Annotated in this window: 69 protein-coding genes (1 of these 69 running past the window's edge); 49 read left to right on the top strand and 20 right to left on the bottom strand. The window is 72.4% G+C overall.

The window, feature by feature from the left end; translation table 11 throughout:
* The first annotated feature begins 42 nt into the window (after positions 1-42).
* The 10 genes from ACZ4D5_RS39985 (at position 43) to ACZ4D5_RS40030 (ending at position 30,450) form a co-directional block, all read left to right on the top strand.
* Positions 43-11,187, top strand: coding sequence for an amino acid adenylation domain-containing protein (locus ACZ4D5_RS39985; protein ID WP_467777414.1), 11,145 nt, complete (start codon positions 43-45; stop codon positions 11,185-11,187).
* A 51-nt stretch (positions 11,188-11,238) separates the two neighbouring features.
* Positions 11,239-22,452 (top strand): amino acid adenylation domain-containing protein, encoded by an 11,214-nt coding sequence (locus ACZ4D5_RS39990; protein ID WP_467777415.1) that lies wholly within the window; start codon positions 11,239-11,241, stop codon positions 22,450-22,452.
* 103 nt (positions 22,453-22,555) lie between these two features.
* Positions 22,556-23,707, top strand: a complete 1,152-nt coding sequence (locus ACZ4D5_RS39995; protein ID WP_467777416.1) for a cytochrome P450 — start codon at positions 22,556-22,558, stop codon at positions 23,705-23,707.
* Positions 23,708-23,749: 42 nt separating this feature from the next.
* Complete coding sequence (locus ACZ4D5_RS40000) at positions 23,750-24,862, top strand: cytochrome P450 (protein ID WP_467777417.1); 1,113 nt, start codon at positions 23,750-23,752, stop codon at positions 24,860-24,862.
* Between the two features lie 12 nt (positions 24,863-24,874).
* Positions 24,875-26,080: a cytochrome P450 gene (locus ACZ4D5_RS40005; RefSeq protein WP_467777418.1), complete on the top strand. Its 1,206-nt coding sequence runs from the start codon at positions 24,875-24,877 to the stop codon at positions 26,078-26,080.
* Between the two features lie 18 nt (positions 26,081-26,098).
* Complete coding sequence (locus tag ACZ4D5_RS40010; protein ID WP_467777419.1) at positions 26,099-26,329, top strand: ferredoxin; 231 nt, start codon at positions 26,099-26,101, stop codon at positions 26,327-26,329.
* 155 nt (positions 26,330-26,484) lie between these two features.
* Entirely contained in the window at positions 26,485-27,084 is a 600-nt protein-coding gene (locus ACZ4D5_RS40015) for a hypothetical protein (protein ID WP_467777420.1), read from the top strand.
* The gene (locus tag ACZ4D5_RS40020) at positions 27,081-28,454 is read left to right on the top strand and encodes a peptidoglycan-binding protein (RefSeq protein WP_467777421.1); all 1,374 of its coding nucleotides are present in this window, start codon (positions 27,081-27,083) and stop codon (positions 28,452-28,454) included. Before ACZ4D5_RS40015 ends, ACZ4D5_RS40020 begins: the two co-directional genes overlap by 4 nt.
* A gap of 11 nt (positions 28,455-28,465) precedes the next feature.
* Positions 28,466-29,203: an ABC transporter ATP-binding protein gene (locus ACZ4D5_RS40025; protein WP_467777507.1), complete on the top strand. Its 738-nt coding sequence runs from the start codon at positions 28,466-28,468 to the stop codon at positions 29,201-29,203.
* Positions 29,200-30,450 (top strand): ABC transporter permease, encoded by a 1,251-nt coding sequence (locus tag ACZ4D5_RS40030; RefSeq protein ID WP_467777422.1) that lies wholly within the window; start codon positions 29,200-29,202, stop codon positions 30,448-30,450. The genes ACZ4D5_RS40025 and ACZ4D5_RS40030 overlap by 4 nt, the downstream gene beginning before the upstream one ends.
* A 345-nt stretch (positions 30,451-30,795) precedes the next feature.
* Here the strand turns inward: ACZ4D5_RS40030 and ACZ4D5_RS40035 are convergent, their stop codons facing one another.
* The gene (locus ACZ4D5_RS40035) at positions 30,796-31,803 is read right to left on the bottom strand and encodes an LLM class flavin-dependent oxidoreductase (RefSeq protein WP_467777423.1); all 1,008 of its coding nucleotides are present in this window, start codon (positions 31,801-31,803) and stop codon (positions 30,796-30,798) included.
* Positions 31,804-31,882: 79 nt separating this feature from the next.
* On the opposite strand from ACZ4D5_RS40035, the gene ACZ4D5_RS40040 reads away from it, so the two are divergent.
* On the top strand, positions 31,883-32,371 hold the full coding sequence (locus tag ACZ4D5_RS40040) for a phosphatase domain-containing protein (RefSeq protein ID WP_467777424.1): 489 nt from the start codon (positions 31,883-31,885) through the stop codon (positions 32,369-32,371).
* An 18-nt stretch (positions 32,372-32,389) separates the two neighbouring features.
* On the opposite strand, the gene ACZ4D5_RS40045 is transcribed toward ACZ4D5_RS40040, so the two are convergent.
* Complete coding sequence (locus ACZ4D5_RS40045) at positions 32,390-32,611, bottom strand: dodecin (protein ID WP_467777425.1); 222 nt, start codon at positions 32,609-32,611, stop codon at positions 32,390-32,392.
* 200 nt (positions 32,612-32,811) lie between these two features.
* Here ACZ4D5_RS40045 and ACZ4D5_RS40050 point away from each other — a divergent pair, with 200 nt between their 5' ends.
* Positions 32,812-34,092 carry an extracellular solute-binding protein gene (locus ACZ4D5_RS40050; RefSeq protein ID WP_467777426.1) on the top strand — a complete coding sequence of 427 codons (1,281 nt, stop codon included), beginning with the start codon at positions 32,812-32,814 and terminating at the stop codon, positions 34,090-34,092.
* A gap of 95 nt (positions 34,093-34,187) precedes the next feature.
* Here the strand turns inward: ACZ4D5_RS40050 and egtD are convergent, their stop codons facing one another.
* From egtD to egtA, 4 genes are read right to left on the bottom strand one after another with little or no spacing between them, the layout of a single operon-like run.
* Positions 34,188-35,150, bottom strand: a complete 963-nt coding sequence (gene egtD, locus ACZ4D5_RS40055) for an L-histidine N(alpha)-methyltransferase (protein ID WP_467777427.1) — start codon at positions 35,148-35,150, stop codon at positions 34,188-34,190.
* Entirely contained in the window at positions 35,147-35,902 is a 756-nt protein-coding gene (gene egtC / locus ACZ4D5_RS40060; protein ID WP_467777428.1) for an ergothioneine biosynthesis protein EgtC, read from the bottom strand. The genes egtD and egtC overlap by 4 nt, the downstream gene beginning before the upstream one ends.
* Positions 35,902-37,239, bottom strand: a complete 1,338-nt coding sequence (gene egtB / locus ACZ4D5_RS40065) for an ergothioneine biosynthesis protein EgtB (RefSeq protein ID WP_467777429.1) — start codon at positions 37,237-37,239, stop codon at positions 35,902-35,904. Before egtB ends, egtC begins: the two co-directional genes overlap by 1 nt.
* Positions 37,236-38,594, bottom strand: coding sequence for an ergothioneine biosynthesis glutamate--cysteine ligase EgtA (egtA, locus tag ACZ4D5_RS40070; RefSeq protein WP_467777430.1), 1,359 nt, complete (start codon positions 38,592-38,594; stop codon positions 37,236-37,238). Before egtA ends, egtB begins: the two co-directional genes overlap by 4 nt.
* Positions 38,595-38,778: 184 nt before the next feature.
* Between egtA and ACZ4D5_RS40075 the strand changes: the two genes are divergently transcribed.
* The gene (locus ACZ4D5_RS40075; RefSeq protein WP_467777431.1) at positions 38,779-39,654 is read left to right on the top strand and encodes a TIGR02452 family protein; all 876 of its coding nucleotides are present in this window, start codon (positions 38,779-38,781) and stop codon (positions 39,652-39,654) included.
* On the opposite strand, the gene ACZ4D5_RS40080 is transcribed toward ACZ4D5_RS40075, so the two are convergent.
* Positions 39,629-40,060, bottom strand: coding sequence for a type II toxin-antitoxin system PemK/MazF family toxin (locus ACZ4D5_RS40080; protein WP_467777508.1), 432 nt, complete (start codon positions 40,058-40,060; stop codon positions 39,629-39,631). The genes ACZ4D5_RS40075 and ACZ4D5_RS40080 overlap by 26 nt on opposite strands.
* Before the next feature lie 98 nt (positions 40,061-40,158).
* On the opposite strand from ACZ4D5_RS40080, the gene ACZ4D5_RS40085 reads away from it, so the two are divergent.
* From ACZ4D5_RS40085 to ACZ4D5_RS40115, 7 genes are all read left to right on the top strand, one after another.
* Positions 40,159-41,253 (top strand): glycosyl hydrolase family 18 protein, encoded by a 1,095-nt coding sequence (locus ACZ4D5_RS40085; protein ID WP_467777432.1) that lies wholly within the window; start codon positions 40,159-40,161, stop codon positions 41,251-41,253.
* A gap of 290 nt (positions 41,254-41,543) precedes the next feature.
* Positions 41,544-42,758, top strand: a complete 1,215-nt coding sequence (locus ACZ4D5_RS40090; protein ID WP_467777433.1) for an ROK family transcriptional regulator — start codon at positions 41,544-41,546, stop codon at positions 42,756-42,758.
* A 313-nt stretch (positions 42,759-43,071) separates the two neighbouring features.
* Positions 43,072-44,157: an enolase C-terminal domain-like protein gene (locus ACZ4D5_RS40095; protein ID WP_467777434.1), complete on the top strand. Its 1,086-nt coding sequence runs from the start codon at positions 43,072-43,074 to the stop codon at positions 44,155-44,157.
* Positions 44,158-44,304: 147 nt separating this feature from the next.
* Complete coding sequence (locus ACZ4D5_RS40100; protein ID WP_467777435.1) at positions 44,305-45,891, top strand: ABC transporter substrate-binding protein; 1,587 nt, start codon at positions 44,305-44,307, stop codon at positions 45,889-45,891.
* 6 nt (positions 45,892-45,897) lie between these two features.
* The gene (locus tag ACZ4D5_RS40105; protein WP_467777436.1) at positions 45,898-46,851 is read left to right on the top strand and encodes an ABC transporter permease; all 954 of its coding nucleotides are present in this window, start codon (positions 45,898-45,900) and stop codon (positions 46,849-46,851) included.
* On the top strand, positions 46,848-47,786 hold the full coding sequence (locus tag ACZ4D5_RS40110; protein WP_467777437.1) for an ABC transporter permease: 939 nt from the start codon (positions 46,848-46,850) through the stop codon (positions 47,784-47,786). Before ACZ4D5_RS40105 ends, ACZ4D5_RS40110 begins: the two co-directional genes overlap by 4 nt.
* Positions 47,783-48,583, top strand: coding sequence for an SDR family NAD(P)-dependent oxidoreductase (locus ACZ4D5_RS40115; protein WP_467777438.1), 801 nt, complete (start codon positions 47,783-47,785; stop codon positions 48,581-48,583). The genes ACZ4D5_RS40110 and ACZ4D5_RS40115 overlap by 4 nt, the downstream gene beginning before the upstream one ends.
* Before the next feature lie 123 nt (positions 48,584-48,706).
* Here the strand turns inward: ACZ4D5_RS40115 and ACZ4D5_RS40120 are convergent, their stop codons facing one another.
* Positions 48,707-50,137, bottom strand: a complete 1,431-nt coding sequence (locus ACZ4D5_RS40120; RefSeq protein WP_467777439.1) for an amidase — start codon at positions 50,135-50,137, stop codon at positions 48,707-48,709.
* 162 nt (positions 50,138-50,299) lie between these two features.
* Here ACZ4D5_RS40120 and ACZ4D5_RS40125 point away from each other — a divergent pair, with 162 nt between their 5' ends.
* The gene (locus tag ACZ4D5_RS40125) at positions 50,300-51,334 is read left to right on the top strand and encodes a LacI family DNA-binding transcriptional regulator (RefSeq protein ID WP_467777440.1); all 1,035 of its coding nucleotides are present in this window, start codon (positions 50,300-50,302) and stop codon (positions 51,332-51,334) included.
* 31 nt (positions 51,335-51,365) lie between these two features.
* Here ACZ4D5_RS40125 and trxA read toward each other — a convergent pair whose 3' ends face one another.
* Positions 51,366-51,755: a thioredoxin gene (gene trxA / locus ACZ4D5_RS40130; protein WP_467777441.1), complete on the bottom strand. Its 390-nt coding sequence runs from the start codon at positions 51,753-51,755 to the stop codon at positions 51,366-51,368.
* Between the two features lie 166 nt (positions 51,756-51,921).
* Here trxA and ACZ4D5_RS40135 point away from each other — a divergent pair, with 166 nt between their 5' ends.
* From ACZ4D5_RS40135 to ACZ4D5_RS40165, 7 genes are all read left to right on the top strand, one after another.
* Positions 51,922-53,346 (top strand): dihydrolipoyl dehydrogenase family protein, encoded by a 1,425-nt coding sequence (locus ACZ4D5_RS40135; RefSeq protein ID WP_467777442.1) that lies wholly within the window; start codon positions 51,922-51,924, stop codon positions 53,344-53,346.
* Positions 53,347-53,511: 165 nt separating this feature from the next.
* Entirely contained in the window at positions 53,512-54,495 is a 984-nt protein-coding gene (locus ACZ4D5_RS40140) for a quinone oxidoreductase family protein (RefSeq protein WP_467777443.1), read from the top strand.
* Positions 54,496-54,737: 242 nt separating this feature from the next.
* Complete coding sequence (locus tag ACZ4D5_RS40145; protein ID WP_467777509.1) at positions 54,738-55,544, top strand: helix-turn-helix domain-containing protein; 807 nt, start codon at positions 54,738-54,740, stop codon at positions 55,542-55,544.
* 115 nt (positions 55,545-55,659) lie between these two features.
* Positions 55,660-55,917 (top strand): response regulator transcription factor, encoded by a 258-nt coding sequence (locus ACZ4D5_RS40150; protein ID WP_467777444.1) that lies wholly within the window; start codon positions 55,660-55,662, stop codon positions 55,915-55,917.
* A gap of 90 nt (positions 55,918-56,007) precedes the next feature.
* Positions 56,008-56,724 carry a TetR/AcrR family transcriptional regulator gene (locus ACZ4D5_RS40155; RefSeq protein WP_467777445.1) on the top strand — a complete coding sequence of 239 codons (717 nt, stop codon included), beginning with the start codon at positions 56,008-56,010 and terminating at the stop codon, positions 56,722-56,724.
* A 160-nt stretch (positions 56,725-56,884) separates the two neighbouring features.
* The gene (locus ACZ4D5_RS40160; protein WP_467777446.1) at positions 56,885-58,717 is read left to right on the top strand and encodes an ABC transporter ATP-binding protein; all 1,833 of its coding nucleotides are present in this window, start codon (positions 56,885-56,887) and stop codon (positions 58,715-58,717) included.
* A 44-nt stretch (positions 58,718-58,761) separates the two neighbouring features.
* Positions 58,762-60,477 (top strand): ABC transporter ATP-binding protein, encoded by a 1,716-nt coding sequence (locus tag ACZ4D5_RS40165; RefSeq protein WP_467777447.1) that lies wholly within the window; start codon positions 58,762-58,764, stop codon positions 60,475-60,477.
* A gap of 83 nt (positions 60,478-60,560) precedes the next feature.
* Here ACZ4D5_RS40165 and ACZ4D5_RS40170 read toward each other — a convergent pair whose 3' ends face one another.
* Genes ACZ4D5_RS40170 through ACZ4D5_RS40195 form a run of 6 tightly spaced genes read right to left on the bottom strand, consistent with a single transcriptional unit; the run spans position 60,561 to position 67,179 of the window.
* Positions 60,561-61,322, bottom strand: a complete 762-nt coding sequence (locus ACZ4D5_RS40170) for an alpha/beta fold hydrolase (protein WP_467777448.1) — start codon at positions 61,320-61,322, stop codon at positions 60,561-60,563.
* Positions 61,323-61,343: 21 nt separating this feature from the next.
* Complete coding sequence (locus ACZ4D5_RS40175) at positions 61,344-62,531, bottom strand: acyl-CoA dehydrogenase family protein (RefSeq protein ID WP_467777449.1); 1,188 nt, start codon at positions 62,529-62,531, stop codon at positions 61,344-61,346.
* 26 nt (positions 62,532-62,557) lie between these two features.
* Positions 62,558-63,715, bottom strand: a complete 1,158-nt coding sequence (locus ACZ4D5_RS40180) for an acyl-CoA dehydrogenase family protein (protein ID WP_467777450.1) — start codon at positions 63,713-63,715, stop codon at positions 62,558-62,560.
* Positions 63,712-63,990: an acyl carrier protein gene (locus ACZ4D5_RS40185; protein WP_467777451.1), complete on the bottom strand. Its 279-nt coding sequence runs from the start codon at positions 63,988-63,990 to the stop codon at positions 63,712-63,714. The genes ACZ4D5_RS40180 and ACZ4D5_RS40185 overlap by 4 nt, the downstream gene beginning before the upstream one ends.
* A gap of 4 nt (positions 63,991-63,994) precedes the next feature.
* A complete protein-coding gene (locus ACZ4D5_RS40190) occupies positions 63,995-65,533 on the bottom strand; it encodes an amino acid adenylation domain-containing protein (RefSeq protein ID WP_467777452.1) in 1,539 nt (512 codons plus the stop codon).
* Positions 65,530-67,179, bottom strand: a complete 1,650-nt coding sequence (locus ACZ4D5_RS40195; protein WP_467777453.1) for a (2,3-dihydroxybenzoyl)adenylate synthase — start codon at positions 67,177-67,179, stop codon at positions 65,530-65,532. The genes ACZ4D5_RS40190 and ACZ4D5_RS40195 overlap by 4 nt, the downstream gene beginning before the upstream one ends.
* A 579-nt stretch (positions 67,180-67,758) precedes the next feature.
* Between ACZ4D5_RS40195 and ACZ4D5_RS40200 the strand changes: the two genes are divergently transcribed.
* The 9 genes from ACZ4D5_RS40200 (at position 67,759) to ACZ4D5_RS40240 (ending at position 86,194) form a co-directional block, all read left to right on the top strand.
* Positions 67,759-71,253 (top strand): non-ribosomal peptide synthetase, encoded by a 3,495-nt coding sequence (locus ACZ4D5_RS40200; RefSeq protein WP_467777454.1) that lies wholly within the window; start codon positions 67,759-67,761, stop codon positions 71,251-71,253.
* A gap of 73 nt (positions 71,254-71,326) precedes the next feature.
* Entirely contained in the window at positions 71,327-72,739 is a 1,413-nt protein-coding gene (locus ACZ4D5_RS40205) for a cupin domain-containing protein (RefSeq protein WP_467777455.1), read from the top strand.
* A gap of 39 nt (positions 72,740-72,778) precedes the next feature.
* Entirely contained in the window at positions 72,779-73,522 is a 744-nt protein-coding gene (locus ACZ4D5_RS40210; RefSeq protein WP_467777456.1) for a YqcI/YcgG family protein, read from the top strand.
* Positions 73,523-73,587: 65 nt separating this feature from the next.
* Entirely contained in the window at positions 73,588-77,016 is a 3,429-nt protein-coding gene (locus ACZ4D5_RS40215; protein WP_467777457.1) for a non-ribosomal peptide synthetase, read from the top strand.
* Positions 77,013-81,305, top strand: coding sequence for a type I polyketide synthase (locus ACZ4D5_RS40220; RefSeq protein WP_467777458.1), 4,293 nt, complete (start codon positions 77,013-77,015; stop codon positions 81,303-81,305). Before ACZ4D5_RS40215 ends, ACZ4D5_RS40220 begins: the two co-directional genes overlap by 4 nt.
* Positions 81,302-82,321, top strand: a complete 1,020-nt coding sequence (locus ACZ4D5_RS40225) for a methyltransferase (RefSeq protein ID WP_467777459.1) — start codon at positions 81,302-81,304, stop codon at positions 82,319-82,321. The genes ACZ4D5_RS40220 and ACZ4D5_RS40225 overlap by 4 nt, the downstream gene beginning before the upstream one ends.
* A 102-nt stretch (positions 82,322-82,423) precedes the next feature.
* Positions 82,424-83,563 carry a glycosyltransferase gene (locus tag ACZ4D5_RS40230; protein WP_467777460.1) on the top strand — a complete coding sequence of 380 codons (1,140 nt, stop codon included), beginning with the start codon at positions 82,424-82,426 and terminating at the stop codon, positions 83,561-83,563.
* Positions 83,564-83,588: 25 nt separating this feature from the next.
* On the top strand, positions 83,589-84,836 hold the full coding sequence (locus tag ACZ4D5_RS40235; protein WP_467777461.1) for an NtaA/DmoA family FMN-dependent monooxygenase: 1,248 nt from the start codon (positions 83,589-83,591) through the stop codon (positions 84,834-84,836).
* Positions 84,836-86,194 (top strand): NtaA/DmoA family FMN-dependent monooxygenase, encoded by a 1,359-nt coding sequence (locus tag ACZ4D5_RS40240; protein ID WP_467777462.1) that lies wholly within the window; start codon positions 84,836-84,838, stop codon positions 86,192-86,194. The genes ACZ4D5_RS40235 and ACZ4D5_RS40240 overlap by 1 nt, the downstream gene beginning before the upstream one ends.
* Here the strand turns inward: ACZ4D5_RS40240 and ACZ4D5_RS40245 are convergent.
* Together ACZ4D5_RS40245 and ACZ4D5_RS40250 are read right to left on the bottom strand one after the other, a co-directional pair.
* On the bottom strand, positions 86,188-87,645 hold the full coding sequence (locus ACZ4D5_RS40245; RefSeq protein WP_467777463.1) for a DHA2 family efflux MFS transporter permease subunit: 1,458 nt from the start codon (positions 87,643-87,645) through the stop codon (positions 86,188-86,190). The genes ACZ4D5_RS40240 and ACZ4D5_RS40245 overlap by 7 nt on opposite strands.
* Before the next feature lie 158 nt (positions 87,646-87,803).
* Complete coding sequence (locus ACZ4D5_RS40250) at positions 87,804-88,340, bottom strand: TetR/AcrR family transcriptional regulator C-terminal domain-containing protein (protein ID WP_467777464.1); 537 nt, start codon at positions 88,338-88,340, stop codon at positions 87,804-87,806.
* Positions 88,341-88,654: 314 nt separating this feature from the next.
* Here ACZ4D5_RS40250 and ACZ4D5_RS40255 point away from each other — a divergent pair, with 314 nt between their 5' ends.
* The 3 genes from ACZ4D5_RS40255 to ACZ4D5_RS40265 all read left to right on the top strand — a co-directional run bounded on the left by ACZ4D5_RS40255 (position 88,655) and on the right by ACZ4D5_RS40265 (position 95,390).
* Positions 88,655-89,392, top strand: coding sequence for a helix-turn-helix transcriptional regulator (locus ACZ4D5_RS40255; RefSeq protein WP_467777465.1), 738 nt, complete (start codon positions 88,655-88,657; stop codon positions 89,390-89,392).
* A gap of 632 nt (positions 89,393-90,024) precedes the next feature.
* The gene (locus ACZ4D5_RS40260) at positions 90,025-94,560 is read left to right on the top strand and encodes an AMP-binding protein (RefSeq protein WP_467777466.1); all 4,536 of its coding nucleotides are present in this window, start codon (positions 90,025-90,027) and stop codon (positions 94,558-94,560) included.
* On the top strand, positions 94,557-95,390 hold the full coding sequence (locus ACZ4D5_RS40265; protein ID WP_467777467.1) for a thioesterase II family protein: 834 nt from the start codon (positions 94,557-94,559) through the stop codon (positions 95,388-95,390). Before ACZ4D5_RS40260 ends, ACZ4D5_RS40265 begins: the two co-directional genes overlap by 4 nt.
* Here ACZ4D5_RS40265 and ACZ4D5_RS40270 read toward each other — a convergent pair.
* Positions 95,360-96,052 (bottom strand): TetR/AcrR family transcriptional regulator, encoded by a 693-nt coding sequence (locus ACZ4D5_RS40270; protein WP_467777468.1) that lies wholly within the window; start codon positions 96,050-96,052, stop codon positions 95,360-95,362. The two genes, ACZ4D5_RS40265 and ACZ4D5_RS40270, sit on opposite strands and share 31 nt — an antisense overlap.
* A gap of 254 nt (positions 96,053-96,306) precedes the next feature.
* Between ACZ4D5_RS40270 and ACZ4D5_RS40275 the strand changes: the two genes are divergently transcribed.
* The 3 genes from ACZ4D5_RS40275 to ACZ4D5_RS40285 all read left to right on the top strand — a co-directional run bounded on the left by ACZ4D5_RS40275 (position 96,307) and on the right by ACZ4D5_RS40285 (position 101,604).
* On the top strand, positions 96,307-97,791 hold the full coding sequence (locus ACZ4D5_RS40275) for a DHA2 family efflux MFS transporter permease subunit (RefSeq protein WP_467777469.1): 1,485 nt from the start codon (positions 96,307-96,309) through the stop codon (positions 97,789-97,791).
* Between the two features lie 1,121 nt (positions 97,792-98,912).
* Entirely contained in the window at positions 98,913-100,934 is a 2,022-nt protein-coding gene (locus ACZ4D5_RS40280; RefSeq protein WP_467777470.1) for an AfsR/SARP family transcriptional regulator, read from the top strand.
* Entirely contained in the window at positions 100,900-101,604 is a 705-nt protein-coding gene (locus tag ACZ4D5_RS40285) for a helix-turn-helix domain-containing protein (protein ID WP_467777471.1), read from the top strand. The genes ACZ4D5_RS40280 and ACZ4D5_RS40285 overlap by 35 nt, the downstream gene beginning before the upstream one ends.
* A 9-nt stretch (positions 101,605-101,613) precedes the next feature.
* On the opposite strand, the gene ACZ4D5_RS40290 is transcribed toward ACZ4D5_RS40285, so the two are convergent.
* Positions 101,614-102,099 (bottom strand): VOC family protein, encoded by a 486-nt coding sequence (locus ACZ4D5_RS40290; protein ID WP_467777472.1) that lies wholly within the window; start codon positions 102,097-102,099, stop codon positions 101,614-101,616.
* A 232-nt stretch (positions 102,100-102,331) separates the two neighbouring features.
* On the opposite strand from ACZ4D5_RS40290, the gene ACZ4D5_RS40295 reads away from it, so the two are divergent.
* Complete coding sequence (locus ACZ4D5_RS40295; protein ID WP_467777473.1) at positions 102,332-103,672, top strand: FAD-dependent oxidoreductase; 1,341 nt, start codon at positions 102,332-102,334, stop codon at positions 103,670-103,672.
* Positions 103,673-103,752: 80 nt separating this feature from the next.
* Here ACZ4D5_RS40295 and ACZ4D5_RS40300 read toward each other — a convergent pair whose 3' ends face one another.
* Positions 103,753-105,459 carry an FAD-dependent oxidoreductase gene (locus ACZ4D5_RS40300; RefSeq protein ID WP_467777474.1) on the bottom strand — a complete coding sequence of 569 codons (1,707 nt, stop codon included), beginning with the start codon at positions 105,457-105,459 and terminating at the stop codon, positions 103,753-103,755.
* Positions 105,460-105,764: 305 nt separating this feature from the next.
* Between ACZ4D5_RS40300 and ACZ4D5_RS40305 the strand changes: the two genes are divergently transcribed.
* The 5 genes from ACZ4D5_RS40305 to ACZ4D5_RS40325 all read left to right on the top strand — a co-directional run.
* Positions 105,765-107,036 carry an NAD(P)/FAD-dependent oxidoreductase gene (locus ACZ4D5_RS40305; protein WP_467777475.1) on the top strand — a complete coding sequence of 424 codons (1,272 nt, stop codon included), beginning with the start codon at positions 105,765-105,767 and terminating at the stop codon, positions 107,034-107,036.
* 39 nt (positions 107,037-107,075) lie between these two features.
* A complete protein-coding gene (locus tag ACZ4D5_RS40310) occupies positions 107,076-108,404 on the top strand; it encodes a cation:proton antiporter (protein ID WP_467777476.1) in 1,329 nt (442 codons plus the stop codon).
* Positions 108,385-111,150: an ATP-binding protein gene (locus ACZ4D5_RS40315; protein ID WP_467777477.1), complete on the top strand. Its 2,766-nt coding sequence runs from the start codon at positions 108,385-108,387 to the stop codon at positions 111,148-111,150. The genes ACZ4D5_RS40310 and ACZ4D5_RS40315 overlap by 20 nt, the downstream gene beginning before the upstream one ends.
* 41 nt (positions 111,151-111,191) lie before the next feature.
* Positions 111,192-112,850, top strand: coding sequence for an NAD(P)/FAD-dependent oxidoreductase (locus ACZ4D5_RS40320; protein WP_467777478.1), 1,659 nt, complete (start codon positions 111,192-111,194; stop codon positions 112,848-112,850).
* Positions 112,851-113,005: 155 nt separating this feature from the next.
* Positions 113,006-115,343 carry the start of a type I polyketide synthase gene (locus tag ACZ4D5_RS40325; protein WP_467777479.1) on the top strand. It continues 3,941 nt past the right edge of the window, so the window shows 2,338 of its 6,279 coding nt (coding positions 1-2,338); the start codon lies at positions 113,006-113,008; its stop codon lies off the right edge, out of view.

A 115,343-nucleotide genomic window follows, 5' to 3' on the forward strand; every position in this document is an offset into this window, starting at 1 on the left:
TATGTGGTGGGCGCGGACGGGGCGGAGATCGCTCCCGAGGAGATGCGTGCGTATGTGGCCGAGCGGCTGCCGGAGTACATGGTCCCGGCGGCGGTCCTGGTCCTCGACGTGCTGCCGCTGACCGTCAACGGCAAGGTGGACCGGGCCGCGCTGCCCGCGCCCGACTTCGCGGAGCGGGTCTCGGGCCGGGCGCCCCGCACCGAGACCGAGCGGATCCTGTGCGAGGTGTTCGCGGAGGTCCTCGGTCTGGAGCGGGTCGGGGTCGAGGACGGCTTCTTCGAGCTCGGCGGCGACTCGATCAGCTCGATGCAGTTGGCTTCCCGGGCGCGCAGGGCGGGCCTGGTGGTGACACCTCGGCAGGTCTTCGAGGAGAAGACTCCCGAACGCCTCGCGGCCGTGGCGGAAGCCGCGGGGAAGACGGCGGCCGCGGCCGCCGCCGACGTCGGTGTGGGCGAGGTGCCCTGGACGCCGGTCATGCGGGCGCTCGGGGAGGGGGCCGCGCGGCCCGGCTTCGCCCAGTGGATGACCGTCGGTGCCCCGGCGGGGCTGGGCCTCGATGTGCTGGCGGCCGGTCTGGGGGCCGTGCTCGACGCGCATGACATGCTGCGGGCGCGGACGGTTCCCGGTGAGCCGAAGCTGGTCGTGGGCGAGCGGGGGTCGGTGGACGCCGGACGGTTGGTCGTCCGCGTGGACGCGGTGGGCGACGACGACGCGGTGCTGGACGAGATCGCGGGGCGGGCGGCGCGCGAGGCCGTGGAGCGGCTCGACCCGGCGGCCGGTGTGATGGTGCAGGCGGTCTGGGTGGACGCGGGGCCCGCACGCACGGGGCGCGTCGTCCTCGTCGTCCATCACCTGGTGGTCGACGGGGTGTCCTGGCGGATCCTGCTCCCCGACCTCCAAGCGGCCTGCGAGGCGGCCGCCGCGGGCCAGGTGCCGCAGCCGGACCCGGTGGGCACCTCGTTCCGCCGCTGGGCCGAACTGCTCGCGGCCGAAGCGAACGGTGAGCGGCGGGCGGCCGAGCTGGACGACTGGCTCACCTTGCTCGGAGATCCCCGGACCCCGCTGGGCAAGCGGCAGTTGGACCCGGAAAGGGACACCGTACGCACCCTCCGTCAGCAGACCTGGGTGGTGCCGACCGAGGAGGCGGCCACCCTCGTCGGCCGGGCGCCGAACGCCTTCCACTGCGGCGTGGACGACGTACTCCTCGCGGCCCTGGCGGGCGCGGTCGCGCACTGGCGGCCGGACACCGCGGCCGGGCTCCTGGTCGAGGTCGAGGGCCACGGCCGCGAGCCCCTGGACGGGGCGGACCTGTCCCGCACCGTCGGATGGTTCACCGGCGCCCGCCCCACGCGACTCGACACGGCCGCGATCGATCCGGCCCAGGTCATGGCGGGCGGGCCTGCGGCGGGGCGGCTGCTGAAGGCGGTCAAGGAGCAGGCACGCGCCGTGCCGGGCGACGGGCTCGGGTACGCGCTCCTGCGTCACCTCAACCCCGGGACCGCGCCCGCCCTCGCCGCCGCGCCGACCCCGCAGATCGGCTTCAACTACCTCGGCCGTTTCGCCTCGGGCGCCACTTCCACCGGCGAGGTCGTCCCGTGGCAGACGGCGGGAGACATCGCGCTCGGCGGCTCGGTCGACCCCGACATGCCTGTGCCGCACGCCCTGGAAGCCAACGTCACCGTCCGGGACACCGCGCAAGGACCCGAGCTGGAGATCCGGCTGAGCTGGCCCGCCGCGCTCCTGGAGGACGCCGAGGCCGAGCGGCTCGGCCGGACCTGGGTGGAGATGCTCGGCGGTCTCGCCGCGCACGCCGCCGACCCGGCCTCCGGCGGGCACACCCCCTGCGACTTCCCCCTCCTGGACGCGGTGACGCGCAAGGCCCTCACCCAGGACGGAGTCGAGCAGCTGGAGTCGGCCGTCCCGCAACTGATCGACGTATGGCCGCTGTCGCCGTTGCAGGAAGGCATGCTCTTCCACGCCACCTTCGACGACGAAGGCCCCGACGCCTACCAGAGCCAGCGCGTGCTCGCCGTGGACGGACCGCTGGACCCCGCCCGGCTGCGGGCGGCCTGGCAGGCGCTGCCTACGCGGCACGAGGCCCTGCGCGTGAGCTTCCACCGCCTCGCCTCGGGCGACGCCGTGCAGGTCGTGGCCCGGGACGTGGAACTGCCGTGGCGCGAGGTCGACTTGACGGGCCTCACCGAGACCGCCGCGCTCGCCGAGGCGGAGCGCCTGGCAGCGGCCGACGCCGCGGAGCGCCTCGACCTGACGGCGGCACCGCTGCTGCGGCTGCTCCTGATCCGCCTCGGCGAGCGCCGGCACCGCCTGGTCGTCACCAGCCACCACATCGTGGCGGACGGCTGGTCGACGCCGATCCTGCTGGGCGAGGTCGCCGCGGCGTACGCGGCGCACGGTGAGCCCGCCCTGCCGGGACGCACCGCCTCCTACGCGGACTATCTGGCGTGGCTGGACCGGCAGGACAAGGAGGCGGCGCGGGCCGCCTGGCGGGCGGAGCTGGCAGGGGCGGACGAGCCGACCCTCGTGGCACCGGCCGACCTGGGCGGAGCGCCGTCACCGGCCGAGGAACGCTCGGTACGCCTGTCCCGCAAGGCGACGCGGGCCGTGACCGAGCTGGCCCGCGCGCAGGGCCTGACGGTGAACACCGTGCTGCAGGGCGCGTGGGCGCTGGTCCTCGCACGGCTCGCGCGGCGCACGGATGTGGTGTTCGGCACCACCGTCGCGGGACGCCCCGCGGAGGTCACCGGCGTCGAGTCGATGATCGGCCTGTTCATCAACACGCTGCCGGTGCGGGTACGGCTCGACGCCCGGCAGCCGGTCCTGGAGATGCTCGCTCAACTCCAGGAACGCCAGACCGGACTGATGGCCCATCAGCACACGGGACTGGCGGAGATCCAGGCGGTCGGCGGCGCCGGAGCCGTCTTCGACACGATGCTGATGTTCGAGAACTACCCGCGTGGCGCGGCACCGGACCCGGACCGCGCCGAAGCGGGGGCGAGTCTCGAACTCGCCCAGGTGGACAGCCGGATCGGTACCCACTACCCCCTGGCCGTCGGCGTCGTCCCGGACGAGCGGCTGGGCGTGCGCGTCACCTACCGCCCCGACGTCTTCGACGGGCGGCAGGCCCTGCACGTGGGCAGGCAGCTGGTGCGGGTCCTGGAGCAGCTCGCCGCCGACCCGGCGCTGCGGGTCGGCGACGTCGACGTACTGGAGGCGGCCGAGCGCGCCACCGTGGTCGGGCGCTGGAACGCCACCGACCGGCCGGTCCCCGCCGGGACGTTGGGGGAGCTGTTCGCGGCGCAGGCCCGGCGCACCCCGGACGCGGTGGCCGTGCTCGCGGCGGACCGGCGGTGGACGTACACGGAACTCGACCGGGCCGCCGACAGCGTGGCCCGCGAACTGCTGGCGCGCGGGGTGCGCCGCGGCGACCTGGTCGGCGTCGTGATGGAACGGTCGGCCGACGTCGTCGCGGTCCTCCTGGGCGTGGCCAAAGCGGGCGCCGCCTTCGTGCCGGTCGACCCCGCGTACCCCGAGGAGCGCATCGCGCACGTGCTGGCCGACGCCGGCCCGGCGCTCGTGGTGTGCACGCCGACGACCGAAGCGGTGGTTCCCGGGGCGGCGGCCCGATGGGTGCGCGGGGCGCACGACGCAGACGACCCGCGCGACGCGCACGGCGCCGTGACGCCCCTCGCCGGGCGGGGCCGGGGAGCCGAGAGCGGCGCGGTCCGCGCGACGGATCCGGCGTACGTCATCTACACGTCCGGGTCGACGGGCACGCCGAAGGGCGTCGTGGTCACCCACGGCGGCATCGGGAACCTGGCGACCGGCCAGATCGAGCGGTTCGCCGTACGAGCCGAATCCCGCGTCCTGCAGCTGGCGTCGTGGAGCTTCGACGCCGCGGTCTCCGAGATGTGCATGGCGCTCCTTTCGGGTGCCGCGCTCGTGGTGGTCGGCGGGGACCTGCTGCCCCCGCACGGCTCGCTCGCGGACGTCGCCGCCGGGTTCGGGGTGACGCACATGACGGTGCCGCCGTCCGTCCTCGCGACGGTCGACGCGCTGCCGGAGACCGTGGAGACCCTGGTGGTGGCGGGCGAGGAGTGCCCGCCCTGGCTGGCCGAGCGCTGGTCGGACCGGCGCCTCGTCAACGCGTACGGGCCGACCGAGGTGACCGTCTGCGCCGCGATGAGCCGGCCGCTGCGCGCCACGGACGACGGGCCGGTGCCGGTGGGCCGCCCCCTCGTCAACACCCGGGTCTACGTCCTGGACGACTTCCTCAAGCCGGTCGCTCCCGGGATCGTCGGCGAGCTGTACGTGGCGGGTCCGGGCCTGGCGCGCGGATATCTCCACAGGCCGGGTCTGACGGCGGAGCGGTTCGTGGCCAGCCCGTTCGGGGCGCCGGGCGGCGCGGGCCGGATGTACCGCACCGGGGACCTTGCACGGTGGTCCGCCGAGGGTGAGTTGTTGTTCGTCGGGCGTGCGGACGAGCAGGTCAAGGTGCGTGGTTTCCGGGTGGAGTCGGGCGAGGTGGAGTCGGTCCTCGCCGGACACCGTGCGGTGGGTCAGGCCGTGGTGCTGGCCCGGCAGGACGGTCCCGGCGACAAGCGGTTGATCGGGTACGTGGTGGGCGTGGACGGCGCGGAGGTCGTCCCGGAGGAGATACGTGCGTACGTGTCTGATCGCCTGCCCGAGTACATGGTTCCGGCGGCGGTCCTGGTCCTCGACGCGTTGCCGCTGACCGTGAACGGCAAGGTGGACCGGGCCGCGCTGCCCGCGCCCGACTTCGCCGCCCGTGTGTCGGGCCGGGAGCCGCGCACGGAGACCGAGCGGATCCTGTGCGAGCTGTTCGCGGAGGTCCTCGGTCTGGAGCGGGTCGGGGTCGAGGACGGCTTCTTCGAGCTCGGCGGCGACTCGATCAGCTCCATGCAACTGGCGTCCCGGGCGCGCAGGGCCGGGCTGGTGGTGACGCCCCGGCAGATCTTCGAGGAGAAGACCCCCGAACGCCTCGCTCCGGTCGTGGAGGCCGCCGGTCACGAGACAGCCGCTGTCGACGACGTCGGCGTGGGCGAGGTGCCCTGGACGCCGGTCATGCGGACGTTCGGCGACCGCGCCACGGGGGCCGGGTTCGCGCAGTGGGTGGTGCTCGGCGCCCCGGCGGGCCTTGGCCTCGACGTGCTGGCGGCCGGTCTCGGTGCCGTGCTCGACGCGCACGACATGCTGCGCGCGCGGACCGTGCCGGGCGAGCCGAAGCTGGTCGTCGGCGAAGCCGGGTCCGTGGACGCCTCGGCTCTGGTGTCGCGCGTCGAGGCGGTGCCCGGCGAGGTCGGCGCGGTCGCGGAACGGGCGGCGCGCGAGGCCGCGGGGCACCTGGATCCGGCGTCCGGTGCGATGGTGCGGGTGGTGTGGGTCGACGCGGGCCCCGGCTGTGACGGTCAACTGGTCTTCGTCGCCCATCACTTGGTGGTGGACGGGGTGTCCTGGCGGATCCTGCTGCCCGACCTGCAAGCCGCGTGCGAGGCGGTGGCCGCGGGGCGTGTGCCGCAGCCGGACCCGGTGGGCACGTCGTTCCGCCGCTGGGCCGAGCTCCTGACGGCCGAGGCGACCACCGAGCGGCGAGTCACCGAGCTGGACGGCTGGCTCGCCCTGCTCGGCAAGGAACAAACCCCCTTGGGGGCAAGGGCGTTGGACCCGGCCCTGGACACCGCGCGTACCCTGCGCCGCAAGTCGTGGGTCATACCGCCGGAACAGACGGCCACCCTGGTCGGGCGGACCCCGAACGCCTTCCACTGCGGCGTGGACGACGTACTCCTCGCGGCCTTGGCGGGCGCCGTCGGGCACGCGCGGCCGGATGCCGCCTCCGGGGTTCTGGTCGAGGTCGAGGGGCACGGGCGCGAGCCCCTGGAGGGCGCGGACCTGTCCCGCACGGTCGGCTGGTTCACCAGCGCCCACCCGGTGCGGCTGGCCGCGGACGAGGCGGACGCGGCGCAGGTCCTCGCGGGCGGCCCTGCCGCGGGCCGGCTGCTGAAGGCGGTCAAGGAGCAGGTGCGCGCGGTGCCTGGCGACGGGTTCGGGTACGAACTCCTGCGCCACCTCAACCCCGAGACGGCCCCCGCCCTCACGGCCGCCCCGGCCCCGCAGATCAGCTTCAACTACCTGGGCCGCTTCGGAGCGACCCCAGGCGCAGGTGCGGACGCAGGTTCAGGTACAGGCGCCCCCTGGCAGATGGCAGGTGAGACCGCCATCGGCGGCTCCGTCGACCCCGACATGCCCGTCACCCACGTCCTCGCGGCGGGGGCGGCCGTGCGGGACACCCCTGCCGGGCCCGAGCTGACGCTCACCCTGAACTGGCCCGGCGGCCTGCTGCCGGAGGACGAGGCGGAACGCCTCGGCCGGACCTGGGTGGACATGCTCGGCGGCCTGGCCGCCCACACCGCCGACCCGGCAGCCGGCGGGCACACCCCCGCGGACTTCCCCCTCCTCGACGCGGCGACGCGCGAGGCCCTGACCCAGGCCGGAGTCGAGGAGCTGGAGTCGGCGGTCCCCGGCCTGGAAGACGTGTGGCCGCTGTCGCCCCTCCAGGCGGGCATGCTCTTCCACGCCACCTTCGACGAGGCGGCGCCGGACGTCTACGAAGGCCAGCGCGCCCTCGCCCTGGAGGGTCCGCTGGACGCGGCCCGGCTGCGCGCGGCATGGGAGACGGTGCTGCGCAGGCACCCGATCCTGCGGGCGAGCTTCCACCGCCTCGCGTCGGGCGAGGCCGTGCAGGTCGTGGCCCGGGACGTGGAACTGCCGTGGCGCGAGGCCGACCTGTCGGGCCTGACGGAGAATCAGGCGCAGGCCGAGGCGGAGCGCCTGGCCGCGGCCGACGCGGCGGAACGCGTCGACGTGACACGCGCCCCGCTGCTGCGGCTGCTCCTGATCCGCTTCGGCGAGACCCGCCACCGGCTGGTCATCACCAGCCACCACATCACGATGGACGGCTGGTCCCTGCCGGTCCTCATCGGAGAGCTCTCCGCCGCCCACGAGGCACACGCCACCCACCCCGACGCCCGCGACCTCCCCCCGGCCACGTCCTACCGCGACTACCTGGCCTGGCTGAACCGCCAGGACAAGGACGTCGCACGGGAGGCCTGGCGGGCGGAGCTCGCCGGACTCGACGAGCCGACGCTGGTCGTCCCCGCCGATGCGGTGCGGGTGCCGGTCGTCCCGGACCGGATCCGCTTCGCCTTCTCGAAGGACCTGTCGCAAGGCGTCGCCGAGCTGGCCCGCAGCCACGGCCTCACGGTGAACACCGTGGTGCAGGGCACGTGGGCGCTGCTCCTGGCGCGGCTCGCGGGGCGTACGGACGTGGTGTTCGGCGCGACCGTCGCGGGTCGGCCCACGGACCTGCCCGGCGCGGAGTCGGCCATCGGCCTGTTCATCAACACGCTGCCCGTGCGCGTGCCGGTGTCGGCCGGGCAGCCGGTCGCCGAGCTCCTCGCCGAACTGCAGGACCGGCAGGTGGCCTTGATGGCCCATCAGCACATGGGCCTGTCCGAGATCCACCAACTCGCGGGCCCCGGTGCGGTCTTCGACACCCTCGTGGTCTACGAGAACTACCCGCACCCGCCCTCGGCGGCCCCGGCCCCGGACGCCCTGCGCATCCGCCCCGACGGGGAGCCGCAGGACATGGGCCACTACCCGCTGACCTTCGTCGTGTCGCCGGGCGAGCGCATGCAGGGCGACTTCGTCTTCCGCCCCGACGTGTGCGACCGCGCGCGGGCCGAGGCGCTGGTCGCGTCGCTGGTGCGGATCTTCGAGCAGATGGTCGCCGATCCCTCGGCACCCGTCGGACGGGTCGAGGCCGTGGACGCCCCGGGGCGCGACCTCGTCGTACGCGAGTGGAACCGCACGCGGGACCCGGCGGCGAGCACGGCGCCGCTGCCCGAACTGGTCGGGCGGCAGGCCGCGCGGACGCCCGACGCCGTCGCGCTGACGTCGGGCGAACATGCCCTGTCCTACCGGGAGTTGACGGACCGCGCCGGGCGTCTGGCGCGGTATCTCACCCGGATCGGGGTCGGCCCGGAGCGCCGGGTGGCCGTCGTCGGCGAGCGGTCGGCGGCCATGGTGGAGTCGCTCCTCGCGGTGTCGATGGCCGGTGGCGCCTTCGTCCCGGTGGACGCCGGGTACCCGGCGGAGCGGATCGCGTACGTCCTGGACGACGCGGCCCCGACGGTGGCGCTGTGCACACGTGCGTCGCTGGGCGCGGTGCCCGCCGGATTCTCCGGACGCGTCGTGGTGACCGACGACCCGTCCGTGGCCGGCGAGGTGCGGCGGTGCGCGGGCGGACCGGTGCGGGACGAGGAACGGTCGGCGCCCCTGCGGGCGGCCCACACCGCGTACGTCATCTACACCTCGGGGTCGACGGGGACGCCCAAGGGCGTCGTGGTCACCCACGCGGGCCTCGGCAACCTCGCGCGGGCCCAGATCGACCGCTTCGGGGTGCGGGCGGACGCGCGGGTGCTGCAGTTCGCGTCGCCGAGCTTCGACGCGGCGGTCTCCGAACTCTGCATGGCGCTCCTGTCGGGCGCCGCGCTGGTGGTGGCGGGTCCCGACGACCTGCCGCCCCGGGTCTCGCTCGACGAGGCCGTGCGCCGGACGCGCGCGAGCCATGTGACGGTGCCGCCCAGCGTCCTCGCGGCCGAGGAGGAACTGCCGGACACGCTGCGGACCCTGGTCGTGGCGGGCGAGGCCTGCCCGCCGGGGCTCGTGGACCGGTGGTCGCGGGGGCGGCGCATGGTGAACGCGTACGGCCCGACGGAGACGACGGTCTGCGCGGCGATGAGCGAACCCCTGTCGCCGGGCCGCGACGTGGTGCCGCTCGGCCACCCGACGGCGAACGTGCGGGTGTTCGTCCTGGACGAGTTCCTGCTGCCCGCGCCGCCCGGCGTGGCCGGTGAGCTGTACGTCGCCGGTGCCGGGCTCGCGCGCGGTTACCTGGGGCGCGCGGGGCTCACGGCCGAACGGTTCGTGGCCTGCCCGTTCGGGGCGGGGGAGCGGATGTACCGCACCGGGGACGTGGCGCGCTGGACGGACGGGGGCGAACTGCTCTTCGTCGGCCGTGCCGACGACCAGATCAAGGTCCGCGGACACCGCGTCGAACCCGGCGAGGTCGAGACGGTCCTGACCGGCCGCCCGGACGTCGTGCAGGCCGTGGTCGTCGCGCGCCGCGACCGCCCCGACGGCAGCCGCTTGATCGGGTACGTCGTGCCCGAGAAGCGGCACGACGTCGACGCCGACGAGATACGTGCGTACGTGGGCGAGCGGCTGCCCGAGTACATGGTTCCGGCGGCGGTGGTCGTCCTGGAGCGGCTGCCGCTCACGGCGAACGGCAAGGTGGACCGGGCCGCGCTGCCCGCCCCCGACTTCGCCGAGCGGGTCACGGGCGGCGCGCCGCGCACGGACACCGAGCGGCTCCTGTGCGACCTGTTCGCCGAGGTCCTGAACCTGGAACGCGTCGGCGTCGGGGACGGCTTCTTCGAGCTGGGCGGCGACTCCATCATGTCGATGCAGCTCGCGTCCCGGGCCCGCAGGGCAGGGCTCGTGCTCACGTCGCGGCAGGTCTTCGAGGAGAAGACGCCCGAACGCCTCGCGCAGGTCGTGGAGTTCGCCGAGGACGAGCCCGCCGTCGAGGACGTCGGCGTGGGCGAGGTGCCCTGGACGCCGGTCATGCGGGCGCTCGGTGAGCGGGCCGCGCGGCCCGGCTTCGCCCAGTGGGTGGTCGTCGGGGCGCCGGCCGGGCTCGGCGTCGACGTGCTGGCGGCCGGTCTCGGCGCCGTCCTGGACACGCACGACATGCTGCGGGCGCGGACCGTGCCGGGCGAGCCGAAGCTGGTCGTCGGCGAGCGCGGGGCGGTCGACGCCGGGAAGCTGGTCGTCCGCGTGGACGCGGCCGGGGCGGCGGACGACGCCGCCCTCGACGAGATCGCGGGGCGGGCGGCGCGCGAGGCCGTGGAGCGGCTCGACCCGGCCTCCGGCGTCATGGCGCAGGCGGTCTGGCTGGACGCGGGACCCGCACGCACGGGGCGCGTCGTCCTCGTCGTCCACCACCTGGTGGTCGACGGGGTGTCCTGGCGGATCCTGCTCCCGGACCTGCGGGTCGCCTGCGAGGCGGCCGCCGCGGGCCAGGACGTGGCGCTGGACCCGGTGGGCACCTCGTTCCGCCGCTGGGCCGAACTGCTCGTGGCCCAGGCGACCGGCGAGCAGCGGGCGGCCGAGCTGGACGACTGGCTCGCCCTGCTCGGTGAGCACCGACCCCCGCTCGGCACGGCGATGCTGGACCCGGAACTGGACACCGTGCGCACCCTACGGAACCGGACGTGGGTCGTGCCGCCGGAGCAGGCGGCCACCCTGGTGGGACAGACACCGGCGGCCTTCCACTGCGGCGTGGACGACGTCCTCCTCGCGACACTGGCGGGCGCCGTCGGGCTCTGGCGGCCGAGCGCCACGACCGGGCTGCTCGTCGACGTCGAGGGGCACGGCCGCGAACCCCTGGACGGCGTGGACCTGTTGCGCACGGTCGGCTGGTTCACCAGCGTGCGACCGGTCCGCATCGAGCTGGCCGGTGCGCAGTTGGACGGCGCTAGGGCCGGTGGCAGGGCTGCGGGTAGCTTGGTGAAGGCCGTCAAGGAACAGGCCCGGGGGGTGCCCGGTGACGGCCTCGGTCATGAACTGCTGCGTCATCTCGACCCCGTGGCGGGCCCCGTCCTGGCGGCCGCGCCGACCGCGCAGATCGGCTTCAACTACCTGGGCCGGTTCGCGGCGGGCGGCGGTGCGGGAGCGGCCGGCGCGGGCGGCGCGGGACCGGTCGGGCCGTGGCAGTTGGCGGGCGAGACCGCGATCGGCGGCTCGGTCGACCTCGGCATGCCCGCCGCACACGTGCTGGACGCGGGCGCGGTGGTCAGGGACACCGCCGAAGGACCCGAGCTGACGATCACCCTGAGCTGGACGAGCCGGCTGCTGGAGGAGGCGGACGCGGAACGGCTCGGCGAGACCTGGCTGGAGATGCTCGACGGACTGGCCACCCACACCGCGGAGCCCGCGGCGGGCGGGCACACCCCGTCCGACTTCCGCCTCCTGGACCTCGCACAACACCAGATCGAGGAACTCGAAGCCGGATTCGCCGGCGAGTAGCCGAGCGCAAGGCGAGTAGCCCAGCACAAGCCGTTGTGAGGAGACAGAACGATGACCCGACCCCGATCCCTCGTCGAGGACGTGTGGCCCCTCTCGCCGTTGCAGGAGGGGATGTTGTTCCACGCCTCCTTCGACGACCAGGGCCCGGACGTCTACACCGTGCAGTCGGCAGTGGACGTCAACGGCCCCGTGGACACGGATCGGCTGCGGGCGTCGTGGCAGGCCCTGCTGGGCAGGCACGCCGCGCTGCGGGCCTGCTTCCGGCCCGTCACCGGCGCGCACATGGTGCAGGTCATTCCGCGCGAGGTCGTGCTGCCCTGGACCGAGGCGGACGTCTCCGGCCTCGCCGAGGCCGAGGCCCTCGCCGAGGTCGACCGGCTCGCCGCGCGTGAGCGGGCCGAACGGTTCGACCTCGCGGTCCCGCCGCTGCTCCGGCTCCTGCTCGTCAAGCTGGGCGACCACCGGCACCGCCTTGTCATGACGCTCCATCACATCCTGTTGGACGGCTGGTCGATGCCGGTCCTCCTGGGCGAGCTGCAGGCGACGTACGCGGCGGGCGGCGACACCGCCGCCCTCAAGCGCGTGGCGCCGTACGGCGAGTACGTGGCGTGGCTCTCCCGCCAGGACAAGGAGGCGGCGTCGGCCGCGTGGCGTGCGGAGCTCGCCGGAGTCGACGGACCGACGCTCGTGGCACCGGCCGACCCCGGCCGCACCCCCCTGCTGCCGGAACAGGCCCACACCACCGTCTCCCGGGAACTCACCGACTCCCTCGCCGAGTTGGCGCGCGGCAAGGGCCTGACGCTCAACACCGTGGTGCAGGGCGCGTGGGCGCTGCTCCTGGCGCGGCTCGCGGGACGTACGGACGTCGTGTTCGGCGCGACCGTCGCGGGCCGGCCCGCCGAACTGCCGGGCGTGGAGTCGATGGTCGGCCTGTTCATCAACACGCTTCCGGTGCGGGTGCCGCTGGACGGCGGACAGCCGGTCGCCGAGATGCTGGCGCGGCTCCAGGAACGCCAGTCCGGGCTGCTGCCGCATCAGCACGTGGGGCTCGCCGAGGTCCAGAAGCTCGCGGGGCCCGCGGCCGTGTTCGACACCCTCGTGCTGTACGAGAACTACCCGCTGCCCCCGGCCGGGCCCGCCCCAGGACCCGACACCGTCACCCTCAGCCCCGCGGGCGCCTCGCGCGACGCCTCGCACTACCCGCTCACGCTCGTCGCCGTCCCGGGCGGCGACCGGATGCGCTTCAAACTGGACTACCGCCCCGACCTGTTCGACCGCGCCGCGGCGGAGTCGATCGTCGAGCGGTTCGTACGCGTCCTGGAGAGGATCGCGGCCGACCCGTCCGCCCGCGTCGGCGACATCGACGTACTGGACCGGGCCGAGCGCTCGCGGGTCGTCGAGGGCTGGAACGCCACCGGGCGCCCGGTGCCCGCGGGGTCGGTCGTGGAGGCCTTCGAGGAGTGGGTGGGCCGCTCGCCCGACGCCGTCGCGGTACGGCACGGCGTCGACGCCGTGTCCTACGGGGAGTTGGAGGCGCGGGCCAACCGCCTCGCCCGGCACCTGGTGGGCCTCGGCGTCGGCCGCGAGCGCCGGGTGGGCCTGTGCCTGCCGCGCGGGATCGACATGGTCGTCGCGGAGCTCGCGGTGTGGAAGGCGGGCGGTGCGTTCGTCCCGCTGGACCCGGAGTACCCGGCCGACCGCCTCGGCTACGTGATCGCGGACAGCGCCGCCGAGGTCGTCCTCGGCACCGGCGACGCGCTCACCGACGTGCCCGTCGGCACGGCACGCGTCGTACGCCTCGACGACACGGAGACCGAGCGGGCCGTAGCCGCGCAGTCGCCCGAGCCGCCCGGCGTGACCGTCCTGGCCGACCAACTCGCCTACGTCATCTACACCTCGGGCTCCACGGGCCGCCCCAAGGGCGTGGCCCTCGCCCACCACGGCGTGGTCAACCTCGCGGAGTCGATGCGGCCCGCCCTCGACCTGCGCGCGGGCGTGGTCATGCTCCAGTTCGCCTCCTTCAGCTTCGACGGATCCGTCCTCGACGTGGCGGTCGCCCTGGCCTCCGGAGCCACCCTCGCCATCGCCTCCACCGAGGAGCGCACCGAGCCCGCCGCGCTGACCGGGATGATCCGCGAGGCGGGCGTCGGAGCCGCCAGCGTCGTGCCGTCGGTGCTGCGCGTCCTGGACCCCGAGGACGTGCCCGGCGTACGCAACTGGGTGCTCGGCGGCGAGCTCCTGACCGCCGACCTGGCGAGCCGCTGGACGGCACGGGCACGCGTGTGGAACACCTACGGCCCCACCGAGGCGACCGTCATGGCCACCGTCGGACAGGTGGACGCCGGCATCGGGACGCACGACGACCCGCCGCCGATCGGCCGCCCGCTGGGCAACATGCGCACCTACGTGCTCGACGGCTTCCTGCGGCCGGTGCCGCCCGGCGTGACCGGCGAGCTCTACGTCGCGGGACCCGGCGTGGCACGCGGCTACACCGGACGGCCCGAACTGACCGCGGAACGCTTCGTGGCCTGCCCGTTCGGCGCGGGCGGCCGGATGTACCGCACCGGGGACCTGGCCCGCTGGACGGCCGAAGGACAGCTGGTGTTCGCCGGGCGGGCCGACGAGCAGGTGAAGCTGCGCGGGTTCCGCGTGGAGCCCGGCGAGGTCGAGGCGGTGCTCGCCGGACACGCCGCGGTGGGCCAGGTCGCGGTCGTCGCCCGCGAGGACCTGCCCGGCGACAAGCGGCTCGTCGCCTACGTCGTGCCCGTCACGGACGCCGCCGCCGAGGCCGAGGGCATCGACGGCGCGATCGACCCCGAGGCGCTGCGCGCGTTCGCGGGCGCCCGGCTGCCCGAGTACATGGTGCCCGCCACGGTGGTCGTGCTGGACGCGCTGCCGCTCACGGTCAACGGCAAGCTCGACCGCGCCGCGCTGCCCGCGCCCGACCGCGCCGTACCGGGCGGCAGGGACCCCGAGACGCCCGTCGAGGCGGTCCTGTGCGGTCTCTTCGCCGAGGCGCTCGGCGTCGAACGTGTCGGCGCCGACGACTCCTTCTTCGCCCTCGGCGGCGACTCGATCCTGTCGATGATGCTGGTGTCCGCCGCCCGCCGCGCGGGCCTCGCGATCACCGCGCGCCAGGTCTTCCAGCACCGCACCCCGGCCGCCCTCGCCCTGGTGGCCGTACCGTCCGACACCACGGCGGTCAGCGGCGACCCCGGCACCGGCGAAGTGCCGCTCACCCCCGTCATGCACGAACTGATCGCACGCGTCGGCGCCGACCAGGTCGGCCGGGTCGTCCAGTCCGCCGTGGTCGAGGCCCCGGCCGCCCTGCGCCCCGAGACCCTGGCCGACGCCGTGCGGGCCGTGGTCGACCACCACGACATCCTGCGCGCGCGGCTCGTGACGGAGCCGGAGCCGCGGCTCGTCGTGTCAGGCCCCGGCACCGCACCCGCCGGTTCGTGGGTGCGCCGCGTCGACGCCACCGCGACCTCCCCCGACGAGCTGCCGCGGACGATCGCCGAGCAGACCCGGGCGGCGGTCGAGCGCCTCGATCCGCGGGCCGGCGTCATGCTGCAGGTGGTCTGGCTCGACCAGGGCCCCGACACCGCGGGACGGCTCGTCGTGGTCGTCGACCACCTCGTGATGGACGCCGTGTCGTGGCGGATCCTGCTGCCCGACCTCGAACACGCCTGCGCGGCGCTTGCCGCCGACCGCAAGCCCGAACTCGAGCCCGTGCCCACGTCGTTCCGGCACTGGGCGCGCGCGCTCGCCGAGCAGGCGCACAGCGAGGAACGGACGGCGGAACTCCCCGCATGGACCGCACTGCTCCAGGGCCCCGACCCCCTGCTCACCGCGGTGCCCGCCGATCCGGCACGCGATGTCGCGGCCACCGTGCGGCGGGTCTCGGTGACCCTGCCCGCCGCCGTCACCTCGGCCCTGCTGACCGGCGTGCCCGCCGCGTTCCACGCGGGCGCCGACGACGTGCTCCTGACCGGTCTGGCTGCCGCGGTCGCGCAGTGGCGCGACGGCCAGGACCCGCAGGGCGGCTTCCTGGTGGACGTGGAGGGCCACGGCCGGGTGGAGCTGACCGAGGGCATGGACCTCTCCCGTACCGTCGGCTGGTTCACCGGCACCCACCCGGTGCGGCTCGACGTGGGCGACGCCGACCTGGAGGACCTCCTCTTCGGCGGCCCGGCCGCGGGCGAGGCCGTGAAGCGCGTCAAGGAACAGCTGCGGGCGGTCCCCGGCGACGGCCTCGGCCACGGCCTGCTGCGCCACCTCAACCGCGAGACCGCGCGGGAACTCGCCGCCCTGCCCAGTGCCCGGATCGGCTTCACCTACCTGGGCCGCGTCCCCGGCGCGCCGGCGGACGACGAGCGGGACACCGCGGTCGAGCCCGCCGACGGGCGGCTGCCGGTCACCCACCCCCTGGAGGTCGTCGGCGCCGTCCACGACGTCGCCGGAGGACCGCGGCTCACACTGACCCTGGCCTGCCCCGAACACCTCCTGGACGAGACGGCGGCACGCGGCCTCGTCGAGGCCTGGGCGGCGATGCTCAAGGGCCTCGCCACCCACGTGGAGGAGCCCACCGCGGGCGGCCACACCCCCTCCGACTTCCCGCTGGTCGCGCTCACCCAGAAGCAGGTCGAGAAGCTGGAGGACGCGGCGCCCGGCCTCGCCGACATCTGGCCGCTCTCGCCGCTGCAGGAAGGCCTCCTGTTCCACTCGATGTTCGCGGACGAGGGCCCGGACGTGTACGTGGAGCAGATGATCCTCGGCCTGGAGGGGCCGCTGGACACCGAAGTCCTGCGCGCCTCCTGGCAGTCGGTCCTCGACCGGCACGCCAGCCTGCGGGTGGGCTTCCGGCAGGTGGCCGGGTCCGGGCAGGCCGTCCAGATCGTCATGCCGAAGGTCGTCCTGCCGTGGCGCGAGGAGGACCTCTCGGAGCTGGACGAGGAGGCCGCCTGGGAGGAGTCGGAGCGGATCGGCACGGACGAACGGGCCAAGGGCTTCGACGTGGCCAGGCCGCCGCTGCTGAAGGTGCTTCTGGTCAAGACCGGCCAGGACCGCTACCGGATGATGGTGACGCTCCATCACATCATCCTGGACGGCTGGTCGTTGCCGGTCCTGCGGCGCGAGCTGTGGGCCTGCTACGAAGCCGGGAGCACCGCCGAGGGACTGCCTCCGGTGACCCCGTACCGCGAATACCTCTCCTGGCTGTCGCGCCAGGACAAGGAGGCGGCGCAGGAGGCCTGGCGCGAGGAGATGGCGGGCGCCGATGAGCCGACGCTGGTCGTCCCGGTCACGCCCGGCACGACGGTCAGCCCGGACGGCGAGTCCAAGGAGGTCTTCGCCGTCGCGGGGCCCGCGCTCGACGCGGCGCTCGGCGAGCTGACCCGCACCCACGACGTGACGCTCAACACGGTGGTCCAGGCCGCCTGGGCCATGGTCGTCGGCCAGCTGGCCGGGCGCCAGGACGTCGTGTTCGGCGCGTCCGTGGCGGGCAGGCCCGCGGACCTGCCGGGCATGGAGGACATGCTGGGGCTCTTCATCAACACCGTCCCGGTACGGGTGCGGTTCGAGCCGCCGCAGACCGTCGCGGAGGTCCTCGCGGACGTCCAGGCGCGGCAGTCGGCGCTGATGGACCACCAGTACCTGAGCCTGGGCGACATCCAGCGCGTCGCGGGACCCGGCGCCACCTTCGACTCCCTCATGGCGTTCGAGAGCTTCCCCTCGGGCACGGACGCGCCGGACGCCTCCGGCGGGGGCACGCGCGAGGCCGAACCGGCGGGGCTCCGCTTCACCGAGGCAGTGATGCGGGAGTCCATCAACTACCCGCTCGGCCTCGTGGTGGACCCGCTCGGCGGGCTGCGCATGCGCCTGACCTACCGCGCGGACGTCTTCGAGGAGCGGGCGGCCCGCGCGCTCCTCGACCGGCTGCTGCGGGCCCTGAGGCAGATGGCGGCCGACCCGTCGCTCACCGTCGGCCGGATCGCGCTGACGGGCGACGCCGAGCGGACGCTGGTGACCGAGGACTGGAACGCGGCGGTGGCGGCCGCCCCGCACGCGCTGGTGCCCGAGCTGTTCGCGGGGCGCGCGCGGCGCTCGCCGGACCTGGTGGCGGTGCGGTGCGGTGCGGAGGCTTTGTCGTACGGGGAGTTGGAGGCGCGGGCGAATCGGCTGGCGCGGCATTTGGCGGACCTCGGGGTGGGTCCGGAGTCGCGGGTGGGTCTGTGTCTGCCGCGCGGGATCGACATGGTCCTGGGGGAGTTGGCCGTGTGGAAGGCGGGTGGTGCGTTCGTTCCGCTGGACCCGGAGTACCCGGCCGACCGTCTCGGCTACGTGATCGAGGACAGTGGCGCGGACGTGGTGCTGGGCGTCGGGGAGTCGCTGGCCGGGGTGTCGGTGGGTGCGGCGAGGGTCGTGCTGCTGGATGGCGCGGAGACCGAGGCGGCGTTGGCGGCGCGGTCCGCGGAGCCGTTCGGGGCGCAGGTCCTTGCGGATCAGCTCGCGTACGTGATCTACACGTCGGGTTCGACGGGGCGTCCCAAGGGTGTGGCGGTGGCGCACGGTGGTGTGGCGAACCTGGCGGAGGTGATGCGTCCCGCGCTGGGTGTGGCCGAGGGTGTGGTGGTGCTGCAGTTCGCGTCGTTCAGCTTCGACGCGGCGGTCCTCGACGTGGCGGTGACGCTTGCGGGCGGCGGCACGCTGGCCATCGCCTCGGGTCAGGAGCGGGCCGAGCCGGGCGCGCTGGCGGAGATGATCGAGGCCGCGGGCGTGAGCACCGCGAGCGTGGTGCCCTCGCTCCTGGGCCTCCTGGACCCGGACGCCGTCACCGGCGTGGAGAACTGGGTCCTCGGCGCCGAGCTGATGACCGCCGACCTGGCGAGCCGCTGGACCGAGCAGGCACGCGTGTGGAACACCTACGGCCCCACCGAGGCGACCGTCATGGCCACCGCGGGGCGCGTGGACGAGGACATCCGCCCCGATCACCAACCACCGCCGATCGGGCGCCCGTTGGGCAACGTACGCACGTACGTCCTCGACGGCTTTCTGCAGCCGGTCGGGCCGGGCGTGATCGGTGAGGTGTACATCGCGGGGCCCGGAGTGGCGCGCGGCTACGTCGGCCGTCCCGACCTGACGGCCGAGCGGTTCGTGGCGAGCCCGTTCGCCGGCGGCGGGCGGATGTACCGCACCGGAGACCTGGCCCGCTGGACGGCCGACGGGCAACTCCTGTTCGCCGGACGGGCCGACGACCAGGTCAAGATCCGCGGCTTCCGCGTCGAGCTCGGCGAGGTCGAGGCCGCGCTCACCTCGTATCCAGGGGTCCGCCAGGCCGTGGCGCTCGTACGGGAGGACCGGCCGGGGGAGCGGCGGCTCATCGGCTATGTCGTGCCCGACGCCGAGGAGACGGACGTGGACGTGGAGGCGGTCCGCGAGCACCTGGCGGCCGCCCTGCCCGAGTACATGGTCCCGGTCGCGGTCCTGGCCCTGGAGAAGCTGCCGTTGACGCGCAACGGAAAGGTCAACCGCAGGGCGCTGCCCGCGCCGGACTTCGGGGGACGCGTCTCGGGACGCGAACCGGAGAACGAGACCCAGGCACGGCTCTGCGCGCTGTTCGCGGAGATCCTGGACCTCGAACGGGTGGGCGTCGACGACAACTTCTTCGACCTCGGCGGCGACTCGGGCCTCGCCATGCGCCTGGCCGCGCGGGTCCGCGAGGAGTTCGGCATCGAGCTGAGCATGCGGCGCTTCTTCGGCGCCTCCACGCCCCTCGGTGTGGCCCGGCTGCTCACCTCCAAGGAACTCCCGGAGCTGCGGCCCGTCGACCACCCCGACGACATCCCCCTCACCGCGAGCCAGCGGCGCGTGTGGCTCCAGGAGCGGGAGAACCCCGGCTCCGCGGCCCGGCGCGCCTCGGTCGCGCTGCGCCTCAGCGGCAAGCTGAACCGCGAGGCGCTCCAGGCCGCCCTGGCCGACGTCGCAGCCCGGCACGACATCCTGCGCTCGCTCTTCACGGCCGACGAGGGCGCCGAACCGTGCCAGCGCGTCCAGGACATCGACGAGGTCCGGCCCGCGCTGCCGGTGACACCGGCGACCGAGGAGGACCTGGCGCGGCTGCTGAGCGACCACGCCGGGTACGAGTTCGACCTCGCCCGGGAGACGCCCTGGGCGAGCCGCCTGTTCGCGCTCTCGGAGACCGAGCACGTCCTGCTGATGGTCGTGCACCGGATCGCGACCGACGACGCGTCGCTGGTCGTCCTGGTCCGCGACCTGGCGGCGGCCTACGGCGCGCGCAGGGAGGGCCGGGCGCCCGAACGGGCCCCGCTGCCCCTGCAGTTCGCCGACTACGCGCTCTGGGAGAACGAGATGCTCCGGGACGAGCGGGACCCGGACAGCCTCATCGGCGAGCAGTTCGCCCACTGGAAGAAGGTCCTGGCGGGCGTGGGCGCGGAGCTGACCCTGCCGACCGACAGGCCGCGGCCGCCGGTCGCCTCCCACCGCGCCGACTCGGTGCCGCTGGCCCTCGACAGCGACACGCACGGCAGGCTGAAGGAGGTGGCCGACGGCGAGGGGGCGACGGTCTCCGTCGCCCTGCAGGCCGGGCTCACGCTGCTCCTCTCGGCGCTCGGGGCGGGACCCGACGTCACCCTCGGCACGGTGCTGCCGCTCCGCGACGAGGAAGGCGACCTGGACGGCCTGGTGGGCCCCTTCGCCGACCCGATGGCCCTGCGGACGGACGCCTCGGGCGACCCCACGTTCCGCGAACTCCTGGGCCGGGCACGGGACACGTACCAAAGGGCGGTGCAGAACACCGACGTGCCGTTCGCACGCCTCGTGGAGGCCCTGTCGCTGCCGCCCTCCGCGACACGGCATCCCGTGTTCCAGGTCCAGCTCGAAGTCCAGGGCGACGCCGCCGAGATCTGGGAGTCGCCGTCCCTGCCGGGCCTGAACACCACCCGCCTGCCCGTCGGGACACCGGTGGGCGAACTGGACCTGGCGATCAACCTCACCGAGCGGTACGGGATCGAGAGCCGCCCGAACGGTGTCGAAGGCACCATCCGCTACGCGGTCGAGCTGTTCGACCGGTCCACCGTCACCGCACTCGCGCGGCGGTTCGTCCGCGTCCTGGAGCAGGTCGCGGCCGATCCGGGGCTGCGCCTGAGCCAGGTGGACGTCCTCCTCGACCCGGCCGAGCGCCGTCAGGTGGTCGAGGCCTGGAACGACACGGCGGTGGAGGTGCCGGACCGCACCGTCGTCGACCTCCTCGCCGAACAGGCCGCGCTGCACCCGGACGCGGTGGCCGTCAAGGGCGGGCACGGCCCGCTCACCCACGGCGCGCTGGACGACGCCGCCGGGCGGCTCGCCGAGCGCCTGACCGTACAGGGGATCGGCGCGGAGGACGTGGTCCTCGTGGCGCTGCCGCCCACGTCCGCACTCGTCGTCGCGCTGCTCGGCGTGCTCAGGTCCGGTGCCGCCTGCCTGTTCGCCGACCCCAACCGGCCCATGGAGGACATCGCGTCCTGCATGCGCAGGGCCCGCCCGAAGGCCCTGGTGTGCGACGTGACCATGGCCCCGCTCCTGGCCGACGGCGTCACCGTGCCCATGGTGCTGCTCGAAGGAGTGCGCACGGCAGCGGCGAACGGAGCGGCCGGCGCGCACACCGGCAACGGCTCGCGCGGACGGCTGCCGCTGCCGGGACAGGCGGCGCTCGTGCTCCCCGCCACGGCACCCGGCGAGGCCGACGACTCCCTCGCGGGCGCGGTCGTCGACCACCGGACGCTGCTCGACCAGGCCGCGCACCGGATGCGGGTCGCGCCGACAGGCGGGGCGGTGACCGTCCTCGACGTACGCGCCCCCGTGTCCGCGCTCGTGACCCCGCTGCTCTCCGCCCTGTGCGAAGGCGGCGGCGTCCGGCTCGGAGTGGACCGTGAGGACTCGGCGCGGGACGACGCGCACCTCCTGGTGACCACCCGCGAGTTGCTGTCCACGCTGCCCGAACAGGACGCAGGACAGGAGCAGTTCACCGCGGCCACCGTGGTGGACGACACCGGGGCGACGACGGCGGACGACACCCGGGACTGGCTCGGCCGCAACCCGCGGTCCGCGCTGGTGAGCGTGCACGGCACCGCGGAGACCGCGGGCGCGTGGCTCGACCACAGCACCGCGCCCGGCGAACCCCTCCCCGCCCAGGCCCCCGCGGGACGTCCGGTGTCCAACACCCGCGCCTTCGTCCTGGACGACTTCCTGCGCCCCGTCCCGCCGGGCGGCACCGGCGACCTGTACGTCGCGGGATCCTCGCTGGCGCGGGGGTACGCGGACCGCCCGGGCGGCACCGGCGAACGGTTCGTCGCCTGCCCCTTCGGCGCCGAGGGGGAGCGGATGCTCCGCACCGGCGAACGCGCGAAGCGGACGGCCACGGGCCTGCTCGCCCTGCGCGGCAAGAGCCAGGACGGGACACACGGTGTCGGGGCGGCCCGCCACGCAGACGGCGACCACGGCGACCTGGAGGTCCTGCTGCCGCTGCGCCCGACGGGCACCCGCCCCCCGCTGTTCTGCTTCCACACCGGTACGGGACTGAGCTGGGCCTACGCGGCACTCCTGCGGCACCTGCCGCAGGACCTGCCCGTGCACGGCGTGCAGGCCCGCGGGCTCGCCGAACCCGAGCCCATGCCGCAGAGCGTGGAGGAGATGGCGGCCGACTACGCCGAGCAGATCAGGACCGTCCAGCCCAGCGGTCCCTACCACCTCCTCGGGTGGTCCCTCGGCGGTCTGATCGCCCACGCGGTCGCCACCCACTTCGAGGAGCAGGGCGAACAGGTGCGGCTGCTCGCGGTGATGGACGGCTATCCCGAAGGGTCCGGCGGGGCCGACCTCGGCCGCCGGAACGACCCCGAACAGGACGAGAACTCCGCACGCAGGCAGCGCGGCCGGACGCTGGGCCTGGACGCCGGCCGGGGCATGGACGAAAGCCTCAGGTCGAACATGCAGGCCGTGATCGACAACATCGGCCGTCTCACCCCGCACCACACGCCACGCCGCTTCCACGGCGACCTGCTGCTCTTCACCGCGACCGAGGACCGGCCCGCGGAACTGACCGCCTCAGCCGCACGGGAGAGCTGGCAGCCCTACGTCGAGGGGGACGTCGAGACGCACGAGATCGCCGCGAGCCACTACACCATGCTCCAGCCCGTGCCGTCGTCGGACATCGGAGGCATCCTCGCGGCGAAACTCCGGGCCGACGACGACACCGGAACGAAGTGAATCCCCCGACCCCCTGACGCGGACCACGGATGACGAAGGGACCCCCTGGATGTCGAAGCGACTGAAAACCGCCGCGCACACACGCCGCAATGGCATAGAACCCATGCCCGAACTGGCGAGCATCAGCGCGCAGACGCCGCTCGTACGGGTCGACGCCCAGGGGGCGTTCGCCGGCTGGCACTGGCTCGCCACCGGCTCGGACGAGGTGCGGGCGATCCTCAGCGACGACCACAGGTTCAGCATGATTCCGCCGCCCTCGCAGATGCAGGGCGTCGCGGGGCGCGTCGAGGTCGGCAACCTCCTGCGGTACGACCCGCCCGAGCACACCCGGCTGCGGAAGATGCTGGTCCCCGAGTTCACCGTCCGGCGCATCCGCCGCCTGGAGCCCTTCGTGACGGAGATCGTGGCGGACTGCCTGGACGCGCTGGAACTCGCCGGGCCACCCGCCGACCTCATGCCCACCTTCGCCCTGCCCATCCCCGGCCTGGTCGGCTGCGCCCTGCTCGGCGTGCCCCGCGACGACGCGGCCGACCTGGCACGCCACTTCGTCAACACCTCCTCGGCCTCCACCGACCAGCGCACCGACCCCAGGGAGCGGGAGCGGATGCGGGCCGAGGGAAACGCGTTCGTGACGTACATCAGGAGGCTCGTCCGGCAAAAGCGCCGCGACCTCGGCGACGACCTGCTGGGCATGCTGATCCGCGAGCACGGCTCGGACATCACCGACGAGGAACTGACGGGCATCACCGCGACGCTCCTGGGATCCAGCATCGAGAACGTCGGCGGCATGCTGGCCCTGGCCCCGCTCGCCCTGCTCCAGTACCCCGAGCAGCTCGCCCTCTTCCTGGAGAGGCCGGAGCTGACCGACCAGGCGGTGGAGGAACTGCTCCGCTACGTCACGTCCGTCCCGAACTCCATCCCCCGCTACGCCCTCGAGGACGTGCGCGTGGGCGACCAGGTGATCAGGACGGGCGAGGTGGTGATGTGCTCCCTGCTCGCGGTCAACCGCGCCCAGCTCCCGGGGGTGCCGCAGGACACCCTCGACATCACCCGTGAGAGCAGCGGCCACATGGCCTTCGGGCACGGCATCCACCACTGCCTGGGCGCGTCGCTGTCCAGGCTGGAACTGCGGATCGCCCTTCCGGCCCTGCTGCGCAGGTTCCCGGGACTGCGGCTCGCCGTGCCGCCCGAGCAGCTCCGGTACCGGACCTGGACGCCCAACTACGGACTCGACGTACTGCCGGTGGTCTGGTGACTTCACGCTCTGCCGTACCCGTGTGGGAAAGGAAGACCGTCCATGCCCAAGCCGTTGAAGGACTCCGATCAAGCGCCGCTCGTCGAGACCGTCGTGCCGGGGACCTCGGACCGTGCCTGGATCGCCAACGGCTACGACGAGGTGCGGGCGATCCTCAGTGACGACAGGTTCAGCACCATGCCGCCCGCGAAGACCGCCGAGGCCTCCCGGCGGCTGATCCAGCCCGGCAACCTCCTCCAGTACGACCCGCCCGAGCACACCCGGCTGCGCAGGATGCTGACCGGGGAGTTCACGCTCCGGCGGGTCCGAGCCCTCGAACCGCTCGTCGAGAGCGTGGTGAAGGACCGCCTGGACGCCATGGAAGGCGCCGGCCAACCGGTCGACCTCGTAGGGCACTTCGTCTGGCCGACCGCCAGCCTGTTCGGCTGCGCCCTGCTCGGCATACCGCGCGACGACCAGGCGGAGCTGGTCCGGCAGCTCGACACCAACCGGGTGGACAACCCCGACCGGGAACAGCGGGACATGGCGGGGACCGCGTACCTGGCCTACCTGGACAAGCTCATGCGGCACAAGCGCCGCAACCCCGGCGACGACCTGCTCGGCCGGCTGATCCGCGACCACGGCAGGGGCCTCACGGACCCGGAACTCACCGGAACCGCCGCGACCCTCCTGGCCTCCTTCATCCCGATCACCGGCGGCACCCTGGGCCTCGGCCTCGTCGGGCTCCTGGAGAACCCGGACCAACTGGCCCTGCTCATCGAATGCCCCGAGCTGATCGACCAGGCGGTGGAGGAAGCGATCCGCAGCGTGACGATCATCCCGCACGCCTCGCCCCGTACCGCCACACAGGACGTGACCATCGGGGACCAGGTGATCAAGTCCGGTGAGTTCGTGGCGTGTTCGCTCCTCGAGGCCAACGGGACCCGGCCGCCGGGAGAACCGCAGGACGCCTTCGACATCACCCGCGACAACAGCCACCACATGGCCTTCGGACACGGCCTCCACTACTGCATGGGCGCCTCGCTGGCCCGCATGGAGCTGCGGATCGCCATCTCGCGGCTGCTGCAGCGCTTCCCCAAGGTGCGCCTCGCGGTACCGCGCGACGAACTCCGCTTCACGGCACGGTCCGTGGAGTCGCTCCCGGTGGTCTGGTAGGGGAGGGGCGACATGCCGAACGAACCGGCGGCCGTTCCCCTGCACACCCGCCGTACGCGCTTCGACCCGGCCGACGAGCTGCGCGGCCTCGCGGCCGACGGCCCCGTCAGCAGGGTCCGCCTTGCGCCCGGCGCCGGGGACCGGCCCCTGTGGCTGGTCACCGGCTACGACGAGGTGCGCCAAGTCCTCGGCGACCACGTCCACTTCTCCACCAGCCGCTTCGGCGCGCGGGCACCGGCGGGCGGGAACCAGGCCCAGCGACCCGACGAAGGCATCGGGCTGCTCATGGACTACGACCCGCCCGAGCACACCCGGCTGCGCAAGATGCTCACGCCCGAGTTCACGGTCCGGCGGATGCGCAGACTCCAACCCGGGATCGAGGCCATCGTCGGGGAACGCCTCGACGCCGTGGAGCGCGCAGGACAGCCGGCCGACCTCGTCGAGCTGTTCGCGTCCGGCGTCCCCGGGCCCGTGCTGTGCGAGCTGATCGGGGTGCCGCGCGACGACCGCGAGGACTTCCTGCGCCGCTGCCACGCCCATCTGGAGACCGGCAGGGAACGGGGCGAACGGGCAGCCGCGGGAACGGCGTTCACCCGCTACCTCGCCGCCCTGGTGGCCCGCCAGCGCAAGAACCCCGACGAGGGCTTCCTCGGCATGCTGGTCCGCGACCACGGCGACGAGTTCACCGACAAGGAGCTGCGGGGCATCTGCGTCCTGCTGATGCTCGCGGGCCTCGACAACATCTCCGGGATGCTGGGCCTCGGTGTCCTGGCGCTCCTGGAGAACCCCGAGCAGCTCGCGGTCGTCCGTGCCGATCCCGTGGCGCTCGACCGGGCCGTCGAGGAACTGCTCCGCTATCTGTCCGTGCCGCACGCGCCCACGCCCCGCACCGCGCTGGAGGACATGACGCTGGGCGGCAAGCGGATCAGAGCGGGGGACACCCTCGTCTGCTCGATCCCGATGGCCAACCGCGACCCGGCGCTGATCGACGACCCCGACCGGCTCGACGTCACCCGGGAGCCGGTGCCCCACGCCGCGTTCGGCCATGGGATCCACCACTGCCTGGGCGCGGCGCTGGCCCGGATGGAACTGCGCATCGCCTACGGGCAGTTGCTCGACCGCTTCCCCGGCCTGCGCCTCGCGATACCCGCCGCGGACGTGGAGTTCCGTGACCGGTCGACCGCGTACGGGGTGGAGCGGCTGCCGGTGGTCTGGTGAGCGAGAGAGGAGAAGGGGATGGAGATACGGGTGGACCGTGACCGCTGCGCGGGATCCGGTCTGTGCGCGAGCGTCGTGCCCGCCGTCTTCGACCAGTCGGAGGAGGACGGCAAGGTGCTGGTCAAGGAGGTGCTGCCGGGCGCCGGTTCGGCCGCCGCGGTACGGGGCGCGGCCGCCAGGTGTCCGACCGGCGCGATCACCCTGCTGGTCCGGGACGCGGAGGACGAGCGGCTGAAGCAGGCGAACTAGAGGGGTCCCACACCCGGGGGACGGTGACGGCCACGCGCGGACGGCACGTGGCCGTCCGGCATGCCCGGTCGCGAATCCGCTGGTGACGCGGGGTCTGTGCGGACGCCGGGCTTTGTGTCCGCCGTGTGACCGCCCGCCGCGTAGAAGTTGGATCCATGTTCTTCACATACAAGCGAGCGACCGCGCACAAGCGGGTCGCACCCAAGCGAGTCATCGCTCCCGCTCTCCTGGCCGCCTCCGTCCTCGTCACGGGGGCCGCCCTGACGGGCTGCTCGGGTGATTCCTCCGCCGCGTCCAAGGACGACGACGCCTCGCCGACGAGCGCCGCCGACCGTGCCCTCGCCTACTCGAAATGCATGCGGAGCAACGGAGTCCCCGACTACCCCGATCCGGAGGAGCAGGCCGGCGGTGGCGTCAAGCTGGTGCCGGGCGAGGACGGCACCGACCCGAACTCCGACGCGTTCAAGAAGGCCGAGGAGGCCTGCAAGGACAAGGCGCCGCAGGGCCTCGGCGGTGCCGGGGGCGGCGAGGACATCGACTCGGCCAAGGTCGCGGCCTGGGCCAAGTGCCTGCGCAAGAACGGCGTACCGAAGTTCCCCGACCCCGAGATCAACGGCTCCACGATGAACATCGACCTCATCGGCGCGGGCGTCAACCCGCAGGACCCCTCGTTCAACGAGGCCATGCAGACCTGCCAGAGCAAGTACCCGGGTGGCGGCGTCCAGTTCGGGCCCGCCGGAGGTGGCGGACAGTGACTGCGGACGAGACCGACGGGCTGACCCTGTCCAGCGAGCCCTCCGGGGCCCTTGAGCGCCGTACGTCGGGCCGTGTGTCGACGAAGACGGCAGGTGCCCTCGACACGGCGGTCGAGGAGGAGACGGCGCCCGGCGCGCCCGCGACGGCGGTCGAGGAGAAGGCCGTGGCCGAGAAGCCGTCCGGCGACACGGCACAGGCACCGTCCCGCCGCAAGCGCCGCCCGCTGCGCACCTCGCTGATCGTGCTCGCCGCGACGGCCGTCGCCGCGGCGGCGGGGATCGCCGCCACCGGCGCCCTCGGCGGCGACGGCAACGACTCCGGGGGCTCCGCGCCCTCCGGGCCGCCCGCGACCGCGAAGGTCGAACGGACCACGCTGACCGACAGCGAGACCGTCGAAGGCAGCCTCGGGTACGGCGACGCGTCGACCGTGCAGGCCCCGGCCGCGTCGGGCAACACCGGAACCGACCGCTCCGGACAGGGCGGCGGCTCGGGCGGCGACAGCGGCGGCACCGTCACCTGGCTGCCCGAGGACGGCTCCGTGCTCAAGCGCGGCGACACCGTCTACCGCGTCGACCAGAAGAAGGTCCCGCTCCTGTACGGCTCCTTCCCGCTGTACCGCACCCTGAAGTCGGGCAGCGAAGGCGCCGACGTCGAGATGCTGGAGAAGAACCTCAGCGCCCTCGGGTACGACGGCTTCACGGTCGACGACGCGTACGACGCGGCGACCGCCGCCGCGGTGAAGGAGTGGCAGGACGACCTGAACCGCGAGGAGACCGGCACCGTGGCGCCCGGCGATGCCGTGGTGGCCGACGGGGCGCGGCGCGTCGCGGACGTGAAGGCCGCGCCCGGCGCCGCCCTCAGCGGGAGCCTGCTGTCCTGGACGGGCACCGAGCGGATCATCGGCGTCGACCTGGACGTGCAGTACGAGGACCTGGTGGAGAAGGGCACCAAGGCCACGGTCACGCTTCCCGACGACAAGACGGTCCAGGCCGAGGTCACGGACATCGGCACGCCCTCGACCTCCAAGGGCGACCCGGCATCGGACGGCTCCGAGGAGTCGGGATCCGGCGACTCCGGCAACGAAGACCCCACCCTCCCCGTCGAGTTGACGGTGAAGGACCAGAAGGGGCTCGGCCGCTACCAGGCCGCCGCGGTCGACGTCACCCTGAAGGCCGAGACCCGCAAGGACGTGCTCGTCGTGCCCGTCAACGCCCTGGTGGCGCGCGAGGGCGGCGGCTACGCCCTGGAGGTCGTCACGGCGAACGGCACCGAGCGCCGCCCCGTCGAGCTCGGCATGTTCGCCGACGGCAGGGTCGAGGTCTCCGGGTCCGGCATCAAGGAAGGAACTGTCGTGGGGGTCCCCAAGTGACCTCGCAGACCATGGAGTTGACGGCACCGGCGCGCCCCGTGGTCGAACTGACCGGGGTGTCCAAGACCTACGGGGACGTCGCCGCGCTGCGCGGCGCGGACCTGGTCATCCGGCGCGGTGAACTCCTCGCCATCGTCGGCCCCTCGGGCTCGGGCAAGTCCACGATGCTCAACATCATGGGCACCCTGGACCGCCCCACGGCCGGCATGGTGCGCATCGACGGCCACGACGTGGCCGAGCTGAGCGACCGTGAACTGTCCGCGCTGCGGGCCGGCACCATCGGGTTCGTCTTCCAGCAGTTCCATCTGGCCTCCGGCGTACCGGCGTTGGACAGCGTGGCGGACGGGCTGCTGTACAGCGGCAGGCCGCGCGGCGTGCGCCGCCGCCTCGCCGAACAGGCGCTGCGCAGGGTCGGCCTCGGCCACCGCCTCTACCACCAGCCCCACCAGCTCTCCGGCGGCGAGAAGCAGCGCGTGGCCATCGCGCGGGCCGTGCTCGGCGACCCCCCGCTGCTCCTCGCGGACGAACCCACCGGGGCACTCGACTCGCGCTCCGGCGCGATCGTGATCGAGCTGCTCCAGGAACTGCACGAGGCGGGCACGACGGTCGTCGTCATCACCCACGACCGGGACATCGCCGCGACGCTGCCCCGCGAGGTGCGCGTCAAGGACGGCCACATCGAGCACGACTCCGGCAGCCCCGACGACGGCGCCCCCCGACTCCTGGTGGCAGAGGAGGCCGTGCGATGAGCGCGACGAACACGATCAGGGAGCTGGAGCGGCCGGCGAACACCGAGCCGCCGAGGCGGCCGAAACCCGCCCGGATGAACCCGGCGGACGTGCTGCGGGTCGGCGGATCCGGGCTGCGCTCGCGCCCGATGCGGGTGTTCCTCTCGGCGCTCGGCATCGCCATCGGCATCGCCGCCATGGTCGGCGTGGTCGGCATCTCCACGTCCTCCACCGAGGACCTCAACCGCAGGCTCCAGGCCCTCGGGACGAACCTCCTGACCGTCACCCCCGGGCAGTCCTTCACCGGCGGCGCCGCCCATCTGCCCGCGGAGTCGGTCGAGATGATCGGCAACATGGACGACGTGGAGTCGGTCTCCGCCGTCGGCAAGACCGACGCCAAGGTCTACCGCAACGACCGCACGCCCAAGCAGGAGACCGGCAGCCTCAACGTCGCCGCCGCCCGGACCGACCTGCCGAAGTCCGTCGGCGCCGAGATCGTCGACGGCCGCTGGCTCAACGCCGCCAACAGCCGCTACCCGACCACCGTCCTCGGCCCCAAGGCCGCCGAACATCTCGGCGTGCACGAGGCGGGACCGGACGTGAAGGTGTGGCTCGGCGGCCGCTGGTACACCGTCATCGGCCTGCTCGCGCCCAATGAGCTCGTGCCCTCGATGGACTCGACGGCGCTGGTCGGCTGGGACGTCGCGGAGCAGGAACTGGGCTTCGACGGCTACCCCACCACCATCTACACGCGCGCCGAGGAAGCGCACGTCAACGACGTGCAGAGCGTGCTCGGAGCCACCACCAACCCGGAGACCCCGAGCGAGACCACGGTCTCCCGGCCCTCCGACGCGCTGGCCGCGAAGGAAGCCACCGACGACGCCCTCAGCGGACTGCTGCTCGGCCTCGGCGGGGTGGCCTTGCTCGTGGGCGGCGTCGGCGTGGCCAACACGATGGTCATCTCCGTACTGGAACGCCGCTCCGAGATAGGTCTGCGCCGCTCCCAGGGCGCGACCCGAGGCCAGATCCGCACCCAGTTCCTCGCCGAGGCCCTGCTCCTGTCCGCCCTCGGCGGGCTCGGCGGCGTCATCCTCGGCATCGCGGTCACCGGCGGCTACGCCTCCTACCAGGGCTGGCCGTCCGTGGTCCCGGTCTGGGCGATGGCGGGGGGCGTGGGCGCCACGCTGATCATCGGCGGCCTCGCGGGGTTCTATCCGGCGGTACGAGCGGCCAGGCTGCCTCCGACGGAGGCGCTGGCGACGACGTGAGGACTTGTCCGAGGAGCTGCTGCTCCGAGGACCTGTGAACCTGAGGAGTTGCTGCTCTGAGGAGCTGCGGACCTGAGGACCTGTGAACCTGAGGGGCTGCCGCTCTGAGGACCTGTGAACCTGAGGAGCTGCGAACCTGAGGGGCTGCTGCTCTGAGGACCTGCTGACCAGATGACCCGAGGCCCACCACCCCGGGCCTCCGAGACCGCGGTGCTTCCGCTGGAATCGTCCCCCGTGCCACGGGGGCACCGCGCCCGTCCGCGCCGCACCCGGGCCGACCCCGGGTCGCGACGCGGGCGGGACCTCGCACGTCCGGCCCCACGCCGCCCCGCCCCGCCTGACGGCTCAGGCAGACGTCAGGCCCGCCACGCGCGCCAGCCTCCGGAAGGAGTCCAGCAGGCCCGCGCGGTCGTACGTACTCGTCGTGACCAGGACCTCCTGCGCGCCGCTCTCCTTGATCACCCGCTCCAGCTCGTCGGCGACCTGCTCCTCGGTGCCTGCCACATGGCCGCGCAGCCCCGACGCGTAGAAACCGCGCTCCTTCTCCGTCATCGTCAGGGACTCCACGCGCTCGGCAGGCAGGAGCGGCGGGAACGTGCCGTGCGTGCGGGAGTACGCCATCGACCAGGCCTCCGGGAGCAGCAGCCGGCGGGCGGCCTCCTCGCTCTCGGCCACGGCGACGGTGCCCGCGATCACGACGTACGGCTCGGCCAGCCAGGGCGAGGGCCGGAATCCGGCGCGGTAGCGCTCGATGCCGTCCAGCATCTTCTCGCGGCCCCTGATGTCGCCGATGACCAGTGGGAGCCCCGCGTCGGCGGCGATCGTGGCGCCCTCTCCCACGGCCAGGACGTACGGCGGGACGGTCAGTCCCTCGGCGGGGCGGGCCCGCACCCCCGTCCCGGACGTGCCACGGAACCAGTCGAGCAGCTCGCCGAGCCGCGCCGCGAAGTCGTCGGCGTCGTGCTTGTCGCGCCCCAGCGCCTTGCGCACCCCGTCCGTGAACCCCACGGAACGGCCCAGCCCCATGTCGATCCGGCCGGGAAAGAGCGACTCCAGGACCCCGAACTGCTCGGCCACGACCAGGGATTGATGGTTCGGCAGCATCACGCCGCCGGTGCCGACCCGGATGGTGCGGGTCGCCGCGGCGACGGCCGCCGCGAGCACGGTGGGCGCCGACCCCGCGACCCCCGGCACACCGTGGTGTTCGGACACCCAGAAGCGGTGGTATCCGAGAGCCTCCAGATCCTGCGCCAGACGCACGGTGTCGCGCAGCGCCTCGGGCCCGTCATGCCCCTCACGGGTACGGGAGCGGTCGAGTACGGAGAACCGGGTTGCTTCGATCACTGAGCTCACACAGGGTTCAACACCTCGGGACCGCCAGGATTCCCGGTGCCCCTCGCGAGCCGTGCCGTGGCGCTTCTACGCTGGTGACGTGAGCGACGACAACAGACCACTGGCCGTGTTCGACCTGGACGGCACCCTCGCGGACACCGCGCACCGGCAGCGGTTCCTGGAGAGCAGCCCCCGGGACTGGGACGCCTTCTTCGCGGCGGCACCCCAGGACCCGCCGCTCGCGCGCGGCGTCGCGCTGGCCCTGGAGAGCGCCGAGGAGTGCGAGGTCGTCTATCTCACCGGCCGTCCCGAGCGCTGCAGGGCGGACACGGTGGACTGGCTGGCGCGCCAGGGACTGCCGAGCGGACGCGTCTGGATGCGCCGCAACGACGACCGGCGCCCCGCCCGCCGCACCAAGCTGGAGATCCTGCGCGACCTCGCCCGCAAGCGGCAGATCCGCATGCTGGTGGACGACGACGAGCTGGTGTGCGCGGACGCGGAGCGCGCGGGGTTCAGGGTGGTGCGGGCCCGGTGGGCGGACACGTCACAGGACCTGAGGGACGCCCAGGAGCGGGAGGGCCGCACCTGAGGCCGCGGGAAGTCCTGTCTACGCCTCGTCCCCGTCCTCCAGGCGGAACCCCACCTTCAGGCCCACCTGGTAGTGCTGGATCTCGCCGTTCTCGATGTGCCCCCGCACCTGTGTGACCTCGAACCAGTCCAGGGAGCGCAGCGTCTGCGAGGCGCGGGCGATGCCGTTGCGGATCGCCTGGTCCACGCCTTCGTGCGAGGTTCCGACGATCTCGGTGACGCGATAGGTGTGGTTCGACATGAGGGAGTTCCTCCCGGCGGGGGACGTCGTGTGGTGCCGTCACTCCACCGTGCCCCAGCCCGCGCGGACGCGCGAGGTGGCACGCGCCCCTTGACCGGCCCTTTGGTACATACCAAAATCCAGCCAGTACCCGTTCGAGCCACGTGCTCACCCCCCGCGTCGGGCTGCACCTCCCTGTCCTCAGGCAGAAAGTGACCCACGTGAAGCCGCACAGACGCGCCGCCGTGTCCCTGGCGCTGGCCCTCTCCTCCACCGTTCTGATCTCCGGGTGCGGCCTGCTGCCCGGCGGCGACGAGACCAGGACCGTGACGGTCTGGCTGATGCGGGGCAGCGCGTCCCCCGAGTTCGTCGAGCGCTTCACCGAGGACTTCGAGAAGGAGCACGACGGCATCGACCTGGACATCCGGATCCAGGAGTGGACCGGCATCGGCACCAAGGTGAAGAAGGCGCTCAAGGAAGAGGGCGGCGACGGGCCCGACGTCATCGAGGTGGGCAACACCCAGGTCGCGCAGTACGTCGACGAGGGCGGCCTGTACGACCTCACGCTGGAGTCGGCCCGCGACCTCGGCATGGACGACTGGCTGCCGGGCCTCGCCGAGCCGGGGCGCTACCGCGGCGCGCAGTACGGCATTCCCTGGTACGCCGCCAACCGCGTCGTCATCTACAACAAGGACCTGTTCGAGGAGGCGGGCATCAAGAGTCCGCCGCGTACCCGCGAGGAGTGGATCGCGGACACGGAGAAGCTCAACTCCGCCGGGAACCAGGGCATCTACCTCGCGGGGCAGGACTGGTACACGCTGGCCGGATTCATCTGGGACGAGGGCGGTGACCTCGCCGAGGAGACCAAGGAGTCCTCCGGCGACTGGCGCGGCACCCTGCACACGCCGGCGGCGCTGCGCGGCATGGAGTTCTACCGGCAGCTGCAGGCGCTCGGGAACGGCCCGCGCGACGCCGACGAGGAACACCCGGCGCAGGCCGGGGTGTTCGCACGCGGCGACGTCGCCCAGATCGTCGCGGTGCCGGGGGCGGCGCGGGCCATCGAGGAGAAGAACCCCGAACTGAAGGGCAGGCTCGGCTACTTCCCGATCCCCGGCAAGACGGCGGGCAAGCCGGGCGCGGTGTTCACCGGCGGCTCCGACCTCGTCGTGCCCGACCGCAGCGACGACCACAAGGGCGCGGTCGAGGTGATCGAGGCGCTGGCGGGCAAGAAGTGGCAGACGGATCTGGCGCGGACCATGAACTACGTCCCGAACAAGGCGAAGCTGGCCCCCGCGGTGGCCGGGGAGGAGGGCGCGGCGGCGATGGCGGTCGGCGCGGCGAACGGCCGGGCGACGCCCAACTCCCCCCGCTGGGCGGCCGTCGAGGCGGACAACCCGATCAAGGGCTATATGACCAAGGTCCTGACCGGCGGTGATCCGGCGGCCGAGGCCCGCAAGGCCTCGGCCAGGATCACCAGGGAGCTGGGCCTCGGCGGGGTCTGACGGCAGCTGGCGGGATCTGAGGGCGACTGACGGCAACTGAAGGGATCTGACGGCGGTGCGGCCCCGCCCGCGAGGGGCGGCGCCGCACCGGTCTCCTACTCCACCGTGCCCAGCGACAGCGCGAAGCGGTTCCTCTCGTCCGTCCACCAGTGGGTCAGCTTCAGGCCCGCGGCACGGAGTTCGCCCCGTACGCCGTCCTCCCTGAACTTCGCCGAGATCTCCGTGCGCATCTCCTCGCCCGCGGTGAAGTCCACCTCCAGGTCGAGCGCCGGGATCTTCACCGTCTGGTCGGCCGTGGAGCGCAGCCGCATCTCGATCCACTCGCGTTCGCGGTCCCAGACGGCGACGTGCTCGAAGGCGGCCGGATCGAAGTCCGCCGCCAGCTCGCGGTTGATGACCGACAGGACGTTCTTGTTGAACGAGGCCGTCACGCCCGCCCCGTCGTCGTACGCGGAGACGAGCACCGACGCGTCCTTGACCAGGTCCGTGCCGAGGAGCAGCGCGTCACCGGGGGAGAGGAGCCCGCGGACCGAGGAGAGGAACGCGGCGCGTTCGGCGGGCAGCAGATTGCCGATGGTGCCGCCGAGGAACGCGACCAGGCGCGGCCCCGGCGTGCCCGGCAGCGCGAGACCGCGCGTGAAGTCGGCGATCAGGGCGTGCACGTCCAGCGAGGGCCGCTGCGCGAGCAGCGTGTTCGCGGCCCCGGTCAGCGCGGTCTCGCTCACGTCGACGGGGACGTACGTGTGCAGGGACGACAGGGCGTCGATGAGGTGGCGGGTCTTCTCCGAGGAGCCCGAGCCGAGCTCGATGAGCGTGCGCGCGCCGGTGACCTCCGCGATGCGGGTGGCACGGGTGACCAGGATCTCGCGCTCGGCACGCGTCGGGTAGTACTCGGGCAGGGTGGTGATCTCCTCGAAGAGGGCGCTGCCGCGGGCGTCGTAGAACCACTTGGGCGGCAGCGACTTGGGGGTGCGGGTCAGCCCGTGCAGGACGTCGGCGCGCAGCGCGGCGTCGGTGGCGTCCTCGGGCAGGGTGCGGGTCAGCAGGAACGGGCTCACGCAGGGGGCTCCTTGAGCGGGGTCAGCAGTACGTCGGTGCGGCTGGCGGCGAGCAGTGTGCGGTCGGGCACCTCGCGCCAGTGGGGGTCGTCGTCGTAGGGCTCGGAGGCCACGACGGTGCGGCGGCCGGGTTCCGCGAGATACCAGAGGGTGTCGCCCCAGGCGGTCGCGGCGATCGTCTCGCCGTTGGTGAGGAGGAGGTTGAGGCGCGAGGCGGGGGCCGCCTCGGCGATCTCCAGGACGGTGTCCGCGAGGGCCTGGCCCTCCTCGTCGCCGCGGCGCAGCCGGGAAAGGACGAGCGCCCACACCAGTGCGGAGTCGCAGCGCGCCTCCATGGACAGGAGTTCCTCGGGCGGCAGTTCGCGGGTGAGCGGCGCGATCGAGCGGGGCCAGCCCGCCACCGCGCCGTTGTGGCTGAACAGCCACGGCCCGGCGGTGAACGGGGCGGCCGCGGCCTCCCCGTCCGCGCCCGCCAGCGTCGCGTCGCGCACCGCGGCGAGCACCGCGCCGGAGCGCACCACCCGGGCCAGGTCGGCGAAGGACGGGTCGCCCCAGATCGGCGCGGCACGGCGGTAGCGAGCGGGCACGGGGTCCCCCTCGGCGTACCAACCCACCCCGAATCCATCGGCGTTGACGGTGCCGTGCCGCTGCATCCGGGGCGCCCACGACTGGCGGTACAGGCCGTGCGCGGGCTCGACGAGGAGCCGTCCCAGCGGCTGAGGCGGGCCGAGGAAGGCGAGGTGACGGCACATCAGACGAGCTCCGCGGCTTCGGCGGGGGAGACGTCCCGGGCCGTGCGGAACCCGGAGAAGATCTGCCGTCGCACCGGATGGTCCCAGTTGCGGAACGTGCCGCGGCAGGCCACCGCGTCGACGGAGAACGCCCCGCCGCGCAGCACCTTGTAGTCGCCGCCGAGGAACACGTCCGAGTACTCGCGGTAGGGGAAGGCGGCAAAGCCCGGGTAGGGCAGGAATCCGCTCGACGTCCACTCCCACACGTCGCCGATCAACTGCCGCACTCCGAGCGGGGATTCGCCCGCCGGATAGCTTCCCGCGGGGGCGGGCCGCAGATGGCGCTGGCCCAGGTTCGCCCGCTCGGGCGTGGGGTCCGCGTCGCCCCAGGGGTAGCGCATCGACCGGTCGGCCACCGGGTCGTGGCGGGCGGCCTTCTCCCACTCCTCCTCGCTGGGCAGGCGCCGGCCCGCCCAGCGCGCGTAGGCGTCGGCCTCGTACCAGCTCACGTGCAGCACGGGCTCGTCGGCGGGCACCGGCTCGACCGTGCCGAAGCGGCGCCGCAGCCACCGGCCGCCCTCGTGACGCCAGAACAGCGGGGCGCGCAGCTCGTTCTGACGGACCATCGCCCAGCCTTCGGGAGCCCACCAGCGCTCGTCGTCGTAGCCGCCGTCGGCGATGAAGCGCTGGTACGCGGCGTTCGTCACCGGAGTGGTGTCGATGAAGAACGGCGGCACCAGGCGGTGGTGCGCAGGGCGTTCGTTGTCCAGGGCCCACGGCTCGGTGGAGGTGCCCATCGTGAACGGGCCGCCGGGGACCAGGACTTCGGGCGGCCCCGTGAAGGGCGCGCAGGGCTCCGGGTCGGGGGCGGTGAGCGCGGTGGGGCCCGAGCGCAGCTGGTGCGTGATGAGCATCGTCTCGTCGTGCTGCTGCTCGTGCTGCGCGATCATCCCGAAGGCGAACCCCGCCTCGGTCAGCGCGGTGCCGTGGAAGGGCGTCTTCTCCAGGACGTCGAGGGCGTGGCCCCGCACCTCGGCCGCGTAGCCGCGGGCCTCGGCGGGCGCGAGCAGCGGAAGGCTCGGCCGCTCGGCGCGGGGATGCTCGAAGGCGTCGTACAGCGGATCGATCTCGGGCCGCATGGCGTCGCGGCCCGCGACCGCGCGCAGCAGCCACTGCTCCTCCTGGTTGCCGATGTGCGCGAGGTCCCAGACCAGCGGCGACATCAACGGCGAGTGCTGCGCGGTCAGTTCGGTGTCCTCCACACAGCTGGTGAGGAGGGTGGTGCGGTCCCGGGCGGCCAGGAGCGCGGCGAGCGCGCGCTCCCTCAGGGCTTCCGGGTCGGCGGTGGAGCCGGTCATCGGAGGGCGTCCTTCCCAGGTGCGTCGTGAAGTCGGGGGGTCTCGCGCGCGGCGTCGAGCAGGTCGTCGGCCGGGCAGCGGCCCCGCGCCACGTACTGCGCCGCGTACGTCTCGACGGCGTCCCGCACCGTCGTGCCCACGCCCATCCGGGGCAGCGCGTCGACGGCGGCGGCGAAGCAGGTCACGGCGGCCTCGCGCAGCTCGGGGTCGGCCGGGCCGTGACGCGCCGCGTCCAGCCAGAGCGGGCTGTGCGGCGCGGGGGGCGAACCCGGCGGCCCGTCGCGTTCGGCCAGCGGCTTGACGGCGCGGTAGGCGGACTCGGCCGCCTCCGGGTCGTCGAACAGCGCGGCGGTCACGGCGAGCGGCACGATCCAGCCGTCCTCGCCCGGCTGCGCGTCGACCATGCGCAGCTCCAGGTGGCCGCGCGGGCGGACCGGCGGGAACAGCGTGGTCAGGTGGTAGTCGAGGTCGTCGCGGGTGGGCGGGCGCGGCACACCGCCACGGGCCCCCGCGCCGTCCCGGGCCCAGGCGCGGAAGCTGAGCCCTTCGGGCACGCTCCAAGGCCCTTCTCCGGGCGCCCTCTTGACACACATGACCGGCGCGTCCATGGCGTGCCGGGTCCAGGTCTCGCGCGGCTCCCCGTCGAGCGGCGGGGCGCCGGATCTGCCGGGCTCGATGCCCGCCCACACGGCCTGCCGGGTCGACCGCCAGCCGGTGGGACGGCCGTCCTGCAGCGGCGAGTTGGCGAACGAGGCGACCAGGACGGCACCGAGGAGATGCGCGAGCCGCCAGCGCCGCGCGTAGCCGAGGGGCCCCGGCTCCTCGTACCCGGCGTCCAGGCAGATCTGCACGGACGCGGTCGAGCACATCATGCGGCGCCCGGCGGGGCCGCCGCGGTCGAGGCAGGACTCCAGCGCGTCGTAGCGGGGCTCGCGCAGGATCCGGGCCGGTGGGCGCCACGGGTCGGTGCCGAAGCCGCTGAGGGTGAGGCGGTGGGGGCGTAACGCGTCGTGTACGGCGCGGAGATCGGCCCGCATGGCCGAGATGACTTCCGTCAGCGAGGCGGCGGGCAGCGAGCTGAGCTCCAGCTGGCCGCCGGGTTCGACGGTGACGGACGAGTGCAGGGACAGGTCCCGCAGAGCGGCGTAGGCCGCTTCGAGGCGGGCGGTGGGTACGGGCAGGTGGGGCAGTCCTGGCTCGTGGACGAGCCACTCCAGTTCGACGCCGGTGGTGCGAGGTGGTCCCGTCTTGAAGCAGATACCGCGGACCAGCGCCTCGACCTCGGCCTCGGACACCGCGTCGCGCACCTGGGCGGGATGCGTCGTGCGGTGGTTCGTACAGTCTCCCTCTGGCATGGTGGGGATCCCTTTCGTCAGTGGTGCTCGTAACACCCAAAACCCTCAAGGGCGTTCGCACAAGAGTGCCCCTAAGGCCGTTCGCGCACCGGGAATTTCTGTTGCGCTGCCCGACGCACACAGCTCACCATGCGTTCATGAACGACACGGGGGACGACCTGGGGCACCGCACGGGGGTGCGGGCATGAGCGCGCGGCTGCGCGGCATCGCGCAGGAGACGGAACAGATCGTGGCCGCGGGGGCGTACACCGCGCCGGGCGGTCGTGAGGTGGGGATCGCCGACGCGCTGGCGGCGGCCCGCGCCGGTACGCGCATGGTCGGGCCCGCCCCGGTGGACGTGACGCCCCGCGCGCCGGTGGCCACGCTCTTCGAGGTCACGGGCGAGAGCACCCTGGAAGCGGCCCGCAGGCTCACGGCCTCCCGTGCCGAGGGGGACACCGAGGGGGACGCGGACGCGCCGGTGGCCGCGCTGAACTTCTCCTCCGCGCGCAATCCCGGCGGGGGATATCTCAACGGCGCCCAGGCGCAGGAGGAGGCGCTGTGCCGCGCCTCCGCGCTCTACGCCTGCCTCCTGGAGGCCCGCGCGTTCTACGACCACCACCGCGCCGACCGCGACCCCTTCTACAGCGACCGCGTGATCCACTCGCCCGGCGTCCCGGTCTTCCGCGACGACCGGGGGCGGCTCCTCGACACGGCGTACACCGTCGGCTTCCTGACCTCGGCGGCGCCGAACGCCGGGGTGATCCGCAGCAGGACCCCCGAGCGCACGGCCGAGATACCACGCGCCCTGGCCACGCGCGCCGAGCGGGTCCTGGAGACGGCCGTCGCGTGCGGGTACCGCCGCCTGGTGCTCGGCGCGTGGGGCTGCGGCGTCTTCATGAACGACCCCGCGCAGGTCGCGGGCGCCTTCCGGGCGCTGCTCGGCGAAGGCGGCCGGTTCGCCGGGCAGTTCGAGCACGTCGTGTTCGGGGTCCTGGACCGCACCAGGGGCGCGGTCACGCGCGGCGCCTTCGAGAAGACGTTCGCCGCGGAAATCAGCGCCAGCCGTAGCGCTCCTTGAGCCGCAGGACGACGAGGTTGAACCGCCCGCGGTCCAGCGCGCACGCCTCGCGCCGCATCCCGCGCTCGTGCACCCGCAGGACCCGGTCGACGTCCACCCAGGAGTCGCGCCCCTCGCGGTCCCAGGGCCCGCTGCCGATCGGCACCCACTCGCGGTCGTGGTCGTGGCGCTTGCTGGACAGTTGTACGGCGAGCAGCGTGCCGGACGCCTCACGGGCGACCACGAGAACCGGGCGGTCCTTGCCGCGCCCGTCGTTCTCCTCGTACGGCACGAACGTCCAGACGATCTCCCCGGGGTCGGGGTCGCCGTCGTGCTCCGGCGCGTACTCCGTGCGGACCCGGCCCACCTCGCGGGGCTCGGCCTCGGTGGTCGCGGTGGCACCCGAGCGGCCGGGCGAGTCGGACATGTGCGGGTCATCGATGTAGGCAGTCACACGGGTCACCGTAGGACCTGTCCGGCCCAATCCGCAGAGCGGGACCGCCGGATGACCCGCAGGCTCGGTCCATGGTGCTACGACACATGCGCAACCTCCGGTCCCTCGTCGTCCTCGCCGTCGCGGGCTCGGTGCTCGCGCCGTTACCCGCCGCCTCCGCCCTCGTCTTCGCCCCCGAGCCGGGCCCCGCGCCCGCGGCGCACGCCGCCGCCCCGCCGCCCCGCACCACCTCCGCCTGGCTCCCCTACTGGGACCAGGACGCCGCGTACAAGAACGCCCTGCGCCACGCGGACCAGCTGCACACCGTCAGTCCCTTCTGGTACGAGGCGAAGGCGGCCGGGCGTGTCGACCCGCACCCCGGCGCGGGGGAGCGGCGGATCGTCGACGGGCTGCACAGGGCGGGCGTCAAGGTCGTGCCGACCGTCATGGAGAAGATGCCGCCCGGCGCGCTGGCCGCCGTCGTGACCGATCCGCGCCGCCGCGCCACGCACGTGGAGACGCTGCTGCGGGTGGTCAGGAGCCGCGCCTACGACGGCCTCGACCTCGACTACGAGACCATCGCGCCCACCGGTGACGCCGCGTACGAGAAGGTGCGGGCCGGGTACGCCACGATGGTCGCCGACCTCTGCCGCAGGCTGCACACCCTGCGCAAGCAGTGCGTCATCACCGTCTCCCCGAAGACCGCGGGAACCGGCCGCGTCTGGGACTACGAGCGGCTCGGCGCCGCCGCCGACCGGCTGCGGATCATGGCGTACAACCTGCACTGGGCCGAGGGCGCGCCGGGGCCGCTGTCGACCCCCGCCTGGTACGAGGAGATCCTGCGCCGCGCCACCGCCGAAGTGCCGCGCCGCAAGCTGGAGGTGGGGCTGCCGGCCTATGGCTGGGACTGGACCGTGGGCAAGCGCGAGCGCGCCCGGCATCTGACGTCGAGGCAGGCCGAGGCGCTGCGCCGCAGGGTCGGCGCGCCCTACCGCATCGACCCCGCCTCGCGTACGCCGCACTTCACGTACAAGGAGGGCGGGACCCGGCGGACGGTCTGGTACCAGGACGCGCGCGGGACCGCCGCGCATCTGCCGGTGCTGCGGCGGCACGGCGTGCGCAACACCGTGCTGTGGGCGCTGGGCTTCGAGGATCCGGGGCTGTGGAGGGTGCTCGCGCGCTCGTGACGCGGGTGCGGGTGCCGTTCATGACGCGGGTGTGACGTGATGTGGCGCCGGATGACGGCGGACAAGGCCGTGTGACGGCGATGTTGCGGCTTCGTGGATGGCCGTATGACGCCTTGTGCGGGCTCGCCCAGGTGACTTAATTTCTGAAACTAAGTCATTTACGTGACTGGGTTGTCTGTGTGGCTGAGTCATTTACGTGACTGAGTCATTTACGTGACCGGGTCATCTGCGTGACTGAGTCACCTGGAGCGCGTCACCGGGCAGGGGGAAACGCAGTGAGACCGGAAGGCATGCGGCGCGGGAACGCCTCGGCGGTGCTGCGCGCGGTGGTCACCGAAGGGCCGCTGCCGCGCGCGGACATCGCCCGCTCGACCGGGCTCTCCGCGCCCAGCGTCACGAAGCTGACGGCCGTCCTCGTGCAGGCGGGCCTGCTGCGGGAACACGCCCCTGCCGAGGCGACGCAGGGGCGCCCCCGGGTGCCCGTCGGCGTCGACCCCTCAGGGGCCGTGGCGCTCGGCGTCCACATCGGGCTGCTGCGTACCACGCTCGGCCTCGTCGGCCTCGACGGCACGGTGCTCGCGCAGCGCGTCCTCGACCACGGGGCTCCCGGCGACGGAGGCCTTGCGCCGCCCCGCGTCGCCGACCAAGCGGCCGACGGAGCACGGGAGTTCCTCGCCGGCCGACTCGGCGGGCGGCGACTGCTCGGCACCGGCATCAGCCTCGGCGGCTGGGTCGACGGCGAGCGCGGCGTCATCGTCGAGCACGGTGCGCTCGGCTGGCGCGACGTACGCCTGGTCGACCTGCTGGACGGGCGGCTGCCCGGCCCCGTACGCCTGGAGCAGAGCGTGCGGGCCGCGGCGAGCGCGGAGCTGTGGTTCGGCGCGGGCCGCGAGGTCGACGATTTCGTGCACATCTTCTTCGGGAACGTCCTGGGCGCCGCGCTCGTGGTCGACCGCGCGGTGCACCGCGGCCCCGGCGCGGCGGCGGGCGGCATCGAGCACCTGCCCGCCACCGACGAGCCGGGCGCCCGCTGCCCCCGGTGCGGCACCGGCTGCCTCTCGCTCCTGGCCAGCGACACGGCGGTCGTCGCGGCGGCTCGGGCCCGGGGGCTGCGGCTGCCCGAAGCCGGGCGGCTCCCGGTGGAGCACCTGGTCGCCGCGGCACGCCCCTCGGGGAGCGGCGCCGGCGACCCCCGCGCCCAGGACGTCCTGCGCCGCAGGGCCCGCCACGCGGGCCGCGCGGTCGCCACGGTCGTCGACCTGCTCAACCCGAGCAGGGTCGTCCTGGCGGGCGGCATCGTCGCCGCGGAGGAGTACCTGGACGACCTCCGCGCGGAGGTGACGTCCCGAGCTCACCGCGGCTGGGACGCCGCGACCCGGATCGTCCCCGCGAGGTTCGGCACGGGCCCCCTGCTCGTGGCCTCGGCGATGCCGCTGCTGGAGGCGGTGTACGAGGACCCGATAGGCACGCTGGGCCTGCACGGCCAGGTGGTGGCGACATCGTGAACGTGAACACGCCGCCGCGGCAAGGAAAAGGAAGCAGAGGGCTTTCAAGGCTCTCAGGGGCTGTTAGGGCTCCTGGAGAGGGCGCGCTCGTGCTGCGGGCAGTGCTCGCGGGGCGGTCAGGCGGTGGTCGCGCGATGATCGTGAACGCGGCACCGGAGCGCGGGGAAGCGGAGCGCGGGACACCGGAGCGCGGGACACGAGCGTTCTTCCGCTGCCCGGACGCCGTCCTGCCGACCTGTGGCCCCGGCCGCGTCACAGCTGCGCCCTTCGGCTCGGGCGTGCTCGGGTGTGACCGCCGGGCGGTGGTCGCGGCATGAGCGGCAGCGCGGCGGCCGGGCCCGAGCGTTGGGAGCTCTTCCGGGTTGCGGTCAGCGCTCGTACCGAGTGGCTGGTCCTGCGGGTCACCGGTGCGGACGGCACGCGCGGCCATGGCGAGTGCTCGGACGCCGGGAGCCTGGCGCAAGTCGTCCAGCGGCTGGCCTCGGGGCCGCCGGTGGACGGTGAGGGCGGCTTCCTTACGCGCACCGTCGCCGGAGGCGTGGAGCAAGCCTGGGTCGATGCCGCCGCGCGGCGCGACGGGCTGGCCCTGTGGGACTGGCTCGGCGGGGAGCATCCCGGTGAGATCGAGCTGTACGCCAACATCAACCGCGTTCCCGGCGGTCGGTCGCCGGGCGACGTCGCGGCCGTCGCGCGGGCCGCCGTGCGTGACGGGTTCCGTGCGGTCAAGCTTGCCCCCTTTGACGTGGCCGATCCCCACGGGGAACTCGCGCTGCCCGCTCTGGGCCTCGCCCGGCTCGGTGCCGCCCGCGCCGCCGTGGGGGCTTCGGTCGCGCTGATGGCCGACGCCCATGAACGGATCCCCCTCGACGAACTCGCCCCGCTGCTCGGGCCGTTGGCCGACCTGGGTCTCCACTGGCTGGAGGACGGCGTCGGCATCGCCCGCCCCGATGAACTCGCCGAACTGCGCTCCCTGACCGAACTCGCGCTCGCCGGTGGTGAGTTCGCGTGCGACATCGGCGAGGTCGAGAAAGTCCACGGGCTGGTCGATGTGCTGATGCCCGACGTCAAGCACGCCGGCGGCACCCTCCGGGCCCGCGACCTCGCCCGCTCCGCACCCGGTGCCCGGATTTCCTTCCACAATCCCTCCGGGCCCGTCGCCACCCTGCACGCCGCCCACCTCGCCGGTGTGTGCGGCGACTCGGCCGAGCCGCTCGAATACGCCTACGGAGAGGTGAGTTGGCGCTCGGCCGTCGTGCGCGGCGCCGAGCGGATCGGTGAGGGTCGTCTCACCCTGCCGGACGACGCCCCCGGCATCGGGCTCGACCTCGACACCGACCACCCGGCGGTGACCCGCGTGTGGAGCGGCCGTCTCGAACCGCACCCCTCCTGTCACCACTGACGCACGCCCCCCGGTGAGCTCTCCCGGCACACCCACACCCACACCCACACCCACACCCCCACCCACAGCTACACCCACGCCCACACCCACACACGCACCCACACCTCGCCCTCGCACACACCCGCCCCCTTTTCTGGAGGCCCCGTCATGCTCCCGACATCCACCACGAACTCCTCCGCGATATCCCGGCGTTCACTGCTCACCGCTCTCGCCGCCCTCGGCGCCGGAGGCACCCTGTTCGCGCTCCCCGCCTGCCGCTCCGCCGTCGACGAGGCGGAGAGGAGGGCTGGCGGCGCCGCCAGGGGCGGCACATTGAAGATCGCGCAGACCGCCGACGTCGCGCCCGCCACCCTCTTCGGCCACAACAACCCGAACTTCACGCTGGCCCGCACCGTCTTCAACACCCTCACCGAGTACGACCACAGGACCCTGCAGCCCAAGCCCTCGCTCGCCGAGTCGTGGCGCGAGGCCGAGGACGGCAGGTCGATCACCCTCAGGCTCCGCAAGGGCGTGACCTTCCACAGCGGTCGCCCCTTCACCTCGGCCGACGTCGCCTTCGCCGTCGGGAACCTGACGAAGGACACGACCGCCTCCCAGCTCAAGCACGTCGCCCAGGCGATCACGAAGGTCGTCGAGGACGACGAGCACACCGTCACCCTCGAACTCGCCCACCCCGTCAGCAACCTCTTCGACCTCTTCGAGCTCCTCCTCATCGTCGACAAGGAGACCGTCGACGACCTGGTCAAGGGCACCAAGTTCGTGGGTACGGGCCCCTTCCGCGTCGTCGACCGCCAGCCCGGCACCGGCATCGAGCTCAAGCGCAACGAGACGTACTGGAAGAGGGGCGCTCCACTGCTCGACGGCATCGAGGTGTCCGTCGTCACCCAGTCCACGTCGATGGTGTCGAGCCTGCGCTCCGGCGGCACCCACCTCCTCGTCGACGTCGCGCCCCTGGACGCCGCCGCGATCAAGAACGACCCCCGGTTCGAGGTGACCGTCTCCGACGCGCACGACTCCGCCTTCTACGTCGCCTCGAACGTGAAGGTGAAGCCGCTGGACGACAGACGCGTCCGACAGGCCGTCGCCTGGGCCGTCGACCGCGAGCGCGTCCTGGAACAGGTCCTCGGTGGCATCGGCACCGTCAGTTCCCTTCCCTGGGCGGCGAGTTCACCCGCGTACGACAGGACGAAGGCCGCCCACTACAGCCGCGACCTGACGAAGGCGAAGGCGCTGATCGAGGCGGCGGGCGCACGCGGCAAGCGCGTCAGGGTCGTCTACAACGCGGGCCTTCCCACCAACGCGAAGATCGCCGAGATCGTGCAGTACGACCTCGGGAAGATCGGCCTGAAGGCGCGGGCCGAACCCCTCCAGGCCCCCGACTTCCTCGCCAGGCTGCAATCCGGCGAGCTGCCGGGCCTGTTCATCAACGGCCACGGCTTCGGACAGCTCCACCCGGCCACCCTCGTGAAGGGCGCCTTCCCCTTCAACGCGGACAAGAACGCCTCCAACTTCGACAGCGACGCCTACCGCGCCCTCGCCGACCGGCTCTGGAAGGCCGGCGACGAGGAAACCGCCCAGCAGGCCGCCGACGAGCTCAACGACCTGCTCCTGGAAGAGCAGTTCGTCTCCGACCTCGTCGCGAGCTCCCACACCTTCACCGTCTCCGAGAAGGTGCGCGGCCTGAACTGGACGATGTTCGACCACCTCGACCTCGACCGCGCGACGATCGGCTGACACGTCATGCTCCGATACGCACTGCGCCGCGTCCCCTCGGCCCTCGTCGTCCTCGCCGTCGCGTCCGTCCTCGTCTTCTGCGTGCTGCGGCTGGCGCCCGGGGACCCCGCCGTCGTCCTCGCCGGACCCGACGCCCCGGCGGACACCGTCGCCGAGGTCCGCGCCTCGCTGGGCCTCGACGGCTCGCTGCCCGCCCAGTATTGGACGTGGCTGACCGGTCTCCTCACCGGAGACCTGGGCGCGTCCTTCATCCTCGGCGCGCCGAACGCCACCCTCATCGGCCGCGGGCTCGGCAACACCGTCGAACTCGCCCTCGCCGCCCTGGTGTTGGCGCTCCTGGGCGGCGGCGCGGCCGGGATCGCGCTCGGCACCAGCAGGCGCCGCACGGTACGGACGCTGCTCGGCGGGGCCGTGAGCCTCGCGCTCGCCGTGCCGCCGTACGTCACCGGCGTCCTGCTCGTCCTCCTGTTCGCCGTGACCTGGCGGGTGCTGCCCGCCTCCGGGCACCAGTCGCTGCTCGCCGATCCGGAGATAGGCGTTCAGTACCTGCTGCTGCCCGCCGTCTGCCTCGCCCTGCCCACCGGCGCGGTCCTGGCCCGCTTCCTCGCCGCGGCGCTGCGCCGGGCCCGTGAGGACGAGTACGTGAAGACGGCCACCGCCAAGGGCCTGCCGCGGCGACGGCTGCTCGGCCGACACGTGCTGCCGAACGCCCTGCCGCCCGTCGTCTCCGTCCTCGGCATCCAGATCGGCCAGTTGCTCGGCGGCGCCATCGTCGTCGAGGCGGTCTACGCCTGGCCGGGCCTCGGGCAACTGCTGCTCCAGGCCGTGATCGGGCGCGACTACCTGCTGGTCCAGGACCTGCTGCTGTTCGCCGTCGCGGTCTTCGTCGCCGTGCAGACCCTCACCGATCTGGCGCAGGCGGCGCTCGACCCGCGCGTGCGGACGGGGGGTGCGGTGTGACCACGCACAGGAAAGCCGCGCAGGAGCCACCCGTACAGCACGAGCCACCCGTACATGAGGCGGACGCCCTCCCTGCCCCCGAACCCCGCCCCGGCCGCCTCCGCCGCCCCGGCCGCCTCCGCCGCGCCGTCCGCTCCCGCGCCCCGCAGAGCCCCGCAGCCCGAGCCGGACTCGGTCTCGTCGTCCTCCTGGTGCTGCTCGGCCTCGGCGCGCCGCTGCTCGCCGGGCAGTCACCGCTCGACCAGGGCGCCGACGCGCTCGCCGGGCCGAGCGGCCACCACCTGCTCGGCACCGACGAGTTCGGGCGCGACCTCTTCAGCCGCGTCCTGTACGGCATCCGCCTGGACGTGCTCCTCGCCTTCAGCGCGGTGCCGCTGGGCGCCGTCACGGGGATCGCGCTCGGGCTCGCCTGCGGGGCGCACCCCGCGGTCGACCTGGTGCTGCAGCGGGCCTTCGACGTACTCCTCGCCTTCACCGCGCTGATCCTCGGCGTCACGCTCGCCGCGCTCCTCGGCCCGGGCACCGACGCCGTTTTCTGGACCGTCGCGGGAGTGAACGTGCCGCTCTTCGGACGGATCGCGCGCGACGCGGTCCTGTCGCAGAAGGGGCGCGAGTACGTCGTCGCGGCCATCGCCCTCGGCGCGAGCCGACGCAGGATCCTCCTGCGCCACATCCTCCCCAACACCCTCGACCCGCTCATCGTGCAGAGCGCGCTCTCCCTGTCCACCGCCGTCTTCATCGAGGGCGCGATGAGTTTCGTCGGCATCGGCGTCACGCCCCCCGATCCTTCGCTGGGCGGGCTGCTGCGCACGAGTGTGAATTTCCTCGGGGACAACGCGGCGTACGCGATCGGTCCGATGGTCGTCGTCACCGGCCTGGTGATCGGATTCAATCTGCTCTCCGACGGATTGAACAAGGGGTTGTCGAAACGATGAACACCACGCGGCACGGCACCACTGATTCCACCGCCTCCACCGACACCTCCGGCACCACCGCAGTCGTCACGGGAGCCGCCCGGGGCATCGGACGCGTCGTCGCGCTCGACCTCGCGGCGCGCGGGCACCGGGTCGTCGCGGTGGACGTCCTGGAGGCGGTCGAGGAGCTGGCCGACGCGGGGCTGCGGCCCGTCGTCGCCGACCTCACCGACACCGACGCGCCCGAGCGGATCCTCGACGCCGCGGACCCCGGAACCGCCGCGGCCGAGCCGCCGCGCACTCTCGTCAACTGCGCGTACGCCGAGGAGCGCGCCGCACTCCTCGACGGCACCGACGACGGCTGGGACCGCACCTTCGACGTCAGCCTCACCGCCGCGGTCCGCCTGGCCAAGGCCTTCGCGCGGCGGCTGATCGACACCGGCCGCCCCGGGGTGATCGTCAACATCGCCTCGGTGCACGCCCAGTTCGCGGCCCACGCGTTCGGCCCGTACTCCGCCGCGAAGGCGGGACTCGTCGCCTTCACCCGCACCGCCGCGCTCGAATGGGGGCCGCACGGCATCCGCGTCAACGCCGTCGCGCCCGGCCTCGTCGCCGTCGAGCGCAACGCGCACCTGCTGGAGGACCCGGCCGAGCTCGCCGCGCGCGTGCGGCCCTATCCGCTGCGCCGCCCGGGCCGGCCCGAAGAGGTGGCCCGCGCCGTCGCGTTCCTCGCCGGTGACGACGCCTCGTACGTCACCGGCGCCGTCCTGCCCGTCGACGGCGGGCTCGCCGCACGCATCCCGGAGACCGGCCTGTGAACGGAGTCCGCCCCCGCGCCCGACGCCTCTTCACCAAGGACGTCGTGATCCGCTGCGACCCGGGACCACGGCGGCCGTGACGATGCCCCGGCAGCCCGCGGTGACCCGCGGGCTCCACGGCGCCTACGACGCCGGTTCCGCGTGCGGGACCGGCGCCGGCCACCGCTCGTACCACCGCTGGTCCGCCTCCAACTGCGCGGCCAGGGAGATCAGGAGCGGCTCGCTGCCCGCGGGGCCGAGCAGCTGCGCGCCGACGGGAAGCCCGCCCGGCGTGCGCCCCGCGGGGACGTTGACGCCCGGCCAGCCGAGCACGTTCCACGGCCACGCGTAGGGGCAGGCGGCGATCATCGCCTGGTCGGTGCGCAGGGAGCTCATCGTGGACAGGGTGCCGATCCGCGGCGGGGGAGCGGCCGTCGTCGGCGCGATCACCACGTCGTACGTCGAGAAGACCGCGCCCACCTGACGGTGCAGGGCGGCCTCGGAGCGGCGCGCGAGGCGCAGCGGGGCGCCGCCCAGCAGCCGCCCCATGCGCGCCGCTTCGCGTGTGCGCCGGTCCAGGAGCGAGACGTCGGGCACCTTGCGGGTCCACTCCGCGATGCCCGCCGTGGCGCGCGGCACGAACGTCAACCCGATCTGGCCGTAGCGCGGATCGGCCGCAGCCACGTCGTGCCCCAGCGCGGCGAGGCGCTCCGCGAGTGCCACGACCCGGTCCCTCACCACGGGGTGCAGCTGCTTGGGCGTCGCCGTGAACGGCATCCGCAGCGACAGGGCGATCCGCAGCCGCCCCGGGTCGCGGGTCGCGGCCTCGGCGGCGCGCACGGCGGGCGGCCGGTGCAGATCGCCCGCGTGGCTGCCGCTCGCCGCGTCCAGGAGCAGCGCGGCGTCCGCGACCGTCCTGGCCAGCGGGCCGTTGACGGTGATGCCCTGGAACGCCTCGGGCCACGGCCACGTCGATATCCGCCCGCGCTGCGGCTTGATGCCGACCAGGTGGGTCCAGGCCGCGGGGATGCGGACCGAGCCCGCGCCGTCCGAGCCGAGCGCGGCGGGCACGAGCCCCGCCGCGACCGCGGCCGCCGAGCCGCCGGACGAACCGCCGGGCGTGTGGCCGGTGTTCCACGGGTTGCGGGTGTCACCGAAGCCGGGCCCCTCCGTGAACGGCCACTGGCCCAGCTCGCACGTGTTGGTCTTGCCGACGATCACCGCACCGGCCGCGCGGAGACGGCGCACGGCCTCGCAGTCCTCGGTCTGCGGCGGAAAGTCGCCCCTGCACCCGAACGCCGTCGGCTCGCCCGCCACGTCCATGTCGTCCTTCACCGCCAGCGGCACCCCGAGCAGCGGACGGTCCGCGGAGGCGCCGCCCGTGGCCAACTCCCGGTCGGCGGCGTCCGCTTCGGCGAGCGCGGCCTCGGCCCGCACCAGCTTGAAGGCGTTGAGGACCGGCTGCGACGCCTCGATCCTGGCCAGCGTCCGCTCGGTCAGCGCACGCGAGGACACCTCTCCCTCGGCCAGCGCGCGGGCGGTGCGCGCCAGGCCTTCGGCACGGTCGGCAGTCATGTGGGGGACACCTTCGCTCGACGACGGGTGTCCGAACGTTAACCGGCGAGTAGGGCAACGCGGAACGGCGCAGGGGAAGTTGTGAAACGGGGGGGGGAAGAGAGAGGCTTCGCCTGCCCGCCGGAGGGCCCCGCGGCACCATCTGCAAGGATTGCCGGTGTCATGGTGCAGATACCGAAGCAGCAGCCCGCGCGGCGCTCCGTGCCGACCAGCGCCGACGTCGCCCGCCTCGCGGGGGTCTCGCGCGCGACCGTCTCCTACGTCCTGAACAACACCAGCGCCGTCCGCATCAGCGAGCCCACGCGCCGCCGCGTCCACGAGGCGGCCAGAGAGCTCGGCTACGTCCCGCACGCGGCCGCCCGCAGCCTGCGCGCCGGGCACAGCCGCATGGTGCTCATGCCCACCGCGGAGGTCCCGATGGGGCCGCTGTTCAGCCAGTTCTTCAACGAACTGCAGTGGGCGCTCAGCCGGTTCGACTACACCGTCGTGCAGTACGCGAGCCTCGGCCTGACCGGCGAGGACGCCGCGCGCGCCTGGGCCGAACTGCGCCCCGTCGCCGTCCTCGCCCCCGACGCCTCCGCGCTCAACGCGCGCGGCGTGACGGTCCTGAAGCGGTCCGGCGCCAAGGCCGTCTTCACGCTCGGACCCCACCGCGTCGAGGGCGCGCACGCCCTGCTCATGGACGGCCGCAAGGTGGGCGAGGCGGCGGCCCTGCACTTCCTGGCCCGCGGGCGGCGCCGCATCGGCGTCGTCGTCCCCGAGGAACCGGGCCTGGAGAACTTCTCGCGGCCCCGCCTCGAAGGCATCCGCCAGACCGCCGAGGCCACCGGTACGACCGGGGCGTCGGTCACCGCGCTGCCCCTCGCCTACGACGAGGAGGCCGCGGCACGGCTCGCGGCGCGCTGGCGCTCACTGGGCCTCGAGGCCGTCTTCGCGTACAACGACGAGTACGCGATGCTCCTGATGCGGGCCCTCCAGGACGAGGGCATCACGATCCCCGACGAGACCGCGGTGCTCGGCTCGGACGACCTGATGCTGGGCAGGCTGCTGCGGCCCCGGCTCAGCACCGTCCGCATCGACCTTCCGACGGGCCGCGGTCTCGCCGAGCTCGTCGACCGCGTGGTGCGCGACCCGGGCGAGGAGCCCGAGGTGCACGACGTGCTCGGGGCGGACGTCGTGCACCGCGAGTCCAGCTGAGCGGCGCCTTACCGGCTCTGTCCCGTTCCTGTCACTGGCCCTGTTCCTGCTGCTTGGCCTGCTCCTCGGCGACCTGCCGGCGTACCTCGTCCATGTCCAGCTTCCTGGCCTGGCCGATGACGTCCGTCAGGGCGGCCTCGGGCAGCGCGCCGGGCTGGGCGAACACCGCCACCTGGTCGCGGACGATCATCAGGGTCGGGATGGACTGGATGTCGAAGGCGGCGGCGAGCTCCGGCTGGGCCTCCGTGTCGACCTTGGCGAAGACCAGGTCGGGGTTGGCCTCGGCGGCCTTCTCGTACACGGGGGCGAACTGCCGGCACGGCCCGCACCACGACGCCCAGAAGTCGATCAGGACGAATTCGTTGTCCGTGACCGTCTGGTCGAAGTTCTCCTTGGTGAGCTCCACAGTCGCGCTGCTCATGGTGTGTTTCCTACTTCCTGCTGTCGGGCGAAGCCGCTGTGCACAACGGCCGATGTGGCGGACGTATTCCGCCGCCTCCACGCGCGGACGGTGCCGCGTGTGTACCGGCGTGTTCCGCGCGCGTACCCGTGTGGCCACGGCGCACACCTGCCGACAGACTGTCCTCATGACGGAAGCCATCACGTACGACGTAGTTGTCATCGGAGCAGGCCCCGTGGGGGAGAACGTCGCGGACCGGGCCCGTGCCGCGGGGCTGAGCGCCGCGATCGTCGAGAGCGAACTCGTCGGAGGCGAGTGCTCGTACTGGGCCTGCATGCCCAGCAAGGCCCTGCTGCGCCCCGTCATCGCCCGCGCCGACGCCCGCCGCGTCCCCGGCCTGCGCCAGTCCGTCCAGGGCCCGCTGGACGCCGCCGCGGTCCTCGCCCACCGCGACGACTACACCTCGCACTGGAAGGACGACGGCCAGGTCGGCTGGCTGGACGGCATCGGCGTCGATCTGTACCGGGGGCACGGCCGCGTCGCGGGCCCGCGCAGGGTGACGGTGACCGCCGCGGACGGCTCGCGGCGCACGCTCGAAGCCCGCCACGCGGTCGCCGTCTGCACCGGCACCCGCGCCGCCCTGCCCGATCTGCCGGGCCTCGCCGACGTGAAGCCGTGGACCAGCCGTGAGGCCACCAGCGCCGACCACGTGCCCGGCGCTCTCCTGGTGGTGGGCGGCGGCGTCGTGGCCGTGGAGATGGCCACGGCCTGGCAGGCGCTGGGATCGGACGTGACGGTCCTCGTACGCGGCGAGGGACTGCTGCCCCGCATGGAGCCCTTCGCGGGCGAGCTGGTGGCCGAGGCCCTGACGGAGGCGGGCGCGCAGGTCCGCACCGGCGTCACGGTCACCGCGGTCAAGCGCGAGAACGGCACGGTCACCGCGACCCTGGACGACGGCTCGACCCTCCGGGCCGACGAGATCCTCTTCGCCACGGGACGCGCCCCGCGCACCGAGGACATCGGCCTGGAGACGATCGGCCTGGAGCCCGGCTCCTGGCTGCCCGTCGACGAGAGCCTGCGCGTCGAGGGCAGCGACTGGCTGTACGCGGTGGGCGACGCGAACCACCGCGCGCTCCTCACCCACCAGGGCAAGTACCAGGCCCGCATCGCGGGCGCCGCCATCGCGGCCCGCGCCCAGGGCGTTCCGCTCCTGGAGACCGACCGCTGGGGCGCCCACTCCGCCACCGCCGACCACGCGGCCGTCCCGCAGGTGGTCTTCACCGACCCCGAGGCCGCCTCGGCGGGCCTGACCCTCGCGGAGGCGGAGTCCGCGGGCCACCGGGTCCGCGCCGTGGACTACGACATGTCCGGCGTCGCGGGCGCGGGCCTCTACGCCGACGGCTACCGCGGCCGCGCCCGCATGGTCGTCGACCTGGACCGCGAGATCCTCCTCGGCGTCACGTTCGTCGGCCCCGGCGTCGGCGAGCTCGTCCACGCGGCGACGATGGCGGTCGCGGGCGAGATCCCCCTGGACCGGCTGTGGCACGCGGTGCCGGCATATCCGACGATCAGTGAGGTGTGGCTGCGCCTTCTGGAGACGTACCGCGGTTGAACGGAACAAGAAAAGGCGGACCGCTCGCGTCTTCCCGGAATCCGGCCCGTTCCCGAAGTCCGCCTGCGATTCCTTTGATTCACCGGGGAAGGAGCACTCCGTCGGGTTACCCTCGCAGCGATGAGCAAGGGCACAACTCATTGCATTCTCAAGGGCGGAGGGCAAATGGCGACGCAAGCAATAGTGGTCGGCGAATATGGCGGACCCGAAGTGCTCGAACTGACCGAGACCGAGGTCCGTGAACCGGGGCCGGGCGAGGTCCGGGTGGCCGTGGAAGCGGCGGGCGTGAACTTCAAGGACATCTACCAACGCACGGGCGTCTCCGCCGAAGAGACTCCCTTCGTGCTCGGCCTGGAGGGCGCGGGCACGGTCACCGCCTGCGGCGCGGGCGTCACCGGGCTCGTCGTGGGGCAGCGCGTCGCCTGGGCGGACGTCCCGGGGAGTTACGCGGGCGAGGTGGTGCTCCGCTGCGAACGCGCCGTCCCCGTGCCGGACACGGTCCCCACCGACGTGGCGGCCGCCGCGCTGGCCCAAGGCATGACAGCCCACTTCCTGACGCATGCCACCTACGTGGTCTCGCCGGACGACACCGTGCTGGTCCATGCCGCGGCGGGCGGCACCGGCCTGCTGCTCGTCCAGCTCGCCAAGCACCTCGGCGCGCGCGTCCTCGCCACCGTCTCCACCGAGGACAAGGAGCGCCTCGCCCGCGCCGCCGGAGCCGATGAAGTGATCCGCTACGACGGGCTGGAGCCTGCCGAAATCGCCGCCCAGGTACGGGACATGACGGGGGGTGAAGGAGTCTCGGTCGTCTACGACGGAGTGGGCGCGGCCACCTTCGAGGCGAGCCTCGCCAGTCTGCGCCCGCGCGGGATGCTGGTCCTGTTCGGCGCGGCCAGCGGCCTGGTGCCCCCCTTCGACCTGCAGCGACTCATCGCGGCCGGCTCGCTGTTCGTCACCAGGCCGGTCGGCGCCCACTACCTCGCGACGCGCGAGGAACTGCTGGAGCGGGCCGAGGCGGTCCTGCGCTGGATCGAGGAGGGCGTGCTCGACATCCGGATCGGCGGCCGCTACCCGCTGGCGAAGGCGGCCGAGGCCCACGCCGAACTCGCCTCCCGCCGTACCACGGGAAAGCTGCTCCTGATCCCCTGACCCGCACGCGGCGGGGCGCGTCGCGCGACGCGCCCCGCCGCGTGCGGGCCGCCGCGATAGGGTGCGGAGCCGTGCGCACCGCGCGGACTCCTTCACGGCGTGCGGACTCCTCAACCGGCGTCGTGGCGCACCGAGTTCCGCACAGAACCGCAGACGTGGGTGAGGCTTTCGTGACCGCTGCCGGGGACACCGACGACGTGACCACCGTGGAGGACCTGACCACTGTGGAGGACCCGACCACCGTGGAGGACGCCGGGGACACCATTCCGCCCTCGGTCGGCGCGATCCTCGTCGCCAGCTTCCCGCTCTCGCCCGGACAGTGGCTTCCCGCGCACAGCCACACCCACCACCAGCTGGCCTGGACGCGCCGCGGTGTCCTCGGCATCGGCGTCGCGGACGACTACTGGGTCCTGCCGCCCAACCGGGCGCTGTGGGTGCCGGCCGGAGTGGTGCACCGGACCGGCGCCACCCGCGACGCCGTGCTGTGCAGCCTCTATCTCGACCCGGAGCGCTGCGGAATCGACTGGACCGAGCCCATGCCGGTCGGGGTCGACGGCCTCCTCGCGCACCTGATCGTGTACCTGGCCAGGGACGACCTCGCGGACGACGCACGGCTGCGGGCCGAGGGCGTCGTGCTGGATCTGCTGGCCCCCTTGCCGGTGACCCCGCTGGACGTCCCGCACCCCAAGGACGACCGGGTGCGAGCCGTGGCCAACGCGCTGCTGCGCGACCCCGCGGACGGGCGAAACCTGGAGGCGCACGCGCGCGCCGTCGGCGTGAGCCGCCGGACCATGACACGGCTCTTCGTGCAGGACACCGGCATGAACTTCGACCGTTGGCGCACCCACCTGCGGCTGCGGGCCGCGCTGCCCATGCTCGCCGAGGGACGCCCCGTCTCGCAGGTCGCCCGCGCCGTGGGGTACACGACAGCGAGCGCGTTCCTCGCGGCGTTCCGGCGGACCCTCGGCACCTCTCCGAGGCGCTATCTCAAGGGTGACCCCGCCCCGGCCGCCCCGGCCGCGCCGTCCGGGCCGGACACGGCCGCCTGACCGGACGCGCTAACGAACGTCGCTGGTCGGACAGGGAAATTCGTTGCGCGTGGCCCGAACGCCAAGAGCAATATGAGTACTTGACCGGCTACGAGGCGCAGTTTACGTTCAGTACATGTCGTTGCAATCGCTCCACTTGCGCTCGCCCGGAGGGGCAATGCACCTCAGTACGCGGCAAATTGAGATTCTTTCTCTCATTGCCGAAGGCCATCGTGACAAAGAGATAGCGAAACATCTCGGCATGTCCGTTCGCACGGTTGATTCCCATCTGCAGCGCCTCTATGACCGGTACGGCGTGCGGAGCAGGGCGGCGATTGTCGCCAGATGGATTCTGGAAGGCGGCACCCCTCTGGGTATTCCGGTGCGGCAATAGCGGGGACCGGGTGGAGCCCCGGCGCCGGGCGCCGGAGCGTCCTGCTGCCGGTATCGTCGCCCTCTCCGGCAGGAGGAAGGGTGGAAGCGGATGGGAGCGCGGCGAGCGGGGGCGGCCGACGGCGGAACGCGGCCGCGGCGGATGGGCCGTCCGCCGATGGCGGACCAGGAGGCCGTCATCGGTGCGGCCCTGGGCATCGGCTTCACCAACTTGTCCATGTCGGCCGTCGCGGAGCGGCTCGGCGTCTCGCACTCGACGCTGTACCGCTACTTCCCCAGCAGGGACGCCCTCGCGGCGGCCGCGGCCGATCACGCCGTCCGCGCCATCGAGTGGCCCGAGCCCGGCGACGACTGGCGTGCCTACCTCTCCGCGACGGCCTGGGCGCACTGGCGACTGCACACGGCGAACCCCGGCCTCGCCAAGGAGATCACCACGCTGCGGCTCACCGGTCCCGCGCTGGTGGACCGCGACAACCGCACCGGAGTCGCTCTGCTGGGGTTCGGGTTCGCGCCGCGGGACGCCGCCCTGATCGTGGACATGCTGGCCGAACTCGTCATCCAGGCCTTCCTCGCGGTGCCGCCCGCGCGGGAGGGCGGCGACGAGGGCCGGGCCGGGCGGCGCGAGGCCGGTGAGCAGTCTGTCGACGCCGTCCAGCAGCGACGGCGCGAGCTGATCGGACCGTGGATGAGCGCCTTCGACCCGCGCCTGCGCGAGGTGCTGACCGAGGCGGTCTCGGGGCCCCCGGCGGACTGGTTCGAGCGCAAGCTGAACCTGTTCCTGCTCGGTGTCGCGGCCCTGCCGCACTGACCGGCGCCGTCGGTCCGCACTCCCCTCGCACGGCCCGGGAAAGACGTCTCCTACTTTCTGACAGGGTGTTGTAAAGTGTGCGCCGCATGGGAGTTGTACATGTCGACGAGAGTGGCACCAGGGCCGACTGTCGGCCGGTCCGGCGCGGAAGGTTGAGGCCATGAGCGGGGACCGGACGGCTGAACGCGACGAGGACACGGACCGGATGCCGGGCGTCGGAGACCAACGAGAAGAAGGCGCCGCGCTGCGCGCCCTGCTGCGCCCCGTGCGCGCCCGCATCGCGCTCGGAGTGGCGTTACAGGCGCTCGCGGGGATCGCCTCACTGGGGTCGTTCATCGCGATCCACCCGCTCGCCGTCGAGCTGTTGGAGGACGACCCCGACGAGTCGACGGTGTGGTGGATCGTCGGGTTCGCCGCCCTCGCGCTCGTGGTGCGATTCGTGGCACAGACGGTGAGCCATCTCCTCATGCACGACGCGGACATGGAGTTCCAGCTCCGCCTGCGCCGCCGCATCGCCCGCCGGCTGAGCCGGGTGCCGCTCGGCTGGTTCTCCGGCAGGAACAGCGCGACGGTGAAGAAGGCGCTCGCCGACGACGTGGACTCCCTGCACTACTTGGTCGCCCACGCCCTGCCCGACCTGACGACGGCCCTGGTCACGCCGGTCGCCGCACTCGTCTACCTGCTCGCCCTCGACTGGCGGCTCGCACTGATCACCTTGGTGACGACCCCGGTGTTCGGCGTGCTGTTCCGTATGACGGGCAAGCGCGGCGGGCGGCAGCACGAACGACTGGCGGGCGCGATCGTCGGCATCAACTCCGCGGTGATCGAGCTGGTCCAGGGCATCTCCGTGATCAAGGCCTTCGGGCAGCGCGACAGGGCGGGCGCCCGGTTCAGCAGGGCCGTGGACGACTACATGGTCACCTTCACCGCGGTCAAGGGGCCTTTGATGTCGCTCAGTTCGCTCGCCTACGCGTCGGTCAGCCCGGCCGCGATGCTGACCGCGTCCCTCGGGGGCGGCACCCTCTTCGTCGCCGCCGGCTGGACGCGGCCCGTCGACGTCCTGCCGTTCGTGCTGCTCGGCCTGGCGATCACCGCGCCCCTGGTCGTCGTCACCTACGCGCCGCAGGCCTTCGGCCAGGCCAGGCAGGCCGCGGACCGCGTGACCGAGCTCCTGGCCACGCCGACCCTTGCCGAACCGGAGCACCCGCTCACCGCCTCCGGGCACGTGGCGGAGTTCCGCGGCGTCACGTTCGGGTACACCGCGGACAGCCCCGTGCTGCTGGACATCGACCTCGTCCTGGAACCCGGCACCGTCACCGCCCTGGTGGGCCCGTCCGGCGCCGGCAAGTCGACGCTGGCCGCGCTGCTGCCCCGCTTCTTCGACCCGGACCAGGGCTCCGTGCGCATCGGCGGAGTCGACCTGCGCGATATGACGGCTCACGAGCTGTACTGCCACGTGGCCTTCGTCTTCCAGGACGTACGCCTGTTGCGGGCCACCGTCGCCGAGAACATCAGGATGGCCCGCCCGGACGCCACGTCCGCCGAGGTCCGGGCCGCCGCGCGGGCCGCCCGCTGCCACGACCGCATCCTCGAACTGCCCCGCGGTTACGACTCGGTGGTCGGTGAGGACGCGCTCCTGTCCGGTGGCGAGACCCAACGGGTCGCCATCGCACGGGCGTTGCTCGCCGACACCCCGATCATCGTGCTCGACGAGGCCACCGCGTTCGTCGACCCCGAGGCCGAAGCCGGCATCTACGACGCCCTCTCGGCGCTCATCGAGGGCCGCACCGTGCTGTTCGTCGCGCACCGGCTGCACACCATCGTGGACGCGGACCAGATCGCCGTCCTGGAGAAGGGACGCATCGTGGAGCGGGGAACGCACACCGAACTCCTGGCATCCGGACCGGTGTACCGCGGCCTGTGGGAGGCCTGCACGGACTCCGGCACCCGAGGACGGGATCACCGCATCGACGCTCCGGAGGCAGCACTGTGATCAGGCAACTCGTCCGCGTCCTCGGCACTGAGCAGATCCGTCCCATGCGATCCCATGCCCTGGCCGTGACCGCCTACGCGGTGCTCCAGGGGACGGCCTTCGCCCTGGTGGTGCCCGTACTGCGCGCCCTGCTGAACGGCGACGCGGCGGGCGCCGCACGGTGGTTCGGCGTGCTCGCGGCGGTGACGGCCGGGACCTGTGCCGCGTACTACGTTCAGGCCAAGCTGGGCTTCACGACCGCCGTGTCCAGCACGGGCGTGCTGTACCGCAGGTTCGGCGACCGGCTCGGACAGCTCAGCGTCGGCTGGTTCTCCAAGGCACGGCTCGGCATGCTGACGCGGCTGGCTACGGCCGGAGTGGGCGAGATCAACACGCTGTTCGCGCACGCGCTCCAGCCGCTCGTCACCTCCGTCGTCAGCCCGCTGACCGTGCTCGTGGTGATGCTGTTCCTCGACTGGCGTCTTGGCCTGGCCATGGCGGCGACGCTCCCGTTCCTCTACCTCACCTACCGCTGGTCGACCACCGCCGTCTCCAGGACCGACGCGGTCGTCGACGAGGCCGTCGCCCGGGCCAACGGCCGCATCGTCGAGTTCGCGCAGTCCCAGCCCGTCATCCGTGCCTTCGGCCGCGCGCAGAAGGAGAACGACTGGCTGGACGAGGCGATGACCGAGCAGCACGACATCGGGCGCCGCAGGCTGCGCGGGGCGACCGTCGCGCGCGGCGCCTTCGGCGTGACGGTCCAGCTCTGCGTGACGGCCCTGATCGCCTTCGCCACGGTGCTCGCGCTGCGCGGAACGGTCGACGCCGCACAGCTCATCGCCCTCGCCGTGCTGCTCGTCCGGTTCAGCGAGCCGGTCGTGGCGCTGAGCGAGGCCGGCGGGGCCCTGCGCATGGTGCGCCACCGGCTCGACCAGATGGACGAGCTCTTCCGCACCCCGTCGCTGCCCGAACCGATCGAGCCGCGTCACCCGGCAGACGCGGGCATCGAACTGCGCGGTGTCCGCTTCGGTTACCACGCGGACCACGAGGACGCCGCGGCCTCGCCCGTGCTCGACGGGCTCGACGCGACGATTCCGCCGTACAGCATGACCGCGCTCGTCGGTCCTTCCGGCTCGGGCAAGACGACCGTGACCCGCCTGATCGCCCGCTTCTGGGACGTGGACGAGGGCGCGGTGCGCATCGGCGGAGTGGACGTGCGCCAGATCCGCGGGAGCGACCTCGCGTCCCACGTCGCCATGGTCTTTCAAGACGTCTACCTGTTCGAGGGGACCATCGAGGACAACGTACGTGTCGGCCGCCCCGACGCGTCCGCCGAGGACGTCGCGGAGGCCGCCCGCCTCGCGCGCGTGGACGAGATCGTCGAGCGGCTGCCGGACGGCTGGAACACGGCGGTCGGGGAGGGCGGCACCGCCCTGTCCGGCGGCGAGCGCCAGCGCATCTCGCTGGCCAGGGCCATCGTCAAGCAAGCGCCCGTCCTGATCCTCGACGAGGCCACCTCGGCGCTGGACCCGGTCAACGAGATGGCGATCTCCGACACCGTGCGCGCGCTCAGCGGGCGCTGCACGCTCCTGGTCATCGCCCACCGGCTGCCGACGGTGGTGGCCGCCGACCGGATCCTCGTCCTGGACCGGGGCAGGATCGTGGAGTCGGGGACGCACGACGAACTGCGCGCGCAGGACGGGATCTACCGGCGCTTTTGGGAGGAGCGCAGCCGCGTCGAAGGGTGGCGCTTCCGCCCGGCGGCCGCCGAGGCGCGGTAGCCGGAGGCGCGGGGAGAGAGGAACGGCCCTGTCCGTGGCGAGGAGCCATGGACAGGGCCGCGGTTGTGGTGTGGCGGACGGCGTCAGACCGGCACCGAGCCGGCGAGGAAGCGGACGATCGCGTCCTGTGTCTCCTCGGGCCGTTCCAGGTGCGGTGAGTGCCCGCAGTCTCCGACTTCGACCCGCCGGGAGGGGCCGCCGAGGCCCTGCTCCAGGGCGTCGAGCTGACGGAGCGAGGCGTACTCGTCCCGGTCGCCCTGGATCAGGAGCGTCGGGCTCGTGACCCGAGGCAGGCTGTCCTCGATGTTCCAGCCGCGGAACTCCGGCGAGAGCCAGACGTCCGACCAGGCGCCGAAGACGCTGTCGGGAGCGTCGTGGAACCGCGCGAGCCGCCGGGACAGCTCCCCGGCCTCGAAGGCCGCGCGGGCCTTCTTGATCCCCGCCAGGGTCTCCGGCTCGACGAACACATGCGGCGCGAGGACCACGGCGGCGGCGACAGGATGCCGGGACGCGTGCAGCAGCGCGATGGAGGCGCCGTCGCTGTGGCCGACCAGGATCGGCTCCCGCACGGACAGCAGGTCGAGAAGTTCGGGGAGGACCCGGGCCGCCTCGTCGTGCATGTACGTGAGGGGGCGCGGGGTGCGGGCCGGCCCCGAACCGCCGTACCCGTGCCGGGAGTAGACCACGGCGGGCCGCCCCGTCGCGCGCGCGAGGGCGTCGGGGAAGCGCGCCCACATGGCGACGCACCCGAGCCCCTCGTGCAGGAAGACCAACGGCCGAAGACCGGCGCGCCCTTCGACGCGCCGGTACTCGACGGGGCCGTCACTCAGCTCGATGACCGGCAACTCGCTCTCCCTCCACCGCACTCACCAGTCGAAGTTGCGGGCGTTGAACATGTTGAAGCCCAAGGTCGCCTTGCCCACGTACTCCAGGCACTCGTCCGGCTTGGCCGGCATCACCGAGCAGAAGGCGGCCTCCCGCAGCAGGCGCTCCAGCGGCTCGCTCGCGCGCAGGGAGCCCGAGCCGCAGATGCGCACGGCGTCCAGGGCGAGCCGCGGTGCCAGCTCGCCGACGCAGTACTTCGCCGCGTGCACCGCGGTGTTGGCCTCCAGGCTGCCCTTCTCCTCGTCCACCAGACGCGCCGCCGAGTAGACCAGCGCCCTGGCCGCCTTGAGCTCCACGGCCAGCCTGCCCACCTGGGCCTGCGCAACGGGGGAGGAGCGGCGGTGTTCGTTGCCTTCCAGCAGGCGCACCACCAGGCGCAGGACGGACTCGGCGATGCCCAGATAGGCGCCCATGTAGCCGGACACCATCCAGTGCGGCTCCCGCATCAGCTTGAACAGCGAGAGCCCCTCGACACCGAGGAAGAGCCGTGCGCGGGGGATCCGTACGTCCCGCAGCGACATCTGCGCGGTCTGTGTGCCGCGCAGCGCCGCACTGTCCCAGGGCTCGGAGAACGCCACGCCGTCGTCGAGCCCGGACACCACGAAGTGCGACACCTCCTCCGCCTGCGAGGAGCCCTCTTCCCTGGCGGCCACGACGTAGTAGTCGGCGACGCCGGCCAGGGAGACGAAGGACTTGGTGCCGTTGAGGACGTAGCCGTCGCCGGACGCCCGGTAGGTGGCCTGAAGGTGCTGGAGCTTCGCGCCTGAGCCGGTCTCGGACGTCGCCGAGGCGAACATCCTGCCGTGCTCCACGACTTCGGTGAAGACCCACTCGCGGAAGCGCTCGGCCGCCTCCGGCAGCGGTGAGCGCGCCGTTTCGCACAGGGCGCCGATGGCCACGTTGTGCATGTTGAAGCCGAGCGCGGTCGCCCCGTCGCCGGTGGCGAGGGTCTCCAGGGCCTTGGTGTAGGCGAGGAACGAGAGGCCCTCGCCGCCGGACTCCCAGGGGACGAGAAGCTTCAACAGGCCCGATTCCCGGATCAGTTGATAGCTTCCGTGCGGGCCGACGCGGCCGCGGTCGACATCGGCGGCGAGTGCCGACAGCTCGTCCGCGGCCGCCTGCACGCGCTTGTCCAGGGTTCCGGCATCCTGTGGGTCGATGACTCGCATGGGGTCCTTTTCGTCCGACCGGGAGGTCAATTCTCGACAGGGAGACCCAGTTCACGGGCGACCGTGACCCGCAACAGGTCGTTGGGGCCCGCGTACGTCGATGCCGCCAGAGGGCTGATCGGATCGGCACAGAGCCCGGAGTCCTCGATGAAGGAGCGCACTCCGCCGAGCATGGCGGCCTGCTGGGTGAACTTCACGTAATCCTCGGCGACCGAGATCTTGGTGAGCGCCGCGTCGGAGGCCAGTTGCCGGGGACGCTCGCCGGCGTCGAGCCGCGCGGCCATGTGGTAGACGAGCGCCCGGGAGCGGTGGAGGGCCAGGGCCATGTCGGCGACCCGCGCCGCCACCAGGTGGCTCGACCCCATCCTGCGGCCGAAGTGCTCCCGCGACGTGCACCAGTCGACGGTGCGTTCGAGGACCCCCCGCATGGGGCCGAGTGCGTACGACAGGAGCATCGCGCGCTCCCAGGCCGTGGTGACGGTGAGCAGCGCCAGGCCCGATCCCTCGTCGCCCACCAGCCGGTCGGGCGTGAGCCGTACCCCGCCGAACGTCAGGGATCCCATGGGCACTTCGGTGAGGGCCGTCTTGGGGAAGGGCTCGCTGCGCTTGACCTCGGGCACGCGCAGGTCGACCAGGAAGGCGGACAGCGCGAAGGGGGTGCGCTCGGGCGAGGTGCGGGCGAAGACCAGGCCGATGTCGGCGATCGGCGCCGCGGTGACGAACGCCTTCATTCCCGTGAGGACGTAGCTGCCGTCCTCCTGGAGCTCGGCCGAGGTGGACATGGACAGCGGATCGCTGCCGCCGCCCTCCTCGGTCAGGGCGTGGCACAGCAGCACGTCGCCGCCCGCCACGTCTCCGAGGCCGTCCCGTACCTGTGGGGGCAGCATCGACTGCAGGGGGTACTGGATGCCGAACCGCTGCGAGGCCAGCGCGTAGCACAGCCCGGCCGGCGCCCCGGCCAGGCCGATTCCCTCAAGGGTGGCCAGTGCCGTGGTGACGGGGCCCAGGCCGTCGGCTTCGGCCGCGGGCGGCCGCGGATCGTCCTTCAGCAGGCCCTCGGCCACGAGCGCTTTCCACCGGGCGCGGAAGCCGGCGCCCGCGGTCCTCGCCAACGCGGACCGTGCGGCCGTCGCCGCGCGTGCGACGGCGTCCTCGACCGCCGAGGCGGATGCCTGCGCCGTCATGACACCGCGCCCTCGTGCCGGGCGGTGTCCTTGAGGGTCTCGATGGCCTCCCAGAGCGCCGTGGGCGTACGGAAGTTCCTGGCGACGACCGAGGTCTCCGGGAACGAGACGCCGGTCTGCTGCTCGACGCGGGCGACGATCCGCATGATGGTCAGGGAGTCCACGAGTCCCGAAATGAGCATCGGCGTCCCGGGATCGACCTTCTCGTCGGTCTGTCCCCCGGCCTCGTCGGTGATCTCCTGGATCAGTGAACACAGCTCGTCAACGTTCTTCATGGCCTCATTCCCGGGTCGGTTCTGCCGAAGCCAGCGCTTCGCGGTCGACTTTCCCTCGCTCCGTCAACGGAAGCCGTTCCGTCAGGTGGATGCGGTCGGGAAGCATGTGGCGGGGAAGCGAGGAGGACAGCTGCTCGCGGAGGTGTGCCTCCGTGGTGCCGTCCGCGGCGACGTGGAGCCGGAGCTCGCCGCCCGCGGCGCCCTGAGGAGCCCACACCGCCGCGCAGTTGCGCACCGAGGGGAACTCCTGGACGACGCTCTCGATGTCCTGGAGGTCGATCCGGTAGCCCCGCCGCTTGATCTGGTGGTCTCTTCGCCCCCGTAGGTGGATCTTGCCCTCGGCGCCGTAGTAGCCGAGGTCACCGGTGAGGTACGCGGGGCGCGTACGGCCGTCGGCCAGGTGGATCGGCGAGGTGAGCGGGCGGTGCCGGCCGTGCTGCAGATAGCCGAGGGCCACCGTCGGCCCCGAGACGGCAATCTCCCCCTCGTCGGAGGTGACGCGGTGCCGGTCGTCGACCAGTTCGACCTGAACTCCCGCTATCTCCTTGCCGATGGACAGCCCGTCAGGGGCCGACCAGCCGTGCGGCACCTTCTCGAAGGTGCAGACGTTCGTCTCGGTCGGGCCGTAGAGGTTGTAGAACTCCGCCGTCCTGAAGGCGCTCACGTAGCGCTCCAGGTCGCCGACCGGGAAGGGCTCCCCGGCGAACGCGATGATGCGGAGGTCGGGCAGGGGAGCGGTGCAGATCCCGCCCTGGTGCAGCAGCGCCTGATACAGCGTCGGGACCGCGTAGAAGGCGGAGATCCGCTCCGTGCGCAGCCAGCTCACCACGTCCTGGGGGAAGGCTTTGAGGGGTTCGGGGAGCAGGACGAGGCATGCCCCCGACAGGGCGCTGCCGAAGACGTCGAACGTGCTCAGGTCGAACGTCAGCGACGCCTGGGAGCCGACGCGGTCTGAGAACTTGAGCCCGAACTGCTCCACGGTCCACCGCGCGAAGTGCAGCACGTTCTCGTGCGAGAGGAGGACGCCTTTGGGCCAGCCGGTACTGCCCGAGGTGAACAGCAGGTACCCGCCGTCGCGGCCCTCGGTCACCGCGGCTCCGGGCGGGTGCAGGGGCAGGAGCCCCAGCCCGGGGGCGAGCGCCTCGGCCTCGCCCGGGCCCTGGCCGGTGAACTCCCGCACGCGGGCGGCCGACGCGGCGGTGCGGTCCGTGGTGACGAGGAAGCCGAGGGCGGCGTTGACGGCCATGCGTGCCGTCCGCTCGGGAGGGCCCTTCACGTCGATGGGCGCGGCGACCGCGCCGCACCGCAGGGACGCGTAGAGGGCGACCAGGGCGTCCGTGCTCTTGGGCACGTACACGCCGACACGGTCTCCGGGGCGTACCCCCGCGGCCGTGAGGCGGGCGGCGAGTTCACCGACTCGCGTCTCCAACTCCCCGTAGGTCAGGGAGTGTTCGCCCTCCGTCACGGCGTCCCGGTCCGGATGGTCGTGCGCGGCGTTCGCCAGGAGCGCGTCGAGCGGGCCCCAGGGGCCGGTCCGGCTCATGCGCGCGGCCCGCTCTCACCCTGCTCGGCCCTGATCCGCGCGGCCAGCACCTTCTTGTCCATCTTGCCGACGGGTGTCAGCGGCATCACGTCGAGGACGCGTATCTCGTCGGGTGCCTTGTAGGCGGCCACGCCCCGCTCCTGCAGGAAGGCGGCGAGCGCCTTGCGGTCCGGCGCGGGCCCGCCGTCCAGGACGAGGAAGGCGACGGAGCGCTCGCCCAGGTCCGGGTCGGGCGCCGGAAGCAGCGCGGCCGACTGGATCACGGGGTGGGCCAGCAGATGGCCCTCGACCTCGGTCGCGGGGATCTTCTCGCCGCCGCGGTTGATCTGGTCCTTCGACCTGCCCACCACGACCAGGTGCCCGGTCGGCCGGCGCCGCACGCGGTCACCGGAGCGGTAGAAGCCGTCGTGGGTGAAGCTCTTCGCGTTGTGCTCGTCGGCGTGGTAGTAGCCGCGCAGGGTGTACGGGCCGCGGACGAGCAACTCGCCCTCCTCGCCGTCCGCCACCTCCTCGTCGTCCGGTCCGGCCACGCGTACCTCGTCGGCCGGGGAGATCGGCCTGCCCTGAGTGGTGGTGATGATCTCCGGCGGATCGGAGAGCCGGGTCAGGCACAGCAGCCCTTCGGCCATGCCGAACACCTGCTGGATCACGCACCCGAACTCGGCGACCATCTTCTCGGCCGTCTCGTCGGCGAGCCGGGCGCTGCCGACCTGGAGGACCCGCAGGCTGGACAGGTCGGCGTCGGTCGCTGCCGCCTCGTCGAGCCAGACCGGGGCGAGCTGGGGATTGATGGCGGCGATCGTGACGCCCTCGCGTTCGACGAGGTCGAAGCAGTAGCCCGGGTCGGGGTTGCTCGCCAGCACGACCCGTCCGCCGACGGTGAGCGCTCCCAGGACGCCGGGGCAGTTCATCGTGTAGTTGAACGCCACGGGCAGCGCCGCGAGGTATACCGAGTCCTCGGTCATCTCGCACACCTCGCCGGCGGCGCGCGAGTTGTAGAGGTAGTCGTCGTGGGTGCGCGGGATCAGCTTGGGCAGTCCGGTGGTGCCGCCGGAGAGCAGCAGCAGAGCCGCGTCGCCACCGCGGGCCCGGGAGGTGATGGCCGGGCCCGTTTCTGGCGCGGCCGCCATGAGGTCGCTGAAGGGGGTGAAGCCGGTGCCGGTGCCCGAGTCGCCGACCACTACGACGTGCTTGAGCGAGGGGCTCACCGACCGCACCTCGGCGGCCAGTTCGCGGTGGTCGAAGCCCGCGTGCACATCGGGGATGACGTAGGCGGCCGCCTCCGAGTGCTGGGCGAGGTGCACCATCTCGCTTCTGCGGTGGCCCGGTTGGGTGTGCACCGGGACCGCGCCGATCTTCATCAGCGCGAACCAGAGCAGGAGGAATTCCGCGCGGTTGGGCAGTTGGAGCAGTACGCGGTCGTCGGCCCCGAGGCCGAGCCCGCGCAGTCCGTGCGCCAAATGATCGGTCTGCCGGTCGAGTTCGGCGTACGTCAGGCGCGTCCGGTCGTCGACGAGGGCGACGCGGTCGCCGTGGGCACGGGCCCGGGAGGCGAGGAAGTGGGCGAAGGTGTCCCCTCGCCAGTACCCCGCGGCTCGGTACCTCTCGACGTCTGCGCTGGGCCAAGGGGTCATATCGATGGCCATGGAGAGGATCCCTTTCTTTCGTGCGACTCCGGACTGCGCATGCGGTTCCCTGTGAATCTCCCGGAAGGGAAGGAAATTCCCTGCCCCGGGTGAATCCAATCGCCCTGATCGAGAATGTTAAGTGAGAATGCAAGGCAAATTCTAAATTACTTGCCTCATGGCGTCGATCGACAGTAACGCACCGTTGTCCGAACGGTCAATGCCCGTGCTGAGCAGGGCATACATGATGCGTGTGCCCTGAAATGGCCTGCAGCGTGAAAAATACTGCGGTGTTTTTACCGTGGGTGAAAACACCGCAGGGGAAAGGCTGTAGGGAGAACGCTTAGGTAATTGCTCCCGCGACTTCGATACGCATCCATAAATTGGTTGACAGTGTGTTCCGAGGGGTCGTAGCTTAATGATCCCGGACCGCCGTGGCTGGTGAAAGCAATTCACGCTCACGCCTCTGGGGCGGATGCGTGGAAATGGCTTTTCCCGGCGGCCGGCAGTGACAGTGACGCCTGCCCGACGGCTCCCGCCCTGGGCCACTCGGCGCTGCCTGAAACCTGCCAACCCGAGCCGACCATCGGAGGAGTGACCGTGGGAGACGTTGTGTGGGGCCGAGAAGAGATCCGCACGCTGGTGGCCGGCGAGCTCGAGCTGGATCCCGCAGAGATCGACATGGACGACAACCTGGTCACGCTGGGCCTGCACTCGATGCGGATGATCAAGATCGCCGCCGGGCTGCGCCGCAAGGGCGTCCGCGTCAACTTCTCCGAGCTCGCCCTGCGGCCGTCGGTGCGGGCGTGGACCGAGCTGGTGGCGGAGCGATCCGGCGGCAAGGCCACGGTGCGGCCGGAGCGCACGCCGCCTGAGCCGGGCGAACGCCCCTCGGACAGCGAGCCCTTCGGCCTTGCGACGATGCAGCACGGCTACTGGATCGGCAGCAAGGACGAGCAGGCGCTCGGCGGAGTCGCCTCCCACCTGTACGCGGAGTTCGACGGCCAAGGGGTGGACCCCGCACGCCTTGAGCGTGCCGTGGCCGCCCTGATTCGCCGCCACGGCATGCTGCGCAGCCAGTTCCTTGACGACGGGACCCAGCGGGTGCTCGACGCGCCCGGCGTTCCCGTCTGGTCGGTCACCGATCTGCGGGACGCGGAGCCCGCCGAGGTCGAGACGACCCTGGAGCGGATCCGCCAGGAGAAGACGCACCAGCGCATGCGGACCGACCTCGGCCAGCTGGTCGACATCTCCCTGACCCTGCTGCCCGACGGACGGACGCGGCTGCACGCGGACGTCGACATGATGGCGGCGGACGCGCTGAGCTACCGCATCCTGCTGGCCGACCTCGCGGAGCTCTACACCAGCGGGGCGAGCGACCTGGGGCCCCTGTCGTACAACTTCCGCGACTACCTGGCCGATTACGCCACCGTCAACGCCCCGGCGCACCGGCGCGAGCAGGAGTGGTGGCGCGAGGTCCTCCCGCAGCTGCCGGGCGCCCCCGCGCTGCCCCTGGTCCCGGAATCGGAACAGGAGGACCCGCTCCACAGCGTCCGCTACGAACACTGGCTCGACCCGGAGAGCAAGCGGCGCCTCGTCGAGCGGGCCCGCAGGAACGGTGTCACCCCGGCCACGGTCCTCGCCTCGATCTTCGCCGAGATCGTCGGACAGTGGTCGAGCGAGCAGCGGTTCCTGCTCAACCTGCCGCTGTTCAACCGTGAACCCCTGCACCCCGACGTGGAGAAGCTGGTCGGCGACTTCAGCAGCTCGGTGCTTCTCGACGTGGACGTCACCGGCTCGTCGACCATGCTCGAACGCGCCAGGGAGTTCCAGCACACCCTGCACACCAGGGCGTCGCACGCCGCCTACCCCGGCCTCGACGTCCTGCGCGACCTGGGGCGCCTGCGCGGCGAACCCGTACTGGCCTCGGTCGTCTACACCAGCGGACTCGACCTCGGCGAGCTGTTCCGCGACAGCGTCGTCGAGGCGTTCGGCGAGCCCGTGTGGATCATCTCCCAGGGGCCGCAGGTCGTGCTCGACGCCCAAGTGGTGGAGTTGCGCGGCGGGCTGTTGCTCAACTGGGACGTACGGGAACACGCCTTCCCCGCAGGGATGATGGACACGATGTTCCGTCGCCACCGGGAGATGATCGACGAGCTGCTCGGCGACGACGACAACTGGGACCGGATCCTCCGCGACGGCCTCCCGCCGGAGCAGCGCGATGTGCGCGCGAAGGTCAACAGCGTCGAACGGGAGGTTCCGGACGGGCTGTTGCACCGGGGCTTCTTCGCCCACGCGGCCGCCACGCCGGACGCGCCCGCCCTGCTGTGGGACACCGAAGGCACGCTGACCTACGCCGAGCTGAGCGACAGCGCCCTGCGGATCGCGGGCGCGCTCGCCGCGCACGGAGTGCGCCCGGGGGACACCGTCTCCGTGCACCTCCCCAAGGGGCCCGACCAGATCGCAGCGGTCCTCGGCGTCCTCGCCGCGGGCGCCTGCTACGTCCCCATCGGCATCGAGCAGCCCGCCGCGCGTCGCGCGCAGATCGAGAAGGCGGGCGACGTGTCCCTGACGCTCTGCGAGGACGACGCGGCCGCGGCCGCGGACCGCCTCCTGGGCGTCCGGGAGGCCGCACGCTTCGACGCGCCCCTGCCGGCCCCGGTCGAGGTCGACCCCGGCGAGACCGCGTACGTCATCTTCACCTCCGGGTCCACCGGCACCCCCAAGGGCGTGGAGATGTGCCACCGGGCCGCGCTCAACACGATCGAGGACATCAACGAACGCTTCGGCATCACCGCAGAGGACCGCGTCCTCGCCGTGTCCGCCCTGGACTTCGACCTGTCGGTGTGGGACATCTTCGGCCTCCTCGGCGCGGGCGGCGCGCTCGTCCTGGTGGCGGAGTCCGACCGCCGCGACGCGCAGCAGTGGCTGAACCTGTGCCGCAGGCACCGGGTCACCGTGTGGGACACCGTGCCCGCGCTGATGGAGATGCTCCTGACCACCACGGGCGGGGACCCGTTGCCGGAATCCCTGCGCCTCGCGCTCCTGTCCGGCGACTGGATCGGACTCGACCTGCCGGGCGCCCTGCGCGACGCCTCGGCAGGGCGGTGTGCGCTCGTGGGGATGGGCGGCGCCACCGAGGCGGGCATCTGGTCCAACTTCCACGAGGTCACGGCGGTGCCCGCCCACTGGCGGTCCATCCCCTACGGCACGCCGCTGAGCAACCAGCGCTTCCGCGTGGTCGACGCCCGGGGCCGCGACTGCCCGGACTGGGTCCCCGGCGAACTGTGGATCGGCGGCCGCAGCGTGGCCGAGGGTTACCGCAACGATGCCGCACGCACCGCCGACCGCTTCGTCACCCATGAAGGAGAGCGCTGGTACCGCACCGGCGACATGGGCCGCTACTGGCCCGACGGAACCCTGGAGTTCCTCGGCCGCCGCGACAACCAGGTCAAGCTGCGCGGCTACCGCATCGAGCTCGGCGAGGTCGAGGCGGCGCTGCGGGCCGTGCCCGCCGTGCACCACGCCATGGCCGAAGTGGTCGGCAAGACGTCGCAGAAGCTGATCGCCGCGGTCACCCTGACCGCGGAGGCCGACGAGGCGGCGCTCCTGCGGGCCGTGGCGGACATGCTGCCGCCGCACATGATTCCGGAACGGCTCGAGATCCTCGAGGAGTTCCCCCTGACCCCGAACGGCAAGCTCGACCGCAAGGCGGTCGGCGCGGTCCTGCGCGCAGGCACCCCGCCCGAGCTGCCGCACGTCGAGCCGGCCGACGACCTGGAGGCCGCGCTCGCGGAGATCGTGCGCAAGGTGCTCGGCACCGGACCGATCAGCGTCGAGGACGACTTCTTCGCCGTCGGTGGCGACTCCGTCCTCGCGACGAAGGCGGTCGCCCAGATCCGGGAATGGCTCGACACCACCGAACCGAAGGTGGCCGACCTCTTCGCCGCCCGGACGATACGCGCGCTCGCCGTGCGCCTGGCGTCGAAGCAGAGCGTGCCGGGCCGCATCGAGCAGGCCGCGGCGATCTACCGCGAGGTCGCCTCGATGACCGACGAGGAACTCCTGGCCGCGTCGCGGTCCGTGGACCGGTGACCCCGGCCGGCCCGCACCACCCCCTGGACCTTGTTTCCACCTGGCCGACCGTCATACCGAAGGGACAAGCACAGTGGCAGAGGCGAAGGAACCCGCACTTCCCCACGAGGCGCAGGACCCGAACGAGATCCTGAAGGCGTTCGCCGCCAACAGGGCGTTCCGGGCCGCGGAGTGGGACGAGCTGACGACGGAGGGAAACCCCTACCGGCGCCCGGTCCGGCCGGACGACCTGGCCTGGCTCGACTACAGCCGCCCGCTGCCCTCGGCCGACGCACTGAAGCTGAGCGGCTTCCTGGGACACCGCATGCTGCGGAACGTGTACGACCTCGACTCCCTCTACCTGCCGCCGGAGAACGCCGCCGCGGTCACCGCCGACCAGGAGGCCTTCTACAGCGACCGCAACCGTGAGCTGAGCGCACTCGCCAAGCCGGTGCTCGAACGGCACCTGTTCACCCTCCTCGACGGGGAGAGGACACCGCTGCGGACCCCGACGCGCGCCGCGCTCGAACGCCACGTCGTCGGGTTCCTCGAGGAGCGCGAGGGCCGCCCGCACCAGGGCATCGAAGCGGTCCTGAACACCAAGGACAAGCGCGAGGCCGCCACCTTCCTGCTGCTGCAGCTGAGCGCCTTCACGCCCGCCGTGAACAACGCGGTGGGCAGGGCGGCACTCGGCGAGTACGACCTCGCGCACGACTCCCTGCGCCCGCTCCTGGTCGACCAGTACCGCGACTGGGTCGCCGCCGCGCCGCAGTACGGCAGGCTGCTGGCCGGTGCCGGGCTGAAGACGGCCGCCGCCGCGTACTGGCAGCTGTACCTGAACTCCTCGCTGGCGCGCGGGAACTACCTCCACCACGTCTCCGCGAACCGCGAGCGCCTGTTCGCCTTCCTCGGCGCCCTGACGCACCAGTGGATCGACGAGGCCCTCCACCGCGATCGGCTCCGCGCCGTACTCACCGAGTGCCTGCAGACCGAAACGGCGTACTTCGAGAACGGCCACGAGGTCACAGCACCGGGCCTGACGGCTCGCGTGGGCCGGCTGCTCGACCCGCTGATCGACCGGTACGGCGAGCAGCCGGTCGTCGAGGGGTTCCACCGCGGATTCGCGGACGCCGCCTGGTACGCGGACCTGTGGGAGCGCGACCTGTACGCGCAGGTGACCTGGGCGGACAGCATCGGCGAGTACCAGGACAAGGCCAGGAGGATCCACAAGTACCTCGAGGACGAGCGCATCGAGATCGACCTGGACACCTTCGTCGAGTCCTGGGAGGAGACCTCCACCACCCACGTGCACGACGAGCACCGCCTGGTCGTCATCGAGGCCGGCCAGATGCACTTCTGGAACAACGTCACGCACAAGATCGAGCTGCACCAGGGAGACAAGCTCCTGATCCCGGTGTCCCGGCTGCACGGCTCGACCGTGCTCTCCGGAGAGTGCACGTACCACCAGCCGATCATCCCTGACGACCTGCTGAACAGGATCGTCTGACCCGCTCGGACGACTTTCGAACAGAGGTGGAGCGAGCCAATGCTGTCGACGAAATCCCAGTCGGTCGTCAGGGAGCTGACCTCCCAGGTGATAGGTGACCTACCGGACTGGGGAGTTCCGTACGCCGCGGACCTGCTGGAGACCCTCACCTCCACGGACGCGCCCTTTCCGTGCACCTTCGCGGTGTCCGCGGCGAAGAAGGCGGGGCTCCGGTTCGGGTTCATCGACGACGGGCCCGACCGGAGCGGCTGGGAGGCCCTCCCGGACATCATCCGCGCGTACCTGTCGGTCTACCGGAGCATCTCGCGGGAGACCTCCCTCATCGTCCTCTTCCGGCCGGGCCAGGAAGAGGTCGGCAAGGTCGGCGACTACTACCAGAAGTTTTGGGAGGTGCTGCAGTTCCTGCACGAGCGCGACACCGAGAGCTGGCCGGCGGAGATACCCAAGGACACCGACGACAAGCACTGGGAGTTCAGCTTCGGCGGCACCTCCATCTTCGTCGTGTGCAACACGCCCGCGCACACCGCCCGCAGGAGCAGGTCGAACCCCTGCTTCATGATCACCTTCCAGCCCCGGTGGGTCTTCGAGGAACTGGACCCCAACACCTCGCGGGGCTGGGCGGCCCGCCGCGTCATCCGCAACCGGCTGCGCGCCTTCGACGGCGGGGAGCCCTCGCCCGAACTCGGCAACTACGGCGACCCGGACAACCGGGAGTGGCGGCAGTACTTCCTCTTCGACGACGACGAGACGAAGGCCCCCGCGTGCCCGTTCCACCACACCTGACGCGCCCGTGCTCCGACTAGAGAAGGCATCCGAAGAGAAGGAATCCGACTAGAGAAGGCAAGGGTATGACTGAGGAACACCCGGGTCGGAACGAGGACGCGCCGGGCCGGACCGCCGCCACCGCGAGGCAGGAGCGCATCCGCCGGCTGCTCGCCGAGCGGGGCTTCGGCCATGAGGACGGCGCGTCCGAAGCGGACAGCTTCCCCCGGCTCGGGCCAGGCCCCCACACGCTGTCCTCGGCCCAGCGGCGCATGTGGTTCGCGCAGCAGCGGGACCCGAGCAGCGCCTCGTACAACATTTGTGTCGGCTTCAGGATCAGCGGCGACCTGGACCCGGCGCGGCTCCGCCGTGCCTTCGAAATGGTCGTCGCGCACCAGGACATCCTGCGGACCGTCTACCGGACCGACGCCGACGGCCTGCCCGTGCAACTCGTCCTGCCCTCCGTCGAACTGCCCTGGGACAGCGTCGACTGCCGGGACCTCCCGGCGGGCGACGCCCTCGACGCCACGGTCGCACGCCTCGCGGAGGAGCACGGCAGGCCCGCCTTCGACCTGGCCGAGGACTGTCCGCTGCGGCCGCTGCACCTTCGCCTGGGCGCACGCGAACACGCCCTGGTGCTCAGCGCGCACCACATCGCCGTCGACGACCGGAGCTGGGCGCCCCTGCTCAACACCGTGGCGGAGCACTACCGTTCGGACGAGGAGGGACGGCCGGACGGTAGCGCCCCGCCCCCGGTCACATATGCGCGGTTCGCGCGGTGGGAGCAACAGCGCGTCGCGTCAGGGGAGTTCGCGGAGTCGCTGGCCTACTGGCGCGGCAGGCTCGACCCGTGGCCCGCCCCCGTCGCGCTGCCGATGGCCGGCGGCGCCCTCAAGGAGCGGTCCGAGAACGGAGTCCGCCGGCGCCTGGCCCTGTCGCGGCGGACCAGCGCGGGCATCCGCGCCCTCGCGAAGGGCTCCGGCGCCTCCCTGTTCATGACGACGCTGGCCTGCCTGGCCGCTGTGCTCGGCCGTTACTCGGGCAGCGGCGACCTCGCCGTCGGCACGGTCGCCGTGCACCGTCCGAGCCCCGAACTGGAGCCGCTGATCGGCAACTTCGGCAACACGCTGATGCTGCGGTTCGACGCCGAGGGGGACCCGCGCTTCACCGAGCTCCTCACCGAGGTCCAGCAGCGCTGCATCGACGCGTTCGGAGAGCAGGAAGTGCCCTTCGACCAGGTCGTGGAGGCCGTACGGCCACCACGCAAGCGCGACGGATCCGGCCTGTTCAACGTGATGTTCACCCAGCGCGGGCTCACGCTGCCGCCGGACATCGACTTCCCCGGCCAGAGCTGGCAGGAGTTCCCGGTGTTCAACGGCACGACGCGCTTCGACCTCGCGGTCGAGGTGGTGTCGGGGCCCGACGGGCTCGTCCTCACCGGCACCGGGGCCCAGCGGATGTTCGACGCCGAGGGCGTCGACCGGGTCCTCGGCCATCTGGCCACCCTGATGGACGGGGTCATCGCCGACCCCGCACGCAGGATCAGCGAGCTGCCGCTGCTGCCCGACGCCGAGTACGAGCGGGTCGTGCACGAGTGGAACGCCACCGAACGTCCCGAGTACCTGCCGCGGACCACCCTCCCGGGCCTCTTCGCCGCACAGGTGCGCCGCAGGCCGGACGCCGAGGCGCTGGTCTTCGGCGACCAGCGCCTGAGCTACGCCGAACTGGACGCCCGCGCCAACCAGTTGGCGCGCCATCTGGTGGCGTGCGGCGTGACTCCCGGCGCATACGTCGGCGTACTCCTCGAACGGTCGCCCGAGCTGGTCGTGGCCATGCTGGCCGCGCTCAAGGCGGGCGCCGCGTTCATTCCCTACGACCCGGCCTGGCCGGCGCTGCGCAAACAGGAACTGATCTCCACGGCGGGCCTCGCCGCTCTGGTGACGAGCGGGCCGATGCTCTCCAGGGCCGAGCTCGCCGCCATGGCTCCGGACGTCGCCCACGTGGACCTGGCCGCCGACGAAGATCTCGTCGCGAGCCGGGAGCGGCACGCCATGGAGGTCACGGCTGCCCTGGACGACGTCGCGTACGTCATCTACACGTCCGGCTCCACCGGGGTGCCCAAGGGCGCGATGATCACCCATGCGGGCATCGTGAACCGGCTGCCCTGGCAGGCCGACCTCCTCGAACTGACGGACTTTGACACCGTCCTGCACAAGGCGCCGGTCAGCTTCGACATCTCCATCAACGAGATCTTCCTGCCGCTGGCGAGCGGCTGCCGCCTGGTACTGGCCAAACCCGGCGGGGAGGGCGACGTCTCGTATCTGCTCTCCCTGATCGCCGAGCACCGGGTCACCTTCGTCTATCTGGTCTCCTCCATGCTCGACCTGATGGTCGAACGCGACGACGCGGCCGAGGCGTTCCGCAGCCTCAGACACGTGTGGTGCGGGGGAGAAGTGCTCTCCCCTGAGCTGTACCTCCGGTTCCGGCAGCAGTGCGGCGCCCGCATGTACCACGGCTACGGCCCCGCTGAGGCGACGATCGGCGTCACCTGCCGCGTCTACGAGAGCGCCGACCACGTCCGGGACATCACCATCGGCAGGCCCAACCCGAACACCCGCATCCACCTGCTGGACGGCGCGCGCAAGCCGGTGCCGGTGGGCACGGTCGGCGAGATCCACATCGGCGGGCTCCCGCTGGCGCGCGGCTATCTCAACGACCCGGAGCGCACCGCGGAGCGGTTCGTCGAGGATCCGTTCCTGCCCGGCGAACGGCTCTACCGCACAGGTGACCTGGCCCGGCACCGGGCCGACGGGCAGATCGAGTTCGTCGGCCGCGCCGACAACCAGGTCAAGCTCAACGGGCGGCGCATCGAACTGGAGGAGATCGAATCCAAACTGGCCGCCCACCCCGGCGTCCGGCAGGCCGCCGTCATGATCCGCACCCGCGGCAGCCTCGGTCGTCAGCTGGTGGCCTTCGTCGCCACGGGCGACAGCGCCGCCACCCCCGAGGAACTCCGCGCCTGGCTCACCGACCGCGTTCCCTCGTACATGGTGCCGCCGACCGTGGTGCTGATGCCGTCGCTCCCGCTGAAGAGCTCGGGCAAGGTCGACAGGGACGAGCTGGGCTCGGTCGACATCCCACAGGACGAGCGCAGGAAGACGGCGTACACCGCACCGCAGGGCGCGCTGCAGGAGGCCGTCGCGGCCATCTGGGCACGGACGCTGGGCGTGGAACAGGTGGGCGTCCACGAGAACTTCTTCGACCTCGGCGGGCACTCCCTGCTGGTCGTGAAGGTGCAGACCGAGATCCGCCGCGAGCTCGGCCACGACGTCCCCGTGGTCGAGCTGTTCGAGAACCCGACGGTCGTCTCGGTGGCCCGGCACCTCGAAGCGGGCACGGGCGCCCTCGGCGACGAAGAGGCGCGGGAGGTCGAAAAGATACGGGGCCGTGCCGGCCGGCAGCGCCGCGCGCGCGTCGGCCGCGGCCGCACCGGCAGTGTGAAGGAGGCGTCATGAGCACGGACACGGGCACGGAGGACGCGGGCGGCGAAGCACCCGACATCGCGGTGATCGCGATGGAGGGGAGGTTCCCCGGGGCGCCGACGCTCCGGGAGTTCTGGGAGATGCTGAAGGCCGGGAAGGAAGCCATCCGGCCGGTCGGCGACCAGGAATTCATCGAGGCCGGAGGCGCGCCCGACCGGTTGACGGACCCCAACCTCGTCAGGGTCGCCTGCACCCTGGACGACATCGACCGGTTCGACGCCGAGTTCTTCGGGTTCCAGCCGGCCGAGGCCGAACTCCTCGACCCCCAGCAGCGCGTGTTCCTGGAATGCGCTCATCACGCCTTCGAGCAGGCCGGGTACGTGCCCGGCGAGTACGACGGGGAGATCGGGGTCTACGCGGGCGCCTCGTCGAGCCAGTACTACCTGGACAACGTCTACCCGATGTACGCCCGCAAACCGGGAACCGTCGACTCCTTCATCGGCTCGGTGGCCAACGCCGCCAGCGCCCTGGTGACCCGGGTCTCCTACCTGCTGAACCTGACCGGGCCGAGCTTCGTCGTGCAGACCGCCTGTTCGACGTCCCTGGTCGCCGTGCACACCGCCTGTCAGGACCTGCTGGAGTACCGGTGCGACCTGGCCCTGGCGGGCGGGGCCTCGGTGAACCCCAGCGCGAAACTGGGCTACCAGTACGTACCCGACGGGCCGTTCTCCCCGGACGGCCACTGCCGCCCGTACTCCTCGAAGGGAGCGGGCATGTCACCCGGGGACGGCGTCGGAGTCGTCCTCCTCAAGCGGCTGGAGGACGCGCTGGCCGACGGCGACACCATCCGCGCGGTGATCAAGGGTTCGGCGGTCAACAACGACGGCTCGCGCAAGGTCGGTTTCACCGCTCCCAGCGTCAAGGGACAGCGCGACGTCATCGTGGCGGCCCACGCGGTGGCGGGGGTGACCGCCGATGCGATCGGCTACGTCGAGGGACACGGCACCGCCACCCCGGTGGGCGACCCGATCGAGGTCAGCGCCTTGACGAAGGCGTTCGCGGCGAGCACCGACAAGAAGGGGTACTGCGTCCTCGGTTCGGTGAAGTCCAACCTCGGGCACCTGGACGCCGCCGCGGGGATCGCGGGGTTGATCAAGACGGTCCTCGCCCTGGAGAACGAGGCGATCCCCCCGACCGTCCACTTCGACGAGCCCAACGAACTGATCGACTTCGCGGGCTCCCCCTTCGTGGTCCTTGGCGAACTGCGGCCGTGGGAGCGCACCGACGTGCCGCGCCTGGCCGGGGTCAGCTCGTTCGGCGTCGGCGGCACCAACGCCCACGTGGTCCTCGAGGAGGCGCCGCACAGGACCGCGCGCGAGCACGACGGACGCCCGGAGGTCACCCTCCTGTCCGCGGCGACGCCCAAGGCGCTGAGCGACCTGGGCAAGGAACTGAGCGAGCACATCGCCCGAGAGCCCGGACTCCACATCGGCGACCTCGCCCATACGCTGCAGACCGGGCGGCGGCCCATGCACCACCGACGGGCCGTCGTCGCCGAAGGACCCGAGGAGCTCGCCGAGGCGCTGCGCGGCGGGGACGGCGTCCGGGGCGACACGGGCGGGCGGCCCAGGGACGTGGTGTTCATGTACCCGGGCGGCGGTTCGCAGTACCAGCGCATGGGCCAGCAGCTGTACGAGAGCTATCCGGTCTTTCGGCGGGAGATGGACCGGTGCGCGCGCATCGTCGAGTCGGCCTGCGGCGTGGACCTGCTGGCGGCGCTCTACCCGCCCGGTGACGCGGAGCCCAGCAGGGAGAACGTCGACGTTCCCGTCCTGCGCCTGCCGGCGATCGCCGCCAACGAGTGGTCCGTGACCGCCCTGCTGGCCTCCTGGGGCGTGCGCCCCACCGCCGTACTGGGCAACAGCCTCGGCGAGTACACGGCTGCCTGTGTCGCCGGTGTCATGGACCTGGAGGACATGCTGCCGCTGGTCGCCGAGCGCGAGCGGCTGATCGAGAAGGCGGGCGGCATGGCGCTGAGCGTGCTGCTCGACGGCGACGACGTCGGGCGGCACCTGATCGACGGCACCTCCCTGGCGGCCGTGAACGCGCCGGGCATGTGCACGGTCTCCGGCACCCATGAAGCCATCATGGAGCTGGAGAAGCGCCTCACCGAACAGGGCATCGACCAGCACCGGTTGCGCGTCCCCGGCGCCGTTCACTCGGTGGCGCTCGACCCGGTGCTCGACGAACTGCGCGCCGTGGTGAAGAAGGTGACCCTGCGCGAGCCCGCCATCCCGATCGTCACCAACCTGACCGGCGACTGGCTGACCGCGGAGATGGCGTGCGACCCCGAGCACTGGGTGCGGCACACGCGCGGCACCGTACGGTTCCGCGACTGTCTGCGGGCCCTGGCGGCCGACCATCCTCCCGCCCTGCTGGAGGCCGGGCCCAGCGGCGGCCTGGTGAAGCTCGCCGAGTACACCCTGGGGACCTCCACACCGGCCGTCGCGGCGATCCGGCACGCGTACGGCGAACAGTCCGACCCCCGCGTCCTGCTCAACGCCGTCGCCCGGCTGTGGACGAGCGGCGTGGAGGTCGACTGGACGGCGACCCGCGAGGGACGGCCCGGACGGACCGTGTCCCTGCCCGGCTACCCCTTCCAGCGCAAGCGGTTCTGGGTGGAGCGCGCCGTCGTGCGGCCCGACGCCGCCGAGCGGCCGGGACGAGAGGTGAACTCCCTGCTCACGGCCCGGGAATGGAGCGGCTCCGGCATGCCGGAGCCGCCCGTGGCGCGGCCGGCGGCGGCCCGTACGTCGGTCCTTCTCGTGGTCGGCGGTGAGGAGCGGCAAGGGCCCCCGGCCGACCTCCTGGAGGAGGGCGAGCGCGTGGTCCGGGTGCGTTTCGCCGACGCGTTCGAGAACCCGGGCCCGGACCACTTCGCCCTCGACCCCGCGGCACCCGCCGACGTACAGGCCCTGTGCGCACACGTGTGGGACGACGGCGACCGCGACGCGGAGGTCCGGTTGCTCGTCCTCGGCCACGCCGCGGGCCCCGCCGATCCGCTGCGTGCGGTCACCGCATCCGCGGACTTCGCCGAAGGCCTCCTTCTCGCGCTCGGCGGCGAGGAGAGGCGCCTGCGCGCCGTCGTGGTCAGCGGTGGGGCCTTCGACCTGACAGGGGCCGACATCGTGCCCGAACGCCGCTTCTTCCAGGGCCTGTTGGACCATTGGCGGCGCGAGGGCGCGCGCGTCGACGCCACGCTTGTCGACGTGGACGGCCTGTCGTCCCGCGGCGCCCCGGACGAGCGGACGTGGCAGGTGCTGCTGGGCGAACTGCGCCGCTCCGGAGCCGGGGAGACCGTCGCCTGGCGCGGCAGGCACCGGTGGTCGGCCGGCCCCGTGCCGGTGGAGCCGACCGAGGGCGACCTGACGGCGCTGCCCCGGCGGTGGATCGTCCCGGACGGCCGGCTGCCGTCGGCACGCCGGTGCGTGTCCTTCCTGACGGCCGCGTTCGACGGTGAGGCGCTCATCGATGACGCCGCCGACGCCGGGGCCGCGGCGGCCGACGGCGGGCGCCCCGGGCTGCTGAGGCTGCTCGACCACGCGCCCGACGGCGAGGGTGCGCCCGATCCGGCGGCCACGCCGGCCTGGCTGCGTGAGCTGTGGGAGCGGCGCGCCCAACAGCCCTTCGGCGCCGTGGTGTTGATCGACCCGCCGGCCGAACGCCCCAGTGCGGCAGAGGCCGCGGTGAGCGCCTTCGCCGAGGCATGTGTGGAAGCGGCCGCGGCGGAAGGCCTGCGCTGGCGGCTGCTGCGGTGGCGCAAGGGCCCCGAATGGAGCGACGAGGCGCTGCCGGTGGACGGCGAGGAGATCGGCGCACGCGGCCGGCTCGGCGCCGATGCCCTCGCCGCGGCGCTGCGCACCCCCGGCCACCCCGTTCTCACCGTCGCGGCCGGGAGCGGTGCGGTCGCGGCCCAAGACCGTGGCGCCGCGCGGGACCACGAGGCCGAAGCGGACACGGAGTCCGGGCCCTTGGACGGCCAGGACGGCCGGGCCCGTCCGCCGCTCAGCACGCCGTACGTGGCGCCGCGCAACGACCTGGAGCGCCGCGTGGCGGCGATCTGGCGCACCTCGCTCGGCATCGACGCCATCGGCGCCGACGACAACTTCTTCGAGCTGGGAGGCGAGTCCCTGCTGCTCATGCGGGTGGTCGCCAGTCTGCGCGAGGAGTTCACCGTCAACATGTCGATCCGTCAGCTGTACGTCAACGACCGGCTGACCATTTCCGGGATAGCCACTGTGCTGGAGGAGAAGGAAGCGTGACCACTTCAAAGAACGTCGAGTCCGTGCCGGCCACCCTGCGGGTCCGCGAGCTGATGACCACCGGACTGCTCTCGCAGGCCGTCTCGGTGCTGTGCGAGCTGAACGTCCCCGATGTGCTGTCGACCCCGCGCTCCCACACCGACATCGCCAAGGAGGTCGAGGCCGACGCGGAGGGCCTGCTGCCGTTCCTGCGTGCCGCGTGCGCCGCCGGTGTGCTGGCCGAACCGTCCCCCAGGACCTTCGAGTTGACCGATGTGGGCCAGGTCCTCACGTCCGACCACCCGACCAGCATGCGCAACATGTGCGCCCTGACCTGCCGTGAGGAGTTCAACCGCACCTGGGCGAACGCGATCCACACGGCGCGCACCGGCGAACCGTGCTTCTCCGTGCCCTACGGCAAGGGGTTCTTCGAGTACATGGCGTCCAACCGGGAGTTCGCGACGCTGTTCGACAAGGCCATGACGTCGTCGGCTGCCGTCGACAACCTGCTGTCCAGTTTCGACTTCTCCCGGGCGCGCCACGTCGTCGACGTCGGCGGCGGCCGGGGCGCCATGCTGGCCAGCGTCCTCAAGAGCCACCCGCACCTCACCGGAACGCTCCTCGATCTCCCGCACGTCGTGGCCAACGCGGAACGCACGATGACCGAGGCGGGAGTCGCCGACCGCGTCACCCTCGTACCCGGCAGCTTCTTCGACGAGATCCCGGACTCGGGCGACGTCTACCTGCTGTCCCGTGTGATCGGGAACTGGAACGACGCCGACTCGCTGCGCATCCTCGCGTCGGTGCGCTCCGTGATGAAGCCGGACAGCCGGATGGTCATCGTCGGCCAGACGCCGAGCGCGAGCGACCGCACGCACTACCCGCGCCAGCTCGATCTGTACATGTTCGCGCTGCTCGGTGCCCGGCTCCGCTCCTATGACGAGTACCAGGAGCTCTTCACCCAGGTGAATCTGACGGCCACCGAGCAGTGGAACTTCCCCGACAGCGAGTCGGTGCTGGAGGCGCGGCCGGTGTAGCGGTCCGCGGCAGGGGTGCAGGACCGAAATGACGTACCCACGTCCCAACTAGCGAGGATACGAAGAGGACTCGACATGCGCGTGTTGTGCACGGTGTGGAGTGTGAACTCCCACCTGGAACCCCTGCTGCCGCTGGTGCGCTCCCTGCTGGCCGCGGGCGACGAGGTACTCGTCGCCACCACGGAACAACTGGCCCCCGAGGTGAGTGCCACCGGGGCCCGGGTGGAGACGGTCCTCCAGGACCCCACCACGCCGTTCGCGGCGGGCAGCACCGGCCGGCCCCCGCTCGGCTCGCCGCTCGCGGACAAGATGGCGGCGCTGCTCGACGTGTCGGAACTGACCACCCGGGCCAAGCAGATCACCGCGCTGGCCGAGAGCTTCGGCGCGGACCTGGTGGTGCGCGACGACTCCGAGTTCGCCGGCTACCTCGCCGGCGAACAGCTCGGGCTGCCGGTGGTCTGTGTGTCCGGCGCGATGAGCAACACCTATGACCACGACGTCATGGCCGCCGTGCTGAACCTGTTCCGCGAGGAGCTCGGCCTGTCGGCCCTGACCGATCCCGCCGGGCTCTACCCGGGCGCGCTCCTCGACTACCTGCCCGAGCCGGTGTCCTTCAGCGTGGCACCCGCGGCGCGGACCCTGCGCTTTCGCCAGCCGCTCCGCGAGGAGCCGGGCGCGCGGCTGCCCGCCGTGGCGGCCACCGGCGAACGGCCGCTCGTCTACGCCGCGATCGGCACGGGCTGGCGCACCTGGCAGAACCAGGGGCACGGCGGTGACGATCCGTTCCGCGCCATGGCGGACCTGCTCGCGGCCCTGTCCGAGGTGAACTGCACGGCCCTGGTGTCATCGGGCGGCATGGACACCGAGGGGATGCCGAGAGGGGCGCACGTCGAGGTCCACGAGTTCCTTCCCCAGCAACTCCTGCTGGAGGCAAGCCAGTTGTTCTGCTCCCACGGAGGCTACAACGGCATCCGCGAGGCGATCCGGGCCGGCGTGCCGATGCTGCTGCGCCCCTCCACCCTGGATCAGCCCGCGAACGCGGCGGCGATGACCAGGCTGGGCCTCGGGTCCACGATCTCCGGACTGGACGTCGGGCAGCTGGCAGAGCGCATCGCGGGAGCGCTGGCGGACACCGAGCTGGCCGCGCGCAGCCGGGCCGCGCGCGCCGCGATGCTGGCGCTGCCCGGTCTCGACACGGCCCCGGAGACGCTGCGTACGGTTCGCCGAGAGCCGGGGGAATGACATGCGGTCCGGTGGAAGGACCACGATGAGCCTGGGCTGTTCCCTGGAGCCGGGGGGTCCGCACCTGGCCGGCTGGCGGCATGCGGCGGCCGACGTGCGCGCCGGCCTCGACTTCGCGCTCTTCGCCGAGACGGCCCGGTTGTGCGAACGGGCAGGCATGGACGCCATGTTCGTGTCCGATTCCCTGGCGGCCCCGGCGGGCGGGCCGGACGTCCTGTCCCGTACGGCGCTCGGGGCGCGGTTCGAGCCGACCACGATGCTGGCCGCGCTCTCCTCGGTGACCGAACGGATCGGGCTGGTGGCCACGGCCACCACCGCGTACAACCATCCGTATCTCGTCGCAAGGAAGTACGCCTCGCTGGACCACATCAGCCACGGCCGTGTCGGCTGGAACCTGGAGTCCTCGAAGGGGCCCGCCGAGACGCGGAGCTTCGGCGAGGGCCCCTTCCCCTTCCGCGGCGAGCGCTACGACCGGGCGGCGGAGTTCGTCGAGGTGGTGAAGAGCCTGTGGGACAGCTACTCCGACGAGGCGATGCTGCGGGACAAGGAGTCCGGTCGGTACTACGACCCGGGCGAACTGCATCTGACGGAGCACCGGGGCGAGAACTTCGCCGTGCGAGGGCCGCTGAACATCTCCCGTCCGCCGCAGGGCCACCCCGTGATCTTCCATGCGGAAGACGCCCCGGGCGCACGGGACTTCGCCGCCCGCCACGGTGAGGTGATCGTCACCGCCCCGAGCTGCCTGGACGAGGCGAGGGAGGCGTACCGGGACCTCAAGTCCCGATCCGCGGCCGCGGGCCGCGACCCCGACCAGGTGGTGGTCTGGCGCCGCTTCGCCCCGGTGCTCGCGCCCACTCGGGCGGCGGCCGAGGCCCTGCGGGAACAGCTCGACGGTCTGCTCCACGACGACGTGCTGTGGAGCGTCGTGCGGGAGCTGCTGCCGGGCGCGGACTTCACCGGTCTCTCTCTGGACGACCCGCTGCCGGAGGGAACCGGCGCCGGGGGCAGCATCCGCGCGTTCGCCCTGTCGGCGGCCGGCGGTGTGGTCCCCGGCAGCCCGGAGCGCATCGCCGACGACATGCAGGAGTGGTTCGAGGAGGAGGGCGCCGACGGCTTCCTGCTCTCCTTTCCCCCGCTCCCCGGCAATCTGCGGCTCTTCGTCGACGAGGTCGTCCCGGAGCTGCGCCGCAGGGGGCTGTACCGCACGGACCGTCCCGGCAGGACACTGCGCGAGAACCTCGGACTGCCGAGGCCGAAGGAGGTGTGGCGCTGATGAGCAGGCAGGACCATCTGCGTCTGTGCGCGTTCATCAAGCCGGGCGGCAGTTATGTGTCGTCGTGGCGGCTTCCCGACGTGCCCGCGAACGCGGGCGTCGACATGGCCACGGCGATCCAGGTGGCGAGGACCGCGGAGCGGGGCGGGTTCGACGCGCTGTTCTTCCCCGACACCCTGGCCATGCCGTGGACCGATCAGGAGATCGCGGTCCGGCAGGGACTGATCGCAGATGTGGTCGATCCCTTGCTCCTGGCATCGGCGCTGGCACCGCTGACGAAGCGCATCGGCCTCGTCATCACGGCGTCCACCACCTACAACGAGCCCTACCACCTGGCACGTTACTTCGCCTCCCTCGACCATCTCAGCGGCGGCCGGGCAGGCTGGAACCTGGTCACCTCGCTCACCGACAACGAGGCCTGGAACTTCGGGCGTGAACACCACCTCGGGCACGAGGAACGGCTGGCCCGCGCCGAGGAGGCCTATGACGTGGTGTGCGGGCTGTGGGACAGCTACGCGGACGACGCCTTCGGCCACGACAAGGAGGCCGGCCGGATGTTCGACCCGGAGAAGGCCTTCGCCCCGGGGTTCAGGGGTGAGCACTTCGAGGTCGACGGCCCGCTGAACCTGCCCCGGCCGCCCCAGGGCAGGCCGGTGATCGCCCAGGCCGGAGCGTCGGCGGGCGGACGACGACTCGCCGCACGGGTGGCCGACATGGTGTTCGCCATCGAGGCCGACCGGGAGCGCGCGAGGCGGCAGGCCGCCGAACTCCGGGAGCTCGCCGCCGACATGGGGCGCACCGGCGCGGGGCCGCTGTTCATGCCGGCGTTGACGGTGGTCCCGGGCCGCACCAGGGCCGAGGCCGAGGACGCCATGGCCCGCATGGAGGCCACCGCCGATCCCAGGGTGATCCTGGCGACTCTCTCCTACTACCTGGACTGCGACGCGTCCGGATTCGCCCTGGACGAGCCGTTGCCGCCGCTGCCGCCGACGAACGCTAGCCACAGCGAGCGCGACAGGCTGGTGGCCGAAGCGGCGAGGGACGGCCTGACCGTTCGCGAGCTGGCCCTTCGGCAGGACAGGGCCGACACGCTCGTGGGCAGCGCCTCCGAGATCGCCGACCACATCCAGGAGTGGTTCGAGACGCGTGCGGCCGACGGCTTCACCGTCATTCCCCCTTACCTGCCCGGCGCGTTGGACTCCTTCGTGGACCTGGTCGTGCCGGAGCTGGACCGGCGGGGGATGCTGCGGCCCGCGCGGGACGGCGAGACGCTGCGGGACCGGCTCGGCCTCGATCGTCCGGCCCACCGGGTTCCGGCCCGCCGTCGTGCCGCCGTCCGGGAGGGAAGCGGCTACTGACGGCTGGTCTCGCGCGCCATGGACCGGGGCTCGTCGGCCCCGGTCCGTGCCGTGCCGAGCAGGGCGGCGACGATGATCCCGCCGACCACGATGAAGCCCGCGGCGACGAGCATGCCGAACGAGAAGCCCTCGGCGGCGGCTTGTACCGGGCCCTCCGTGTCCCGGACGGACTCCGTGCGGCGGGTGGCCAGCATGACCAGCACCGCGATGCCGCAGGCGCCGCCGACCTGCTGGACGGAGCTGAAGAGCGCGGAACCGAGTCCGGCGTTCTCCTCGGTCGTCCCGTGGACCGCCGCCATGCTCAGGACCGGCAGGCTCAGGCCGCAGCCGAGGCTGGTCAGGAGCATGCCGGGGAGGATGCCGGAGACGTAGCCGTCGCTCGCCTCGATGCCGGACATCGTGACGAAACCCGCGGCGGTGATCAGGAACGACACCGTCAGGCTCGGGCGGAAGCCGAACCTGATCACCACCCGGGAGGAGCCCCACATGCCCACCAGGAGACCGGCGCAGAACGGCATGTACGCGAACCCGGCCTTGAGCGGTCCGTAGTCGACGACCGTCTGCAGGTGGATCATCAGCAGGAAGGACATCGCGAAGAGGGCGGCCGAGAAGATCAGCGTCGCGATGTCGGCGACGGCACGCGTCCGGACGGCGAGGAACCCCAGTGGGACCAGGGGATCGGCCGTGCGGGACTCGACCACGACGAACGCGACGGCCAGCGCCACGGAGAGGATCAGGGGTCCGTGACTGGTCGCGTCGTGCCAGCCCTGATCACCGGCCCGCAGCAGGCCGTAGACCAGGGACACCACGGCGAGGGTGCCCAGTACGGCGCCGGGCACGTCCAGGCGGGTGCGCCGGGAGGCCCGGCTCTCGCCGACGAGGCGGGGGAGCAGGGCGAGCGCCACGACGGCGACCGGAACGTTGATGAAGAAGATCCAGCGCCAGGAGGCGAGCCCGGTCAGGGCTCCGGAGATCACCAGACCGAACGTGCTGCCCAGACCCGCGATGCCGCCCCAGATGCCCAGTGCCTTGGCCCGCTCCTGGTCGCTCGGGTAGATGAGGGTGATGAGCGACAGCGCCGCCGGACTGGCCATGGCGGCGCCCGCGCCCTGGACGAGCCGTCCGAGGACGAGTTGCCACGGCTCCTGCGCGCTGCCGCACAGGAGGCTCGCCGCGCTGAACAGCGTGACACCGACGAGGAAGATCCGCCGGCGTCCGAGCAGGTCGGCCATGCGCCCGAACAACAGCAGCAGCCCGCCGAACGCGAGGAAGTAGGCGTTGACCACCCAGGCGAGTCCCGCGCTGCCGAAGCCGAGGTCGTCCCGGATGCTGGGGAGCGCCACGCTCACCACGTTGTCGTCCAGGATGAGCATGAACTGGACCAGGCAGAGGACGACGAGGGCGGGGCCGCGGCGGTCGGTGCGGTGCGTCGAGGGCGACGTCGCGGTCATGCCGAACGCCTCTTCGCGGACACCGTTTCGGCACGCGGGCGGCGGCGGATCGGTCCTCGACAGGGCCAGGTGGGAGACATGCCGCCACTCTAGGGAGCCGATGTCGTGGCCGCGATGCTCTACAGGGTCACGTCGTAGCGCGCTGAGGCCACGCGGTCTCAGCGCCCCGTGCCGGCCAGCAGCCCCGCCAGGATGATCTCCAACTCCTCGCGCTGTGTGCTCTCCACGACCGGCTCCGTCGCTTCGGGGACGGGCCTGGCCAGGGGCAGCACGGCGGCCGCGCGTGCCCGGCCGGAGGCCTGCCCGGGCTGTGGTCGCAGCTGTTGCGGAACCGTCGGTACCGCCAGCCTGCCGACCGTGTAGTGCCAGATGACGCGGTAGCTGTGGACGGCCGCGTCGAGGCTGAGCCCGCACTCCACGCAGGAGTCGATCACCGCCTCGACGGCCCACAGTGCCGAGACCGTCATCAGGTCGTCCGCCGTGAGGACTTCGGCGATCCACGGGCAGCCCACGAACATGTCGTGCAGGACCTCGGCGGAGGCGAGCAGGCGCTCGCGGGGGTCTTCGGGCAACTCGGGGCGGGGGAAGTGCTGGGCCTGCTCCTCCAGGAGGAGCAGCAGGAGTTCGTCCTTGTCCTGCACGTAGTAGTAGAGGGCCATCGGCGTACTGGACAGCTCCCGCGCCAGGCGACGCATCGTCAGGCGGCCGGGCCCTTCCTCCTCCAGGACGCGGTGGGCCGCTTGGAGGAGCGCTTCCTTTGACAGGCGGGGCGGACGGCCGACTCTGCCGGCGCGTGGCGATACGGGCTGCATCGCTCCATCCTTCCATCAGGGGCCGCGATGGGGCCCGACGGGGAGCGGGAGTACGCACAAGGGCGTACGCGGTGGTTGCCGGTGCGCGTACACAGGGCCTCCAGCGGCATCCAGACGAAGCACAGATCCTCAACAGAAGCGCGCAGCATGATGGGCCGGGCACGCCGCAGCAGGCGGCCCGATGGTGGGAGTCCGGAGTGGAGAGCGTCGTCCAGTGCGCCGTGGACACCATACGCGAGCGGTACAGCGAGCCCCTGACCCTTGATGACCTTGCCGACGCGGCCCTGGTGAGCAAGTTTCACTTCCTGCGCGTCTTCAGCCGCGTGGTGGGGGTGACTCCCGGCAGATATCTGAGTGCCGTCCGGCTGTACGAGGCCAAGCGGCTGCTGAGCGGGACGAAGCTGACCGTCGCCGAGGTGTCGGAGCGCGTGGGCTACGGCAGCCCGGGCAGCTTCGCGCGCCGCTTCACCGAGGCCGTCGGCATGTCTCCGACCCAGTACCGACGCCTGGGCCGCGGGGAGTTGCCGGACCGAGGGCAGGGCCTTGCCGAGGGCGGCGCGCAGGGGCGTGGCTCGCTGTCGGGCAGGGTGCTGGCCGACAGCGGGCCGGCCGGCGTGATCTATGTCGGTGCCTTCGACAGCCCGATCCTCCAGGGACACCCCAGTGCCTGGACGGCCTTGCGCGGCCCCGGCTCCTTCGTCCTGCGCGGTGTGCCGTCCGGGAGTTGGTACGTCCACGCGCTCGCGCGCAGGCCCGACGTGCCCGGGGTACCGGGCGACGCCGAGGACGCGGTGATGACGGACACGGTGGGGCCCGTGGCCGCCGGGCCGGGGTGCGGGAGCGTGGAGCTGACGCTGCGCGCGCCGGGCTGGCGATGTCCGCCCGTGCTGTCCGCGCTGCCGTTCGTGGGGCAGCCGCTGTCCGCCGCGAGCTGACCGGACGGCTCCGCGGCACCCCTCATGTCCGCTTCGACCGCCCCAACTCCCCTTTCCTGTGGCAGTGTTCATTGCGACCCCCTTGTTGTACGTGTATAAATACGTGGCGGGGGGACGGTAGTTGCTGCGTATCGACGTATTGAAGACAAGATCGACCCGGCTCCACGCGGCTCCGACGGAGCCACCGGCAGGTATCCGGCAGCACCGCTCTCGACGCGCGCCGGGCCCTCCCACCTGCTGGGTCGCTGCGCCCTCCTGCACAGGACAGTCGGACGGAACGGCTGCCGTGCCGGAGGGCTTTCGCGCCAGGCAGCCAGGTCCGGAAGGGAGGAGCCGTGGTCACGGTGGAGGATGTCCAGACCCGCACCACCTCCGGGGTGCCACCGTGTCCGACGCGCGGCGGGGAGCGGCCGTAGCCGTGTACTGAACGCCCCACCGGCCGGAGCACGTGACACCGTGCGCGCCGACATTCGGGGGTATCGCCGAACGGGACGCCACCTGATGGGCGGGAGGCGTCCAGGCGCACGGCTTGAACGTTCGGTACCCAGATGAACAAAGAGGTAGGGATGTCACGGAAGAGCGAGCCGCGCCGCATTCCCGGGAGCGCTGTCCAGACGGTCGGGGCCTGGACCATGGCAGCGCTCAAAGGGGAGGTCTGCGAGCTCTTGGGCGTGCGCGACGACCACGTCGCGGACACGTCGAACCTCTTCGAACTCGGCCTTGAGTCCTTGCAGTTGATGAGGCTGGCCCGCCGTCTCGCACGGTCCGGGGCCCCGGTGAGATACCCCGAACTCGCCCGTGACGCGCGCCTGACGGCCTGGTACGCACTGCTGAACGGCCGACCGGAACCCACGATGCCCGACGAGGACGAGAGCCGTGCCCCGGGGGGCGGATCCACCTCCCCGGCCCCACGCGTGGCGCAGGGGCATGCCCGGAGCGAGCCTCAGCAGCCTTTCGCCCTGACACCCGTCCAGCAGGCGTACTGGGTCGGCCGTGGCGAGGACAGGCCGCTCGGCGGCGTCGGCTGCCACGTCTACCTGGAGATCGACAGCCCGCCACTGGAACCGGAACGCCTGGAGCGGGCCGTGCACGCCCTGCACGCCCGCCACCCGATGCTCCGGGCCCACTTCACCGAGTGGGGCACCCAACGCGTCGCGGACACCTCGGTCTGGGCGGGCCTGACGGTCTTCGACCACCGCAGGCAGCCCCGGGACGCCATCGAGAGCGCGGTGCTCAACATCCGCACGGCCCTCTCGCACCGGCGGCTCGAAGTGGGCAGGGGAGAGGTCCTGGACGTCCAGTTGAGCCGACTGCCCGACGCGGTCGACCGCATCCACATCAACCTGGACCTGCTCGCCTGCGACATCCAGGGCATCCGGCTGCTCCTGGAGGACCTCGCCGCCCTCTACGACGCGGACGCCGGCACGGCACTGGACGACCTCACGTACAGCTTTCCGCAGTACCTCGCCGACCGCGCGGCCAACCTCTCGAAGGAGCGTGTGCGGGGCATGGAGCACTGGCGGCGCCGACTTCCCGAACTGCCCGGCGGGCCCGGGCTCCCGCTGGCGGTCGAGCCCAAGGACGTGGTCAGGCCCCGCTTCGTACGGCGCACGCACGAACTCACCTGGCGGGAGTGGGCCGCACTCCGCGTCCGGGCGTCGGAGCACGGGATCACCCCCGCCGCGCTGCTCGCCACCGCCTTCGCCGAGATCCTCGGACGGTGGAGCGACCACCAGCACTTCCTGATCAACGTCCCCATCAGCGACCGCGACCAGTCCGTGCACCCGCAAGTCGAGCGCGTCATCGGCGACTTCACCGGCCTCGTGCTGCTGGAGGTCGACCTGACGCGCGGCGCGGGATTCGCGCAGCGCGCCAAGGCCGTCCAGCGCCAGCTCCACGAGGACATCGGCCACGCGGCGTACACCGGCATCGACGTCCTGCGCGACATGATCCGTGAGGACGGCGAATCCCCGCGCGCCGCACCCGTCGTCTTCACCTGCAACACCGAGGCCCCGCTCGTGCCCGACGCGTTCGCCGCGAGCTTCGGCGAACTGTCGTGGATGGTGTCCCAGATCCCGCAGGTCTGGCTCAGCTCACAGGCGTACGGGACCCGCCAGGGCGGAGTGCTGCTGGCCTGGGACGCGGTGGAAGAGCTGTTCCCCGACGGCCTGTTGGACGCCATGATGTCCGCCCAGGCCGCGCTGCTGCGCGACCTCGCGGCACTGGACTGGAGCACCCGGCCCGCCGTCGAACTGCCCGCCTCCCAGCGGGAACGCCGTGCGGAGATCGCCGCGGCACCCCGCCGCGAGCACGGCAGGCTGCTGCACCAGACCTTCTTCGAACGGTCCCGCGATCGCGCCGACGACGCGGCGCTGCTCTGGGGCGTGGACGGCGTGCTGACCCACCGGGAGCTCGCCGGACAGGCACTGCGCATCGCCCGTTCGCTGCGTGACCGGGGCATCGGGCGGGGCGACACGGTGGTCGTCAGGGCAGCCTCGGGGCCCCAGCAGATCGCGGCCGTCCTCGGCGTGCTCGCGGCGGGCGGCACCTACGTGGCCACCGGCGCCTGCCGGCCCGCCGAACGCCAGGAGTGGATCACGCGCGCGAGCGGCGCCCGGCTGATCCTGGACGGCACCGGCGCACCGCCCCCGCCGTTGCCGTACGTCGAGGTGGTGTCATTGCGCGACGCCCTCCTGCCCGAGCCGCTCGACGCCCCGGTGCCCGCCGGCCCCGACGACATCGCGTACGCGGCCTTCGCCCTGGGCTCCTCGGGCACGCCGCGGTTGGTCGAGGTGACGCACCGCGCGGTGGTCGACACCGTGAAGGACATCGACGGCCGCTTCGGCATCGGGCCGCGCGACCGCGTGCTCGCCGTGTCCGACCCCGACTCCGACCTCGCCGTCTGGGACCTGTTCGGCCCGCTCACCGAGGGCGGGGCGCTGGTCCTGGTCGACGAGGCGGACCGGCGGGACGCCTTCGCCTGGCTGACGCTGTGCGAACGGCACGGCGTGACCGTGTGGAACAGCGTTCCCGCCCTGATGGACGTGCTGCTCGACGTCGCCGAGTCCGAGGGGCTGCCGCGCTCCCTGCGCCTCGCGCTGCTCTCCGGTGACTGGCGAGGGGCCGACCTGGAGCGATGGCTGCGCGCCGCCACGCACGGCAGGTGCCGGCTCGCCGGGCTCGGCGGTGTCGCGGAGACCGTGATCTGGGCCAACACGTACGAGATGCGCTTCGTACCGTCGCAGTGGCGCGCGGTGCCCTACATCAAGCCGCTGCCCAGCCAGAAGTTCCGCGTCGTGGACCCGCAGGGCAGGGACTGCCCCGACTGGGTGCCGGGCGAACTGTGGGTCGGCGGCGGCGGGTTGGCGCTGCGGTACCGCGACGACCCCGGTCTGACCGCCGAACGGTTCTGCGAGGTGGCGGGCGAACGCTGGTTCCGCTCCGGCGGCATGGGCCGCTACTGGCCCGACGGGAGCCTGGAGTTCCTCGGCCGGATGGGGCAACAGGTCAGGATCGACGGGATGCCGGTCGAGCTGGACGAGATCGAGGCGGTGCTCCAGGAGCATCCGCAGATCGCGCGCTCGGTCGTGGTGCCGGTCGGCGAGCGGCGCCGCGAACTGGTCGCCGCCGTCGTCGGCCCCGAGCCGCTGACCGGGATACGGGTGGCGGCCGATGCGGGCCGCACGCGCGCCCCCGTCGGCGAGTGCGCCGCGCTGTCCCTGGAGCACTCGCTGACCGAGACCGTCCTCGCCTCCCATGTCGCCGACCACCTGGGGGAGCACGCGGGTCCGCTCGACGCACGGTCGTTGCCGGTCGCCGAGGAACGCCGTCCCCATTTCGCGCTCTGGCTCGACTACCTCACCGAGCGCGACGTCCTGCGGGCCGCGGGACAGCGGCTGACGGCGGGCCCCCGCTGGGCCGAGGTGCGCGACGGAGGGCGCGCGGCGCTGCTGCGGCAAGGGGTGCGCGACAGCCCGTTGGAGAGGACGGCACAGGCCTGGTCACGGGCGCTTCCCCTGCTGCGGGCCGTGCTCGGGGCAGAAGCGTCCCCGGCTGAGCTGTACGACGATCCCGAACTGTCGCCCGAGCCTTTGAGCGCCGAGCTGGACGGCACGCGTGCGTGCATCGCGGCTGTCTCGCGCGCCCTGGCCGCCGGGGCCGAAAGGCGGCTCGCGCCGCTCGCGGTCGCCGAATGGGCGGGGATGAGCGGCAGGACCGCTGTACGCCTGCTGCGTCAACTGGCGCCGGGGGCCATCGACTTCACGCTGCTGGATCCCTCGGACACGCGCCTGGCCGAAGCGGAGGCGCGGCTGGCGTCCACCAGGCACGCGGCGAAGACCTTCCGTCAGGACGCCTCGCGCGTCACCGAGGGCCAACTGCACCGCTACGACGCCGTGGTGGTGAACGACGTGATCAGCCGCATGCCGCACCTCCAGGCGACCGCGGCCGCGCTCAGCATGGTGCTCAAGCCGGGCGGCCGGCTCCACCTCCTGACCCGCGTCGCCGCGTCGCCGCTGGCGCTGCTCACCGGTGCCTCGGCCGCCGAACCGCCCGTGCCGGCAGGGGTGGACGAATGGGCCGAGGTGCTGGCCCGTGCGGGCCTGGCCGAGGTGAAGGTGGCCAGGGAGGAGCCGGACGGAGTGGTGCTCGTCCAGGCCGTGAGGACCAGCGCCCACGGCTACCTCGACCCGCTCGCCCTCAGGGGCTGGCTGGCCGACAGGCTTCCCACCCACATGATCCCCGGCGCGATCGTCGGGTTGCCGATGCTGTACCTCACCCGGAACCGGGAGATGGACAGGCGGCGCGTGCGCCAGCTCCTCGCGGGCACCGCGGGCCAGGCCCAGGCGCACGGCGATCCGCCGCGCGGGCCGCTGGAGAGGTCGGTCGCCGCACTGTGGGCACAGACCCTGGGCGTGCCCGTGACAGGGCGCGACACGGACTTCTTCCTGCACGGCGGAGACAGCCTGCTCGCCGCCCGGCTCACGTTGGCCGTGCGGCGCCGTATGGGTGTCGAGCTGACGATGCCGGAGCTGCTGAGGGTCCCCACCGTCGCCGCGATGAGCGCGCTGATCGAGAGGCGGCGCGGCCCTTCGGGGCATGACGACAGGGCGCCGGGTTCAGGGCGGGAGTCGGAAGAATACGAGGAGTTCGGGAAAGGACCCCTGTGAGTACTGTGGAATCGTCGACGCGCGGTGCCCTTCGCAGCCCCGCCGCCCCTGTTCCGAGCCTGCGGAGCTTTCGCCCGCGCCGCAACGCCCCGGTCCGGCTGGTGTGCTTCCCGCATGCCGGCGGATCGGCGGGAACCTTCCGTACGTGGGCGGTGGGCGCCCCGGCCGACGTGGAGGTGTACGCCGTGCAGTACGCGGGGCGCGGCGACCGTTACCACGAGGGCGCGGCGCGCAGCATGGACGGCCTCGTCGGTCCCGTCGCCGCCGACCTGCTGCGGCCGGAGTTCGGTGCCCCGCCGAGCTCCCTGGTGCTGTTCGGCCACAGCCTGGGCGCCGTGGCCGCGTACGAGACGGCACGTCTGCTCAGCGACCGGGGGCACGCACCCGCCGCGCTGATCGTCTCGGGGCACCCGGCTCCCGCCCTCGCCCGGGGCGACACGGTCCACCTGGGCACGGACGCCGAACTCCTCGCCGATCTGCGCAGGTTGGGCGGCGCGGCGGCGGAACTCCTCGACGACGAGGACCTGATGGAGGTCATGCTGCCGACGATCAGGCTCGACTACCAGGTCATCGAGACCTACCGCCGGCGGCCGGGACCCAGGCTGGCGATGCCGGTCACCGCCCTCTACGGCGACCGGGACGAGGAGGTCCTGGCCGACGAGGCCGACGGCTGGCGCGAGGTGACGGAGGGGGAGTGCGCGACTGTCGCCTTCCCCGGCGCCCACTTCTATCTGGAGGAGCAGAGTGAGGAGGTGCTGGCCCAGGTGGTGTCCAGCGCCCGCGCCGGGGTGCGGGGCGGTCAGTCCGACGCGAGGGCGTCCGGCCGGTAGGTGGCGAGAATTCCGTCGACGATGTTCTCGAGACCGCGGCGGTGGGTGCTGCGGGTGACGAGTTCGGGCCAGCGGTCGGCCACCGCGGTGAGCCTGGGATGGTGCTCGGGCGAGGCCTCGTCGATGGCCGGGGCGTTCCCGGCCGCGCCCCCGCCCTTCTTCGCGCCGAGACGTTCCCTTGCCTGATGAGCCATCAACTCCCCTGCCGTGTAACGCCAGATGAGCTGTTGGGCCTTGGTGGCCTGCTCCGGAGGGAGGCCGCACGCGCCGGCGGCCTCGGTGATGCAGTCGGTGATCCAGGAGACCGCCACGGCCAACAGGTCGGGGGAGGTGAGGATCTCGGCGAGGAACGCGGCCTCGGACAGGAGGTCGTAGAGCAGTTGGGAGGCGGCGATGAGCCGCTCGACCGGCTCTTCGGGAAGCTCCGGGCGGGGGTAGGACTGGGCCTTCTTCGCCAGGAGCAGGATCAGCAACTCGTCCTTGTCGCGCACGTGGTGATAGAGCGCCATCGGCGTGATGGACAGGCTGCGTGCCAGCCGCCGCATGGACAGGCTCTCGTGGCCCTCCTCGTCGAGGATGCGCTGCGCGGCATCGATGATCACCTGTTGGGACAGGGCCGAGGCGTTGCCGCCCTTGCCGCGTGGTGATGCCGGTGTTCGCATCCGGTTCTCCCGTTCCTCAGGCCCGCGGGCCGGTCGCCGGCCGTCGATGTGCTGGTGCTCGTCACGAGCATAAGGAGCGGTTCGACTGTTGCGCCCCACGATGTCGGTGGCCGGGCCTTCCGAGGGTGTCCGGGCTCCGTCCTGATGCGGGGCAACTTGGGAGAGTGACATCCGCAGAGCGACCGGCTAGCGTTATCTTACGCGTACAACCTACAAGTACAAAAAGCCCTGGAGGCGCAGTGGACTTGGAGCGTGTGAGCAAAGGGAAGGTGCTGCTGGCTGTCGCGTTAGCCCAGTTCCTGGTCATGCTCGTGATGTCGATCGTCAACGTGGCACTGCCCGCGATCCAGACCGGCCTCGACTTCGAACCGGCCCAGCTCCAATGGGTCGTCAATTCCTACGCGTTGACGTTCGGCGGCCTGCTGCTGCTCGGCGGCCGTGCCGCCGACGTCTTCGGCCAGCGCCGCCTCCTCGTGGGCGGCACCCTGCTCTTCGCCGTCGCCTCGCTCGCCGGTGGACTGGCGCAGAACGACGTGCAGTTGCTCGTCGCGAGGGTGCTCCAGGGCGCCGGTGCGGCAGCCATGGCCCCCGCCGCCCTGGCCCTCCTGACGACCACTCACCGCGAAGGGGCGGAGCGCACCAAGGCGTTCGGTGTGTACGCGGCGGTGTCCGCCGTGGGCGGCACCTTCGGGGTGCTGCTCGGCGGACTGCTCACGGAGTACCTCGGCTGGCGCTGGATCATGCTGGTCAATGTGCCGATGGCGCTCGTGGTCGTCTGGCTGTCGATGCGTCACGTCCCGGCCGGGATCGTCGGGGCCCGGCGCCGGCTCGACGTGCTCGGCGGCATCCTCGCCACCCTCGGTGTCAGCCTCCTCGTGTTCGGTGTGGTGCGTACGACGGACCACGCCTGGACGTCGGGGACGACGCTCGGCACGCTGGCGGGCGCCGGCCTCCTGATCCTCGCCTTCGTCGCCGTGGAGAGCCGGGCCACATCCGATCCGCTGCTGCGGCTCGGCCTGCTGGCCAAGCGGAGCGTGGGCGGGGCCAACATCTTCATGCTCTTCCTGTGCGCGGGCCAGTTCGCCGCTTTCTACTTCATCGCGCTGTATCTCCAGCAAGTGCTCGACATGAAGCCCGCGGTGGCGGGAACGGCGTTCCTGCCCTTCTGTTTCGGGGTGATCGCCGGGACCGTGGTGTCCACGCGGCTCGTGCCGAAGCTGGGCATCAAGACGCTGCTGGTGCCCGGTGGCCTGATCGGCGCGGCGGGCTTCGGCTGGTTCGCGATGCTCGATGTGTCGGGCAGCTTCGCGGTCGACGTGCTCGGCCCCTCCCTGATCGCCGGCTTCGGGATCGGCGTGTGCTTCGTGCCGCTGACCGGTGCCGCCACCGGAGGTCTTCCGCCGCACGAGGCGGGGATGGCCTCCGCCCTGCTCAACAGCTCTCGGCAGATCGGCGGGGCCATCGGCCTTGCGGCCGTCGTCACGCTGCAGACCCAGCGGACCAACTCCCGCCTGGAGCAGGGTGATTCGGTGAAGGAGGCGATGACGAGCGGTTTCTCACTGGGGCTCGCCATCTCCGGCGGCATCCTGGTGGTCGCGGCGCTGACCGCCGTGTTCATCCTGCCGTCCGCGCGCCGCGCGGTCGGCGCGGAACCCGCGGGAGGCGTCGCCGCGCGAGGGGCGGGGCACCGGCGGGGCGGCGCCCCGGCGCAGGCCGAGGCGACGGACGTACGACACTGAAGCGGCGGGCGTGGTCCGCACGCCCCGAAGTGCGATGCCCGGCCCTTCGTGGCCGGGCTTTCGGGGGCGTCAAGTGAATTGGTCACCTGCCGAGATTAGTTCACCCTCGAACAATGAAAAGAAGGGAAAGTCATTGAGGTGTGAGTGAGTGATCCGGTATGTTGAACATTGATTCGAGCATCTCGGCTTTGGGTGGATAGAGTTGGTTCGTGCCTGCTGCATCGAGGCTGGTGACGAGCGGGAAACCCAAGGTCGCGCTCGTGTCAATATCGCCCGGAATTGCATGCGCCCGGATACTGGACCGATAAGGTTCGGTAATGGGTTGATAAGCGCCTAATAGGTTATGGTTCGACGGAAACGCGGTTGCTTTCCGCTTCCGGCGGGTGAGCGAATGGGCTCGCTTGAAGCGGATTTTGGCTGACTGTCCGCCGTACGCGTCGGGAGCGCGTCGGCTTCTCGCCATGCTCAAGTGGGACGCGGGGGAATTCCTGATGGACTGTGTGCCCTGGTCAACTCTGTTGTGTTGCCGTAAGCGTGATGTAGGTCACCGCATCGGTGAGACATCCGGCGATTGGCCGAGACTGTTCGCCGATCACCACCGAAGCCGGCCGCCGATCGCCTCGGTGGCTCCGGCCCGGCCGGCCGGCGCCGGGTGCGCCCGGCCCTTTCCGCCCTTGCCGTAGGTCCTTCCGCAAGGATGCGTCCCGTGGGCTCCATGCCCCCTTCACTTCCTCTCGCCGTCCGATGTCCTCGGTGCGGCGTGCCCCGCGTGTCCCCGGTGCCCCAGGAGGAGTCCGTCATGAGCGAGCCCGGCGAACGAGGGCCTCCACGCGCGTGGGAACGTTCGCGGTCGGGCCACGGCGCACGCGCGTGCCGGCCGGAGGACGAACGCTGAGGGTGTGGGTGGAGCCGGGCGTCAGCTCTGTTCACCCGGGTCGCCCCGGATACCCCCGCACTCCCGTGCGCGCCGCGCGAAGGCGACGGAGCTCGGGACCGTGCGCAGCGGGCACTGCCTGTCCATTGACTCGACCATGGGGAGCGGGAGACGAGTGCAGGTGAGGGATGGAGACCTGGCTCTGCAACTGCTGGGGCCGATACGAGCCCGGCGCGGAGCCGAAGAGGTGGTGCTGGGTCCCCCCAAGCAGCGCGCCGTGCTCGGTTTGCTGGCGAGCCGGGTGAACGAGGTCGTGGGCGTCGAGCAGGTGGTCGATGCCGTGTGGGGCACCGACGTTCCGCAGACGGCGGTCAACGGCGTTCACACCTATGTCGCGGGACTGCGCAGGGCGTTGGAGCCCGGGCGTGACCGTCGCGCCGTCGGCGGAGTCGTCGCCTCCATGGGTGGCGGCTACCTCCTGCGCATGGAGGAGGACTCCATCGACGCGGCGGTCTTCGTACGGGCGCACGCGGAGGCCCGCAGGCTGCGGGCCGAGGGCGATGTGGTGGGCGCACTGGCGCAGTTGGACACCGCGCTCGGGCTGTGGCGGGGCGACGCGTACGCCGGGATCCCCGGGCCGTTCGCCGACATCGAGCGCACCCGGCTCGGGGAGCTGCGGCTGACCGCCATCGAGGAGTGGGCCGCCGACATGCTGAGCGTGGGCCGCCACTCGGAGACGGTCGCCGTGCTGTCCGAGGCGCTGGTGGCCGAGCAGCTGCGCGAGCGCCTGCGATGGCTGCTCATGCTCGCCCTGTACCGCTGCGGCCGCCAGGCGCAGGCGCTCTCCGTCTACCAGGAGACCCGGCAGATCCTCCAGGACGAACTCGGGATCGAGCCCGGCAGCGAACTGCGCCACCTGCACGCGCAGATCCTCGCCGGCGACCCCGGGATCGCCGTGGGCGACGGCGCCGCCGCGGGGCCGGAGACGCTCACCGCGGCGGCCGGACCCGCGCCCCAGCCGGCCCCGGCCCCCGCACCGCCGTCCATGGACGAACCGCTGCCCGGGGACGTCCCCCGCCCGGCCCAACTGCCCAGTGGGGCGCGGGGGTTCGTGGGGCGGAGCGCCGAACTGGCCGCGCTGCGGCAGATCGTGGTGCCGAGCGAGGGCGAGCCGCGGGCCGACCCCACCACGTGCACCGTGGTGATCGAGGGCCCGGTGGGCGTGGGCAAGACGGAGCTCGCCCTGCGTCTTGCCCACGAGGTGGCGGACCACTACCGGGACGGTCAGCTCTTCGTCGACCTGAGCGGCACCCACCCCCAGGAGGTGCCGCTCACCTCGCACGAGGCGCTGGGGCTGCTCCTGGGCAGCCTGGGCGTCGCGGAGCCGCGGATCCCGGCGAGCCTCGCCGCGAGGACCGCTCTCTACCGCAGTCTGCTGTTCGGCCGCAGGATGCTCCTGGTCCTCGACGACGCCCTCAACCCCGAGCAGTTGCGCCCGCTCATCCCGCGCGGCCCCTCCTGCGTGCTGGTCACCAGCAGGCACCACCGGCAGAGCAGCCTCGCGGCGCGGGAGGGCGCGCACCGTGTCCGCCTCGGCCCGCTGGTACCCGCGGAGTCGGCCGAGCTGATCACCTGTCTCGTCGGCCGGGGACGTACGGCGGGCCAGGAGCAGGCGGTCGCACAGCTCGCCCAGATGTGCGGCCAACTGCCGCTGGCGCTGCGGATCGCCTCGGAAGTCCTCGCGGCCAACCCGAACATCTCGGTGGCGATGCAGGCGGCGCGGTACGCGGTGGAGCGCGGACGCCTGGAGCACGCGGGGCTGGAGGACGACGCGACGGTCAGCCTGCGGACGACGTTCCAGGCGATGTACCGCTCGCTGCCGCTCGAAGCGGCCCGTATGTTCCGGCTGTTGGGGCAGTACCACGCGGCGGTGATCACCGTCTCGGCGGCGGCCTCGCTCGCGGGACTCGGCTGGGACGAGGCCCGCAAGCAGCTGGAGATCCTGGCCGACAGCCACCTGCTGGAAGAGACGGGGCTGCACCTGTACAGGTTCCACGGCCTGGTCGCCTTCTACGCCGCCGAATGCGCGCAGGAGGTCGCGGGCCATCCAGAGGCCGTGCAGAGTTTCGCCAGGGAGGAGGGCACACCATGGTTGGGCGTACCGCAACAGGCCATTCTGTATCCAGTGGTGGGGGGCCAAGGTGGAGAGCGCCGTGCGGCGGGCGGTGTCCGTCGTGAGAGAGCGATACAGCGAGCCGCTGACTCTTGACGACCTCGCGGACGCGGCCGCGGTGAGCAAGTTCTACTTCCTCCGCGTCTTCACCCGGGTCACCGGCGTCACACCCGGACGATTCCTGAGTGTTGTCCGCCTCGCCGAGGCGAAACGCCTGCTGACCGACACCGGCCTGACCGTGGTGGAGATCTCGGCGCGCGTCGGCTACGGAAGCGTGGGGAGCTTCGCCCGCCGCTTCACCGAAACGGTCGGCATGTCGCCCATCCAGTACCGCGGACTCGACGGTGGCGCCGCGCTGCCGCGGCTCCACGGCGCCGCGGACCGGCCGGGACCGGGACCTCATGGCGCGCTCATGGGCCGCGTGTCGGCGGACGGGGTGCCCGCGGCCTCCTTCTACGTGGGGGCCTTCGACAGCCCCGTACTCCAAGGCCGCCCCGCCGCCTGGACCACTCTCGTGCGCCCGGGGCCCTTCACCCTGCACCCTGTGCCCGCCGGCCGCTGGTACGTGCACGCCGTCGCCCGCGACGCGCTCGGCGCCCTTCGGGGCTCCACGGACGGTCCTGCCGCCGCATACGCGGGGCCGCTGCAGGTCGCGCCCGGAGCGACCGGGCGGTGCCCGGAGCTGATGGTGCGCCGCCCGGACTGGAGCCGCCCGCCGCTGCTGTCGGCACTGCCCTTTCTCGAGCAGCCGCGGACGGTCGGCTGACGCCGCCCCTCAGCCGGGGAAACGTCCCAACTCCCGCCATGCGTCGATGCCCGGGCGCATGCCGGCGTCGACGTACTCGAACCGGAGCCCCGTCGGCCCGGGTTCGGTGATCACCCAGTGCGGCACGGCCTCCTCGACCAGACCCGTCGTGCCCTCCAGGCCTACGCCACTGGCCTCGATGGCGATGCCCCTGGCCCGCAGGTCCGCGACCCGCTTCGCCATGTCGCGCTCCCATACGCCGACATGGTGCACCTCCCCGTGCGCCACCGAGGGGAAGATCCCGGAGACCGTCGCCTCGATGAGCTCGTAGAAGGGTGCTCCCTCCTTGGAGTAGACGACCCGGATCTCATGGCCGAGGCCGGGACCGCCGGGGTCGGGAATCCGGATGGAGGCAGGTTCGGGAAAGGTGAGCCCATGGTGCAGGGAGAATTGGGTCATGGCCTCTTCGAGGTCGGGCACCACGACACCGATGTGGAAGTAGGGCGGCTCAGCCATCAGGGCTCCGATGCTGTCGGGACACCGTCTCTCACGGGTCTGACAATTTCCTGTTCTCAGAATGGGTAACGCGTGCATGGCTGTCCTCTCCCAAATTGCTCGGAACGCGCGAAGGGCGCCTCTCCCGCGGATTGCGCAACCTGGGATAACGCGCACGGCCTCCGGACCCCGGAAAATCGGAGGAAATCCCGGGCGGCACTGCCCGGTTCGAGGACGTCCAACAGGAGGACCCATGGGCCCGGTCGGTCGGCACGCGGTGGTCATTGGCGGATCCATGGGAGGCCTCGTCGCCGCCCGCGCACTGTCCGACCGGTTCGAACGCGTCACCGTCCTGGACAGGGACACGCTGCCCGACGAGCCACGGACCCGGCGCGCGGTACCCCACGGCGGGCACGCCCACGCGTTGCTGATCCGCGGCAGGCGGGCCCTGGAGCAGCTCTTCCCCGGTCTCGGCGACGAACTGGTGGAGGCGGGAGCCGTGCGCTTCGACCCCGGCCAGGATCTGCTCTTCCATCAGATGGGCGGCCTGCGCGCCCGGTTCAACAGCGGGGAGCTGGGCATCAGCCTGAGCCGCGCGCTGCTCGAACTCTCCGTGCGCCGCAGGGTCGTCGCCCTGCCGAACGTGACGCTGCGGGACCGCACGAGCGCCGTCGGCCTCAAGGGCGGCGCGGCACGGATCACGGGCGTGGAGGTGGCGGGCGGCGACGTGCTCGACGCCGACCTGGTCGTCAACGCGACCGGCCGCGGTGGCGGAGGGCCCGACGGCTGGCTGGAGGGCCTCGGCTGCCCGGCGCCCGAGGTCGACACGGTGAAGATCGACGTGGGCTACACGACCCGGATCTACCACAGGAAACCCGGCGACCTGCACGAGGGCGGGCTGCTCTACCTCATGAGCGCGACACCCCCGCACGACAAGCGGGCCGCGGCCGCGTTCGCCATCGAGGGCAACCGCTGGATGGTCACCCTGGGCGGCTGGCACAAGGCCCACGCGCCCGTGGACCCCGCGGGCTTCGAGAAGTTCGCGGCCGAACTGCCTGCCCCGCACGTCGCCGACCTGCTCGCCCGCGCCGAGCCGGTGGACGACGGCGACGCCCGCAAGTTCACCTTCCCCGCGGCCAGGCGGCGCTACTTCGAGCGGCTGCGCGAGCTGCCGTCCGGTTTCGTCGCCCTGGGCGACGCGATCTGCAGCTTCAACCCGCTCTACGGACAGGGAATGACGGTGGCGGCCCTGGAGGCGCTCCAACTCGGCCGCTGCCTGGACCACTTCGGGATCCCCTCGGCCGACATGGCCCGCCTCTACTACCGGGCCGCGGGCAAGGTGATCGACACCCCGTGGCAGATGGCGACCGGCGGCGACTTCGTCTACCCGGAGACCCAAGGGCCCAAGCCGCTGGGCAACAAGGCGATCAACTGGTACGTGAAGCAGGCGATGCGGGCCAGCCAGACCTCGGTCGAGGTGCACCGCGTCATGCTCGACATGCAGCATCTGCTGGCGCCGCCGACGGCCGTCATGCGCCCCGCGACGGTGGTACGCACCCTGCGCGCCGCCCGCCGGAGCCGCCGCGCCGGGTGAGCAGGCCGCTCGCCCGCGGTGAAGCGCCGCGTCCCCGCGCCCCCGCTCGTACCGGGGCGCGGGGACGCGGCGCTCGCGGCTCACCGCTCGGCCGGCACCCGGTCCGCCGCGTGGCCCGCCGCGATGAACCCGAAGACCATCGCCGTGGCCAGCGAGGCCCCGCCACCGGGATAGGTACGTCCCGTCATGCGGGCCGCGGTCGAACCCGCCGCGTAGAGACCGCCGATCGCGAGGCCGTCCTCGCCGACGACCCGGGCGTGTTCGTCCGTGAGCAGTCCGCCGGCGGTGCCGGTGTCGCCCGGGAACTGCTGGACCGCGTAGAACGGCCCCTCGCGCAGCGCACCCAGGTTGGGATCGCGCCGGTGCCCCTGGTCGCCGCCGGCCCGGTCGTAGGCGCTGCGCGCCCGGCCGAAGTCCTCGTCGACGCCCGCGTCGGCCAGCTTGTTGAACCGCTCCACCGTCGCCCGCAACCGCTCCGGCGGGAGGCCGCACAGCCGTGCCAGCTCCTCCAGGGTGTCGGCCTTGCGCATATAGCCGCTGCGCAGCCACTCCTTGGGGGTCCGTCCGGGCAGCGCGGCGCCGTACGGATAGCGGTGCCGGTGGCGACTGTCCATGATCAGCCACCAGGACGCGCCGTTCTGCTCGTACATCTTCTGCCCGATCTCCATGTAGTTGGCGGACTCGTTGCAGAAACGGTCGCCGTCCCCGTTGACCATGAGGCAGTACGGAGTCTCGCGTTCCCACACGGTTCCGGCGACATTCCCGTCGGGCAGCACGGAGACGGGTGTCCAGATCGCCTCGTCCATCAACGCGGTGGCGGCGCCGACGTCGAGGGCGGCGCGGATGCCGTCGCCTGCGTCGTGGGGCCCGACGGTGGTCCACCGCGCGGAGGACGGCCGGGGGTGGTACCGCTCGCGCATCTCGTCGTTGCGGGCGAAGCCGCCCGCGGCCAGGACCACGCCGCGGCGGGCGCGCACCGTCCGGGTGCGGCCGCCGGCGTGGACAGTGGCCCCCACCACCTCGCCGTTCTCGACGACGAGTGCGCGCAGCGCGGTGCGGGGCGCGAAGCGCACACCCAGGCGCTGCGCGACGAGCAGGACGTGGGCGACCAGCGCCTGCCCCAGGCTCACTTCGTCACGGCCGGCCGCCTTGCTCCACAGCGTGCGGGCGAGCACGCGGGACAGGGCGCTACGGCCCTGCGGGGCGACACCGGCGAACGGCAGGTCCATCACCTCGCGCACGCTGTTGACCAGGAGCTTCATCGCGAACCCGGGTACGGTCGCGACCTGCCCGCGCCAGGAGCCGAGCCTGCGCAGGTCGAACGGCCGTGGCAGGATGATGCGCCCGCGCTCGTGGCCGCCGGGCAGCTCGGGGAAGTAGTCCGGATACGGGTCCGAGTACTGGAACGCGACGCCGTGCTTCATGAGGAACTCGACGAGCCGCGGCCCCTCCCTCACGAAGGCGGCCTTCCGCGCGTGCGAGGTGACGGGGCCCTCGTCGCCGATGCACTCCTCCAGGTACCGCAGCCCCGCCTCGGCCGAGTCCTCGACGCCGGCCGCCCGCATCACCGGGTTGTCCGGTATCCACAGCGCCCCGCTGGACAGCGGGACCGTGCCGCCGAACCGGTCGGCGACATCGATGACCAGGGGGTCGAGGCCGAGCGCGCGTGCCCGTACGGCGGCGGACAGGCCGGCTGCCCCCGAGCCCACGACCACGACGTCGACGGTGATTTCTCGCTCTTCCAGGGGGTGTTCCCGTGGCACTTCCAGGGCGTGTTCCTGTGGCACCGGACCCGCTCCTCGTGGTGGATTTCCGAATGGCTTATGGCTGCCGATGATGTGGGGTCGACGCGGAGAGCCGCACCTTCCAAATTGCTCAGAATCCTGGTGCGTTGGCCGTGGTGCCCCGAGTCCTGGCAGGTCCCGGACGTCCGGAAGGGGCCTGTAAGACATCGTCCAGAGGGCCTGTAGATCCCATTCAGCGGGCCTGCCGCAAGCTGACCCGGCCTGCCGGGGATATGCGCGCTCTTGCGTCGCCCGGCGTTCCGCCTTCCCCGCAGGCGCTTCCGGATCGCAGCGAGAGAGGGTCAGAAATGGCGTCCACGCTCTACGGAGTTCCTGACCGATTCGATGTCATCGTCATTGGCGGTGGACCGGCCGGCGCGACGACCGCGGGCCTGCTCGCCAAACGCGGACACAGCGTTCTCGTACTCGACAGGGAGCGCTTTCCCCGCTACCACGTGGGGGAGTCGCTCATTCCCGCGTTCATGCGCCCCATGGAGGAATTGGGGCTCACCGAGCGAATGGACCAGCGGGGGTTCGAGCGCAAGTACGGCGGCACCCTGGTGTGGGGGAACGAGCAGATTCCCTGGAACTTCTCCTTCATCAAGGGCGGCCCGCACGCCTACGCGTACCACACCCGTCGCGCCGACATGGACGCCCTGATCCTGGACCGGGCCCGCGAGTTGGGCGCGTACGTCATCGAGGACGCCACCGTGAAGGAGGCGATCCAGGAGGACGGCCGGGTCACCGGCGTCCGCTTCACGCTCCGCGGCCTGGACGGCGTTCAGGAGGCCAGGGCCTCCTTGGTGGTGGACGCCTCCGGCCAGTCCCGGGTGCTCAGCAGGAAGTTCTCCGACATCTCCTGGCACGACCAGCTGCAGAACGTCGCCGTGTGGACGTACTTCGACAACTGCGAGCGGCTGCCGGGCGACGAGTACACCAACATCCTCATCGAGGGCCTCGACGAGGGATGGTTCTGGGCCATCCCGATCGACAAGGGCACCATCAGCGTCGGTTACGTGACCCGCTCCGCGACGGCCGGAGCGACCGAGGGGTCCCTGGAGGACCTCTTCCACCAGGAACGTGAGAAGTCCACCAAGCTCAAGAAGATGCTGGGCAACGCCCGTCAGTCCGCGGGGTTCCGCACCGCGCGCGACTGGTCCTACACCAGCTCGCGCTTCCACGGCGACGGCTGGGTGCTCGTGGGCGACTCCGCCGCGTTCGTCGACCCGCTGTTCTCGACCGGTGTCGCGCTCGCCACGCTCGCGGGCAGCACGCTCGCCAAGATCGTCGACCAGATCATCAAGCACCCGGACATCGAGGAGAAGGCGCTCGACCGCTATTCGACGGCATACCGCTCCTTCTTCGACGAGATACGCCTGTTCGTCGAGCGCTTCTACGACAGGACGAAATACAAGGAGTTCTACTTCAGCCTGGCGCAGGAAATGGTCGACCCGGAGAAGAAGAACGAGCCCAGCGTCGACTTCGTGACGCTGATATCCGGCCTCAGCGGAAAGCACCCGATGTTGAACATCGACCTCGAAGACCTCGTGGGTGATGTCTCGGACCCGCTGTCGGCGTGATCCCAACAACCGGATGAGGATGGGTGAGGCGGCTCCTTCATGACCAGTCACCAGGTGCAGCTCCTGCTCGCCGATGTCGCACTGATCCTGTTCCTGGCCAGAGTCCTCGGCGCCCTGGCGGCGAAGCTGCGTCAGCCGCCGGTGGTCGGCGAGATCCTCGCGGGCATCCTGCTCGGCCCGACGCTCTTCGACGGCGTCATGGCCGACACGCTGTTCCCCGCGGAGGTGCGTCCCCTGCTGACGGCGCTCGCCAACATCGGGGTGGCGCTGTTCATGTTCGCCGTGGGCCTGGACATCGACCACGGCACCCTGCGCGGCAGGGGGAGGCTGACCGCCGGAGCGGCCATCGGGTCCACCCTGGTGCCTTTCGGTGTCGGCCTCGCCCTGGCGTACTACCTGATGCGGGCCCACGACACCGACAAGCCCGTCGCGTTCACGGTCTTCATCGCGCTGGCGGTGTCGGTGACGGCCTTCCCCGTCCTCGCCAGGATCCTGGACGACCGGAAGCTCTCGCGCACCGCCCTCGGAGCCATCGCCCTGGCCACGGCGGCGGTCGTCGACATCGTGGCCTGGGCGGCGCTCGCCGCCGTGCAGGCCTCGGTCGGCGGCGACGGCGGACAGCACTGGCGCGTGGCGCTGATCCTGCCGTTCATCGCCGTCATGCTGACGGTCGTACGTCCGCTGCTGCGCCGCTTCATGGTGCCGGGGGGCAAGGCCGCGACGCTCACACCCGGATGGTTCTCGGTGGTCCTGGCCGGCGCCCTGTGCTCCGGCGCCGCCACCGAGGCCATGGGCATGCACTACATCTTCGGGTCGTTCCTCTTCGGCCTCGTGATCCCCAGGGAGGGCGCCCTCGGACTGCGCGAGTCGATCAACGGCCGCGTGCAGCACATCACCACGCTGCTGCTGCCGATCTACTTCGTGGTGGCGGGCCTCAAGGTCGACCTGAGCGGGTTCGGCGTCTTTGAACTCACCCAGTTCGCCGCCATCATGCTGGTCGCGGTCGCCGGAAAGTTCGGCGGTACCTACCTCGGCGCGCGGCTCCGAGGCCTGCCCGCGAGGCCCTCCGTGGCGCTCGCCGCCCTGATGAACACCCGCGGGCTGACCGAGCTGGTCATCCTGGGCGTCGGCCTGGAGGCCGGTCTGCTGAGCGAGTCGCTGTACGGGCTGATGGTGACGATGGCGCTGGTGACCACCGCCATGACGGGGCCGCTGCTGACACTCGTCTACCGCAAGAAGGTCGAGGTCCCCCGCGACGGCGCGGGCGGCGAAGGGCAGGAGGCGGCCCGGGCCGCCGCCCGGGACCTGTCGGACGTCACGGAAGGCGAGGACAGCAGAGGGGAGAACCATGCGCTTGGCCGAACGTGACCAGGAGCTGCGCGCGCTCGCCGACGTACTCGACGCGAGCGTGCGGGGCACCGGCGGGGCCGTGGTGATCAGGGGCGGCATCGGCTGCGGCAAGACCGAGCTGCTGACCGCGCTCAGGAGCCGCGCGGCCGACGCCGGTTTCCTGCTGCTGAGCGCGGTCGGCTCCTGGCCCGAACGGCGATCCCCGGGCGCCGTGCTCAGCCAACTCCTGTGCGACGCGCCGGAGATGGAGGTGTGCCGGCCGGTCGTCGGCGAGGTCGTCAGGAGCGCCGCCGCGGCCCCCGCGGGCAGCGCCCCCTTCGGGGAGCAGCCCCTGGACCCGGCCACGGCCGCGGCCCTGCACCGGCTGTGCACCGAGGTCACCAGGGCGGCCGTCCGCACACCCGTCCTGCTCTGCGTCGACGACGTCCAGTTCGCCGACCCGCTCTCCATGCACTGGATACTCCACCTGCTGCGCGTGCTGCGCTCCGCGCGGATCGTGCTCGTCCTCACCGACTGCACGCTGTCCCGGCAGGCCCACCCGCAACTCCACTCGGAGCTCCTGCGCCAGCCCAACTACGTGGGGATGACCGTCCCCCGGCTCGGCCCCGACGGGGTGACCGAACTGCTCGGCGCGGCGCTCGGCGACGCCCTCGCACGAGAACTGGGCGACCAGTGCCACGCCGTCAGCGGCGGCAACCCCCTGCTCGTACGGGCCCTGGCGGAGGACCACCGCAGGGCGGTGGCCGTGCTCGACCGGGCACCCGACCGGCTCGTGGTGGGGGAGTCCTTCGCGGACACGGTCCTCAGCTGCCTGCACCGCGGGCGTCCCGTACTCCTGCGCGTGGCGCAGACGCTGGCCCTGCTCGACGAGCGGGCCACCGACCCGGGCCGTCTTGCCCGGGCGCTCGACGAGGACGCCACCGTGGTGGCCCGCGGCATCCACGCGCTGGAGACGGCGGGGCTCTTCGACGGCGGTCGGCTGCGCCACCCGCTGGCCAGGAAGGTGGTCCTGGAGAGCCTGGACGTCGGCGAACGCCGCGCGCTGCACGGCCGGTTGGCGACCGTCCTGTACGAGGAGGGGGCCGCGGCCACCCAGATCGCCGAGCAGGTGATCCGCGGCGAGGTCGCCTCGTCCACCTGGACCGTGCCGGTGCTGCGCGAGGCCGCGGAGCGCTATCTCCTGGCCAACCGGGCCGTGGAGGCGCACGCCTGCCTGGACGCGGCGCTGCGGGCCTGCGACGACGACGGCGAGCGCGTGGTGCTGCGCGCCCTCGTCGCCAGTACGGCCTGGGTGCTCAACCCGTCCATGAGCGCACGGCATCTGGGCGAGCTGGCCGTCGCGCTGCGCGCGGGGCGGCTGCCCGACCAGCACGCCCTCAAGCTCGCCAAGTACCTGCTCTGGCACGGCAGGTTCGAGGAGGCGTCCCACGCGATCGAACGCATGGAGGCGCGCGGCCACGACGCGGACCCGGCCGCCGGCGGAGAGCTGCGCGCCACGCGGGAGCTCCTGTCGGCGACGTACCCCGGTCTGGTGGCGGCGCTGCGCCCCGGGCCCGGTGACGCGGCCGACCCGCGGATCCGGGGCGCCGCCTCGCTCTCCCGTGTGCTCGCGCGGGGCCCCGACGACCGTGCGGTGGCCGACGCGGAGGCGGCCCTGCGGACGCTGCGGCTGAGCGGGGACACCCAGGAGTGGCTGATGTGCGCCGTGGCCGCGCTGTCCTTCGCCGACCGGCATGAGTCCGCCGCGATCTGGTGCGACCACTGGCTGGGGGAGGCGCGGGCCCGCCATGTCCCGCTGTGGGAGGCGGAGTTCTCCTCGCTGCGGGCCGGCATCGCGCTGCGGCAGGGCGATCCGCTGCTGGCCCGCAGGTACGCGCAGGTCGCGCTGGAGCGGGTGCCCGCCGAGAGCTGGGGGGTGTGCCTGGGCGGCCCGGTGGCCAACCTCGTGCAGGCCGCGGTCGACACGGGGGATCTCGAAGCGGCCGCCGAGTACCTGGAGATCCCCGTCACCGAGGGGGTGTTCGACACCCGGTTCGGGCTGTACCTGCTGCACGCGCGCGGCCGTTACCACCTCGCGGCCGGGCACCCGTACGCGGCCCTGGACGACTTCACGACGTGCGGCGACCAGATGCGCCGCTGGGGGTTCGACCATCCGACGGTGGTGCCCTGGCGCTCCGAGGCGGCGCGGGCGCACTTCGCCGTCGGCGATCAGCGGCGTGCGCAGGCGCTCGCCCGCGAGGAGCTGGAGATGACGGGACCCGGGCTCTCGCGTGCCCGGGGCATCGCGCTGTGCGCGCTGGCCGCGGTCGGCCCGGCCGCGGCGCGTGCCGGGCGGCTCACCGAGGCGGTGGAGAACCTCCAGAAGGCCGGGGACCGGGTCCGGGTCGCGGGCGGCCTCGCCGACCTGGCGCGCGCCCACGTGGCGGCAGGCCGTGCCGAACGGGCGCTGCCCGCCCTGGAGATGGCGATGCGGCTGGCCGATGAGGCCGGCATCGCCGCCTCGCTCGGAGACCTCGGCGAGCAGGCCCGGAGGATCGCCGCCCTGCGTACGACGTCGAGGAAGCCGGAGGCGGCCGTCGCCACGCTGAGCGGCTCGGAGCGCAGGGTGGCGGTCCTCGCCGCGCGCGGCTGCACCAACCGGGAGATCTCCGAGCGGCTGACGATCACCGCGAGCACCGTGGAACAGCACCTCACCCGGATATTCCGGAAGCTCGGCGTCAGATCGCGCCAGGAGCTTCCGGCCGAGACGGTTCTCGGCGGTTGACGAACCGCGCCACATCCGAAGCAGGGGAAGGAAGGCCAGGAATGCAGAAGAGCGCCGCAGGACGGAGTCCGCACTACGATGTCGCGATTCTCGGAAGTGGAATGGCAGGAGGCATGCTGGGCGCGGTCCTTGCGCGCAACGGTGTCAAAGTGCTGCTGCTCGACGCGGGAACACATCCGCGGTTCGCCGTCGGTGAGTCCACGATTCCCTACACCTCGGGGCTGACCCGGATCATCGCCGACCGGTACAACGTGCCGGAGATCAAGCCGCTTTCCAGCTTCAAGGGCATCATGCGCACGGTGTCGAGGAACTGCGGACAGAAGCAGAACTTCGGATTCGTCTACCACGAGGAAGGGCGTCCGCAGGACCCCGGGCAGATCAACCAGATGGTGGTGCCGGCCGCGCTGCGTACCGAGACCCATCTCTTCCGGCAGGACATCGACGCCTATTTGTTCCACCTCGCCGTCAAGTACGGTGCCCACCCGCAACTTGCCACCCGGATATCGGACATCGAGATCGACCCCGAAGCGGGTGCGGTGCTGCGCACCGAGAGCGGCCAGGAATTCCGGGCGAGCTATGTCGTCGACGGCAGCGGGTTCCGCTCACCGCTGGCCGACAAGCTGGACCTGCGCGAGATGCCCACCCGGGCACGCACGCACACGCGGACCCTGTTCACCCACATGGTCGGCGTGCGGCCCTTCGACGACGCGCCGGCCGCGCGCGGCCACGACAAGCCCAACCCCTGGCACCACGGAACGCTGCACCACGTCTTCGACGGCGGCTGGCTGTGGGTGATCCCCTTCGACAACCACGCGGGGGCCGTCAACCCGCTGTGCAGCGTCGGCCTCACGCTCGATCCCCGTGTGCACCCCAAGGGGGAGGGCACGCCGCAGCAGGAGTTCGACGACTTCCTGGCCCGCTTCCCGGAGATCGCCTGGCAGTTCCGCGGCGCGGCGGCGGTGCGCCCCTGGGTGTCCACCGGCCGCCTCCAGTACTCCGCCAAGCAGGTCGTGGGGGAGCGGTTCTGCCTCACCTCGCACGCCGCCGGGTTCATCGACGCGCTGTACTCACGCGGCCTGACCAACACCCTGGAACTGGTCAACGCCCTGGGCTGGCGGCTCATCGCCGCCTCCAGGGACGGCGACTGGTCGCTGGAGCGGTTCAGCTACCTCGAACCGCTCCAGCAGGGGCTCTTCGACTTCCACGACGACCTCGTGCACAGCTCCTTCGTGGGATTCAGGGACTACGAACTGTGGAACGCCGTCAACCGCACCTGGATGCTCGGCACCATGCTCGGGAACGTCATGCTGGAGGACGCGCACTTCCGCTTCTCGAAGACCGGCGACGACTCGATATTCAGGGATCTGGAGAAGAGTGAACGCCCGGGATCACCGTTCCCGGTCAGCGCTTCGTTCAACGAGATGGGCGTTCTGACGCGCGATCTGTGCCGGTCGGTCGAGGACGGGAAGACGGATCCGAAAGATGCGGCGGCACGCATTCTGGAGCACATCAGGAACGCCGACTTCATTCCGCCTGTATTCGGTTTCGGTGAGCGCGACATGCGCTGCTTCAACATGTCTCCGATGAAGATGCTGAAGAACGCGGTGTGGTGCAGGAGGGATGCCCCGCCGGAGATGGGAAAGCGCATGATCAGCGCATCCAAGGGCCTGGTGAGCATGCGTGTCCGAGGAGGTCGCTGAATCCCCCTACTCGGGTGCTAGGGGGTTGCCGGTAACTGCCCGGAATAGTCAGGGGTGTTGTCGGCTGGAGACGGCGAATTAGGCTGCGATCACATGATGGATTGACGTCGGGAAAATGACTTCCCGCGGATCGCACCAGGACGAGAAGGCAGGGTATGGACGCGAACACCGCGCACGATCCCGCAGACCTGATCGCCGTCGTCGGGATGGCGGGAAAGTTCCCCCAGGCGCCGGACGCGGAGAGTCTGTGGGCGCTGTTGATGGACCGGGGCGACGCGATCGGCCCGGTCCCGGCCGACCGCTGGGACACCTCCGCCCCCCTGGACCCCGAACGTGACATCCAGGCGGTCGGAGGGTTCCTCGACGGCGTCGACCTGTTCGACGCCGGCTTCTTCGGGATCTCCCCCCGCGAGGCCGCCGCCATCGACCCCCAGCAACGCCTCATGCTCGAAGTGGGCTGGCGTGCGCTGGAGGACGCCGGCCAGCCCGCGGCAGCGCTGGCCGGCACCCGCACCGGCGTCTACGTCGGCGCCTCATGGCACGACTACGAGATCCTGCGCGCGGCGCGCGGCGCCCGCCCCACCCCGCACAGCCTGGTCGGCAACGCGCTCGACGTGATCGCCGCCAGGCTCTCGTACTTCCTCAAGGTGCGCGGCCCCAGCATGACGGTGGAGACCGGCTGTTCCTCGTCGCTGGTCGCCCTGCACCTGGCCGCCCAGGCGCTGCGCCAGGGCGAGATCGACGCGGCGATCGTGGGCGGCACCAACCTGATGGTCGACCCCCATGTGACCGTCGGGCTCACCCACTTCGGCGGCCTGTCGCCCGACGGCCGCTGCAAGGCCTTCGCCGCCGACGCCAACGGCTTCGTACGAGGGGAGGGCGTGGCGGCGCTCTACGTCAAGACACTGCGCCGCGCCCTCGCCGACGGCGACCGGATCCACGGCGTCGTCGTCCGCACGGTCGTCAACAACGACGGTGGCGGCGAAAGCCTGGTGACGCCCAGTCAGGAAGGCCAGGAGGACCTGCTGCGCCGCGCCTATCCGGAGGGTGGGACGGCCCTGCCGAAGCCCTCGTACATCGAGGCGCACGGCACCGGAACCGGACGCGGCGATCCCGTCGAGGCCACGGCCATCGGCCGGGTGCTCGGCGCGGGCCGGGACGGGGACCCCCTGCTGATCGGCTCCGTGAAGACCAACATCGGGCACCTGGAAGCCAGTGCGGGCATGGCCGGGCTCTTCAAGCTGCTGCTCGCCCTGCGGCACCGTGTCGTGCCACCGAGCCTGCACAGCGAGAAGACCAACCCGGCCATCGACTTCGACGGGCTGGGCCTCGAAGTGGTGCGCGAGCCGCGCCCGTTGCCGCCGGGCCCGGTGACCCTCGGCCTCAACTCCTTCGGCTGGGGCGGCACCAATGCCCACGTGGTCCTCATGAGCCCGCCGGAGGCCGCCCCCGGCGAGTCCCCCTCGCTCCCCGACACCGGGCTGCCGACGCTCGTGCCGCTGTCCGCCCGGCAGGCGCCCGAACTGCCCGTACGGGCCGCCGACCTCCTGGCGGCGCTGCCCGCGGCCGAGGCCGCCACGGCAGCCGAGCCCCCCACCGGAGCCGGGCTGCCCGAACTGGCCGGAACGCTGGCCTGGCGCCGTGACCACTTCCCGCACCGGGCCGCCGCCCTGGTCACCGAACCCGCCGAACTGCGCGCCGCGCTCTCGGGCTTGGCGCAGGACGGTGCCGAGGGCGAGACGCCCGGCCTCGTCACCGGCAAGGCCCTGCCCGTGGGCCGTACCGCGTTCGTCTTCCCGGGCCAGGGCTCCCAGTGGAGCGCCATGGGCCACGAACTGTACGCACACAGTCCGCTGTTCGCCGACGTCGTCGAGCGCTGCGCCACCGCGCTGCGCCCGCACGTCTCCTGGGACCCGCTGGACGTCTTCCGCGCCGGCACCGACGGCGCGTGGATGAACCGCATCGACATGCTGCAACCCGCCCTGTGGGCCATGTCGTTGGGCCTGGCCGAACTGTGGCGCGCCCACGGCGTCGAGCCCGACGTCGTCCTCGGGCACAGCCAGGGCGAGATCACCGCGGCCACCCTCGCCGGTGTGCTGTCCTACGAGGACGCGGCCCTGGTGATGGCGCGGCGCAGCGCCATCGCACGCCGTGCCTCGGGCCACGGGCGGATGCTCGCCGTCGACCTGGACCGGGACGCGGCGCTCGCCGCACTCGAGGGATTCGAGGAGGTCGTCTCCCTCGCCGTGCACAACGGCCCCCACGCCTGCGTGCTCTCCGGCGAGGAGAACGCGGTGCTGATGCTGAAGGAGCTGCTGGAGGCGGACGGCACCTATTGCCGCCTGGTCAACGTCGACTACGCCTCGCACAGCCCTCAGATGGACCCCCTGCACGAGGACCTGCTGACCGCGCTGGCACCGGCCACACCCCGTGAGGGACGGATCGGGCTGATGTCGACGGTGCGCGTCGGGCGGCTTGCCGGACCCGAGATGG

It is taken from the genome of Streptomyces sp. NPDC025651 (genome assembly GCF_055558735.1).

Coding starts and splice junctions, on each gene's coding strand:
- ACZ4D5_RS40295 (WP_467777473.1), top strand. CDS start 102,332: ATGGGCCCGGTCGGTCGGCACGCGGTGGTCATTGGCGGATCCATGGGA.
- ACZ4D5_RS40005 (WP_467777418.1), top strand. CDS start 24,875: ATGCCGAACGAACCGGCGGCCGTTCCCCTGCACACCCGCCGTACGCGC.
- ACZ4D5_RS39985 (WP_467777414.1), top strand. CDS start 43: ATGCGTGCGTATGTGGCCGAGCGGCTGCCGGAGTACATGGTCCCGGCG.
- ACZ4D5_RS40210 (WP_467777456.1), top strand. CDS start 72,779: ATGCTGTCGACGAAATCCCAGTCGGTCGTCAGGGAGCTGACCTCCCAG.
- ACZ4D5_RS40190 (WP_467777452.1), bottom strand. CDS start 65,533: ATGAGCCGGACCGGCCCCTGGGGCCCGCTCGACGCGCTCCTGGCGAAC.
- ACZ4D5_RS40240 (WP_467777462.1), top strand. CDS start 84,836: ATGAGCAGGCAGGACCATCTGCGTCTGTGCGCGTTCATCAAGCCGGGC.
- ACZ4D5_RS40120 (WP_467777439.1), bottom strand. CDS start 50,137: ATGACTGCCGACCGTGCCGAAGGCCTGGCGCGCACCGCCCGCGCGCTG.
- ACZ4D5_RS40195 (WP_467777453.1), bottom strand. CDS start 67,179: ATGGCCATCGATATGACCCCTTGGCCCAGCGCAGACGTCGAGAGGTAC.
- ACZ4D5_RS40140 (WP_467777443.1), top strand. CDS start 53,512: ATGGCGACGCAAGCAATAGTGGTCGGCGAATATGGCGGACCCGAAGTG.
- ACZ4D5_RS40315 (WP_467777477.1), top strand. CDS start 108,385: ATGCGCTTGGCCGAACGTGACCAGGAGCTGCGCGCGCTCGCCGACGTA.
- ACZ4D5_RS40075 (WP_467777431.1), top strand. CDS start 38,779: ATGAGCGCGCGGCTGCGCGGCATCGCGCAGGAGACGGAACAGATCGTG.
- ACZ4D5_RS40105 (WP_467777436.1), top strand. CDS start 45,898: ATGCTCCGATACGCACTGCGCCGCGTCCCCTCGGCCCTCGTCGTCCTC.
- ACZ4D5_RS40025 (WP_467777507.1), top strand. CDS start 28,466: ATGGAGTTGACGGCACCGGCGCGCCCCGTGGTCGAACTGACCGGGGTG.
- ACZ4D5_RS40155 (WP_467777445.1), top strand. CDS start 56,008: ATGGGAGCGCGGCGAGCGGGGGCGGCCGACGGCGGAACGCGGCCGCGG.
- ACZ4D5_RS39995 (WP_467777416.1), top strand. CDS start 22,556: ATGCCCGAACTGGCGAGCATCAGCGCGCAGACGCCGCTCGTACGGGTC.
- ACZ4D5_RS40220 (WP_467777458.1), top strand. CDS start 77,013: ATGAGCACGGACACGGGCACGGAGGACGCGGGCGGCGAAGCACCCGAC.
- ACZ4D5_RS40180 (WP_467777450.1), bottom strand. CDS start 63,715: ATGACGGCGCAGGCATCCGCCTCGGCGGTCGAGGACGCCGTCGCACGC.
- ACZ4D5_RS40015 (WP_467777420.1), top strand. CDS start 26,485: ATGTTCTTCACATACAAGCGAGCGACCGCGCACAAGCGGGTCGCACCC.
- ACZ4D5_RS39990 (WP_467777415.1), top strand. CDS start 11,239: ATGACCCGACCCCGATCCCTCGTCGAGGACGTGTGGCCCCTCTCGCCG.
- ACZ4D5_RS40000 (WP_467777417.1), top strand. CDS start 23,750: ATGCCCAAGCCGTTGAAGGACTCCGATCAAGCGCCGCTCGTCGAGACC.
- ACZ4D5_RS40135 (WP_467777442.1), top strand. CDS start 51,922: ATGACGGAAGCCATCACGTACGACGTAGTTGTCATCGGAGCAGGCCCC.
- egtB (WP_467777429.1), bottom strand. CDS start 37,239: ATGACCGGCTCCACCGCCGACCCGGAAGCCCTGAGGGAGCGCGCGCTC.
- ACZ4D5_RS40270 (WP_467777468.1), bottom strand. CDS start 96,052: ATGCGAACACCGGCATCACCACGCGGCAAGGGCGGCAACGCCTCGGCC.
- ACZ4D5_RS40090 (WP_467777433.1), top strand. CDS start 41,544: ATGCGGCGCGGGAACGCCTCGGCGGTGCTGCGCGCGGTGGTCACCGAA.
- ACZ4D5_RS40290 (WP_467777472.1), bottom strand. CDS start 102,099: ATGGCTGAGCCGCCCTACTTCCACATCGGTGTCGTGGTGCCCGACCTC.
- ACZ4D5_RS40260 (WP_467777466.1), top strand. CDS start 90,025: ATGGCAGCGCTCAAAGGGGAGGTCTGCGAGCTCTTGGGCGTGCGCGAC.
- ACZ4D5_RS40165 (WP_467777447.1), top strand. CDS start 58,762: ATGCGATCCCATGCCCTGGCCGTGACCGCCTACGCGGTGCTCCAGGGG.
- egtC (WP_467777428.1), bottom strand. CDS start 35,902: ATGTGCCGTCACCTCGCCTTCCTCGGCCCGCCTCAGCCGCTGGGACGG.
- ACZ4D5_RS40115 (WP_467777438.1), top strand. CDS start 47,783: ATGAACACCACGCGGCACGGCACCACTGATTCCACCGCCTCCACCGAC.
- ACZ4D5_RS40030 (WP_467777422.1), top strand. CDS start 29,200: ATGAGCGCGACGAACACGATCAGGGAGCTGGAGCGGCCGGCGAACACC.
- ACZ4D5_RS40150 (WP_467777444.1), top strand. CDS start 55,660: ATGTCGTTGCAATCGCTCCACTTGCGCTCGCCCGGAGGGGCAATGCAC.
- egtA (WP_467777430.1), bottom strand. CDS start 38,594: ATGCCAGAGGGAGACTGTACGAACCACCGCACGACGCATCCCGCCCAG.
- ACZ4D5_RS40125 (WP_467777440.1), top strand. CDS start 50,300: ATGGTGCAGATACCGAAGCAGCAGCCCGCGCGGCGCTCCGTGCCGACC.
- ACZ4D5_RS40305 (WP_467777475.1), top strand. CDS start 105,765: ATGGCGTCCACGCTCTACGGAGTTCCTGACCGATTCGATGTCATCGTC.
- ACZ4D5_RS40320 (WP_467777478.1), top strand. CDS start 111,192: ATGCAGAAGAGCGCCGCAGGACGGAGTCCGCACTACGATGTCGCGATT.
- ACZ4D5_RS40095 (WP_467777434.1), top strand. CDS start 43,072: ATGAGCGGCAGCGCGGCGGCCGGGCCCGAGCGTTGGGAGCTCTTCCGG.
- ACZ4D5_RS40175 (WP_467777449.1), bottom strand. CDS start 62,531: ATGCGAGTCATCGACCCACAGGATGCCGGAACCCTGGACAAGCGCGTG.
- ACZ4D5_RS40045 (WP_467777425.1), bottom strand. CDS start 32,611: ATGTCGAACCACACCTATCGCGTCACCGAGATCGTCGGAACCTCGCAC.
- ACZ4D5_RS40250 (WP_467777464.1), bottom strand. CDS start 88,340: ATGCGTCGCCTGGCGCGGGAGCTGTCCAGTACGCCGATGGCCCTCTAC.
- ACZ4D5_RS40245 (WP_467777463.1), bottom strand. CDS start 87,645: ATGACCGCGACGTCGCCCTCGACGCACCGCACCGACCGCCGCGGCCCC.
- ACZ4D5_RS40080 (WP_467777508.1), bottom strand. CDS start 40,060: ATGTCCGACTCGCCCGGCCGCTCGGGTGCCACCGCGACCACCGAGGCC.
- ACZ4D5_RS40085 (WP_467777432.1), top strand. CDS start 40,159: ATGGTGCTACGACACATGCGCAACCTCCGGTCCCTCGTCGTCCTCGCC.
- ACZ4D5_RS40160 (WP_467777446.1), top strand. CDS start 56,885: ATGAGCGGGGACCGGACGGCTGAACGCGACGAGGACACGGACCGGATG.
- ACZ4D5_RS40100 (WP_467777435.1), top strand. CDS start 44,305: ATGCTCCCGACATCCACCACGAACTCCTCCGCGATATCCCGGCGTTCA.
- trxA (WP_467777441.1), bottom strand. CDS start 51,755: ATGAGCAGCGCGACTGTGGAGCTCACCAAGGAGAACTTCGACCAGACG.
- ACZ4D5_RS40310 (WP_467777476.1), top strand. CDS start 107,076: ATGACCAGTCACCAGGTGCAGCTCCTGCTCGCCGATGTCGCACTGATC.
- ACZ4D5_RS40215 (WP_467777457.1), top strand. CDS start 73,588: ATGACTGAGGAACACCCGGGTCGGAACGAGGACGCGCCGGGCCGGACC.
- ACZ4D5_RS40185 (WP_467777451.1), bottom strand. CDS start 63,990: ATGAAGAACGTTGACGAGCTGTGTTCACTGATCCAGGAGATCACCGAC.
- ACZ4D5_RS40235 (WP_467777461.1), top strand. CDS start 83,589: ATGAGCCTGGGCTGTTCCCTGGAGCCGGGGGGTCCGCACCTGGCCGGC.
- ACZ4D5_RS40010 (WP_467777419.1), top strand. CDS start 26,099: ATGGAGATACGGGTGGACCGTGACCGCTGCGCGGGATCCGGTCTGTGC.